The sequence below is a fragment of the Bacillus salitolerans genome, from assembly GCF_042680805.1.
Taxonomy (GTDB): Bacteria; Bacillota; Bacilli; order Bacillales; family SA4; genus Bacillus_CJ; species Bacillus_CJ salitolerans.
This window is the reverse complement of the sequence record NZ_JBHUEM010000052.1, coordinates 159,111-274,453: the sequence shown is the minus strand read 5'-3', so window position 1 is coordinate 274,453 and position 115,343 is coordinate 159,111. Positions and strand designations below refer to the sequence as shown.

The following is a 115,343-nucleotide window of genomic DNA, read 5'->3' as shown; positions in this document are numbered from 1 at the left end:
GCTGTATGTCCTCCAAAGGAAATGGTCAAATCTTTTGTTTCTACTATTTTTTCCATGGTTTTCACCTACTTAAGAGATTTACTATAAGGGTATAGAATAAGTGGATTCATTAAACTATCGGAGGTTCTTTTTGTGAATGAATGAAGGAACTTTAGCGAGACCAAAGTTCCTTCATTAGCTTTTGCTTAGTTATTACGGATTGGTGGAGCTGTCTCTTCTGGTGATAATTCACGCATTAACACAGGAACAGGATAGTCAACTCCATCAACCTTTTCTAAACGAATGGCATATAAAGTTTGTAGTGCTTGATGATCCTCAGCTCTGAATGTCATCGTACCCTTTGGTGTTTCAAAGCTCATACCTTCCATCGCACTAATTAATGCCTCTGCATCAGTGCTTCCTTCCGTTTTCTTGATGGCTTCAACGATCGCAATGGCAGCGCTCATTCCGCCTGGTGTAAATAAATCAGGGACTTCTCCATTATGGCGCTTTTTATGCTCTTCCACTAACCAATCATTAATTTCATTTGACGGAAGTGTATGATAGTAAACTGAAAAGCCTTCCATACCCACTAAAGCATTCATGGTTGTTAAAGCAGCGATATCAGGCGCACCCGTTGAGATCTTAATCCCTCTGTCTTGAACCTTCATGTCAGAGATTTGATTCCATGGTGAGTTAGCGCCTGCCCATACTACGAATAAGTAGTCTGGCTTTGCGTCGATGATTTTTTGAATGTTTGATGTAAAGTCCGTTGCAGCTGGGTCTGCAAATTCTTCGTGGATAATTTCTGACCCTAATTTCTCAGCTGCTTCTTTAAATGCAGCAATCCCGTCATGACCAAATGCAGAATCTGGAGCTAGTGTTGCAATTTTCACACCATCTCCCGCAATCGCTGCCGCTCCTGCAACCGCGTCCTGTGATGAGTTACGAGCCGTACGGAAAATATACTTATTCCATTCTGATCCTGTAATACTATCAGCTACCGCTGGTTCTACAACCATAATTTTTTCATACTCTTCAGCAAGTGGTAGAACAGCTAGTGTGTCACCTGAGCTTGAAGATCCTACTAAGAAATCTACTTCATCTTCCTCTAGTAGTTTCGTTGCTTTTTGAATTGCTACTTCTGGTTTTGTTTCAGTGTCTTCTACAATAAATTCAATCGGATGGCCGTTAACTTCCATTGTTCCACCAGTTGCATAATGAAGTCCTAATTCAAATCCGCGAATTGTTTGTTTCCCGTAAGTCTCTAAAGGACCGGTAGTCGATGCAAGTACCCCGATTTTAATTGGCTCTTTCTTTTCGTCGGTATTTGAATCTGAAGAAGAATCAGAAGTTGAATTACTATCAGTTGTAGTATCACCTGAATCATTCCCATTGTCAGTAACTGTTTCCGAACTTCCACATGCAGATAAAATAAGAAGAAATGCGAACATCAAAGCAAATAAACCATACCATTTCTTGTTACCCATGTATTATCCCCCTTTTTCATTACATCTCCATTTAAACGTGGAAACGTTAACCGTATCGTAAATGAGATTAGTTACAAATGAGTTACAAAACCGAAAAGCGGAGGCGCCTTGGTAAGCCTCGACAAGCAAATGTTCTGGCATGGAAAAAAGGTGGTCTTCCCTTTTATCCATGACAGGTTATTTGACCTCGAGAGGCTAGGCGCCGCAGCTGGACAACTAGAAAAGCGGAGGCAGGACGAATAATGAAGCCAGGCTAAGTGCGCAACGTCCTGTTGCAACGCCTGCCTGACCTACATCCTGTAGGCCTCAGACATAGCAAATGCTCTGGCATGGAAAAAAGGTGGTCTTCCCTTTTATCCATGACAGGTTATTTGACCTCGAGAGGCTAGGCGCCGCAGCTGGACAACTACAAAAGCGGAGGCGGGACGAATAATGAAGCCAGGCTAAGTGCGCAACGTCCTGTTGCAACGCCTGCCTGACCTACATCCTGTAGGCCTCAGACATAGCAAATGTTCTGGCATGGAAAAAAGGGTGGTCTTCCCTTTTATCCATGACAGGTTATTTGACCTCGAGAGGCTAGGCGCCGCAGCTGGACAACTACAAAAGCGGAGGCGGGACGAATAATGAAGCCAGGCTAAGTGCGCAACGTCCTGTTGCAACGCCTACCTGACCTACGTGCTTGTTTGTTCGCCTAACTTAATTTTGTAATCATTTCATACATTTGTCTTGTTGGTTCCATAGGGGTAACGCCAAGTTCTGATTCTAGAACATCACAGCACTTTCGGTACCATTTTATAGCATGTGGGCGATTATTCTTTTGGTAGAAGCAATACATAAGTAGCCGATACGCTTCTTCCCACGTTTGGTCTTTTTCTACTATATTTTCACACCAATGGATTGCTTCATCATACATACTTTTTTGAACGGATAATTGTGCCATTTTTTCAGCACCTCGTAAGTAATAAACAAGTAACCGTTCTCGTTCTGCAATACACCAATCGTCAAAGCGCTTTTCCGGCAAATAGTCTCCATCATATAGCTCTAAACCTTTTGTAAGAAAGCGTAGAGCTTTCTCGTTTTCTTTTTCCTTTAATCCCGCTCGTATCCACCTTTCAAATTCTTCTGCATCTAAATAAATACTTGCTTTTGGACTAATTCCATATGATTGTCCATCACGCTGAAAGAAAAATGGGGTACTTCGTGCTTTTCGGTGTGGCTCTATTGCATTATTTAATGCATTAAATGCAACCTTAAAGTCTCTTGCAGCTGAATTCTCATCAACGTCTGACCATAATAAATTTAATATGGTATCCTTTTGAATAAACCTATTTCGCTTCGTAATTAATAGTTCAAACAGTTCCCGTGCCTTTGCACGCTGCCAATCACGTTCCCGAACTTCTTTCTCACCAATCCAAACCCGCAAGCGCCCTAATGTTTGGATTCTAAGTGTGTAGCCAGGGTGACTTTCAACATCTTGAAAGCCAAGTTCATTCAATAAAGAGGTTACATATTGCCGTTGAATTCCTTGTGCTTGTGCCTCTATTAAAAGAGGGGTTATGGATTGAAGATCTCTTGGGCCAAAAATCGTACGACTCGAAAGAATAAACTCGTACCCACCAATTTGTATACCATTCAATAAGCTTGTAAAGTGCTCTTGAAATAGAGTCCACTTCTCCAGATGATAATCAAGATAGGATTTCCAAAGTAAAATTAAACTCACGCCATATTGATCACCACAAAACAGGAATTGCTCGTGTGACTTTGACAACCATACACCCGCTTCTTCTAATTTCTCTGCATAAATACATGTAACACCAATACATAATTGAATACATGCCGAAAGCCACAAGTCATTTACCCGTTCGGTTTCGAGTAGGGCTTGTTTTCCATACTCCATCGCCTTTTCGTAAGCACCCTCTGCACCATATAACATGCAAAGTCCCATTAATGGTTCTGCTTTACCTCTAGGTACATCAAGCTCTTCCATCATACTTAATGCCGTATCATAGCATTTTTTTGCTAACGTTTGATCATATCGCCCAATGAGTTGCACCGCATGACCCATTCGAATCCAGCCGCATGCTTCAACAAATGGGGCTTTGTAACGAATCCCTTCCTGAATCCCTGATTCTGCTAATTCCTTCGCTTCTTCAGCCTCACCCATGAAACAATTAATGAGAGATAATAATAAATTTGTTTCTCGGTGAGATTGCTGTAAGTGGGCATTCGTGTCATGTAATTCAAAATTCTTTTTTTGGAGTAAAATTCGTTTTGAGTCTTTTAATTGACCTGTTCGCAGCCTTAATCTAGATTCTAAGTTCCCAACATCCTCAAAATCATCAGTTTCAGTTGCTTTCTCAAACCACTTTTCAGCTTTTTTACCTTGTCCTGCATTCACTAAATTTTCTGCCATTAAATAGTAAAGCTTTGCCTTTTCAATAGTTGAAGCGTTTTCATTTTTTTCCATAATATTGATGGCCTGTTGTAAAAGACGGTCTGCCTTACCAGGTTGAATCGTATCTAAGTAGATAAATGCCTGTCCTGCTAATGCTTTATACTCCCCATATAAATCTCCAGCTTTATTCGAATACAGGGCAGCCTTTTGGTATTGTTCATCTGCTTCCTTGTATAGACACTGATAACGTAGCACTTCACCTTGATAATAATAAAGCATATAAAATTGTTGCTTTTGTAGATGAGATACCTTCATTAACCGTTCAAATAAACTTTCTAATTTTCCATTTTGAATAAGCGTTCCGCCATGCTCATTTAATAAAAAGGCAATGTCATCATAGTGTTCTAGCTTTTCTAAATGATAGATAGCTAATTCTACTAAATTTCTCTTACGATAATAAATGGATGCACGATTATGTAGTACTTTGAATTGATCTTGATTTTTTGCTAGCTGAGTTTCTAGAAACTCTTTAAATAAAGCATGATAACGATACTGATTTTCTCCAATGGACTGAAGAAATAGGTTTTTCTGAATTAACAACTCAAGCATTTCCTTCGAACCTGAAATACCTAATACTTCATTACATAAAGAAGGCGTTACTTCATCAAAAATACAGGTTTGCTCTAAAAACTGCTGAACCATAGGTGGTTGCTTTACTAACACTTCCATGGCTAAAAATTGAAATAAGTCCTCCATTGACGAATGTTTATTCGTCAACAGTCTTGATAGATCGCGGTGATGCCCTAGCTGTTGAATGATCATTTGTAGAGCTATAATCCATCCTTCTGTCAAATGGTAAATTTGTTTTATTTCTGTTGGTTCTAGTTCTAGGCTATATACATCAGTAAACCAAGCCTCAATATCTTCCATGGAGAATGTTAAATCGGATTCTTTAATTTCAAGGAGATCTCCTTTCACTTTTAAAGAACTTATGATTCCCCACTGTGGACGAGCTCTACTTAAAAACACCATTCTTAAGTTTGACGGTATATTTTCAATAAACCAGAGGACCCACTCTTCAATTTGTTGGGAATGTTGTACTAAATGAAAATCATCGATAATCATTAAAAATTCTTTATCTAGATTTACAATTTCATTTATTAGTAGAGCACTAAAACTCCTAATTTCCTCATCCCTGACATAACGGTTCATCTTGTTTAAATAGTCTACTAAATCTTCTCCAAATGTTGGGAACTGACTTTTTATAGAATGAATGAAATATGTAAGAAATGGAATGATTTCATCATCATAACCAGATAAGCTATACCAGCAATATTGTTTCTTCATGTCTGCTAAGAATGTGGAAACGGCTGTACTCTTACCATACCCTGGGCCAGAATGAACAATAGTCAAAGACGTATGAAAAATAGCCTTTAACTTTTTCGTTAAAGCAGGCCTTCGTAATATATCATCCTTAATTCCTGGTGGAGTTAGCTTAGTTTGTAAAATAAATGAAGAAGTCACACTACCACACCCTCTATTATTACTTAGAATATTTATATAATTCTATCATATTTATGTCACTTTTTGGATGATGAACAAAAGGCTCAGTGCGCCCCGTTTAGCCTCAGGCATAGCAAATGTTCCTAAATGAAAAAAAGGGCGTTTTTTCCCTTTTACTCATTTAGGGTTATTTGACCAAGGAAAAAGTGATTTTTCATTTTTCCTCGAGTAGGATGAAATGGCAAAGATCGTTTCCATTTCTTGGCTGGGTGCTGGAGCTGGATTACTAATCAGATCGAAATAAAGATGCAATCAAAACTTATAATTTCTTTTGATTCATAAAAAAAACCCACGTAAAGTGGGTTTAAAAAGAGATATCTAGCTGATCGAGTGGAAAATAGCGAAGATTCACCTTGCCAACTACTTGATTAATTTGAATAAAGCCGAAATGCCTGCTGTCAAAGCTTCCAATTCGATTGTCTCCAATAACAAATAAATGTCCTTCTGGAACGGTTTCCTCACCAGTGATTTCCTGTAATGTAAAATCAAAGGTTAGTTGGTTTTCAGTGAATAGTGATTTGTAGGGTTGTAGGAAAGGCTCCTCAAACGGCTTTCCATTAATATATAGGATATCATTCTCATAGGAAATTCGATCGCCTGGTAAACCAATGATTCGTTTGACATAATCTTCTTTTTCGTTTGCATGAAAGACAATTACATCAAATCGTTTCAATTCACCAAATTGATAACCAATTTTATTTATGACAAGTAAATTTCCTTCTTGTAGGGTTGGGGACATAGACTGACCTTCTACGATATAGCTTGAAAAGAAAAAGGAACGGACAGTAAATGCGAGTATGAGACCTAGACCAATTGCTTTCATCCAACTAAAACCATTCCTGTCCTGTTTCTTTTTCATCGTTTTTCCTCTCCCTTGTTCATTTTTGTTCTCGCATTTAAATATAGCTCTACTCGCTTTCCGACATACCACAATACCAAAATAATAAAAGCTACAATGGCACTACGTATAGGCTGTTGTATTAATGATTTGAGATCATACCCAATAAAACTTATGATAAAAATCATGACCATTTTCCCAGTTAGCACAGCTAAAATAAACTGGTACATGCTTACCCTAGAGAGCCCCGCAACGACATTGATAATGGCAGAGGGAGAAAACGGAAAGCATAATAATAGAAACAGTGGGCCAAACCCATGTCGCTCTACCCAGATTGTCAGTTTACGAACCTGTTTGTTCTTGCTTAAAAACTGAAAAAAACGTTTTTGACCTAATCTCCGAACAATGGAGAAAACAAGGATTGCTCCTAAACATGCCCCAATCCATGAATATAAAAACCCTAACCATAATCCGAATGCAGCAGCATTTGCTACCACAAAGATGAACAAAGGGAGAAAGGGAAAAATGGCTTCTAACATCGGGAGAAAAATACCCGGTAAAGGTCCTAAGTCTCGGTACTCATCCATCAGTTCTTGAACGTGTTCTAATGTAAAATAATGTTGTATTGATTGCCAGAATTGTTGTAATGACTCTACATCCATGAACGAGCTCCCCTAGCCTGAATCTTATAATACAATTATTGTACAACAATAATTAGACAATACAAAAATTCTTTTATAGATAGTTGTCAAACCAGTTCACAATATGGTTTAAACGATGAAGCCGTAAGGATAGATCACCGCTACGGGAAAGCTCATGATTTGCTTCTGGGAAACGAACGAGCTTCGTCTGCTTCTTTTGATGCTTTAAAGATACATATAATTGTTCTGCTTGCTCAATTGGACAACGATAATCCTTTTCACTATGCAGAATTAACAGTGGAGTCCTCATGTTATCTATGTATTTTAATGGTGAGACATTCCACAACTTTTCCACATCAAATGCTTCTCCTCTAAGTACTTCCCACTGCGTAAAGAAGTAACCGATATCACTCACCCCATAAAAGCTAATCCAATTACAAATACTTCGCTGGGTAACAGCCGCTTTAAAGCGATCTGTGTGTCCAACAATCCAGTTTGTCATAAATCCACCATAGCTTCCACCGGTTACACCAAGGCGCGCTTCGTCAATAAAGTCATAATTCTCTAGTACATAGTCTACAGCAGACATGATATCTAGATAATCCTTTCCGCCATAGTCACCTCGAACGGCGTCGACAAACGTCTGTCCGTAGCCGTGGCTCCCCCTTGGATTCGTAAATAACACAGCAAAGCCCTTTGCTGCTAGCACTTGAAACTCATGGAAATAGCTATTCGCGTACATCATATGTGGTCCACCGTGTATCTCGACAACAAGTGGTACTTTCTTGCCTTCCTTTAAGCCAACTGGTTTCATGATCCAGCCGTGAATGTCCCACCCATCTTGTGCTTTAAAGCGGAATGCTTCTGCTGCTACTATGTCTATGCCTTCTAAGAATACTTTATTTACATTTGTCAGCTGCTTTTTCTCTCCTGTATGTAAATCAAACATAAAGAGTTCACCAGGTTGCACGTGTGTACTAATACCTGCAATCACCTTATGTTTATGAACATCGACAGTGAAGCTATAGACATGCTGATCGTCGAGGATAACCGGATACATCAACCCCTCAATATCACCATAATAGACAGCTGTACTACCCTGATCACTGGCAATAAAATAAAAGCCTGTACTATCTAACGTCCATACTAATCCTCTGTCACTACCACTTTGCTGAAAGTCACCAATTGCCACATCACCAATATGAACATCTAAATTTTCAGTTAAACATGTAAGCTCCGATTTCTGAAGGTCATACAACCAAATTCTAGATAGTGTTGCAGACAAATACTCCTTTTCATGTCCAATAAAAGCAAGATAGGTTCCATCAGGTGACCAACTTGCCTGACTATACTGTCCATTGGAGCTTGTAATTCGTTCCATGTTTTTATTTTCTAAATTTACTATATACACATCCGTAATCAGCTCATACTCGGCTTCATCAGAAGGATTTGCGAATAAGACGACATTTTTACCATCAGGAGAAAAGCAGCCTATCGAATAATTTACGTCATCTGTTGTTAACGGTTCGTATTTATTTGTATGAATATCTACAAGTGCAGCCTTTGAATACTTATGATCAAAGAAGCCACTAGCATCCGACTTGTAGGCGAGCTTTTCAACAACCATAGGCTCTAATTGTTCACTTTTAGCTTCAGACTTTACTTCTTCATTCTCAGAACTAAGCAAATGCGAAATAAGTAGCTGCTTACTATTTGGTGACCATCCAAACTGACTTACTCCATTTGGTGTATCTGTTACTTGTCTTGGTTCACCACCAGAAGCACTCATAACAAATACTTGCTGCTTCTCGGAGCGATTAGATAAGAACGCAATCCATTTTCCATCAGGTGACCATGCAGGATTCACATCACGTACCTTCCCAAAAGTCCATTGCCTAATTTGATCACCGTCATTATTACCTACAAAGAGATGAGAGTAATATTTTTTCTCTTCCTCGTCCATGACAGTTTCCACGAATAAAAAATTCTCTCCGCTTGGAGAATACAACGGGCAATTAACGGACTTTAGTTTAAATAGATCCTCTGGTTTTATTCCTCTTTTTTTGATCATACTTAGATACACATCCTTCACACCTGTGTTTTTATAATATTTCGACAATAGAAATACTATCTCCTTCTTTGCATCGTTAGTACTTTGGACTTCTATGAGGTTTACGTTTGAGACTCATGTTTATTAGTTGGAATAATTGAAACTTTCCGCCTTCTAAGAAAAAGATATTTCCACTTGCAATTATCCTGTTCGTTCAATATGATAGAAGTACGAACAAACGTTCTAATGAGGGAGTGACCTACTTTGACACGCATACCTGACGAAGATCGTAATTTGTTAGAACAATCACTTTTTCTACCTATGACTTTGACTGTCTTTCAGCGAGATTTACAAATTATTGAAAAAGCACCCTTTAAGTTAAAGCAGCCTTATTTACGGTGTATTGAGGAATCTATGAATCATATTCAAAGGGATTTAGCAATAATTAAGCATGAAATGAAAAAGAAAAAGCTGAAAGCACAGCAGCTACAAAGAGATGATACATTTACGACTTTCCTTTTTGTCTATAAAGGCTACGAGGAACAGCATAATTACTTTAATCCAAGAATTCGTAATTGTGTTCAATCAATAATGGAAAAGTACTTATTACAAACAAGAGCATAGATGTAACTACTGCTTCTGTAAACGATGGTGCGATGAGGTTAAGAAAGACACTCTTCTTGTTTCTGGTTCTATTCGACTTGATAATGTAGCTCGTAATTGTGCTGTTCGGTACAACTGATTTTCTAGTGAACCTTTTGAAATGGATAAATCAATCAATTCGTGATTGGAAAATTGAAGTGTAGTTTGATGTTCTGTAGCTTTAATGGATTTTACATAAGCATGTGAGATCCATGCGCATTGCTCCCTGCTTGGGGATAATGTGGGGAAGAAATAAATGTAGTTGGATGGATCAATAACGATGGGCGCCTTATGGGTAATACCCATGATTTCACGTGTACCCTCTCTACGGCCTTGAAGACTACTTCCAAAAAAACGGCAGCTTCTATCCATAATTTCAATTGGCTTCATTGCGACAATATAGCTCGTCTCAATCTCCATTATCCTTGAGTATAGACCTCTTTCTGTCACCTCTGGCAAAACAGCCATTGTGTACGGACTAATTTCATATTCTTTCAAAACGGTCTCTTTCAAACAATCACACTCCTTTACTATTTTTCCATTTCATAATAAGACAAAGTGAGGCGAAATAAAAGAGAAAAGTGGAAAAATTCACAAAACATTTAAGAAACACTTGGCGAGTGCCGAGTGTTTCTTATGCTGTATCCTAGTTAATAAGTAGCATCGACTTCCCAATTTGCTAAAAAAGTGACTCCCCAATTATTGGAGAATCACTTTTTTAGCAAGTACATAATATACTTAAGAATTATTGTATACTTGCTGTATTTCCTTTTCAGCTATATACTCATTACCCTCTTCTACTGAAATATGCTCATCTACTGAGTCACCAAGGTTCGAACCACTGAAATGATTAAACCCCGCAGTTACAGTCATTTGAGGATTTAGTGGTGTACCAAAAGGGATTTCGTTTTTTTTCGTATATCCATGATGATTTTCTGTCATGGGTTACCCACCTCCATCTTATTATAGTGTGTACCTTCATAGAATGTATTATCCGTCATATTTATTTTTATTCACCTTTTTTACTATTTAGTTAATTTCTTAAATATTCAGAAAACAATTGAAAAGAATGTACTTCTTCGTTATAATTGAATAAATATATGAAACAAATGCCCGATGATAACGATGTTTTACATTCTTACCTCAGGAGTGAGCATCATGAAAAAAGGAAAATCCTATACTGAATTGATGAAATCTGCTGCAAGAAAGAGACTAGAGGTTCAGGAAAGTCGAAATTTTTATGTAGACATGATTCTTGATGAAATCATCTTTAATTCAAAAGCCAAAAAACTAAATAAAGAAATAGATGTAGCACTAGATAATCGAGACCTGAAAACATTTTATAAGCTATCAAACGAATATAAACAGCTCATGAAACATGCCTAGAACAATAAGGTCTCTCCATAAGATAACCCATCCTATCAACATTTTATGAAGGGTTCCAAACATAAAAATAAGCTAGCCTATTAAGGCTAGCTTATTTTTATTCATGTTGCTCAGAAATGTTGGCAGGTGCCTGGATTGTCTTATTTACTTGCTCACTTTGAGCAGGTGCTTTTTTCGTTATGTTATTTATAATTTGCTCTAAATCAATTCCCGACACATCTTTAATCATGTTTGGTGCAGTTGCCATAAGCTGTGTAACGTAGTTACTTACACGGTTGGCACCGTCACCATTCCCTGTATCGACAACCGTAATTTTATCAATATTACCAAGTGGTGCAGCGATTTTCTCTGCCATTTCAGGAAGCATTTTCGCAAGGATATCAAGAATCGCAGCCTCTCCGTAGTTCTTATAGGCTTCAGCAAGCTTTTCCTTTGCTTCAGCTTCTGCAAGACCTTGCAAGCGAATAACCTCTGCTTTTGCACTACCTTGGGCACGTTCAGCTTCTGCACTTGCTTTAGCTTCAGCTTCAATTCTATACTGAACAGCATCTGCTTCACGCATTCTCTTCGCTTTCTCTGCTTCAGCTGATTGCTCAACCGAATAACGATCTGCATCTGCTTTCTTTCTAACTTCCGCATCATACTGCTTTTCACGACGCAAAATTTCTTTTTCTTCTAAATCAATTTGGCGTTCCTTACGAACAATTTCTACCTTCATACTTTCTTGAACTGCTTGTTGCTGTGCTTTGGCTTCAGCAATTTGATACGCTTGATCTGCTTCTGCTTTTGCTGTGTCTTGCTCTCTCTTGTACGCTGCTACCTTTAATTCTTTATCTTTTGTTGCTTCAGCGATAGACGTATCTCTGATTAATTCAGCACGTTGGCCTTCTTCTTCTGCTGCCGCTTTTTTAATACGTGAATCTCTTACTGCCTCTGCTTCTGCAATTTCTGCATCTCTCTTAACAGCTGCAATTCTTGGTCGCCCTAGTGAATCTAGGTAACCGTGTTTATCTCGAACATCTTTGATGGTAAAGGAAACAATTTGCAGACCCATTTTCTTTAAGTCTCTAGCTGCAACGCCTTGAACTTCTTGTGCGAAGCGATCCCGGTTACGATATACTTCTTCTACCGTCATGGAGCCAAGAATCGAGCGTAAATGCCCTTCCAACACTTCTTGTGCTTCACTTCTTAAATCTTCAATCGGTTTCCCTAAAAATTGTTCAGCTGCTGTTGCAATTTCTTCAACAGATCCCCCAATTTTTATAATGGCAACTCCATCAGCCATAACGGGTACACCTTGTTCTGTGTATACTTCTGGGGTTGTAATATCTAACTTATGAGATAATAATGAGATGAACTCTGCCCTTTGAAAGATTGGCAGAATAAAAGCTCCTCCGCCACGGACAATCTTAATTTTTCGTCCTGATTCATCGGAAAGCACATTTTTTGTACCAAGGAAAGAACCTGTTACAATCATTGCTTCATCTGAACTTACCGTTTTGTATCTTGCCCAAAAAGCAAGACCAAGCACTAAAAATACACCTATAACGATTGCTGGAATTAACATGTATGATTCCATTTCTCCACTCCTCTACTCCTTTTTTATCTATAATTGGTCATAAGGGGATACTAATAACGTATCATCACTTATCTCAATTATTAATACCTTTGTACCGGTAGCAATCTCTACTTGATCAAAGCTTGCCGCAATTTGATTAGATGAGCTCCCACCAATTGAAAGCATTACTTCACCATACCCATTTATTGGAATAGGCACAGAAACCTCCCCGACCTTACCAACTAGATCTTGCATGGAGAATCCAGTTGAATTTTCGGTATTTTCCATCGGTTTGACATAAAAAAAATAGAATGCTGCACTTAATACGATTGCTACTCCAAATGACAGAAAAAGAACAAGTAGCTTTGGAATATTTGTATAAGAAGTAAGTATTATTCCAGCTCCACCAAATGCCGTTAGACCACTCATTATGACCGTTGTTTGAAAAATACCCGGTAGATCAAACGTCAATGCATCAAGCACATTTTCCAAAGCATTTCCAAGAAAGTCATCGAAAATAACAGTCAATAATGTAAAGAGAATACCAGTAATAAGACATCCCCAATAAAACTCAAGCATCGCATGCACCTCCTCGTGGCCACAATAGTAATACGGTTTATAAATGGGAAAAGTTTCACACTATTCTTATTTTACATGAGAAACGAGGTTAGAAAAGGGTTTTTTGTAAATTGGTAGAAAATATCCAATTCAAAAAGGAGCATGCGCTCATGCTCCTTCATGTAATAATATTATAGAGAATCTGACAATCTAAACAGATAATCACAAATGACCGCTAAGCCTTTATCAAAATTCTCAAGATGGAAGTGTTCGTTTGGTGAATGGATGTTTTCACTCTCTAAACCAAATCCCATTAATACTACTGGTGTTTTTAAGATTTGATCAAATACGGCAACAATTGGAATCGAGCCACCTTCACGAATGAACTTTGTTGGAACTCCGTACTCTTCTTCATAAGATTTTGCAGCCGCTTGAATGGCTGGATGATCAAATGGTGTTATAAACGGATGGCCTTTATCAAATGGTGTAACCGTTACTTCTACTCCTGCTGGTTTGTTTTTTTGAATATGCTTTTCAATTAATTGAATGATTTCATCAGGATCTTGATTTGGTACTAATCGACACGTAATCTTTGCATGTGCTTCAGCAGGAATAACGGTTTTAATTCCTTCACCCTGGAAGCCACCATAGATTCCATTAATCTCAAGAGTCGGTCGTCCTGACACTCGTTCTAAAAACGTATACCCTTCTTCTCCAACTAGTTCAGAGAGTTCAAGATCTTTTTTCACTTTTTCTTCATCAAATTGCAAGGCTCTATATGCTTCTCTCTCTTCTTCCGTCAGAGCTCTCACCTTATCATAGAAGCCCTCTACTCGAATCTGGAAATTGTCGTCATGGAAGGAGGCGATAAGATCCACTAATTGCTTAGCAGGATTTGGTACTCCCCCGCCAAAGGCACCAGAGTGTAAGTCACGCTTGGGACCCTTCACATCGATTTGAACACCGGCTAAACCACGCAATGCATAGCAAATGGCTGGTTCTCCTTTTGCATACAGAGCTGTATCTGATATAAGCAAGACGTCTGCTGCAAGCATTTCCTTATGTTCTTCAATAAAGTCTGGAAGATTCGGACTTCCAATCTCCTCTTCCCCTTCGATTAAAAATTTGACATTTACAGGGAGAGAATCTGTTGTTTTCATAATCGCCTCAATGGCTTTAATATGCATAAAAACCTGACCCTTGTCATCACTCGCTCCACGTGCGTAAATCTTTTCATCACGAATCATAGGCTCAAATGGTGGTGTCTCCCAAAGGTGCAACGGATCAACAGGTTGTACATCATAATGACCATAGATAAGAACGGTCGGCTTTCCTTCAGCACCTAACCACTCTCCATATACGACTGGATGACGCTTTGTTGGCATAACCTTTACATTTTGCATACCCGCTTCTGATAATGAATTCGAAATCCAATTGGCACAGCTCTCTACATCTTTTGTATGTTCAGATAAGGAACTCACACTAGGAATTTTCAAAAACTCGGTTAGCTCCTCTAATTGACGATCACGCTGTTCGCTTAAATAAACTTTCACATTGTTGTTCATATGTATGCTCCTTTCATCTAGAAAACAGATGTATAGTGTATTCGACAGATTCTAGCGTTTCCCTTTATCTTTTTCAAGTTCTCTCACATTCCCAGCTTGAAAAGAATTTTACCTAATTTATATTATCCATACATGTTTTTCTTCATCCTACAAATACTACCAATTAGACGCAAAACGATTAGGATGGAGGAAATTATGTTGAAAATGATTCGTTATGTACTTTTAACAGCGCTTGGTTTCTTGTATTTCCTACCGTGTAACGTAATCGCCGCTCCTCCGGAAGATGAGTTAACACAATACGTAAACGAATTAAATTGGACACAAGACGAGCTAATTGAATACCTTGATTTTTATGAATATACGTTAAATGATTTTCATACAATGGCAGCATTGAAGGAGGTTCTTGGAACACCTATTTCTGATGACAATCTCAAAAACCTACTGATTACGTATGATATGTCATTGGAAGAGGCAGATGATTTACTTGCTCAATTCGGGGAGTCCATTCATGACTATAAATTTATTGAGGATCTTGAATTAGCTCTGGATTTTTATTTGAATCACAACGAAGCGATGGCGGGCTTAACAGATTTTCTTGCCTATGTTGGTTTAACAGACGAAGAATTAACCATTCTGTTTGAACATATAAGTTCACTTGATGAAGACGCCCTTCAATCGAAAATAAAACAAATTAACGCTAAGATTGAACAATATAGTTATGTAAATGATACGACTGAATTATCGAAAAACCAGAGGCAAGATTTACTAAATGTTTTCATAGATGTATTAGCTTCCTATCAGCTATCAGGCAAATTTTTCTTAGCTGATGATATGGATGGAACCGGAAAATCTGAAATTACGTTTGAACAACTTCTCCAATTAAATACACTTAATGGGAAAAGTATCCTTGTAGAGCTTTATAATACGAATGGGGTATTAATTGCTGATTTATCACTGTCTGACGAGATGGTCGCTTCTGATTTCATTTTACAAACGGGTGAACAGTTTGCGCATATTGGAGAGATTGCAGGAGAATTGAATCAATTAATGCACGGAGAGCGCTTGCCCGTAACTGCTTCTTCCTATATAACTCACGCTCTTATTGGTTTCTTGCTTCTTGGAACTGGATTCATAATGTACGTAGTTCAGTTAAAGAAAGAAGCAAGGTAACTTCCGATATGAGGAAATAAAGAACAGTCCAAATGAAAATAGGACTGTTTTTTTGTTGTATGATGGCCGCTTTTAATTGGATATTTATGTTAAAATAGGCGTAGGGAATTTTACAGGAAACGGAATGTAAAAGGAGCCTGACTAGCTTTCTATTCATGAGAGGGGAGATTTTTTTTTGCGTGAACAGTATAAAATGATTTCAAAAATTGTCGGTTTAGAATTATTGTTAGTGTTTTTCTTTACATTAAATGGTGCATTCGTGACCATAGTTCAGCCATCTAGTCCTAGCTTGCATTATATCGCTCTCTTACCAATGGCAATTGGGATCTACGTTTATTTATTTAAAACGGGACAGTGGAATACTTACTTTTCACCAAGAAAACTAACACCTTTAAAAGAAACTAGTCTTCTCAGTTCTCCTTTATTAATTATTTTGGTCCTTATATTATTCGCTCATAAAGGTATTGACACTACTTCAATTCTTGATTTGATCCTATTATTATTCACACAATTATTTATCGTTGCGTTTATCGAAGAAATCTTCTTTCGAGGGTTTATGTTAAGGGTAGTAGCATCAAAAGGTTTCAAGACAGCCGTAATTGTTTCAAGCTTACTTTTTGCGATCACGCACTCGCTACAACTTCTAGGAGGTCACTCACTAGAGGACACCCTCTTACAAATTTTATATGCTTTTTTTGTTGGGATTGTGTTGTCTTTACTCATTGTGAATCGTCAATCCATTATGATTGCGATTGCCTTTCACGGTTTAAATAATTTTTTTATCCTGGAAAAAAATACAGAAGGTCCAGCATTTATAAATTACGTGCTCATTATCATTCTACTACTTTATGCCATCTATTTATGGATACGAGCCTCTAAATTAACAAATGTTGATGTGTCTAATCAGGGGCACTCCATTCATATTGTAAACTAAGAAACATGCTCAAAGTTTATTACGTTGAGCATGTTTTCAGGCTATGATCACCATTCTATTACTTTATAAACTGTGCTTCTTCTGTCGAACCCTTTAAAGCGGTTGTGGAAGACTGTCCACCAGTGATTACTTGAGCGACTTCATCAAAATAGCCAGTTCCTACTTCACGTTGGTGTCTAGTTGCCGTATATCCATACTTTTCATTCGCAAACTCCGCCTGTTGTAAGTCTGAGTAGGCGGACATTCCTCTTTCCTTATAGCCCTTTGCAAGTTCAAACATTGAATGATTCAGTGCATGAAATCCTGCTAATGTAACGAACTGAAATTTATAGCCCATCTTGCCAAGCTCTCTTTGAAACTTATCAATTGTCTCATCATCAAGTTTCTTTTTCCAGTTAAAGGAAGGAGAACAATTGTAAGCTAACAGCTTTCCTGGAAATTGTTCATGGATAGCATCTGCAAAGGCTTTTGCCTCGTCTAAACTAGGCTCTGATGTTTCGCACCAAACTAAGTCTGCATAAGGAGCATAAGCCAACCCTCTTGCAATAGCTTGATCTAAACCAGCTTTTGTTCTGAAGAAGCCTTCAGCCGTACGCTCACCTGTAATAAATGGAGCATCTACTGGGTCAATATCACTCGTAATTAAATCAGCTGCATTGGCATCTGTTCTCGCAATAAGAATGGTTGGTACTCCAAGTACATCAGCAGCTAATCTTGCTGATATTAAATTTCTCACTGCTGTTTGAGTAGGGAGTAAAACCTTCCCACCTAAATGTCCACATTTCTTTTCTGATGATAATTGATCCTCAAAGTGTACACCAGATGCTCCAGCTTCAATCATGGATTTCATTAGTTCAAATACATTTAGCTGTCCACCAAACCCTGCTTCTGCATCCGCCACAATCGGTGCAAACCAATCAACATCCCCTGCACCTTCTAAGTGCTGAATTTGATCTGCACGTTGCAACGCTTGATTAATTCGATTCACAACAGATGGAACACTATTGGCTGGATAGAGACTTTGATCTGGATACATTTGCCCTGATAGATTCGCATCTGCTGCCACTTGCCAGCCGCTTAAATAAATGGCTTTCAAACCAGCCTTCACCTGTTGTACAGCTTGGTTTCCTGTTAGCGCCCCCAGAGCATTCACATAATCTTCAGAATGAAGTAATCCCCATAGCTTTTTTGCGCCATTTTTTGCAAGAGTGTATTCTATGTCAATCGAGCCCCTTAATCTTAAAACGTCTTCTGCGGTATAGGGACGATGTACTCCTTTCCATCTTGAATCGAGCTCCCAGCTTTCCTTGATTCTTTGTAAACGTTCGCTTCTCTCCATTGTACTCCCTCTTTTCTTATAATTTTTCATAGCCTGGTAACGTTAAGAAATCTACGAATGTATCCTCTAAAACAAGGTGGTTTAATAGTTCTGTAGCTTCATCATATTTGCCTAGGTTAAAAGCTTCTGGACCTGCCCCTTGTTTAATATTTTCAAACTCTTCATCTACTAGCGTTTTATACCACTCTATCGTTAATTCTTTTCCATTGATTATAAGCCCCGGAGTGTGAAACCATTGCCACAGCTGTGCTCTTGAAATTTCAGCTGTTGCGGCATCTTCCATTAAATGATGAATAGGAACCGCCCCCATCCCCCTAAGCCAAGCTTCGATATATTGAATCGCCACACTAATGTTTGTTCGGATTCCCTCTTCAGTAATAGTCCCAGTCGGTACCTCAATTAATTGTTCGGATGTGATGCTCTCATCTAGGGTTTTATGAAGCTGATTGGCACTTGGCATCAGTTGATCGAACACCTCTAATGCCACTGGAACTAATGCTGGATGTGCGACCCACGTACCATCATGACCATCTAGTGCTTCTCGCTCCTTGTCAAGACGAACCTTTTCAATTGCTTGATTGTGCAACTCTAGATTGTGTTTCACTGGGATTTGTGCAGCCATCCCCCCCATCGCATGGGCTCCGCGTTTATGACAAGTTTGGATAACTAATAAAGAATAAGCTCTCATAAAGGGAACGGTCATCGTTACTTGTGAACGGTCCGGAAGTAGTCGGCCACTTTCTCTAAATTTTTTAATGTAACTAAAGATGTAGTCCCACCTACCACAATTTAAACCAGCTGAATGCTCACGGAGTTCAAAAAGGATTTCATCCATTTCGAATGCCGCCAATATCGTTTCAAGTAAAACCGTTGCCTTGATCGTTCCTCTGGAAATCGATAAATAATCCTGGGCGAATAGAAACACATCATTCCACAATCGTGCCTCCAGATGATTTTCTAGCTTAGGTAAATAGAAATAAGGTCCACTGTTTCTGTTTAGTAGATTTTTGGCATTGTGGAAAAAATACAGCCCGAAATCAAAAAGACTTCCTGATATTCTTTCATCGTTTAATAAAACATGTTTCTCTTCTAAGTGCCAACCTCTTGGTCGTACAAATAAGGTCGCTACATGATCTTGTAAGATATACTTCTTTCCATGTTCATTTTCAAAAGAAATCGTACGATTGACAGCATCTCTAAGATTCATTTGACCTTCAATCATATTGTCCCATGTTGGAGAGGTTGCATCTTCAAAATCAGCCATGAATACTTTTGCACCAGAATTGAGAGCATTAATAATCATTTTTCGATCAACCGGTCCGGTGATTTCTACTCTTCGATCTACGATATCCTCTGGAACAGGCGATACCTTCCAATCTCCATTTCGTATGTGCTTTGTGTGAGGTAGAAAATCAGGAAGATTCCCCTTATTTAATTCTTTCTGCCTTTCTTCTCTCACCTCTAATAGTTGTTTTCTTCGTTGACCAAATTGCTTTTCCAGTGATGCAATAAACACTAACGCTTCTTCTGTAAGAATCTCGTTGTACCCTTGTTTGAGTGGACCTATAACCTTTAACCCGAGAGTTTGAATCGTCAAATCGTCTCCTCCTTTTAGAGAAATGGAATCGTGGTTAATACTTGTTGTTATAATACAGTTGTATTTAATTTTATCTTATTATATAACAGATTATTCAAAAGTGTAACACTTTTTTTGTAAATTTATCCAAAAAAAATAAAACTCCGAATCCAGGAGTTTTATTTTTTCCAACGGTGCGAATGTGTTTATAGACTAATTTAACTCAAACTAGGTAGCTTTCTCTAGTTGTCTTCTATTACAGGTTGACCATAGCTCTCTAAAAAGTGTAATCGATCAAGCATTGGTGGATGGGTATACCTAAATATTTTGACTAATATAGGTGGATTTACCTCACTTAAGTTAGTTTTTGAAAGCTTTTGAAAAGTCATAACCGCTGCTGTATTATCTCCGGTTAATTCAATCGCGTACTTGTCTGACTCTAGCTCATGCATTCTGGAAACTGTATTGTTTATCGGTAAAAAGATAAACGATAGCAAGGATAGGAGCAAGAAAAATAAAGGAATAGACGATATTTCTTGCATATTCTTAATATGGAGAGCGTGTCCCCATCTTGTAACAATCGTATTCATCATCTTATGGATAAGAAATAAACCGACTAACGTAACGAAAATATATCCAACGGTACCAAATAGAATGTGTTTTTTGACATAATGCCCCATCTCATGTGCCATGATAAATAAAACTTCATCATCTGATAGCTTTTCTATTGTTGTATCCCATAGAACAATTCTTGAATTCCCAGCGATACCTGTCACATAGGCATTCATTGCATTTGTTTTTTCCGACATATTCACTTCAAACACATGCTCTGCCGGTATTCCAGCTTCATCTGCAAGCGCAAGTATTTTGGCTTCTAATTCCTTATCCTTAAGTGGATAAAAATCATTATAAAGAGGGGCAATCACAACCGGTTGAATAAACGTCAAAAACAACGTGAATGGAATAGATAAAAGCCATGCATAAAACCACCAACGTTTTTGACTACGTTGAATTAATGTGTAAAGAACAATCACAATAAGTCCTGTTAATAAGAAATTTATCCAGTAATCAATCATATAGTCTTTCATCCAATTAGAGAATGGCTGTACATTGATACCGTATTTTTTCGAAGCTGAATATCCATACCATTTCAACGGGAATGAAAGAATTGAAGTTAGTAGTGAAAACCAGAAAAAATAAACTAGAATTTGTAAGGAACGGAATCTCGTAGTGGCTTCTGACCATACTTTTATTTTTCTTGATAATCCCACTATTAATAGTAGAAATAGCAGCACCCATTCGTATGGTGTTGATAGAAAAAATAATAAATTCCGAACCGTTGCGTAATCTTGACTAAGTGTAAGCTCTCGTTCATCCATAAAGGTAGCAGGATCCGCTGCTGTGCCTCTATACTGCTCCGGTATGGTGGTATCGGTTAAAAAAAATAAATAGCTACCGATTGCCGCTCCAAAAAGGATGTAACCTACTATTAATGCGACGATCGTCTTTCTCATCTGTCTCCCTCCTAACATGTCCTCTTTTTATTTTTAGTCAAATTCTGTTTGTTTAGAACATCATATCGAAAAACTATTTGTTTTTAAAATTAAAATCATCACTTTCTATTTTTTTAAGTAGGATGAGTAGCATCAGAATGAAGGGGAAGCTGAATTTCAGTAGAACAGCCTGTAGTTATTAACCCATCGTGCGCATAGGGTCATGTCTATCTTATTGCACGTGCAACATTTTGGGTGATTTTCTACTATTTTTTAATAAAAAGATATGATTTTGATAATTTATTTGATTGTTTTGAATCGCGAAGACTTTGTGTAATGAAATTTTGATTTGTTTTTTCGTAAAAAACGGTTCTGATTGTCATATTGAAGAAGTTATCATCAACTACTGTAAATTTATCAGCGACTTATTTCTCTATATCAGCAACTTTTTCATTTTATCGGCAACTTTGAAAAGTTATCATCAACTATTTAGTTTATCAGTGTCTTTAGTAGTTTCATCATCAAGTATCCCAATATTATCGTCAACTCTTTCATTTTTATCAGCAACTGTAAGATGTTCATCTATTCTGTAAAACAAAAAATCGGCACAAAGCCGATTTTTCCTACTTGTTTATTTACTTAGCACTTGATCCTTTAATGCTCTTCTTAAAATCTTTCCTGTTGTATTTTTCGGTAGTTCTTCTAAAAACTCTATTGAGCTTGGTAGTTTGTATTTCGCTAAATGTTCTTGGCAGTATGCAAGTAGCTCTTGTTCTGTTACGTTTTCTTTTGTTACTACATATGATTTAACAGCTTCACCGAAGTTCATATCTGGAACACCGATAACTGCTACTTCCACAACAGCTGGATGTGAATACAGCACCTCTTCTACTTCACGTGGATACACATTATAGCCACCAACAATAATCATGTCTTTTTTCCGGTCCACAATATAGAAGTAACCTTCATCATCCATCTTAGCTAAATCTCCAGTGTATAACCAGCCGTCACGAAGTGTATGGGCTGTTTCCTCTGGGAGCTTATAATAGCCTTTCATAACATTTGGCCCGCGTACGATTAGCTCTCCTACTTGACCAATAGGTACTTCCTCTCCAAGCTCGTCAACTACTTTATTCTCAACATTCACGATGCTCATCCCAATAGACCCAGCTTTTCTTGGTCTATCTAAAGGATTAAAGCATGTTACTGGAGCAGCTTCAGACAGGCCATATCCCTCCGATACTAATACATTAAATTTCTGTTCAAACGACTTTAACAAGGCAACTGGCATGGAGGCTCCGCCTGAGATACAGAGACGCAGACTCTGTAAATCTACTACATTTGCTTCAGGGTATTGCAATAGAAAATTGTACATGGTTGGAACACCTGCAAATACAGTCGCTTCATATTTTTTTGTAATGGCAAAAATATCACCAGGACTGAAGCGGGGAACGATGATTATGGTACCACCATTCATTAATGGTGCATTTAAAGCAACCGTTAAGCAAAACACATGGAACATTGGCAAAGTTGCAATGACACGATCTTCTTCAGCTATTTTTAAATAGTTTGCCGTATCCTGAGCATTGCTAAATATGTTCTTGTGTGTAAGCATTGCTCCCTTTGGCTTTCCCGTCGTTCCGGACGTATATAGAATGACTGCAACTTCTTCATCATTGATTGTAGGTCCTTGATATAATGGATTTCCTGAAGCTAACACAGTTGTAAACGATTTCATTTTAGGGAAAATAGAAAGCTTTGTTACATCAAGTTCCTGTTCTTTCTCTTTTGGTGTTTCACAGAAAATCAACTGCTCCACTTTTGGTAAATGATCTTCCATTTTTTCAAATAATGGAATGAGTAAATCTAAAGCGACTACTACTTTGACATCACCGTTGTTTATTATGTACCCAATTTCATCTGGGGTATAGATTGGGTTGATCGGAATAACCGTTGCTCCAGCACGGATAGCACCGTACAAGCCAATAACAAAATGAGGACTGTTTCCTAAAAGTAGAGCAATGTGATCGCCTTTCTTCACACCCATATCTAGTAAAGCGCTTGCAAATTTTGAAACAGCACCATCTAGCTCACGGTATGTACAGGCAGCATCTTGAAAATAATAAGCTGGTTTATCAGGTAGACGTTTCGCATTTTCATGTAATTTCGAACTAATATTCAAAGAAAATCCCCTCACCTTCATATTATTTATAACAATAAAAAAATTCTAAATATTTATGTTTATTATATTCTAATAAAATATTTCCATCAAGTGGAACTTGTGTTTTCACTGATATAATTCTAGAAACATTATTTTAAAAAAATAGTGAGGGAGCACTCCCTCACTATTTTACGATGCCGTCCAGCTCCAGCCACTTTTTGCTAAAGATACTCGGCCTTTGTATAATTCATTCGCTTGCTCCATCAATTCAGCATGGTTACCAAAGTGGGGAAGGTGGGTTAATAACAATTCCTTTACCCCTGCTTGCTGTGCTAGTAATCCTGCATCTGTACTCGTCATATGACCTGCTTTCTTCCCATCCATACCAGCATATAAATTACACTCACAAATTAGTAAATCTGTGCCTTTTGAAAAAGAAACAAACTCCTCTTTATAAGACGTATCGGCTGTATAGACGAAAGACGTTCCGTCTGCCTCTATTCTCATAGCATAGCAAGGAACAGGATGGTCTGTTTGAAGAAAAGAAATCGAAAAAGGACCAATGGTTACACTACTTTCTGGATCATATGGAAGTGCTTTTGTAACATTTGGATAAGTTAACGATTCATACCCTTGCTGATCCTGTTGGTGACCGTAAATTTCCAGTAGGGACATTTGTTTCCCTAAGAAACCTGATATGAGCCTTCCGTACTGCAACGCACCGATATCACAAACATGATCATTGTGATAATGAGAAATAATGACTGCATCGAGCTCCTCGACTTGAATATAGTTTTGCATCTGTGATATAACACCACTTCCACAATCGACAAGTAGTTTAAAATCTTTATGTTCAACAAGATAGCCTGACGTTGCCTCATTCTTTCCAGGAAATCCACCCCAAAACCCGATTACTGTTACTTTCAAGCAAACTCCTCCTTCAATATGTTCAATCTCATCTTACCAAAAATAGGTACAAACGTACATTTCCACTCTGTTACAATACAGTTGTTGACATTGGACAAATTGTTATAATACAATATTACTAACAATATGAAGGGGGAATCTTCAATGTTAATGAGTAGCACCGAGTTCTTTAAAAATCTACCTCCAAAACAATGCAGAGAATGTGGAAAAGTAATGGAAGAACAACACGAATGCTATACTAGTCAATGTGAAGATTGCAGAAAAATTGGTGAATAGACATCTTGTGTAAAAGCATAGACTCCACTTAACAGCAGTACATCCATTTAGACCTGTTTTTCATCATCCATCTTTCTCCAATACAAAAAACCACCTGTCCATATTTACAGGTGGTTACTTAATTTAAATAGATACGATAATGTCTTCAACTACCCGCTTGCCTTGATCAATACAGTCTGGTAAGCCGAGTCCCTCAAAGGAGCTACCAACTACGAATACATTAGGAAGCTCTTTTTGAACAGTTTCTTTCATTTTATTGAGTCTTTCCTTATGTCCGACCACATATTGCGGCATTGCTTTCTTCCATCTTGAAATTACGACAAAATCAGGTTCTGTTGTTACACCACTAATGGTTTGAAGATCCGTTTTTACAGCTTGAAGAATTTCATCGTCTGATCCGTACACGATATCTTCATCGCCCGCCTTACCAACATAACATCTAATTAGCGCCTTTCCCTTCGGAACTGTATGTGGCCATTTTTTATGTGTCCACGTACAAGCCGTGATGGTATACGGACTATTTCTAGAGACAACAAATCCGGTTCCTTCGATCAATTGGCTAAACGCTTCCAATGGATAGGCCATCGCTACTGTGGCAACAGATGTCGAAGGAATATCCTCGAAATCTTCCATTATCCCATATGGTTTAAGGATCTCACTCGAAGCTAAATGAGGCGTAGCTAGGACAACATAATTCGCTTCAAGCTTTTCACCATTGTCTAATGAAACAAAATAACCGTTCTCACTCTTTTCAAGACCTAGTACTTTTCTTTCTAGAAGCACGTTCTCTTTTGGCAGTTGCTGACCAATCGTATCCACAATCGAGGATAGACCTGAACTGACCGTTTGGAAAATACCTTTTTTACTTTTGCCTGTCTCTTTTTTCTGTGGTGATGTCGTTTTCATCCCCAAAATCAAACTCCGGTATTTACTTTCTACTTGTTTAAATTGAGGAAACGTTGACTCCAAGCTTAATTGGTCAATATCACCAGCATAGATACCAGACAAGAGCGGCTCAATTAAATTCTCCACTACTTCACTTCCAAGGCGCCTTCTAAAAAAATGCCCAAGTGATTGGTCTCCTTCAATTCCACTCTTTGGTAAGATCAAGTCGGCAGCAGCTCTTAATTTTCCTACGGGAGAAAATAAGCCCGATGTAATAAATGGGGTTATTTTTGTTGGAATTCCCATAACAGCACCTTCTGGTATAGGAAAAAGCTCGTTGTTTACTAACACATGTGCTGTACCAGTTGAATTGTTAACAAGTTGATCACCCAGACCAAGATCTCTTACAAGCTGCCCTGCACTTACTTTCCGTTCGAGAAATGAATCAGGACCTCTCTCAATTGTAAACCCATCTTTCTGAACGGTTGAAATTTTCCCACCAAGGTGCTTGCTAGCTTCTACTAGCTTGAAGGAAATCGGTAAGCCTTTTTCATTCGCCTGCTTTTGTAAGTAAAAAGCTGTTGTTAAACCCGTTATCCCCCCGCCAATAATGACAACTTTCTTCTCCTTTGAATTCATCTAATCGCCCTTTATTCTTCAATACTTGAAAGCTTGTTTAATACGACTGTACCAACTGCATCTATAAACTGTGGCTTTGCATTTGGCATTTCCGGCCTATAATATCTAGCACCAACTTCATCCGTTACATGCTTACATTCAATATCATTATCATAAAGTACTTCTAAATGATCTGATACAAATCCAACTGGAATATATACAAATGCTTTATAACGTTTTACCTCAAATAAATCTCTTGTTAAATCCTGGACATCCGGTCCGATCCACGGTTCCGGTGTATTACCAGCACTTTGCCAGCCTACTTCGTAGTTCGCCACTCCAGCACCATTCGCTATTAAATCAGCTGTTTCTTGCAGTTGATTTGGATATGGATCACCAGATGCAATAATTTTTTCTGGTAAACTGTGCGCTGAAACAATTAAGACAGAATGTTCACGTTCTTCTTCAGTCATCATGGAATACGTTTGTTTCACTTGGTCAACCCAATACTGAATGAACTTAGGTTCATCATACCAGCTCTCAATACTATGTATAGTCGGTCCACCAATTTTTTCAGCTTCTTCTTTTGCTCTGCCGTTATAAGATTTTACGCTAAAGGTAGAGAAATGTGGTGCTAGTACAATACTAATTGCTTCTTCGATTCCGTCTTGTTTCATTTGCTGTACAGCATCCTCAACAAACGGTTCAATATGCTTTAAACCAAGATACATTTTAAACTCGTATTGTTCTTGATTTTGATTTAAGTAAGCTTCTAGACTTTCAGCCTGTTCTAAAGTGATTTTAGCAAGCGGTGAAATTCCACCAATTGCTTCATATCGTTCTCTCAATTCTTCTACTAGTTCCGGAGAAGGTTTGCGACCTCTACGAATATGTGTGTAATAGCGTTCTAAATCTTCTTCCTTATATGGAGTCCCGTATGCCATTACTAATAAACCTATTTTTTTCTTCAATTTACAATACTCCCTTTCCTTCACTTTTTAGAGGAATATTCATGTACAAATGCTGTTAGTTTTCTTAAAGTATCTGGGTTAACCTCTGGGAACACACCATGCCCAAGGTTAAAGATATATCCAGGCTTTTCTATTCCTTGATCTAAAACTTCCTTCGCTTTTTCTTCAATTACTTCCCAAGGAGCTAAAAGAACAGAAGGATCCAAATTTCCTTGAACCGGCTTCGTAATGCCTCTCTCCCTTGCTTCTCTAATTGGCAAACGCCAATCTAAGCCCACTACATCAAGTGGAAGGTCATGCCACTCCATCGCTAAATGACTAGCCCCAACACCGAACATAATGAGCGGAACATTTTCTTCTCTTAGAGCGGAGAAAATCTTTTCCATAGTTGGTTTTATAAAGATTCGGTAATCTCGTGCACTTAGCTGTCCAACCCAAGAATCAAAAATCTGAATCGCTTTTGCACCAGCATGAATTTGTGATTTAAGATATGCAATCGTCATTTCCGCTAGTTTATCCATTAATACAAACCATGCTTTACTTTCCCCGTACATAAATGCCTTTGTTTTATGATATCCTTTTGATGGACCGCCTTCGATCATATAGCTTGATAGCGTAAACGGCGCACCAGCAAAACCGATTAAAGGTACGTTTAGTTGTTCTGTTGTTAGAAGCTTAATCGTTTCTAAAATATAAGGTACATCTTGTTCAGGATTAATTTCTCCAAGCTTCTCTACATCAGCTAAAGATCGAATTGGATTATCAATAACAGGTCCAACACCAGCTTTAATATCTACTTTCACTCCGATAGCAGGTAGGGGAGACATAATGTCTTTATAAAGAATCGCAGCATCATTATCATACTGCTCAACCGGAAGTCTTGTTACATATGCACATAACTCTGGTTGCTTAGTGATTTCAAATAAAGAGTATTGTTCCTTAATCTTTCTATATTCAGGCTGTGAGCGCCCTGCTTGTCTCATATACCAAACCGGCACATGGTCTGCACGTTCACCCTTACATGCTTTTAAAAACGAATCATTAAATGTTTTCGTTGTCATTTTCTCTCACCTTTCTATATTCGACAAACTATACCTATTATTTTTAAGTTATTGTAATTTAACTATACAATATTTCTATTTTTTGTATAGGTATAGCCGTGACAGTTCATAAAATCGACATCATTTAAACATTATCAAATTAAATGGTTTGTTATCAAATTTTTTGGTTTTCAAAAAAAAACCTCCGAGGTGGAGGCTTTCATCTAAAGTTTGGAGTTGCTATGTTGGACGGTTTACCAAGCTCCTCGGTTTGTGGATTAAACGGCACTACATAATAGCTTGAAGGATTAAATAGATTCACACTTTCAATTTCGAATGAACCGGTCCCCTTTACTTCGTCTATTTTCGTCCATGTATTGTCATTTCTTTCGAATATATGGTAGACAATTCTTTCATCCATGCTTGTAGTCCACTGCAAGGTAACTTTAAAGAAACCAAATGGTCGAAACGTTAATTTAGCCTGCAAATCTGTAATAGCGTGTAATAAAATAGGTTTTTCAAGCTCTTCCACCCCGTTTGGAGCGACAAACTCTGCTGTATGATCATGGTTTGAGGACGCTAGAATTTTTTTAAATAGTCTAGTTGGATATGTGCTTCCATGTTTCAAATAATGATCTTTATCTGTTCGATCATAACCCATCCATAAAGCACCAACAACATTTGGAGTATAACCGACAAACCATGCATCCTTTGTACCGCCTTCTACACCTGTAAAGGATGTTGTACCAGTTTTCCCAGCAAGACTTCCTGTATACTCACCTACTTTGGCTGTCCCTTCATCGACAACCGCTTCAAGCATTCTCGTAATGTACCATGCTGTTTGAGGTGAAAACACTTCGCTTTCTATTATTTCAGTTGAGGTTAACAAATTGCCAGCTTGATCGACTATTTTTTGAATAAAGAATGGCTCCACTATCTTCCCTTCATTAGCAAAGGCACGATACGCTTTCGTCATTTGCAAAGGTGATATACCATTTTCCAGACCACCAAGTGCGATTGCCAGACCTTGGTCAGGTAGTGAAATTCCTGCCCTATTTATATATTTCTTCCCATGATCGATTCCAATTTTATTTAATAGCCATACAGCTGGTGCATTGGCAGAAGTAGTTAATGCATCATACATCGATATCTTCCCTTTATATACCCCATTATAATTTTGGGGTGAATATTCTCCATAAGAAAGGGGCTCATCAACAAGCATTGAATAAGGATGATAGTCAGACTCTTCTAAAGCTGGACCATAAACAGCTAGTGGTTTAATTGTAGACCCAGGCTGTCTCTTAACGATCGCGCGATTGATTCCTTTATTCACGTACTTTCTTCCACCAACTACCGCAAGAACACCACCAGTGTGTACGTCCATCATGACAAAAGCGCCTTCAACTTGTTCATTCGTACCTGGGAAATACTGGTCCTTCTGAAACAGTTCGTGGGCGACTTGTTGAAGGTCACGATCAATAGGAACTGTGATTGTATATCCTCCCGTCATCATTTCTTCATTAGAAAAACCAAAACGTTGTTTTGCCTCTTCCATGACCATATCTATATATGTAGCAAAAGCTGGATTTTTTGTATATTCATTTCTGTTTAACGTAATCGTTCTGCCTTTACTTCTTACAGCTTGATCTGCATCTATATAACCTTTTTGTTGCATCACGTTAATAACCAAGTCTCGTCTCTGTTTACTTTTTTCAGGATTGTTTATAGGAGAGTAATTCGTGGGACTTTTAGGAATTCCCGCGAGTAACGCAGCTTCATCGATAGTCAATTCTGACACCTTTTTATTGAAATAAAGATTTGCTGCCGTCTGTATTCCGTAGGCTCCATGTCCAAAGTAAATCTGGTTCATGTACATCTCTAACAATTTCTTTTTACTATATTTCCGCTCCAGATTTATCGCAATTACTGCTTCCTTTGTTTTTCGTAGGATTGTTTTTTCATTTGATAAAAACACATTCTTGGCTAATTGCTGAGTGATTGTACTACCTCCTTCTACTTTACTCCCAGCAAGAATGTCCTTATACAAAGCTCTAAAAATTGCCTTTACATCAATGCCATGATGTTCATAAAACCTGGCGTCCTCTATGGCAATAAAGGCATGTTGAACATGTTCTGGTACTTGATCAATTTTTACTAGCTCTCTATCTTCAATGTACAATTTTGAAATCACATGACCGTTTCGGTCTATCAAAGTAGTTGTCGAATCCATAACAAGATTTTGTTCGTCTACTACAAAATCCCCAGCAAACAAGATTAGAAAATAACCTGTTAAACCAATTATTATAGTTGAAACTACTGCAACTGCTCCTATCAGAAGCTTTCGTTTCATTAAGACACCTCTTTTATCAACTTTTTACCACTGTACACTATGTTCGACAAAAAATGCATATCCTAGTGCCTCTTACTATTTTCTACCAACAACGAGCATATATGTATAATCTTTTTTGAACATCATCATTTTATTTTCAAAAGGGGTTGCGTTTATACTACCTATAAAGGAGGTTAAAATATGAATCTTTATATTACATATGGAACATATGAATTTCTCTCCCGCATTAAAGACCAGTATGAGAACGAAACGATGCTGCTTCTTACAGGAGAAGAAGATCGAGCAATGCTATTGCATGAAGGAAAAGGAGAAACTGTGTTTAAGGAAGGTAACACATATGAAATATTGGATCAAGCTGGGGACTTTAATAGTGCAGGGTTTGCAGTTCTAAATAATATCCCTGTGTCAGATGAAGGGCGGTCAATCTTTGAATATCGTTTCTCACAAAGGGCTAAACAAATTGAGAATGAGCCAGGCTTTAACGCCATTCGGGTGCTTAGGCCTAAAAACAATGATACTTACATCATTGTAACCTTATGGGATGATGAGCAGAGTTTTCTTAACTGGCAAACTTCAAAAGCGTACGAAAATACCCATAGAACCAGAGGAACATCAGAGGGAATTGATCAACCGTCCATATTCCCTAGGCCATCCTATGTGACAAAATATACGGTAATAAAAGAGTAATTTTGCCAATTATTTCAAGTACTTTTGATAAACCACCTGTCCATTTCCTAGGAAATACGAAAATCTGACAATTTATGTAGAAAAAACAGCGAGTCATTCTATAATGATAATTCGCTGTTTTTTTTATGTCTATTTTTTTGTACCTTTATAAAAATCGTTTCATAAAGAAGCAAACAAATTATTACATAAATAAATCCAATCAAATATCCTGCTAACACATCTGTTGCAAAGTGGGCTTGTAGTAGAACTCTACTAATTCCTACTAAAAGAATATAGAATGCAAAAAAGGTGATGATCACATTCCTACGTAATGACGTTTTCGTAAGCCTCCAAATAAAATATATGAGAATCCCATAAAAGGCCATTGTTACTGTAGAATGTCCGCTAGGAAAGCCATAACCAATTGCATCAATAAAAGGATCATGGATCGGTCGTTCTCTCTTATATATATCTTTCAATACTTTATACAATTGATCACTACCAATCAATACAAGTGCTATCGTTGCCATTCCAAGATAATCTCTTGCTTTCAACCATAAAAGGGCTAATGCCATGACTGCAATTGAAATCACAACTGGTTTGGAACCTAATTTTGTAATGAAGGATAAATATTGATAAGTCCTTTCATTAACCGTAGATTCTGCGATGTTCAGCACGAAACTGTCAATCCATAATTGCTTATTTTCCATCAGTAATGCTGAGATTAGACTATATAAACTAGCACTTATTATAACTAAGATGAACATATGCTTTTTGTTTACGTAGCTTTGCTCTTCATTCGATACACTATTCAGTTTCATTTGTACCCTCCTTTCTATTGTATAGTATAGCCTCTTATGGGGTCGAGTTGTTAAAAATTTCATCAATTTTCAATCATTAAATGATATAATATTCATGTGTAATTGTTAGAAAATTCAGACCCTAGGAGGACAATCGATGAAACAAGAGCTTTATGAAAAATTAGACAAACGTTTTTCGAAGATGGTCGAAATCAGAAGATATTTACATATGCACCCAGAACTATCGTTTCAAGAGGTGAATACAGCGCAATACATTACAGATTTTTACAAACAATTAAATATTCCTGTTCGATCAGGTGTTGGTGGAAACGGTGTAGTAGCAAGAATTAAAGGTGGAAAGCCAGGTCCAACCGTTGCTCTTCGTGCTGATTTTGATGCCTTACCAATCCAAGATGAAAAGGGTGTCCCCTATAAATCTACAGTACCAGGAGTCATGCATGCATGTGGGCATGATGGACATACAGCAACCCTCCTTGTTTTAGCTGAAATCTTGAATGAACAAAGAGGAGAATTAGCAGGTGAAATTGTTCTTATTCACCAGCACGCTGAAGAATACGCTCCAGGTGGAGCATTTTCTATGATTCAAGACGGCTGTCTGGATGGTGTAGATGCAATTTTCGGTACTCATTTATGGGCAACTGAGCCAACAGGCGTGATAAATTATCGAGTTGGACCGGTGATGGCTGCTGCCGATCGCTTTGAAATAACGATTCAAGGCTCAGGCGGACATGGAGCCCAACCTCACAAAACGAAAGATTCCATTGTAATTGCTTCGCAATTTGTCGTTAATCTACAGCAGATTGTAAGTCGAAGAGTTAATCCAATCGATTCTGCAGTGGTTACAGTTGGAAACTTCGAAGCGAAAAATGCTTTTAATGTAATTGCAGATTCGGCAAAGCTGATTGGAACAGTACGAACATTTAATGAAGATATTCGTGACCAAATTGAACAAGAAATTGAAAAGGTACTGAAGGGTACTTGTTATACTTCCGATGCAACATATGACTATTTATTTGAACGCGGGTATCCAGCTGTCGTAAATCATAAAGAAGAAACGGACCTTTTAGTGAAGGTAGCAAAACAAGTTCCTGGTGTTACATCTGTAATCGAGACGGAACCACATATGGGTGGTGAGGATTTTGCCTATTACTTGAAGCATGTGAAGGGTACCTTCTTCTTTACAGGTGCAAAGGCTGATCATATTGAAAACCCATATCCACATCACCATCCTCGGTTTGATTTTGATGAAAAGGCAATGCTTATAGCGGCGAAAACATTAGCCGATGTTACCATTACGTATCAAAACGAACATGCAAAGAACTCACAAACAGTATGAACAAAAGGCTCAGGGCGCCCCGTTTAGCCTAAGGCAGGGCCAATGTTCTTTCATGAAAGAGAGGGTGTTTTTCCCTTTTATACATGACAGGTTATTTGAACAAGGAAAAAGTGATTTTTCTTTTTCCCTCGAGTAGGATGAAATGGCAATGATCGTCGTTTCATCTTGACTTTGCGCTGGAGCTTGATTTAGCCGTAACATTGTATAAACTAAACACCCAGAAACGTAAACTTTCTTACCTTAAAATAACAGCCAACCGAATGAATCACTCCGGTTGGCTTTTAAGTAGTCTTATTCTGTAACAATGCTTTGCTGTTTCTCCTAGATGAGTAAGTAACTGATAATTGGCAACTGCTCCAACAGCAGCCCCTATTCCGGGAACTAACTGAAAAAGCTTAACAAGATCAATGTAATCCCGATAATCCTGTTGCCAGATCCTCCAATCAATTTGCTCTCGATGTTGTTCCTTCTCATCCCATCCTTTTATTCGCTCCACTAAGCTTTCTTTTTGAGCCTCGCTCGAAAAGGCAAGTTGAAATATGTTTAAAATAAATAATCTCTCATCATAATTTTTTGTTTGAAAGCCATATATCGAGCCTATTTCAAAAAGAAATCTCATCTTAATGGCAAGCAGTAATGGGAAGTCCGCCATACCTAAAAATATACCTCCTGCACCTGTTCCTGCCCCTTCTACCGCTGCAAGACGTTGAAAGTATTTCTGCCTTTCAAAGACTATCGTTTCCATTTCTTTTAAAGGTAAGGTTGGATTGAACTGTTTGGACGGTATATATTCATTTGTTGTTAATGTAACTTCCACCATTTGTTTTATACTATCAGTCATCATGACATGTACTTTTTCCGGTATTAGCTTTTGGATTGACGTTTGAGCCGTTTTAGACACTCGCTTAAGTATGTTCTCCTTTTTTTGCAGCTTTTTAAACCATATCATCGTTTCTTGTAGCGCTTCCTTTTCATAGACCATGAATTACGTCACCTTTAGCTTCCTTTTTAGATAATATTGAATAAACACATAACTAAATAACACAGATACAATGAATGTAACCCCAGCTGAATAGAAGCCCGCTGACGAAATAACAACAGCAGATAAAACCATTGCCTTACCTACCATTAATAGCATGAGTAAATTTGCAAATGAAGCTTGTCTTGTTGATTCTGATAGTGGATAAATGGTCAGCCATATTTTATTTTCATGGACTTTATACATAGATAGAAGCTGTAAGCTTGATAAGTAGATAAAAAATGGCACAATCAAAGCACCAGCGTAGCGATAGTCCATCACATACACCAACAATCCAGCAATAACAAACAATCTAGTAAAAATGCCTAGAAACTCCCCAGACCGTATAAATGTTTTTGCATATAGCATGCTATAGACGTTTTTTTGCTTATATGCAATCGATCCAGTAGCCCAGTTTAACCACTTTCTAGACTTTATTTCATTTTTCAAATGAGGTACATCAACAAACATATTAGCGATTCTATAAAACCGCCCCATCAATTTAGCCTCTTCCTCTAATAACAATTCCCACTTTAAGGATTTGTCCTTTGTAAGTCTAACAAACGAAATATGCCATAAAAGGGCAATGACCACCATCATGAAGAGATAGATCATCGAGGCTCCCGAAAATAAGAAGAACAAAAAAGCAATATTAAAAACCAGTCTTAACAAATAGTCACTTCTTCTTGTTTCTTTTTCTATGTAATAATACATTCGCCAGGATTGTCTACTATTCCAAAACTTTAATAAAAGAATAAGAATATACATCATCAACAACTGGATCGGTGACCTGTCTTGTATATGAAGAAGTAATGGAATAAAAATGATATAGATGATACTGGCGCTGCTTGACTGAAGGATGTAACTATAGATGAACCCTTTTTGAAAAAAACGGTCCATTTTATGTTCAACAGGTAGTAAAAAAACAAGATCTGCTTCTTTTAAAAATGATCTTATGGGGGAAGCTGAAATGAATATACCTAGCACAACCGCTACTAACCATATATATGGGCTTGGGTTTGATAATTGTGTAAGCCACCCTTTATAGTAAATAGCCCCAGCGCTAAACGCGATTAATAGGACAATCATTAAATGATCATTAAACATATAGCGTAAATAGCGACTTACCTCTTTTACATGATCACCAAATCGGTTACTCCAAATCTGATCAATATTCATCATGGTCTTTCTTCCTTTGTAAGCTGGATATATATATCATCTAATGTCGCATTAGGCATATTAAACTCGTCCTGAAGCTCAACCAATGTTCCTTTAGCTCGAATTTCTCCCTCATGTAAAATAATGAACGAATCACAATATCTTTCGGCAGTAGCCAGTATATGGGTGGACATTAAAATACCTGCCCCTTCTTCCTTTTTTTTCTGAAGTAGCTGCAATAGCGATTGTATGGCAAGCGGATCAAGTCCAACAAATGGCTCGTCTATTATATATAAAGATGGTTCTACTAAAAAGGCACACATAATCATCACCTTTTGCTTCATTCCTTTGGAAAAATGAGCTGGGAACCACTTTAGACGTTTTTCCATATGAAATTCTTTTAACAAAAAGGCAGTTCTATCTTCAAACGTTTTTTCGTCAACATTATAAGCCATTGCTGTCAGTCTAAGATGTTCTTCTAATGTTAATTCCTCATAAAGAATTGGCGTTTCTGGGATAAACGTGAAATCTGATCGATAACGGTCCTTGTTTTGTTTAATTGTTTCACCGTTAATTTCAATTGCACCTTTAATAGGATCCATTAGCCCGATAATATGTTTAATGGTCGTACTTTTCCCTGCTCCATTTAATCCAATTAGGCCGACTAATTCATTGGAATTGATCGAAAATGACACATTATGTAAAACAGGGTTTTTTGTATATCCACCTGTTAAGTTTGTAATATTTAACAAAGGCTTCATCCAATGACACCTCACTTTTTTCTTTTTATCTTAACAAAAAAATCCAACAAAGGAAAAAATGTTTTCTTCATTCATCTCACACATATAATAGTGAAAAACGGACATTATAATATATGAAGAGGAGATGAAGTAAAAGCAAATCAATCGCGGTAACCTTCCTATTGATACTTTCATTTAAATGAGGTGTTTACGGCAGGTATTAACCGATATGACTCATTGTGAGTTTGGTAAGTAGCCTTGCCATTAAATTGCAAATGAGGTGTTTGTTAAAGACAACTTCGCTTTGAAACAAAACACAATTCATATTAAATGAGGTGTTTGCGGTAGACCACTTTGTTGAGAAATAAATTGGGTTTATCATAATTAAGCAAATGAGGTGTCTGCTAAAAATAAACAACACTAACTTTTCTCACTCCTCTTCATACGGGGTGCAACATAACGTTGCACCCTTTTTATATGGTTTAACCTTCTAAACAGAAGGTAACATTTGTAAAAGCGTATTTATATCGACTACAATAAAGTATAACTTCAATCAGTAGAGGGTTTCCTCATCTTCCACTGATTGTTAGCGGCTCACACGATGTGGTCACAGGATGTGGGGTTTAGCGCTAGTTAAATAGTAAATTTGAATAAGGAGGAAGGTAGATGGAACATAAGGACGATTGTATTTTTTGTAAAATTATCAAAGGAGAAATACCAAGTGCAAAAGTATTTGAAAATGACTATGTTTTGGCATTTCTCGATATTAGTCAAGTTTCGAAAGGACATACTCTTGTTATCCCAAAGGATCATAAGGAAAATGTATTTGACTTAACTCCAGAAATCGCTCAAGAGATTTTTAAAGTAGTACCTCAAATTTCAAATGCGATTAACAAGCAATTTTCACCAGTAGGGCTAAACTTATTGAACAATAATGGTGAACAAGCTGGTCAGTCTGTTTTTCATTTTCACCTACATATCATTCCCCGCTATGGTAAAGGTGATGGATTTGGGGCTGTATGGAAGTCCCATGCTAACGACTATACACCTGAACAATTAACTGAAATTGCAGAAAAAATATCAGCCGGCTTATAATGAGAACTCGTCCTCATTTATCAAAAGGAACTGCCAAAGTCTAGAGACTTGGCGGTTTTTCATTCTGTTTTCGTAATTCTTTCATCGTATAGACATCATTCGCGATTTCCCAATCTGGATGCTCAAGTATGGATTCAAACTTAGACAGTCTTTGCTTTACCTTTAGCCTAAAAGAATGATCCCATCTTACTAAATGGATAAATCCCTCTCTAGTTCCCTCAAACTCACAAAGCATTTTACATTCATTAATCATATCGGCTTGCCACATTGAGGGAAGGCTAGACACACCAGGAATATCAGGGAACCGGTAATATGAATCATGAAAGAAGAGCGCTCTAGGATAATAATAAGCGTATACATTTGTTATAGACTCATTTGCAAATAACTCAATCTTATTTCCTTTATGTACTCTAAATTCATATCCACCTTCTGTTTGATGCATCTGCTCTAATTGATCTTTATCAAGAAACGTTACCCAAACCTCTGTTCTAGCGTCTTTTACAGGTGCTATAATAGCAGGCAATGCACCATATGGAGCTAATAGCGCGCCATAAACGACATCTGTATCTATTATGGTTGCTCTCATACATAAAAATAGATCAGATACGTTTTTATTAATACTTGATTTGTATAATAGCTGTGCTAAGCATACGTTGGAGCCGTATGCTAAAACAGGTATTCTGTCTATCATTGGAGTTAATTGATTAGCCTCTAGATAGTCTCTTACCGTTATTTTGGTATGACTTGGATATATAAAGGATCCATACATATGATCGCTTGATGATAAATGGATGATAGAGTCCTCTACTGAAGGAGCCCCCTCTTCTATACGATGGGCAACTCCATTTGAAAACAAAAATGAACTAACAGGTCTTGGTCCAGGATAAATATCTGGATGATCATAAGGACTTAAATGAATTGGTTTATTATCACGAAACAATGTTAGTACCCCACCTTCATTACGTTATACTGACTATATTCTTGATGACTTGGTGCTATCCCTACTTCGTTCACTAAAAAGTTTCTTTATTTCTTGATTTATTCATCAAGAACAAAAGGCTCAGGGCTCACCGTTTAGACACGAAAAGCAAATAACCTGTTATGAAATAAAAGGGTGGTTTTCCTTTTTATTCATGACAGGTTACTTGAACTCGCGCTGAAGCCGGATTACTAAGCACATCGTACTTAGATACAATCAAAACTTATAATTTCTTATTTCTCAAAAAAATTCCCCCTCTCATTGAGTGGGGTTTCCAAAATTGTGCACTATAATAATAAATAAAAAATAAAGGAGAGCAAAAGAAATACTGTTCCGCCCCCTCCCATTAGCACTGCTTTTTGACGCAAGACTCTACTTGGAGGGTAAGATCCAGCAGTTTGAGACGAGAGAAAATATTGAATCATTTTCACATAAAAAAAGATACTAACTATACAAAAAATGGTCATTATAACCTTCACATCACACACTCCCTCCTCTATTTTATCTTTATGCGAGTGTATTTACAGTTATGAAAGTGTTTTGTCCAATTGAGTGTGGGTATAGTAAGGTTAAAACATGTTCTTCCATGTGGATCGGATCTAAAAAATTGGATGATACTTATGTAAACGATAAGAAGTAATTTTAGTTCAATTACGACAAAAAGAGGAATTCACTTCTTTTTGTCGAATTTAGAGGCATTTCCACATTTTTAAATTTATAAGAAGGTGATAGTCATGAATAAAGGGAACTCATTTATGTTAGGATTTCTTATTGGTGGAGTCGTAAGTGGACTTTCAATCCTACTCTCGACACCTAAAACAGGTGTTGAACTTCGGTCGACCATTAAGCACAGTAGCCAGGATTTATTAGAAAGGCTCACCCATTTAAAATATGAAGCGAAGCATTTTCTTCATACAGTTGAACAATCTTCAAAAGAAGGAAAAGTGCTAGTCAAAGATTTTGTTGATGATGTTCAAAAGACGGTAAACCATTGGAAGCATGCTATTGAGCCAAACCAAAAGAACATTCAGCGAGAAATTGCTGAAATAGAAAAAACATTATTATCTTTAGAACAAACTGTAGGTCGCCATCAAGTAGATTAAGCTTTGATGGTGGCTTTTGTTTAAATATTTCGGCAATTAAGTGAAACTGTCTTTATTAATTAGTAGATTATTGGCATAATAGGAATATAGAAAAACTAGGGTCTGAAACCTTAGTAAATGAATGGTAGGATTTGAAATTGTTACTAGAGTAGGTGACTAGGATGAATACAAAAGAAGATTTCTCAATGAAAGAAGCCATTGCATATAGCCAACGAATGGCACAAATAAGTAAAGCACTTTGGAAGTCTATTGAAAAAGATTGGCAGCAATGGATAAAACCTTATGATTTAAATATTAACGAACATCACATTTTATGGATTGCCTATCATCTTAAGGGAGCATCGATTTCTGAAATCGCGAAGTTTGGGGTTATGCACGTTTCCACGGCCTTTAACTTTTCAAAGAAACTAGAAGAGCGAGGATATTTAACGTTTTCAAAAAAGGAAGATGACAAGCGTAATACGTATATTGAGTTAACTGAAAAAGGTACCGTGTTACTACTTGAAATTATGGAAACATATGATCCAACATCGTATTCTGTGTTTGGAGGATCACTTCCACTCAAGAGTATATACGGTAAGTTCCCTGAGTTCTTAGATTTGATGAGTATCATCCGCAATATTTATGGGGATGACTTCTTGGAAATATTCGGAAGATCTACAGAAAATATTGAAAACGATTTTATTGAAGTTGATGGAAAGTTATATAAAAGAGTAGACTAACTACCTTCTACTCACACCACTACTCATAATGAGCTTAAATTCACTCATGAGTGGAGTATAAAGCTGTTGCCTATGCATCGCATCAACAGTTTCTAACACCGTGAGCCCGTCAGGAAGAGACCGTTCAAACACTTCTAATAGTTGTGAAAAAACGAGGAGTCCTTCCTCTTTTTGTTGAAAATAAAGTTCTAATAATTCTTCACTCAGAGTAAATATTTGTTGAACGTCTTTCTCAGCTATTTGACGTTTCATCACAAGGGCATAAAATGGCCATTTGTTAAGATCTACCATCTGAAGAATTAATGTTTGATAGTATTCCAAACGCTCTAGGCGTTGTTCTACTGTTTCCAATGTAAACACCTGCCTTGAAATTAATACCCTAAATTCACTCTTGACCTTTCCCCATAAAATTAGTAAAGTAACATGGTGAAATGTGAAAATCATCGCAACAATATTTTATATCAACATGAGGTGAATTTATGATGAACTGTTGGAAGACCATTAATCTATCAAAGGATTACGGGTTCCATCGTTTATTTTTTCTTTCTTTTCTTACTGCTATCATAGCATTTATTGTGAATTTTTTATTATTGCAATTTATTTTTTCTACTAATCAATTAGAGGATAATGGGTTAATTTATGTTTTAGTAAGTGCTTTCCTTCTGTATCCACTCCACCAAATTATACACATATCGGTATTAAGGATGCTAGGTAAGAAAGTGCATGTAAGACTAAAGCGAAGAGGTTTCTTACCGATTATAACGATAAAGCACTGTCAATTGCTATCAAAACAAACAGCTATTTTTTCGGTATTGTCACCTTTACTAACGATTACTACGGTACTGATTATTTTAATTATGTTTTTTCCAAGCTACATTCATTACTTCTCTATCTTATTAGCCCTTAATTTAGGAGTTTGTGTCACAGACCTACTCTATAGCTATCAATTTATGAAAGCACCAAAGCGTTGTTACATGGAAGAAAGCAATGGTGGATATGATATATTAATACAAAAGTATTAATACGAATCCATGAACTTATACTTTCGATAATGATGGTGATAAAGGTTTACTGATAGCTAACTAGAAGCATCCTGATGGGGATGCTTCTATCTTTTTACCGCAAGTTCTAGCTGATCATTTTTTAAATCAAATCGGTTAACAGATAGTTGAAGGTTTTTCTCTAGCCCAATTTCTTTAACATTAACATGGATGATATGTTCATTGGGTATGACAGTTACCCAATCTGGGAACTCCATTTGTTCTTGGATGAGACCTAATACAATTTCTCCTGGCAGCTGAAGCTTTCCTAATCGAATTTCTTTTTCATAGAGGGTTAGTCCTCCGTCCTCATTGACAGAAGGTTCAAACACCATTTGAAAAGGGACTTCCCTGCTAAATACAAGTAGCCAACCTTTTAAGTAAATATAATCGTCTAACACTACTTCATAATGAATATTGTTAAATTCTTGTTGTTTTTTTCCTAATTCGTCTGTAATCCAAGAATTTATGGATGCCTTTGTTGTAGTTAACGTAAAAAATGATTGTCCTGGTGCTAGATTTTGCTTCTCATACGTAATGATTTCCGGCTCAGTTGTAATTGATGCAACAACAATCGTAATCGCTATTGCCATGACAATCATTACAAACGCTAATAATGAAAAAAATGCTCGTTTCCAAAAGTTCCGTTTCTCCCTCACTTGTCATGACACCTCTTTTGCAACATTGATTTAATGAATAGCTAATTCAATGAAAATTTCATGTTTCCATTCTAATTATATTTATTTTATACTATAAAAAGGAGGGGCTGATTATGATCGTTATATATATACCACTTGCGGTGTTCATTTTGTTTTCGATAAACAAACTGACAAACGCGTTATGTATACAAAAAGAAATTCCTGAAGAACGCCAAGTCAAAGTATTTCGGACAATCAATATATTAATAACGATTTTACTTATCTCTTCCTATGTAGAGGTATTGTTCACATAAAGTGAAACTTCAATCGGTGGAGTTATCCTCATCCCCCACTGATTGATTAATGAGTCCCACACGATGTGGGTCACACAGACGTTGCCAAAAGATGTGGCGATTTTAGTCTGTGTTCTATAAAATTGGGCTCTTACTAGCGTTTAACTTCTTCAAACCTTCTTTAGTTTTGAAGGGGCTTAGCGCCAGTTAGAGCGCGATAATAGAGATAACCGAGAATAGTTAAAGTAGTGTCCACGCACTACTTTTTATTATCGCCAAAAAAGGCAGAGCTTACACTCTGCCTTCTTACCTAACTTTTTTTGCTTCAAGCTATTTGCTTATAACCAAGCAGCACCTACAATGATTAACAAGATAAACAATACTACAATCAACGCAAAACCTGCACCGTATCCTGAACCCATTATTAACACCTCCTTATAATGGTTAAAATATTCTATGCAAATAAACCTTTTCATGAATAGGCATTAATCTAAAGTTCCTTTAAGTTTTTAGTAACCCACGTAAGCAGAACCCACAATGATTAGTAAAATGAACAGCACGACAATTAACGCGAAACCACCAGTGTATCCGTGACTCATTCATAATACCTCCTTTAATTTTTTCTACTATCTAATAACCTAAAGAGTTGCTGTTTTTCATTAGGTTTACTATATACTATAGAAATTACCGAATCTTTGACTAAACGAATGTCCCGTGTTTTGAAAAAAAATTAAAAAAATATGAAAAGGAAATGTTGATATCTTAAATAAGTTGAAAACAATCAATTATTTACACCCCTCCAAAAAATAGGGCATTTGGTCCAATTGCTTGTTTCCTTATGACCGATCACGAAAATTATGGTATAGTTATGGATGTGGTTTTTTGGGACATACTGTTAATGGAAATGTACCCCAAGACCATCAAATACAATTATTTACATAATAGGAGTGTTAAATCATGAAGAAGTTGGCCCTTGCTCTTACCATCTCAGCAAGCGTAATTGCTCTAGCAGCTTGTAATAACAATGACGATGGCTCGTCAGCTGAAGTAATTGTCGAAACAGATGCTGGGAATATCACAAAAGATGAACTGTATGAAGCCATGAAAGAAAGATATGGAGATCAAATACTTCGTGAGTTAGTTTACAGTAAAGTACTTAGTGAGAATTACGAAGTGAAAGACGAAGAGGTACAAGTAGAAATTGATAAGTTAAAAGAACAATATGGTCCACAATTTGATATGGTTATTCAACAAAGCGGCTTTAAATCTGAGGAGCAGCTTCTTAAAACGATGAAGGTTGGCTTACTTCAGGAAAAAGTCGCGATGAAGGATATAGAAGTGACTGAGGCTGAAGTCGAAGAACATTACAAATCATTAAAACCAGAAATCAGAGCAAGCCATATATTAGTGGAAGATGAAGCAACTGCGAATGAGTTAAAGCAGAAGCTAACTGAAGGCGCTTCTTTTGAAGATTTAGCAAAGGAATACTCGACAGATGGTTCCGCTGCTAGTGGTGGAGATCTAGGATTTTTTGGTCCTGGGAAAATGGTTCCAGAATTTGAGCAAGCAGCCTATGCGTTAGAAATAAATGAGATTAGTGAGCCTGTACAATCTCAATTCGGGTATCATATCATCAAATTAACTGAGAAGAAAGAATTAGCTCCTCTTGAAGAAATGAGAGAAGATATTGAAACCGAGCTTCGCCGAAGCAAAGTAGACTTCACAGCTGTTGAAGATCTTGTCCTGAAAGAACTAGAAGCAGCTCATGTTAAAGTCACAGATCCTGATTTGAAAGATATGTTTAAGAAATCAGAAGTAACTGAATAAGAATCTTCGAATGCCAAAAAGAAACGCCTGTCTTAGAGAGGCGTTTCTTTTTTTGATTCATTAGCATAAATCGTCCGTTGAATAGTAGGTTTCTTCACTTACTGGGCTATCGTAACTTCTTCTGCTTGGTCTTGCTGCTGTCGCTTTTCTTTTTCATATTTCATTCGTTCCATGAATACTTGGCCTTCGCGCTCAATATAAAATTGTTGCATTTCGCGGTCCCTTTTGGACGTTTTCACCATCATTACACCACTAAACACAATTCCTGTAACCACTAAATAAATCCACCAAGGTATCGTTATCATCATTTTAACCCCTTTCAAGACAAGCATTTCGTTATCAAATAAATATGAGAGGAATGTTAAAATTATGACCAATACTTTTAATTATGGAATGTCGGCTTATAAAAGGCACGATTATCAAGTGCGAAAACTCGATCTGAAAATTCACCCGGTTTTACTCTTTCAAGGGCTCGGTCTAACATATTCATTTTAGCATCTAAATTATCTATATAGTGAAGGATCTCAGCCTCTTTTATTAATGGTGGTTTCGGGCTTCCCCATTCAGCTTTTCCGTGATGGCTGAGTACAATATGCTGAAGAATCATGACTTCCTCACCATGTATGCCAAGTTCTTCTGCAGCCTTTCCAATTTCGTTCACCATGATCGTAATATGACCGAGTAAATTTCCTTCTGTAGTATAGACTGTTGAGATTGGTCCAGATAACTCCATAACTTTTCCGAGATCATGTAAAATGACACCAGAATATAACAAATCTTTATCTAATGAAGGATATAATGAAGATATCGCCTTTGCTAAATCCAACATAGACACAACGTGATAGGCTAGTCCAGAGATAAATTCATGATGATTTTTCGTAGCTGCTGGGTATTGTATGAATGCAGCCTGATGCTTCTTTAATAAATGTCTTGTTATCCGCTGTATGTTGGGATTTCTCATTTCAAAGATATACTGCGTTATTTTAGACATCATTTCGTCTTTCTCAAGTGGTGCCACCTCTAAAAAATCAGAAATGCTTACATTATCTAAATCACTAACTGATCGAATATTACGGATTTTCAGTTGGTTTTTTCCACGATAATTTTGAATATCTCCAAAGACCTTTACAATTTTTTCTGGCATATAATCGGCCTCATCTTCTGGTGAACAATCCCATAGCTTTGCCTCAATATCACCTGTTTGATCTTGGAGTACTAGGGATAAAAATGGCTTCCCGTTACTTGCTACGCCTTTCACACTTGATTTAACTAGTAAATATACATCAACTTGTTCTCCTACTTCATAATGGGTAATTCCTTTTACCATTATTATCCCTCCATTCAATCTAAGTGAGCCTTTGTTACCTACATTATACTATTAATAAGGTTCTATGACTTTAGGAAACTAATGTCGCTATCTTTCATTGTGAAAATATGCTGTGTATGAATCTTTTTATATACTTGTCTGTCACATGTAAAAAAGATGATTTGTCTCTTTTTTGATAGCTCCTCTAGCACTTGTAAGGTGATTGTGAATCTCTCTTCATCAAAGTTAACGAAACTATCGTCGATTAGTAAAGGAAAATTAACTGGTGATTTGTACGTATTTGCTAAGGCTAGTCTTAATGATAGATATAGCTGTTCAGAAGTGGCTTGGCTTAGTTCATTTGGTGTAAACCTTAATCCGTCTCTTCGCTCCACCAAAAAGCTTTTTTCCTCTTCTGGTGCAAAAAGCTTGGTATACTGATGTTTTGTTAGTTTCTTAAAAAACTGTTCTGCTTGACTGATTACTTCAGGTAGCCTTACAAGCCTGTAATAATTTTTGGTTTGATTTAAAAGGTCCATTGCAATCGCTAGCTTTGACCATTTTTTAGCCTGATCTTCCAATACTGCCCGCTTTGACTCGTACTTCTGTAAGAGAGAGGAGTATATTCCTTTTTCTTCAAGCTGTTGTTTCCGTACATGTAACTCAGCTTGTCTTTTTTGTAAGTCTCTCTCATTTTCCAAAAGATGTTGAATCCTTTCTTTATATTTGTACATTTGTTGTTCGATATCCTGCACGTCTTGTAAAAGTGAGAGCTCATGTTCGATAGTTGTATTTCCCTTAAGGATGTAGTTTATTCTCTCTTTTAAGTCCATCTCTTCTGTTTGTAAATGACTAAATAAAACGTGCTTCCTTCCCTTTTCCCTGAAAGCTTCTTCATGTTCGACGCCTGCTAATCGGAATAGTTCCTCTCGTTCCTTTAGATAATATTCTCTCTCCTGGATAAGCTGGTCAATTTGACTCGTAACATCGTTTTTTTTACTTTCTAATAAATATCTCTGTCTAGCTTTTTCTTTTTCTGCTTCTAACACTTCTTGTAATTGAGACGATGTCATTTCATGGATTTGTAATTTTGATAGTAAACGATTTAAAGCTAGTTGATATTGCTCTGCTTCATCTTTACATAGACAGAGCTCCTTTTCGATGTTTTCTACCTCTATACATAAAGATTGAAGAAGCTTTAACTGATCAAACATCTCCAACATTGTCTCATAGGCATAGCCAGCTGGGATTTTCATCAATGATTGGTGAGTATCTAATGCTTCACAGACTTCTCGCCAAGATGGTTCCCACTTTTCAAATTGGACAATCGTTCGTTCATACTCTTGTTCAAGCTGATAAAGCTTTATCTTTTCCTTTTGTACGAATTGGCTAATTTGATCATCCTTCGCTAGCAAGCTTTGAGCTTCAAAGAGGGTATTGTGATTCGTATCATGAGAAAGGCTTTGCTCCTTAGCTAAAATAGCCGCAAGTTCCTTCTCTTCTTCAATCAGTATCGGTAAATACGACTGCGTAATGAAACCGTAAAAAATTTTCGTTCCAATCCCTATCAATAAACTGACTATACAAGCACTAACAGCGATTACGAGCCGCTCGTTATACCATTCCCAAGCAGCAAAAATAATTGAAAGAATGGCTAAAGGTAATAAAAACCACCATACAACCTGTTTCCCCTTTTTTTCTTTTACCCTCAGTTCATGAACTTGAGTTTTTACAGCTGTATGTCGCTCTTTTAGTTTTTCTTTATCCTCTGAATTTCCAATGTATGTCTGAACGTCTTTTTGTAAGGAAGCTCGTTTTTCTGCACTCAAAGTTTGGGCTTCATATTGCTTGATTGTTGCTTGTAACAATTGCAATTCTTCTGTTAGAGTTTCTTGCTTTGCATCCAGCGCTCTCTTTTGGAGTTTCAAACTTTCATATTCTTGTAGATCTATTCTCATATTTTCTTTTAGAAAATGGGTTAGTTCTAATGTTACGAGTTCATTTCGGTCTAGCTTGAGACCATAAGAATTCTTGATTGATTCAATTTGTTCTTGCTTATTTTTTCGTGCATTGTGAAGCGTTGCTTGTTGTTCATGATGATATTGTTGAATCGATTGTTTTTGAACGAGAGATTTTATTTCATTTTCAGCTTCTAAAACTAACTGATGAATATGAAAATCAGCTAGCTTTTCGTTCATATCCTTTACTTTCTCACTGAGGGCGTTTATTTTGGCTTCAATAGGCATAATATGAGAATTCAATTGTTCAAGACGATGAACACCATCAATGGGGAAAGATGACTGATCACCTAGTGTTTCCAGCTTATTGATAACCCGATTGAGCTCAGCTTTCGCAGGAACATATTGTTCTGCTATTTGTAATAGTTCTAGCTTCTTTATCAGTTCTTGATATTCAGCGGCTACTTCTTCTTGGGTTTCTTTTGTCTTGATTTCTTCCAGAAGGATCGTTTGATAGTCATGCAATTGTCCCTTCGCTTGTTGTAACTGTTGACTAAGCTCATCTAGCTCATCGATGTTTTGATTGATTTCTGGTTTTTTTCCAGAAGGCTTGAACAGCTGTTCCATGTCTTTTGCAATCTTCTTTTCGATTTCATGGATTCGATTGTTACCTAGAATACTAGATGAAAATAAGTATTCATTTAAGTCCTCAGATTTGATGGCATTCATTTCTTGCAGTCCATGTAAGGAAAATGCAAAAATGGAAGAATACATTTTCAGATCCATACCATGAAGAATTTCACTTAGCTTTTCCTCCTTATGAATCGAGCCATCACTTAAATATACCTTTACATCTCCAATTGATTTTCCAGCCACTCTTTCAACCACCACTTCGCCATGAGGTTCCGTTTGAATGGTCATACTGCCTCCGTATTTAAAACCAATTTTTGGTTCGTACCGATTCACATTCTGAAGTTTTGAAGGAAATCCAAATAGAATACTATGAATAAATGACATTAGTGTGGATTTACCTGCCTCATTTTCACCATAGAAAATCTGTAATTGCCGGTCATTGATTGAAATCTCTTTGTCTATGATTTTTCCATATCCATAAATTTTCAACTTCGTGATTATCAATCTTTCACCTCCTATTTAGTATTTAGAAGTTCTTGTAATAAAAACGCTTCAGCATCAGCTATCAGTGATTGCCGCTCCTCTTTAGTTAAAACAGTTAAGTGTTTTCTCACATTCCTATGCCTGTACAAGGGAGCAATGGTTTGATCTACCTGATCATAACTCTCGATGATTTGAAGCAAATCACCTAAGAAATTCATTTCCTTGATTAATTGCTCGCGATTTGTAGGAAGGACCGTCTTATTCTCAACTGAACTGATCCATACAAAATCATCGCGGTCTTCTTCGGGTGTATGAAGGATATCAATTAGCTCTTTTATCACCGTCTCATCTTGGAGACTGGAAGAAAGTTCTCCGCTTCCAATCAACTGTAGATGAAAAAGTGTTCCTTTTTTTGAGCGGTGATCTTCTAGCAGTGCTATGCATGCATGAACCAACTCATCAAAGGATGTTATCGAATCAATAGAAACAACAATATTGTTCCAAATCACTTCACCAGTCTCCATAAACGAATATGTTGTTCCTAGTTCACTTAGTTCTACGAAATAACACCCTTTTCTTCCGATTTCTTTTCGATGACGCCCTTGAATATTGCCAGGATAAATAATAGGTGGCTGTTCTGAGAGAACTTGCCGCTTATGAATATGTCCTAGTGCCCAATAATCAAATTCCTTTTCCAGCAATTCATGAACCGTAAACGGAGCATAGGTTGAATGCTCTTCGTTACCGAATATGGAACCATGAAGGATTCCGATGTGAAACTTACTCCCACTTATCTTTTTGTAGTACGGAGTCATGTTTTCGGTGACTGACCGATCCTTATAGCTAAAACCATATAAATGGACAAGCCCTTGATTTTCTCGACGATATTGTTTCATCTCAACAGACTCTCCAAAAAAGTGGACATTCGAAGGCCAATCTAAGCTAATCCAGCCTCCGTTTAAATGATCATGATTTCCATGGGTGATAAAAGCCTGAATTCCAACCTTATGAAGGCGAACCATTTCATCTCTAAACCGAAGTTGAGCCTTTAAGCTTCTTTGTTCAGAATCAAATAAGTCGCCCGCTACAATAATAAAATCAACCTTTTGCTCTATCGCAATATTAATTATGTTTTTAAAAGAAGTAAATGTACTTTCTTGAATCCTCTCCACCATCTTCGGTGGTAAGTACTTTAAGCCAAGAAATGGGCTATCTAAATGTAAGTCTGCCACATGTAGGAATGTTACTCGTGTTAACATGTTCCTTCACCTTCCTCTATTCTATCAATCCTATTTTACCATCGTTCTAATGCGAATGCACGTTCCCATTAGAAAAACTTGGCTTCTTCAAGCGTTCAATACGACCTTTTTTTAAAAACATTCGAATTAGTATTATTTCGATGATCCTCGTTAAAAAATATTATTATTCTAATTTAGTAGCAAGAAAATCCTATTCTATAAATAGAATAGGATTTTTACTATAATTCTATACTCTCAATCTAAATTATAGAGGAGTACATCCAAATACTCGCTTAAAAGATCGTTCAAACGTGGTGGTAAATAACAAAACCGCTCCTTAATAGGAGCGGACTTCATGATAAAATCAATTGTTACCCACTGAACGCGGCAACCTATTATCCCTTCTTCGTTAATTGAAGGGCACTCTTTATATCTTTAAAGGAAGAAGATTTACCGTATAGTAAGACTCCTCCTTTATAAATACGTGCTCCAAGCACAGCGAGTAAAATGATTGTTCCTACTAACAAGCCAATACCTAGTAGAATTTCCCATGTTGGAATGTTTAGCATACCTACTCTCAGGAACATGATCATTGGCGTAAAGAATGGAATGTATGAAGTAATTGTAATAAATGTATTCTCTGGATTACTTAGACCAAACATGGCAATCATAAACGCCGCAACGACTAATAATGTCATCGGAGTAATCATTTGCTGAACATCTTCAATTCGGCTAACCAATGAACCTAAAACAGCTGCTAAGGTTGCAAATAAGAAGTACCCTAGCAAGAAGAAAATAATCGCATAAATAATGGTGGAGGTTGGAATGTTGCCAAAGCCTAGGTATTCAGTAAATCCACCTTCCATATTTTCCATATTACGTTTTAACGATTGGTAGCCAACCAGTAAAATTAACGCAAACTGGGTGATACTTAATAATGCGACACCCAATATCTTTCCAAACATTTGCTTAACAGGTGATACACTTGAAATTAAGATTTCCATCACGCGTGAAGACTTTTCTGTTGCTACTTCCATCGCAATCATGCTTGCATACATTAAAACCGCAATATAAATCATGAATAGTAAGATATACACTAATCCACGTGCTGAATCTAGCTCTTCTTCTGTTTTCGCATTTTCTTCTAAAGCGACTTTTTCAAATTCTACTTGCTCGTACAACTGCTGAATTTGTTCAGAGCTTAAGCCCATCTTTGCTGTTGCCATTGTTACCTTTAATTGTTGCATTGCCATCTCTAGCGTTGACGTTGCGTTTGAGTTCGTAATCGACATCGCTTTGAATGAGCCGCTTGGCAGTTCTTCTTCATTATAAGAAATGGTTAGAACACCATCATATTCACCATCTATAATACTCGCTTCTGCCTCGTCCAACGTTCCATCAAAAGGTATGACCGTAATCTGATCATCCATCGCATTAACCTGCTGCTCGAATGGTAAGTATAACTCATCTGTTTCATCCATCACGAGAATCTTTGTTTCTTCATCTTTATCAAATACAGCAATAATATTTTCAATGTTTGTTAAAGCAACAACAATTAGTAACGTAATAGCTGTCGTAATGATAAACGATTTAGACTTTAATTTGTTTAAATACGTATGAAATAGAATAATCCAAAATTTACTCATGGTAAGAAGCACCTACCTTTTCAATAAAGATATCATTTAGAGATGGTTCCTCTAGCTCGAACTTTCGAACAAACCCTTTGCCATGTAGCTGTTCAAAGATACGCTCTGAAATCGATTCGTCCCCAATTTGGAGTGTGATACCATTGCTTCTTTCTGTCACCTTACGAACACCCTGCAATTCATGCAGGAAGCTTAGATCAAAATCAGCTTCAATCGAAACATTTTTTCTACCAAATGAACGTTTAATCTCTTTAAGTGATCCGTGTACAACGGGCTTTCCGCGGTGCATAATACATAAATGCTCACAAAGCTCCTCCACATGCTCCATACGGTGACTTGAAAATACAATTGAAGTTCCGTTATTTTTCAAATCTATAACCGCACTTTTTAATTGCTCGACATTGACAGGATCTAGTCCACTAAAGGGTTCATCTAAGATTAAAAGTTTTGGTCTATGTATAACCGATGCGATGAATTGAATTTTTTGTTGATTTCCCTTTGATAATTCTTCAACTTTTTTATTCTCATATTCTGGAACATTAAAACGCTCTAACCAGTACGCTACTTCTTTAATAATCGTTTGTTTATCCATTCCCCTTAAACGACCTAAATATACAAGCTGATCCTTCACCTTCATCTTAGGATATAAACCGCGCTCCTCGGGAAGATACCCAACGATATTACTTGTCTCATAGTTAATTGGTTTGTCTTTCCAACTAATCTTCCCTTGGGATGGGTCTATGAGTCCTAGGATCATTCGAAAGGTAGTGGTCTTCCCAGCACCGTTTGCACCTAAAAACCCAAACATCTCTTTTTCGGGTATTTCAATTGATAAATCATCAACGGCAACAAACGATCCAAACCTTTTTGTCACATTTTCTAATTTTAATGCCATTTTAATCAGTCCTCCATTCCTTTCTTACATACGATTGTTTCGTAAAAAAGATTCAAAAAAAGCAGGGAAATTAGTTTTTTTATTGAAATAATTTATCTAAATATAATATTTACTTTCAGAAAACAGGATCCAAGGAACGATCAAAGAGAACTCAGGAGGGAAATTATGCCTATTTTTACTTTAACAGTTTTTGATAAAAGTGGAAATAAATTAGTGGATGAAAATTTTGAAGCTTCATCTGAAGCCGAAGCAAAAACAAAAGGTGAACAAATCTTAACTGAAAAAGGATTTGAAGAACACACCCACAGATGTGTAAATGCTAGTGGAAAATTAATTTTATTTCATCGATAAAAAACGAAGCAATCGCTATAAATCTATCGACGCGATTGCTTCGTTTTCTCTTTTCCTATTAATTCCCGGTAAAAACAGGTCGTCTCTTTTCTATAAACGCTTTGATACCTTCTTGATGATCAAGTGTTTTTCTCATTTCTGCTTGATGGAAGGTTTCCAATTTTAGCGTATCCTTTAAAGCCTCTATCGATTGCTGCACAAAGATATTCTTTGTTGCAAGCATCGATAGAACTGGTTTTTCTAACCATTCTGCTGTTTTTTGTGACACAGCTTCTTCTAGATTTTCTGATATGTCATCGATAAGTCCTATTTGAAATGCTTCAGCTGCTGTGAAGGTCTTTCCTTCCCAAATGATGGACTTTGCTTTCATATCTCCAAGTCGATTTTTTAAGAAGAAATGCCCACCTCCGTCAGGAACTAATCCGATTCCAATAAAATTCATGGCGATCTTTGCATGTTTGTCTGCAATCACATGATCGCATCCTAGTCCAATGCTTAAGCCTAAACCAGCGGCAGCTCCATGTATCGCACAAATTGTTAATTTATTCATCGCATATAATGTGGTTACAACATCGCCAATTACCTGCATGATGCTTTCAAATGGTGTATCAAAAGTCCCTAGCATCGATTTAATATCCCCACCTGCTGAGAAGCCTTTACCACTCCCTTTTAAAACAACAATATGCTCGTTCATTTCTGTTACTTGCTTAAGGTTTTCTAACAATTCCTCTAACATGGGTACATGCAGCGAGTTATAGGCATCTGGACGATTTAAGGTAAGATAAATAATCCCGTCTTTCTGTTCAAGTAATATGGTATTTGACATTAGGTTGATCCTCCTTATCTTCTATACATACCAATTCGATTCTTAAATGGGAAAACCTCTATAAACAAAGAAAAATCCCATGTAATCGAAAGGCCCCAATTGATTGGATATCAATTGGGGCTTTTACTTTAATTATGTGATTTTAACGATCCAAACAAATCTTCAAGTAACGATATTTTATCTTTCGTATACTTTTCATAGCCATCATTGTAGGATTTCGGATCTTTCGGGTTAGCAAAACGTGTAATTTTTCCAGTTTCAGGATGGACAAATTTACTTGACGCACCGCAACCTAAACCTAGAATAGTTTGCTGTTCTTCCATAATCATAATGTTATAAAGACTTTCCTGACCAGGTATCGAGTAGCCGACATTTTCAAGATTACCTAGAATATTCTTTTGTCGGTATAAATAATATGGGACATAGCCATGGGTCGCCGTCCAATTTGTTGCGAGGTCCATCATTTCCATAATTTCATCTCGCCCTGCCACTTTATATTTTTCTTTATTCTTCGTCATTTCAGAAGCACGTTTGAATGAAAGAGTATGAACGGTTAACGACTCAGGCATTAATTTTTTGGTCTCGTCTAACGTATACTGGAACTCCTTCGTTCCTTCACCTGGCAATCCAATTATAAGATCCATATTAATATTCGTCATCCCCATTGAACGAGCGAGCTTATATTTTTCAATCGTTTCTTCTACTGTGTGATGACGACCAATTGCCTTTAGTGTTTCTTGTATATAAGACTGCGGATTAATACTGATTCGATCAATATTCCATTTATTGAGTACTTCTAATTTTTCTTTCGTAATCGTATCAGGGCGTCCTGCTTCCACGGTGATTTCTCGAATGTTACTTACATCCGGAAAAGATTCATACATTTCCTCATACAATAAGTCCATTTCTTCCGCTGTGATGCTTGTCGGCGTTCCTCCACCATAATAGATTGTCGTTATCTTTATGTTGTTATCCTTCAGCCATCTACCCATTTCCCTCATTTCATAGTGCAAACCACCTAGAAAAGAGTCAACTTGCCCATATTTATTATTAATTGCATACGCGGGAAATGTACAGTACGCACATTTAGTTGGGCAAAATGGAATACCGATATATATACTGATTTCTTTATTCAACTGATACAAATCAGGAATGACTTGAAGCTGTCTTTCGACAATGGTTTGCATCAGGTCAATTTTTTCATCATGAATTTTATAATCTTCCCTTAGTTCTGCATGAGCCTGTTCCTTCGTTTTACCTTCTTGTAGTTTTTTGTGAAGAAGCTTTGTTGGTCTTATCCCCGTTAGGATTCCCCATTTTTGAACGACACCTGTTACATCCTCCAGTATTGTCAAAAGAACATACGATACGGAGCGTTTTATGAGTTTGAATGTTTCCTTATCTGTCATATGTGGAGTGAAGTGTTCATGAAAGCTAGACTCATGATACCCACCTGTTTCAGTTACACCACTTGCCTTCGTACGAACTTGATGTTCATCGGTTTGAATATCGATGGTAATTGTTAGTTCTGGAGATTCTACTGATTCAAAATACATATCGCTTTCCTCAAAGAACAATTCAACAATATGCGTAAGTGGTCTATAAAAACGTTCATCATCAATTCCATTAAGTTGAATACGCAAGGGATATCACCTTTCTACTTAAAAACTCCTTTAAGTGTACTGAAGGATTCGGTTAGGGTCAAATAAATATCATTTTTTTCATACTCCTTATTTCCATTTTCCAATGTTATTTATTTTCACCTCCGCCTTAACTTGAATATCCATGTTGGCAAATTCTTTATGCCAATCTAATGCCTTCCAATCTTTATAGGTCATCTTATTCCGAACAAAACGTCCAATCCCAATTGAATCGGTTTGGTGTTCTTGGAGAAGGTTAATTAAATCATCACTTCTCTTCGTTAAATCCTCACTAATACGCTTCTCCATCACCTTCTGAATTTCGGGGTCAGACAAGTCTTCTTTCCCCGTGTACTCTAGCACGCTTCCATTGATGGTAATTGAAATTGTCGCTGCTTTCCTTTCTGGAGCAGTCGATGTGATATCCACTTTATGTGAAGTCTCTATATACGTGAGCATGATTACATCTAGCTGACCATCTGTTTCACCAAGCTTTAGGTTGAGTGTACCTCGATTAATTCTCTCTTTAAGGAATTGGAGGATCGTCGATTGTTCTGAATTCAGGACTTGAATAAAGCGATCTTTATGAAACACCCCAATACCTTCATATACAATTGAATGCTTCTTTGTATTAAATACAGGTAATATCGGGTCGATTCCATCATCAAAATAATCTCGGTTAAAATGGAAAATATCAAAGTGAATTTCGTTGCTTATTTTATGTAGCCTTTCCACAAATCGTTCGAGATAAGTGGCATTTTGACCTTCAGTTTCAATCTCAACCTTGAGTAAATCTCCAGCTTTCCCCTTACCAACACCAAGCATGACTCTAGATCCGATGCTTGGGTCTCGGTTTAATGTATCAAGTATGTTAATGATCCCTTCCTTTGCTAATTCCTCTCCAAAAAGTGCTATACGAACTTGACCACTCTCAAGCTGTAGGTCAGTCAAATAATCTAACTCACCCCTAGAGGATTTACTAGAGATAGAGTTGACCGTTAATGTTTTTCGATCGTACTTTCCATCCCTAGTAATAAGCGGAAACGTTACGGTGGCCTGTAAAGGCTTTTCATCATCATCCGACTTATCATAGGCAACACCGTTAATGAGAGCAAGATCATCAATAATTTTGGTCTCCGCACATCCAGTAAGGAATAAAAGCACCATCAAAGTCAATCCATGCTTTTTAACCATTTGCTGATTGATCCTTCTTTAGTAATTTTCTTGATACTATAATCGTTACTAACAAAATCGGTAGTCCAAAAGCAATTCCGATTGCCATGTACGATAAATATTCAATCAGTGTATCAACCTCTCTCATGATCTTAGGGTACAAGGACATAGCAAAGCTGATCGTAATGATACCTACTACGATAAAAACTGATTTAACTTTTGGGATAATTTGCTCTATCACTTCCTTCGCCCCCCATAAGTACATGACAACCGTAATGAGTACTTTTAATCCAAATAAGGTAAAAATTAAATTTTCAACTCTCTCTAACACAGGAATTTTAATATATTCAAGTAAAGAGACAAGCGGATACATTTCTTGTCTTAGCTGTTCTATGCTAAAGAACCCAAAACTAATAAACGTCACTCCAAAATAAATAAACAAAGTGATGCTATTACCTACGATTAGAGCCGTTAACTTCCTTTTTTCTAAAATATGAAGAAATAAAAGTGATAGTTCATAGCCCAAAAACGCGGAATATACCTCAATTCCGCCTTTAATCAATTCCTTGTCGCCTTGAAAAAAGAACGGGGTTAGTCGAGTGAAGCTAAATTCCTGTAGATGAAAACCTAATAGAAAGGTTGTCCATATTGTAAAAAAGAATAAAACAACCACCGTTTTACAAATATGATATATCCCACCATTTAATAAGATGAAACAAATGATAAGTGCCATCACGGATAAAATTCCTATCGGTAAATCTGGGAAAAATAACATTTTTGTAATAAACATAAATTTCACCATTACCATGGATCCTAAACTTGTCCAGACAAAAAATAAAAATAGGAAAATAGGCACCTTGATAAGTTTGTGTATAGGTGTAAGAATCTCAAAGATCGATTGGTCTTTTCCATATTTAAACACGAACCAAATTAAGACAATATTAATAGTTGACAATAGCCATATGATAATGATTCCAACCCAACCATTTGTTCCAAACGCTTCAATTGCTAGACGAGGTAATGAAAAGAGGATTACCCCCGACTGAATCATGTAAATAAGGATTGCAATCTGAAAAGGATGTAGACGTTCTTTCAAAAAACCACCCTCACTTTACATCAGACATTTGACGTTGTTTCTTCATCTTCTTTTTTCTAAGTGGACCTCTAAAAATCGAATACTTCCAAAACCTTTTATACATAGGTGACACAGGAAGTAGATACGGAAAACGGAGATTTGTTATGCTAGTAAGATGGACGACTAGTAGACCAAAACCAAATATGATTCCAATATTGCCCCAAAAACCAGCTAAGAAAATAAAGGCAAAACGGACAATACGAATGGAAGCACTCATTAAATAGTTCGGTACAACAAATGATGCTATAGCAGAAGCTGCTACAACAATGATCAATATATTACTAGTAATCCCCGCTTCAACGGCGGCCTGTCCAACGACAATTCCCCCTACTATCCCGATCGTTTGACCAATTTTGGTTGGCAATCTAGCCCCCGCTTCCCTTAGCATCTCTAATAAAAATTCTAAAAATAATGCCTCGATAATTGGTGGAAAAGGCACTTTACTTCTTGATTCAAGCAATGTAGGTAACAAAGGTTGCGGAATCATTTCATAATGAAATGTTGTAACAGACACATATATAGGTGTAAAGAAAAGTGTAATCAGGATCGCAATATAGCGCAAAATTTTGATAGAGGTACCTATTAGCCATCTTTGTCCAAAATCATCGATTGATTCAAGAAAATCAAAAAAACTTGCTGGCGTACAAAATGCATGTGGACTACTCTGCAACAGCCCCACAATCTTACCATCAAAAAGCTTATACACGGACACATCAGGCCGTTCAGTTATGTAGTATTGTGGAAATGGTGAGTGGGGATGCTCATCAATGAGTTGAACAAGCATGTTCATATCGACAATCCCATCATTTTGGACACTCTTTATTTGTTTTGTAATATAGTCTATATCCTCTTTTGAAACGAGGTCCTCTACGTAAAGTAGGAAGACCGTTCTTTTCGCTGTAGTACCCACTTCTAATTTGATCGACTTTAAATTTGTCGTATTCATTCGTTTTCGGATAAGCGATAGATTTGTCTCCACCGACTCCACAAACGCATCATGCGGGCCAACGATTGCCGTCTCCGTTTCTGATGGGGCAACCGCCCTTGACTCTCCATCCTTCACTGGTAGCTCATAGACTTGTTCCTGATAAAATAAAATGGCATTTCCTTGAAAAATGGAGTACTCAATTTCATTAAAGGTTGGCAATTCTTTAAAAGATGATTCTCTTAAATATTGGTCAATTTCCTCCTTTGTTACATGACGAAATTCTTTTAACCGATCCTGGAGAATTTCTTTCGTTACTAGATATTCAAAATAGTACATATCCAATTGAATATGCTGAAAAGTCGTATTGGAGAGATCCTCAACGTTTTGAAATCTTTTCTTAAATTGAGTGATGAGCGATTGAGGAACGACTTGTGTTTTAACCTCTGCTGGTGCTATTTCTTCACTTAACTCAGTCGCATTCGTTTGTTCGCTCTTGCCGCTTAGCTTTTCCCACTCTTTGTAATAGCGATTGCGATAATGACGCATCCGCTTCCGCCCCATTCATTTTTACTTACATTTTTTTACTAGTATTGGTATTTTATGCATGTATTATGATTTTCCTAAGGTTTCATTTTATGCCCCTCCTTCATTGTGATTTTTTTTACCCTGCTCTTATGGCGCTATGACCACCACTACAAAACTTTAGAAGAGTTTAAGTGGGGGATAAACAACAGTAAGGACCCTATTTTAAGGGATTATGCGATCGTTGTAAGGGATTATTTATCGCCTAGCGAAACGAGACTCGTTGAAGAGGTCACCAATTTATCGAAAGGTTGGTCTTCCAAATCAATTGGCACAATCGCTAAAAATGAGCCTTGTTCATTCTCTAGAACTGATGAATTTTACAAAAAGCTCTGTACAACTTGCCTATGATTATGACCGATTTGAAGGGAAATCTTGAACTTAAAGCTATATAACGAGGTCAATATTATTTAATTGCTCGATTATAGCTTACTTTGAGAATCGAAAATAACCGACAGGTACCAGGTACCTGTCGGTTATTATTTATCTGAATTGGTTATAGATAGTTGTTTTCGGAAATGAGACATGACCATGTAGGTAACTCCGTTTTGATCATTAGACCTCGTGACCCAGTTCGCTGCTCTTTTCACCTCTGTCGGTGCATTACCCATTGCGACACCAAGACCAGCTCGTTCAATCATTTTTAAATCGCTGTAGGAGTCACCGATAACTACCATCTCATGGTACTCGACTCCTAAGTATTTCCCAAGTAACTCAAGACCAGTTTCTTTTGATACTCCTTTAGGAACAATATCTAACTGCAGGTCATCGTCTGAATATACGTCAATTTCTTCAAACGAATGTGCAATCGTGTTTCTTGCTCTTTCCATCTCTTCTTTATCAGAAAAATATACATTAATCTTTGGGGTAGAAATTGGATAATCTCGCAATGTGTCACCTAGAGATTCAACAAATTGCATGGGGTAAAATAGTGGATCGCCTGAAACAATAACAGCTCTGGCAACAAGATTATTTTGAAGATGTACGCGGTTGCCTAGAGAATATCGTTCATGTAAAACCCTGATATTGCAATTAAAATTTTCCAACACTTGAACAAGATTAAACGTTCTTTCTTCAGAAATTCGTTTATTAATAATAGGGTGATCGAGAGATGAAGCTATAAAGCCACCGCCATGGGTCACAAGAATTCCTTCCATTCTCAAGGCTTTTGCTACTTTTTTCGCGGCGGGAAAATTTCGGTTTGTCACAAGCGTCGTATAGACACCTCTTTGCTTTACATAATCAATTGCTTCTTTTACTCCTTTTTGAATTCGTCCGTTTGAACGAAGTAATGTTCCATCCACGTTGAGTGCGAGTAATCTATAAAACATTGTAGACCCTCCCTTTCATGCTGTCCTTTATCCTAAAATTATGATAAACAGGACGGGAATAGAACAGTGTAAAACGTCAAATAAAAACTTACCTATAGAGTGTTAGTAGGTAATCTCGGAAAGAACAAAAGGCGCAAAAGCCCCGTTTAGCCTAAGGGAGAGCCAAAGTTCTGTCATGACAAAAGGGTAGTTTTCCCTTTTATTCATGACAGGTTATTTGACCAAGGAAAAAGTGATGTTTCTTTTCCCTCGAGTAAGATAAAATGGCAAAGATCATCGCTATTTCATCTTGGCTGGGCGCTGGAGCTGGATTTCCGTATCATTGTATAAGACTAAACATCAGAAACTTATATTTTCTTAACTTACAAAAAAACCTCACAATCATCAATTGCGAGGTTTTCTTCATATATTTTATGCTTGTGGTTCCATAGGACCGTAAAGCTCTTCTAAAGGTTTCATAATGATTTTGTTTAATTCATTAATAAGCATACTCATTCTTTGTTCAACTTCCATTAATTTAGCAATTTTGGGATTTTGTTGAACAAGCGCTACTTGCTTTTGAGCCTGTTCTACTTCGTCTTGAGTAATTTCTTGCCCCATCATTTGCTTTTGTTGAAGGTTTAATTGTACGTTACGGAAGCTTTCAAAAAGACGCTTTGCTGCTTCATCAGCATTAACCTCGGCATATAATTGTTTTAATTCTTGAAATTCTGCGCTTTCTCTTACCGCTTTCTCTAAATCATAGGCTACATCATAAACATTTGTAGACAAATCATCACTCCTCATCTTTTCCTATTTGTACTCCTTATCCACTATAACAAACATACTCAGTGATTTCACCCGATAAGCCATACAAGAATACCTTGGAGCAATCCAATAATCCCGCCAAGTAGGGCTCCTAGGTAAGTAATCATCTTAAATTCTTTTTTCGAAATAGAAAGTACCATTTCCTCAAGCCTTCCAACCGAGAAGGTCTCGACTTGCTCCCTCACCATGTCTTCTACACGAAGCTTCCGTAATAGGGTATCGGCACGCTCCGCTAAGTAGGACCCTGCCTTTCTGACCACAAATGGGACTCCTTTATCTACAATGTATGACCTAAGTGGGGTCAATATTTCTCGAAGCGGTTTAGATGTCAAATCTTTTATTGGCAATTGCTTGATTAACTTTTCTTTTGCAAAAGAGAGTATCTTTTCTTTTTCAAATAGTCCCTGAAAATCATTCAACCTTTTTCCCTTCAGCTTAGACATTTCTGTATGTAGCAAGGAATTAAGAATGGTGATGGTTCCATTATGCTGAAGAAACTTGATAATCTCTGGCTGGACCTTTTCAACAAGGCTTGCTTGTCCAAGAAACATTTGAATCATATTGCCTAGCATTCCTCTTGTCGCAAGAAAGTCATCAATCATTTTCTTAAGTGTTCTCTTTCCTTCTTCACTTTGAAAATAATCGACCCCTTTTTGACTAATGTACTCACTAATAGAAGGAATTTTTTCTTCAAGCTTTGATAGGAGATCTTCTGGTAATAAGTCGCCTAGCTTTTGATCAATAGAGGATGTCCAAAGCACGTCTAACTTTTGAGAGATGAATCTCTCGGTTTTTGATTGTAAGTGTTCATCTAAATCCTCTACACCAACTTTTTCGGCTATTTCCTTTATCGTCATATCGTGCTGAAGGAACTTATCAATCTCTGTCACCACAATCTCGCTAATCTCGTTTAAAAGCTCTTCATTTTCAAGCTTTTTTCTAATCCCTTCTGCTGTAACAAGATGTTCTACCACCATTTTTCCCATTTGGCTCGCTAGTTCTTGTCGCCTTTTCGGTATTAAGCCTGGTGTAAACGGAACTCTTTTACCTTTAATGTAAATAGGATTGTGTGGTCTGAATAGCATTTGAATCGCAAGGTGATTGGTAAATCCCCCAATCACTGCTCCGATTGTGATCATCATAATAATCATTAATACCCCGGTCATCTGTATATCAACCTTTCTTTTCACCGATTCATTCACTTTTACATACGATACGATATCAACATTTGCCTAGTATATTATAAGACTTGTTACATTCCCAATCAAATGAGGGTTGTCTATGATTGTATCAGAAATTGCTACTCTGCAGCTTGCTAAAGATCTTGATCAAAGGGAAACGACAATCGAGATTAGTGAAGCGCTATTTATAAAATGGAATCTGTCTAGTAGGAAAAATTATCAACTGCAATGCGGAGACCGCTTCCAACAGGTAAGAGTTCAGCCTGGTCCATTTAAAGATCACATCATTAGTATATCTGAAAAGTTGTTTGAAGAGTTATCGTTAACTCCTCGTGACTATCGTTTGCATGTATATTTTCATCAAGAACATGATATTTTCTCTCTTGGTTTATTTATTGGGCTATTAACCGAAGTGAATGAATCCGATCAACAAGTCTCATTTGGATCTGTCCACGATTTCTGTAAAGAGCTTGCTCTGTATTGTGAAAAACATGATGTTTTATTTTATGTTTTTTCGTATCGTCACACAAAAACTAAACAATTCAAAGGGTATGTATGGGACGGAGAGGAATGGACATTACAGGATGTTCCACTTCCTCATGTCGTTCACAATCGTATTCATTCTAGAAAAAGAGAAAGGTCTAAGCATTATGAAGAGCTTTTTCAGCTGTTTCGAACGCAGGCTGTTCCATTCTTCAATGACCATTTTTTAAATAAGTGGGAATCTCATCAGCACCTCGTTACGAATGAACATTTATTACCGTATTTACCTGAGACAGAATTACTCATTAATAAGCAAACGATTGAACAGCTACTTGAAAAGCATTCTTGTATTTTCATCAAGCCTGTTCATGGTAGTCAAGGGAGAAAAATCATTCGCATAGAGGAGAAAGCAGGTGTGTATATCCTTGATTATACATCGTTTTCTAGTGAAATCGAGAGAACATATCCTTCACTCGATGAGCTTTTTAAATCCATTAGACCAAGGCTAACAAAACAGTCCAATATCGTTCAGCAAGGGATCCCTTTGCTTCAATATGACAATCGAATATTGGATTTTCGGTTTTTATGTCATTTAAACGATATGAATCAATGGAAGGTTACATCAAGTGTGGCTAGAGTATCCTCTCCAAAGGAATTTGTGTCAAACCTCTCAAGAGGTGGAGAAATTTTTCGAATTAATAAACTACTAATTCAATTGTTTGATTCTAATACAGCTACCCATATCAGTAAAATGTTACAAGAGCTAGCAGTAGAGGTTGCTTCGTCCATTGGTCAATCAGAAGAAGGCCTTTTCGGTGAACTTGGCATTGATTTGGCTCTTGATGTAAATGCAAATCCATGGATTATTGAAATCAATACAAAGCCTTCCAAAAATTTGGATGCCCCCTCTCCCAATTTATCGATCCGTCCCTCAGCAAAAGCTGTCATTTCTTATTGTTTATATTTAGCTAACCCGTTTAAAAGGAGTGATTCTTTATGACATCCCTAGGATTTCTAACGATTAAAAAACAGCAGGAAGGAGTATATTTTACGAGTATTGCGAAGGAAGCACCAAGCTCTTTGACGCTTTACCGGTTTACACCGCTCGATATCGAACCATTAACCGAAATGGTGAATGGGTATGTTTATAACCGTGAGCTTGAAAAATGGGAAAAAAGCAAATTTCCGATTCCAGAATTTATATATGATCGATGCTTTTACGGTTCGACTGAAGCATCTAAAAAATGTGAGCCGATAGTCAGATGGTTAAAGAAACGACCCGGTACAACCTTTTTAGGATACGGACTGCCGAACAAATGGGATGTTTATGAGGCACTATCAGCTGACCGAGAGGCAGCCCCTTACTTACCGACCACTTGTAAAATTGAAACTTATAAAGATCTAAAAAAAGCATTTAAACAGTCGAATTCAATCATCATAAAGCCAATTAGTGGATCACAAGGAAATGGAGTTATAAAGCTTCACATGCACACGACTGGGATTGAATTGCAATACCAAGTGAAAGATCAAATTGCTAGTAAGACCTTCACTTCTGCATTAGATTTTAAGGAATATATGAAAGAGCTTTTACGTGAAAACACGTATATCTCTCAACCTTTTTTCACTTTGCTATTAGATAGTTGTCCATATGATGTTCGGATACTCATGCAAAAGAATGAACATGGAGAATGGATAGAACAAGGACGAGGAATTCGAAAAGGGAGAGAAAATGGAATTGTATCGAATCTTTATCATGGAGGAGACATTCTTCCCTTTCCAGCGGCAGTAAACGCGTGGCAACCTTCAAAGAGAAAGCTCATTCTTGAAGAGATAGAATCCATCCTTGAGTATATTCCTTCTAGGTTAGAGGAAAAATTTGGCCGGATTTTCGAGCTTGGCCTAGATATTGGAGTCACGGATGATGGCGCTGTATGGTTACTAGATATCAATTCAAAGCCAGGGCGTAAAGTAATCAATCAAACCTTTCCCGATAAAAAAGAGGAGATTTCACAGGCTCCAATTAAGTATTGTGAGTTTTTAAAACAAGTAGAGGTTAAATAGTGTTTATAAGGAGTTGAAATAAATTGAAAGAAAAACTATGGATTAGATCGTTGCAAGGTTATGAAGAAACGGTTAAACTCCCTACACGATTTAAACACCTTCAGCTAAAGAAACTATCATTTGGAGCAAGAGCATGCACGTTACAGTTTGAATATGACAGTACCTTAAAGGATGATATTCTCATTAGTGAAGATATGATGAAGCTTTTATCCATCCCACACGACCGGCAGCTTCACGTTTTTGTGCACTCAGATGTACTCGATATCGGGCCTCTTATTGGAATCTTTACAGCAGGCTTTACCGAATCGCTATTACGACCTATTGGAGAGCGTTCGTTATTTTTTGCGAAATTTTTAACAATGGAAAAATCAATTGGCGTGAATGCGTTTGTGTTTGGTGCTCATCTTATTAACTGGTCTGAAGGAACGGTGGAAGGATACTTTTATGATGAAAAACAAGGTTGGTCAAAGCGAATGGTTCCACTTCCACACGTTATTTATGATCGTTTGCCGAACCGGAAAACTGAAAATCATGCGGCGATTCAAAAAATTAAACAGCGTCTAAAGGATGAGTATTTGATTCCGTGGTATAACCCAGGTTTTTTTAACAAGTGGGAGATTTTCAAGTCGTTACAAACAGAAGGCTCCATGAAGCACTACTTACCCGAAACCATTTATCAACCTACCTTCTTAGACATACAAAGAATGATTGACCAGCATAAACACATTTATATTAAGCCGGCTAACGGGAGTTTAGGGCTAGGGATATATCAAGTAATTGCTTCTTCAACAGATCATGCATATTATTGTCGTTATCGAGACGGGGAAGAAAATAGACTACAAAAATTCACTTCCTTAAAAAAGCTCATTCAACACCTATTTAAGGGTAAAAGCCTACAGAATTATCTCGTCCAACAAGGAATTCACCTCATTCGATATGAGTCAAGACCTGTTGATTTTCGAATTCACACCAATAAGGATCAAGATGGAAAATGGAGGGTAACAGCGATAGCTGGAAAAGTGGCAGGAAAAGGAAGTGTGACAACCCATCTTAATAATGGAGGAATGATAAAAACGTTAGAGGAGCTTTTTCCTGAACAGAAAAAAAGAGAGTCCTTATCCACTCGAATGCACCACTCCGTTCTACTACTTAGTAAGGCCATCTCTGCATCGACAGAAGGAATTGTCGGAGAAATTGGATTTGATATAGGGCTAGATAAAAACGGAGATATTTGGTTATTTGAAGCAAATTCCAAGCCTGGGAGGGCCATTTTCTCCCATCCCAAACTGAAAATGGCAGACCGACTATCAAGACAGCTTTCAATGGCCTATGCCATTTATTTGACCGAACAGGGAGTCGATCAACTTGAGGCTCAGTACCAATGAAGCTTTACTATGTTAACGAGAGCTGGACCCATCAGGAAGAGGGACTGGTGGTGTGGGGAAAAAATCACAGCCCCCTTTCCCCTTCACCCTCTACCTCTCTTCTGTTTGTAAATTTTAAGAAGCAAAAAGGCTCCTTTATCCCTGTTGTTGGTATTTTAACAAGTGACAGCACCTCCAAAAAGTTTGGAGGAAATGAAGCTGCCTTTAAAAGAATCCAGCTTTCTCTTCAGAAAAAAGGGGCTATATCTTATGTATTTTCACCGAATGGACTTCATCCTGACCATGTTACAGGATACTTTTATCACTTTCAAACAGAAAAATGGTGTGAAGCATTGTTTCCACTTCCAAACGTTGTATATAACCGAATACCTTTCAGAAAACACGAAGCTTCTATCAAGATGGAGCAAGTTAAGACGTATTTACGTGAGAAAGATATTCCGTATTTTAACGAATGTTTTTTTGATAAAGACTCCGTTTACAATGTTCTTAAACAGGATGAACGGCTCATACCGTTTTTACCAGCTACAAGGCCATTACTAAAGCTTGATAGCTTTACTCATATGCTTACTGCGTTTAACAAAGTGTACGTGAAACCTAATAAAGGAAAAAAGGGAAATGGAATTTACGTCATAGAAGGCGGGAAGAAATATTGGCAAGTTCATTCTACGAAAGGATCAATACGTGAAGTAGACTTTTCTCATCTATTGCAAAGATGGGTAGAACCTCTTTTAACGAAGGACTACATCATTCAAGAAGCGATTCAGCCGATGAAGTGGAACGGTTCACGGTTTGATTACCGTGTTCTTGTCCACCGCATGCGTGACAACCTTTTTTCATTAAGTGGAATTGGGGTAAGACAGTCAGGTGAGCAAGAGGTTACGACACATGTTCCAAAGGGCGGTAAAATTATTGATGTTGAAACTCTCCCCTTTAAGGAGGATGGGCCAATTATAGAAGAAATCTCACATCTGACCGGAAGGGTGTTACTTAAGCATTATGAACATATAGGTGAATTCTCCATGGATATTGGGAAAGGGAAAAATGGACAACTTTACATTTTTGAAGTCAACTCAAAGCCTATGGTGTTTGATGAACTTTCCATTCGAAGCCTAGGACTTGAAAACTTAACCGATTTATTTTTATATGAAGCAAAGAAATCTGCTCGCTCTTTATAATCCTTCGTCCCGTATAGTATGATAGAGGATATCATGCAAGGGAGCGAATGTTATGTTATCTCATTTTATGTATAAGCCCCTTTTTAGTGATAAGTCTTTGCCAGGTTGGTCAATTCGCTTTTACTATAAAGGAATCGGATATGAAGCAATTTACAATAAGGATGGGAGGATTACGTGGAAAAACCAATCACCACCTTCTGATGAGATTGACAAAATCACAACTCATATCCATGAGCTGATGTTGTTCCATGTTTACGAATAACGTTTAAATCCCGTATTAGTACGCATCCTATGAATGTAGGAGGGATTATTATGGATAAACGAACTGAGGCTTTTAAAGAAGATTTGTTAAACGAAGGGAAAGAAGCAGCTTATTTAGATGTTGATCGCATGATTAATGAAGGTCTCTCTGGTGGTTCTGTTCATAAGAGGGACGATTCAGCTAATATTGAACAATCGATTCAACTTCCCAAAGAGGCACCACCTCGTAAAAACTTGGACGGGTAATGGTTCATGATTTACTGGTAAATAGCTGAGAGTATGACCGGTTTTTCTCATATGGTGATAAAGTTGTACCTTTCGTCTATATTGATTGGCAGATAAATTGGGAATTCGGCTCGTAAACGGACCTATATTATTATAAATCCCGCTGGAAAGGGCAGGTTTCATCTCGTATTTAGTGGGTTGACTTCCTTCTTTGGCTGTTGTGATGCCTAAAAATGAATCATTTCCGGCTTAGAATGTGCTTAATCGGCCGATAGAGGGCATAATGGATAGTATTTGTTGGTCTAAGAGAACCTCAATCATTAGATTGGGGTTTTTTAATTTGGTATAATAAGAGAAACTGGCTACGGAATGAAGGGATCTTATCATGATTGAAAAATTAAAAGAGAAATTTCCTGCCCTCATTATTCAACAAACCATTCCAAGTAATGAGGAACACGAGTGGTTTTTATATAGAGAAGATGTTTATATAGGTATCCCTAAACACGAGTTAACCCATCGTGATAAAAGCATGCTATCCATTTTTTTAACTCCCTTTCAGACGGGAGAACATTTATCGGTAGAGCAAGCTTTATGGCATCAGCTAATTTCGAATAAACCTGAGGCTGTTCATAAATTTAACCACGTATATAAAGAGAAAAAGATGTTTCGTTTCATTCATTTTTACTTACATGATGAGGTTGAAATGAGCTCGTTTGAAGAAGCAGTTACCTCGTTATTAGTTTCAGACCTCATTTTCCTCTGGTTACACCCAAAGGGAGGACTGTTGATCGAAAGGGATAATTTGGAATATGATTTTCACGAGGATTTTATGAACCTTCGTAATGTCATTATCGCTGATTTTTATACGGACCTCGATTTATATGTAGGTACATTTTTTACACATGATGACGTGATACACGAGGTATTTTCATGGGAGAAGCATTGTTTTGAACTAGCAAGAAGGCATAGTAATCGTAAGGGTATTTTTTATTTTTATGAAGTGGTACCTTTTTTAGTACTAAGCGAGACATCAGATACACTAAGACAACAATTATCCACCATAATCAAAGCTGATTTTTCACAAGAGGAAATAAAATCGATAAAAGTATTTATAGAATGTGGATTAAATATCTCCCTTGCTGCTAAGCAATTATTCATGCATCGAAACAGCATGCAATACCGCGTTGACAAATTTATTGAGAAAACTGGCATTGATATTAAAGCATTCCAAGGTGCCTTTGTAATGTATCTTGCGATTTTAAACCATGACTATTGATTCGTATACATGCCTAAAAGCATGTATTTTTTTTGTGCACCTTTCACATACCCCCTATGTAAGGAATTGGGTACAATAGAGCTAGCTTATTATTACTAGAGGGGGCTTTTTAAATGGCTGAATTACGCTTAGAAAATATTTATAAAATTTATGATAATAAAGTTACGGCTGTTTCAGATTTTAACTTACACATTCAAGATAAAGAATTTATCGTATTCGTTGGACCTTCTGGTTGCGGAAAATCAACGACACTTCGTATGATTGCGGGCTTGGAAGAAATTTCAAAGGGTGACTTCTTTATCGATGATCGCCGCGTGAACGATGTTGCACCAAAAGACCGTGATATCGCGATGGTCTTCCAAAACTACGCCCTATACCCTCATATGAATGTATATGACAATATGGCATTCGGATTAAAGCTTCGTAAAATACCAAAAGATGAAATTGATCGTCGTGTAAAGGAAGCGGCACGTATCCTAGGTCTTGAGCAATATTTAGATCGTAAGCCAAAGGCCTTATCGGGTGGTCAGCGTCAACGTGTTGCTTTAGGTCGTGCTATCGTGCGTGATGCAAAGGTATTCTTAATGGATGAACCATTATCAAACCTTGATGCAAAGCTTCGTGTACAAATGCGTGCTGAAATTACGAAGCTTCACCAACGCCTTCAAACAACGACAATCTATGTTACACATGACCAAACAGAGGCGATGACAATGGCGACTCGTCTTGTTGTAATGAAGGATGGAGTGATTCAACAAGTGGGTGCTCCAAAAGAGGTTTATGAAAAGCCTGAAAACATCTTTGTAGGGGGATTCATTGGTTCACCTGCTATGAACTTCTTTGAAGGTGTATTAAAGGATGGAACATTTGTGACCGGTGATGTCAGTATCAAAGTTCCTGAAGGAAAAATGAAAACTTTACGTGATCAAGGTTATGTAAATAAAGAAGTCGTACTTGGTATTCGTCCTGAGGATATTCATGATGAGCCTGTTTTCATCGAATCTTCAAAGGATACAACTATCTCAGCAAAAATTGATGTTGCAGAGCTTATGGGTGCAGAAATTATGTTATATTCCCAAATTGCAGGTCAAGATTTTATCTCAAGAGTTGATTCTCGTACTGATATTAAAGCGGGTCAAACCGTTGACCTTTCATTAGATATGAACAAAGCTCACTTCTTTGATAAAGAAACTGAATTAAGAATTAAATAATAGACAATAGAGGAAAAGACTGTGGAGAAAGTTCTCCACAGTCTTTTCCTCATCGGTTTCTAAGGACTTTTGAACAGAATGTCTCCATTAACAGGAATTATTTGGACATTTTAAAGTGGATTAACGTCTGAAATGTTCATTAACAGGAGTTATTCGACATTTTAACGTCGTTTGACGTGGGAAATGTTCATTAACAGGAGTTATTCGACATTTTAACGTCGTTTGACGTGGGAAATGTTCATTAACAGAAGTTATTCGACATTTTAACGTCGTTTGACGTGGGAAATGTTCATTAACAGAGCTGGACATACTAAAAAATCTTTTAAGAAGGTTTTTCAACAAGCAAGGCTCGAAGTAACGACTTCGAGCCTTTTTTAATCATTCTTTGATAAAGACAACTTGATCAATAGAACAATTCTCACAGTATAAGAGATGAGCACATTCATGCTGACTTAATGAGTTTTCATACCCATCTATTTTTTTCATATCATCGATCTCCATATAAGCACTATAGTCATCAAAGTAATCAATAATCCTTCCCTTATCCTCCATTACTTGATTGCAAATTGGACAAGTTGAAGCTACTGCTTCAAACCCATTACATAATGGACAAATCCACATAATCCACCTCGTTATTCTCATAATCGTATTGTTAGTTTCACGTGATTTCATCTTCATTATGTATCAACTAACTGAAATTAACTTGGAAAGAATTACTACTATTTTTTTGTATATTAACTTTCAAAACTCACATAATAGAAGTGTAAACAAAACAAAGAAACACAATCAGTCATTGGGTTAGAGCCTGGCGGCACGGATTTAACTCCGTTTCTGGTTCAATTCCAGCTAACCCAGCCAACAAAAAAAAATTTTATGAGGAGATGATTACATCATGGCACAACAAAATCGTGGAAACTCTTCAAACCAATTACTAGTACCAGGAGTATCTCAAGCTTTAGACCAAATGAAGTATGAAATCGCTAACGAGTTTGGAGTAAACTTAGGAGCAGATACTACTTCTCGTGCAAACGGATCTGTAGGTGGAGAAATCACTAAGCGTTTAGTACAAATGGCTGAACAACAACTTGGTGGATCTTTCCAACAACAATAATTTAAGTTTTTACAATTAAATATAATGGCTATGAAATCCCAAGCTCTAGCGCTTGGGATTTCTCTTTGACTCGTGCTTATACCTCACGACAATTAAAGTACGCACTTATTCCTTGGGATGAATCATTTCTTCTGGGATCACATACTGATCAAATTCTGCCTCTGTCAGTAATCCTAAGTTTACTGCAGCATCCTTCAACGTACTATTTTCTTGAAATGCAAGCTTCGCTATTTTGGCTGCATTTTCATAACCGATATGAGGATTCAGAGCTGTTACAAGCATAAGAGACTCCTCCACGTATTTTTGGATAACCTCAACATTCGCTTCGATTCCAACTGCACATTTATCATTAAATGAATTCATTGCATCAGATAACAATCGAACAGACTGAATGAAATTATAAATAATAACTGGTTTAAACACATTTAACTCAAAATTCCCTTGACTTGCAGCAAAGCCAATTGTACTGTCGTTACCAAACACTTGACAGGCAACCATTGTCATGGCTTCAGACTGTGTTGGATTTACTTTTCCTGGCATGATGGAGCTTCCAGGCTCATTAGCTGGAATGGTGATCTCACCAATTCCTGACCTTGGCCCACTTGCAAGCCATCTCACATCATTGGCTATTTTCATTAAATCTGCTGCTAATCCTTTTATCGCACCATGAACGTGCACCATTTCGTCATGACTTGTAAGGGCATGAAATTTATTCGTTGATGAAGTAAATGGAATATTCGTGTACGCTGCAATTTCGCTTGCAACCATGCTGCCATACTTTGGATGGGCATTAATCCCAGTTCCTACAGCGGTTCCACCAATAGCTAAAGGATACAAATGCTTTGACGCTTCCGTTATCATTTCCTCTGAGCGCGCAAGCATCCCTACCCACCCACTGATTTCCTGACCAAGGGTTAACGGTGTCGCATCCTGTAAATGTGTTCTTCCTATTTTTACAACATCCTTAAATTCTTCTTGCTTTGCGTGAAGTGTGCCCTTTAGGTTTCTTAACGACGGTAGTAATTGTTGCTGTACTTGTATTAAGGCAGCAATATGCATAGCGGTTGGAAAGGTATCGTTACTGCTTTGAGACATATTCACATCATCATTCGGATGAACACGAGTCGTTGATTGCTTTGATGCAAGTATTTGATTCGCTCGATATGCAATGACTTCATTTACATTCATGTTCGATTGAGTTCCACTCCCCGTTTGCCATACAACTAGTGGAAAATGCTCATCCAGCTTTCCTTCCAAAATTTCTTGTGCCGCTTCTTTAATACTTTCCATTTTAAGCTTATCTAGCTTCGATAGCTTATAATTGGTTTCAGCTGCACACATTTTTAAAATCGCAAAAGCTCGGATCATTTCGATTGGCATTCGCTCTGTCCCTATATTAAAATTCTCCTTACTTCTTTGTGTTTGTGCTCCCCAAAACCGATCACTTGGCACCTTTATTTCACCTAACGTGTCTCTTTCGATTCTCTCATTCATTTTTCATAACCTCCGTTGTTCGTTCTCACTACCTAACCTATTCTTTCCATTCCCAATTCTCTCTATAATTAAGCATTTTCATTAGAAAAAAACACCATTTTTAATAGATCTCCATATATTGGTACAAAAAGGGAGATGATCAAAAATGGTGGATATATTGGATTGGAAGTTATTTAGCTTTCTTTTTCTTACGATTATAACGGAATACTATTTATCCTTCCAAAAGCCGGCTATTTATTATTGGGCTATGAAGAATAGAACTAAACAAAGAAAAAAAACGGTATAACATACCGTCTAAGAATTATTGTAATAAATTTAAGAATTGCTTTGTTCTTTCTTCTCTTGGTGAGGTAAAGAGTTCACTTGGAGCTCCTCGCTCAATAATGTGACCTTGGTCCATAAAAATAACCTCGTCCGCTACCTCTCTTGCAAATGACATTTCATGGGTAACGACAATCATCGTCATTCCTTCTTGAGCAAGGTCTTTCATTACTTTTAATACTTCTCCTACTAGTTCTGGATCTAGTGCAGAGGTTGGTTCGTCAAATAGCATCACTTCAGGCTCCATCGCGAGTGCCCTCGCAATTCCTACACGTTGTTGTTGTCCACCCGATAATTGGTACGGATATTCTTTCATTTTTTCACGTAAGCCAACCTTTGATAAGAGTTCCTCTGCCTTTTGACGTGCTCTATATTTCTCCATTTTCTTGACCGTAATAGGACCTTCCATTACATTTTCAAGTGCTGTAAGGTGAGGAAATAGGTTATAGCTTTGAAAAACCATACCTGTAAGCTTTCTAAATGACAGAATATCAGCCTTAGAAACTTTTCCAGAAAAAGTAAGAGTAGAGTTTCCAATTTTCACTTGACCACTATTTGGTGTTTCAAGTACATTTAAACATCGAAGCAATGTGGTTTTGCCAGATCCAGATGGACCAATCACAACCACAACCTTTCCTCTCTCTACGTTAACATTTATTCCCTTCAGTACTTGTAAATCACCAAAGTGTTTATGCAAATCACGAATTTCAATCATCTTGAAACTCCTTTATATTTCTTATTTTGCAACATAACGATCTAAGCGGCGTTCAATTTTACCTTGGATAAGTGAAAGACCAAAACAAATCATCCAATATAAAAAGGCAGCTTCTGTATATAGATATAAGAATTCATAAGTCTGTGCCGCAATTTCCTGAGCTTTTCGGAACATCTCTGTTACAAGAATGAGCGAAGCGAGTGACGTATCCTTCACTAAGCTTATAAATGAATTCGATAAAGGTGGAATGGATACTCTAGAAGCTTGTGGTAAAATTACACGCCTTAATGTCTGTCTGTAATTCATTCCTATTGAATATGCCGCTTCCCATTGTCCTTTTGGAGTCGATAAAATAGCTGCGCGAATCACTTCAGATGCGTAGGCACCTACATTTAGTGAAAAGCCGATAACGGCTGATGGAAACGGATCAATAATGACCCCAATTGTCGGTAGTCCGTAAAAAATGATAAATAGTTGTACAAGTAAAGGTGTGCCTCGAACAATCGATACATACATACTAGCTATTGTTTGAAACAACCTGTTTCCAGATATTCGAGCAAGAGCAGTTAATATGGCAATGACGATTCCAACTGTAAAGGACAAAATCGTTAAAGGAATCGTATAATAGAGAGCTCCCTTCACCATAGGGAGAAGGGAACTCAGTAAAATGTCTAGAATTCTTTCCATTTTTTCTGGATCGGAAAAAATATTATTTAGATACATCTTCACCAAACCATTTCTCAGATATCTCTAAGTATGTTCCATCTTCTTTCATTTCAGCTAGCGCCTTGTTTACCGCTTCAACTAGCTCCTCACTATTCTTTCGGAACATTAATCCACTCTGTGATGCATCTTCTGAAGTTGCCACAATTTTAATCGCTGCATCTGGCTTTTGTTTTAAAAAGTCTAATACGGAAAGCTTATCATTAATCGTCACATCGACACGCTTTGAATGTAATAGTTCAATAGCCTGGTTAAAACCTTCAACACCTTCAATAACAGCGCCATGTTCTTTAGCAATATCAGCATAATTACTTGTTAATGATTGTGCTGATTTTAATCCATTAATATCCTCAAACCCTTGTACTTCGTTGTTCTCTTTATGTGCTACAAGTACAGCTGCAGACGAAATATACGGATCGGAAAAATCATATTTTTCCTGACGGTCTGGACGAATCCCAACTTGGTTTGCAATCATATCAAAACGTTTAGCATCTAATCCAGCAAACATTGCGTCCCATTGCGTTTCTTTGAAAATTGGTTCTACACCAAGTCTTTTAGCTACTTCACGAGCAATCTCCACATCAAAACCAGTTAGTTCACCAGTTTCATCATGGAACGTAAAAGGAGGGTATGTTCCTTCTGTACCAATGAGAAACTCTCCGCTATCTTGAATTTGTTCTAAAAGGTTAGCCGTTGTTGTTTCTTTTTCATCAGCAACTTGCTCATCCGTCTTACCTGTATCTTCTCCACCACATGCTGCAAGAAAAAGTGTTAACCCTAAAGCAAAAAATAAAACTAATTTTTTCATTCGATAAACCCCCTGTATTCTTATCGGAATTATTAAATATCCTTTGTCATAGTAAGATAAACACATTTCGTCTGTCAATGATTTTGATTTATAGTTATAATGTGCCCGAAAAATAGAAAAAAAAGCGAGAGCTGTAAAACAGCTCTCACTTAGTCTTCCTCTAATTTAACAGGTTCTTGCACGGTAACGAGTACTTTTCTAATTCTTCTATTTTCAACCTTGTTCACAGTAAAGGATAAATTGTCATAATCGAACATTTCACCTACCGTTGGAATTCGCTCTAATCGTTCAAATATCCAACCACCTAATGTATGGAAAGAGCTTTCAGGTTCATCGATTTGCATGATGCCAACAAACTCGTCAAGCGGCATCTCAGCATTGAATTCATATTTATGTTCATCAAGCTTCACGAATGTTCTTACTGCCTCATCATGCTCATCCCAAATTTCCCCTACAATTTGTTCAAGCACATCCTCAAGCGTAACCAAGCCAGATGTTCCACCAAACTCATCGACTACAATCGCCATATGTACTTTATTTTTTTGAAGCTCGGGTAACAATGTTGAGATTTTTAATGATTCGACCACAAAAAATGGTTTACGTAGTAAAGCACGTATATCAATTGGTTGATTTTTAACGAGCTGACTTAATATGTCTCTCTCCGATAAAATCCCAATAACATTATCAACATTATCTTCATATACTGGAATTCTCGAATAACGTTCCTCTAAGAACACATCTCGGATATCTTCGATTGGACTATTTACATCCACCGCAATCATATCAATCCGGGGCGTTAATATTTCAGCGACTAATATATCGTTGAAATCTAACGAACGATGGACGAGTTCCTTTTCTTTATTGTCTATAACACCCTCTTCTTCACTTAAATCAATCATCACTTTTATTTCTTCTTCAGTCACTGATGGACTATCATTTTGCTTTGAAACTAAACGTGAAAATCCTTTTTTTAATAGGATGAATAAATAAGTGATCGGTGTAAAGATAGTCATTAATAATAATAGGATGCTTGAAATCGATAACGTAACAGACTCAGCATTTTCCTTAGCAAATGATTTTGGAAGAACCTCTCCAAAAATTAATATCAGAATCGTCATCACAACTGTACTGATAAGTAATCCACTAGCACCAAATAAATCAACCGCAATCTTAGCAGAGATTGAAGCAGCCGCAATATTGACGATATTATTTCCAACTAAAATAGTTGATAATGCTTTATCGAAATTCTCGGCTATGGCAAGAGCATTCTTACTCCCTCTACGCCCCTCATCGACGTAATTTTTCAACCGGATCTTATTCACACTAGAAAATGCAGTTTCTGATGCTGAAAAAAAAGCAGATAATAAAATTAAAATACCTAATAAAAACATTGTACTCAGAGGCAAGTCAGCCAAGAGTTCTCACTCCTATTTCATCATAAAATATTCAATACTTCTTCTTACTTTACCACAAATATACGAAGGGAATCCTCTATTTTATACTTATAGTAGGAAAAAAAATGTGTTGAGAATTCCCATCACTGACATTTCGAGCCTGAATCTCTTCAAAATGTCCTTGAGACCGCCTTTCTCAGACATTTCACTCCGCTTTTCTCTTCGAAATGTCTCAAAGACTGCCTTTCTCAGACATTTCTCGTCCAAAACCACATCAAATGTCTTTGAGTAAACAAAAAAGACGCTACGGCTGATTAAAAAGCCGTAGCGTCTCTTTCCTCTTATTAACTCGCTAATGTAGAACCTTGTTGTAATTGATACATTTGGTAATAACGTCCGCCTTGCTTCATTAATTCTTCATGGTTTCCTCGTTCTACAATTTCACCTTTGTCTAAAACAAGTATTTGATCCGCATTTTTTATCGTTGATAAACGGTGTGCAATAATAAAGGTCGTACGTCCACGCTTTAACACCTCTAGCGCATCCTGAATAATTGCTTCAGTCTCAGTATCAATGGAAGCAGTTGCTTCATCTAAAATTAAGATTGCAGGATCAAAAGCTAGGGCACGTGCAAACGAAATGAGCTGTCTTTGGCCGGCTGAAAGAGTGCTTCCTTTTTCAATGACCGGCTCATCATATTGATTCGTAAGCTTCTCAATAAAGCTGTCAGCCCCAACATCCTTTAAAGCTTTGATTACTTTTTCCTTTGTAATCGAAGGGTCATCTAAGCTCACATTCGAAGCAATGGTGCCTGTAAATAGGAATGGATCCTGTAAGACAATTCCCATGTGCTTTCGGATTTGTTGCTTTGACAGCTGCTGAATATCCTGACCGTCTATTAAAATTTTTCCTTCCTTAATATCATAGAAACGGAAGAGAAGGTTCATAATTGAGCTTTTCCCAGACCCCGTATGTCCGACTAAAGCTACCGTTTCTCCTTGCTTCGCTTCAAAATCGATGTTCTTCAATACATACTCTCCTTCTTTATAACCAAAGGATACATGATCAAAGGTAACATCTCCTTTATACCGCGGGATGGCCTTATCGTTTACATCTACTCCGTCTTCTTCTAAAAGTTCAAATACACGTTCTGATGCAACGAGTGCTTGCTCGAGTAAAGCTAATTGATTGACCATCCCTGTAATCGGTTGGAATAAACGATTCAAGTAATCAACAAATGCATAAAGCACCCCTAAGGAAATAACCGTTCCGATTTGAAGAGAAGCTCCACCAAAATGCCAAATGAGCGTGACAAATGCTAAATTCCTTAACACAAATACTAAATTATGGGATGTCATGGAATTCAAATTTAACAGCTTATTTTGATAAGTAAAGTACTCTTTGTTCAATACTTCAAACTCTTCGGTCGTTTCCTTTTGACGTTTAAAGGCTTGAATAATCGTCATCCCTTGAATCGACTCATTGATCATGCCGTTAATATCACTCAGTCTCGAGCGGACAACATGATTGTACTTGGAGGCGTATTTGCGGTAAAAATAAATCCAAACTACTAATATAGGAATTAAGATTAAGCAAATCGCTGCTAATTTTTTATCTAATAGAAAAAGGGCGATAAATATTCCTGTGATATAAATAATACTTGAAAAGAAATTAGCTAATACGGTAACAAACAAATCACGTATCGCTTCTGTATCATTTGTTACACGAGACACCACCTTACCTGCTGGAAGATTATCAAAATAACGTATTGGTAGCCGTTGTATATGTTCAAACACATCTCTTCTCATTTTTTGAATAATGCGGTTTGAAGAGATTTGCAAGTAAAGTCGTTGCCCGTATTGAAAGAACGAAGCGACAACTAAAAGGACAAAATAAGCACCGATTAACCATAATAAATCATCAATCTCAGGCTGATAAAAAGCGAGAAGCTCTTCCACCTGTAATTTTTCAGCGTCCATGAGTGTGGTCTGATCATCGCGGCTAATGACTAGCTTCCCATCTACAATGGATCGTTCTCCATCAAATGGAATCGCTTCATTCACAAAATAAAAGTCTCTACCTACTTGAAGGATACGAACCTCATTTCCCCGTGACTCTCCGTCTTGAAAATGGTCTTCTCGTTTATAGTACGTGTCCTTATAAAGGACAGCCTCCTCACCTTCTGCCGATTCATACCAAGAAAATTCTAGCCCAAGGATATGCTTATCAATCATCGTTTTCGCGATGAAAGGTCCTGTTAATTCTGCTGCAACTGCTACTGAGAGCATAAGAAGTGCTGCAATTATTGTTTTCTTATATAAAAGTGCATACTGGAACAGGCGATGTCCTACCTTTCGTTTCATACCTTTACCCCCTGTTCTGTTAACGCTTCTTCAACTTGTTGGCGTTCATATTGTTCTTTATACCATCCATTTAACTGTAGTAATTGCTCGTGAGTACCTTCCTCCACAATTTTCCCATCATCAAACACAATGATCCAGTCAGCATGCTGAATACCAGATAAACGATGTGTCGTAATCAATGTCGTTTTACCAGCACGTTCTCTTTGAATATTTTCAATAATCGCCGCTTCTGTCTTTGCATCGACGGCTGACAACGAATCATCTAAAATTAAGATTTCAGGATTGATTAACAATGCTCTTGCAATTGAAATACGCTGCTTTTGTCCACCAGAAAGTGCAACACCCTTTTCACCAACGAGTGTGTCTAATCCTTCAGGGAGCATTTCTAAATCCTTCGAAAAGGCAGCTTGATCAATCGCACGCATGACATCCACTTCTGAACTTGAGCTGTTACCAAACATGATATTTTCTTTAACAGTTCGTGAAAAAAGTACATGCTGCTGCGGTACATACCCAATCCAGCTTTGAATATCTTGAATGGAAATATTCTCTATCGGCACATCTGAAATTAACAGCTCACCTTGGCCAAGTGGATATTCTCTAAGTAGCTGGCGAATAAATGTTGTTTTACCACTTCCTGTTTTTCCAACAATCCCAAATGTTTCCCCGCGTTTAATGGTCACATTGACATGGTTTAGGTTTGGAACGGTTGAAGAAGGGTATTGGAACGTAACATCCTTATATTCAATCGTTTCTGGATGAGGTACATGAACCGTTTGCTTTGCATCCATTACATCAGGTTTATATGATAGGGTTTCTGAGACTCGGTCCAAAGAGGCGTTTCCTCTTTGCATAATGTTAATTAGCTCCCCAATCGCAAACATTGGCCAAATTAACATACCAAGGTACACATTAAAGGAAACCAACTCACCAAGCGTAATTGTTTGATGAAACACTAAATAAGCTCCGTAGCCTAAACCAATTAAATAACTAATTCCAACTAGTATTTTAATGGTCGGCTCGAATAAAGCATCAATTTTTGCAACGTCTATATTTTTCTTAAAGACATCTTCTGTTAAGTTTTGAAATCTCGTTTCATCTGCTTTTTCTTGTACATAAGCTCTGATTACTCTGACTCCAGCAATCGATTCAAGAACTTGATCGTTCATATGTCCGAAGGCATCTTGGGCAGTTGTAAATCGTTTATGCACCTTTTTGCCATATATATTCATAGCAAGCGCCATAATGGGTAATGGTAAAAGAGCTGCTAATGTTAGCTTCCAACTAATCAAAAATCCCATTGTAAAAAGAATAATGATCATGAAAAAGAAAGAATCCACTAATGTCAAAATCCCAAACCCCGCTGTAATCGAGACGGCTTTTAAATCATTGGTTGCTCGTGCCATAAGATCACCGGTTCGGTTTTTCTCATAAAATGTAGGTGTCATTTTTAATAGATGCCCCATTGACCTTGAACGATACAGTCGTTCTACTAAAAAGGAGCCTCCAAATAGTTTGTTCATCCACACATAGGTTAGCCCATACATGGTAAACGTTAAAAATAATAGGATGACGATATACTTCATCAATTCATCACTTGTAAGTGAACCAACATGTATGGCGTCAATAGCGACACCAATCAATTTAGGCGGTATGACCTCGAGACCGCTTACGATAATTAATAATGTAATTGCTAGCGTATATCGTTTCCAATATAGCTTAAAAAACCAACTAAGCTTTTTTAGTACAGAAAACATAAAATGTCCACTCCCCTTTTCCTAAATAACTCCATCGTTATCCGCCCTCTTTCTCTCCAGCAAAACAAATTAATCGTACACTCGCATTTCTCATGATTTGTTCCTCCTTATGATTTGTAATCTATAAAAATCGGAATGACCGACTTTTACCAAAAAAAAAAAGGCACATTTTAAAAAGAATGTGCCTTCTAACAAAATAAAAAAAGGCGCAGACCACAAAAGTGACCTACACCATTATTCCTATATCAACTAAGAATACAAGTATGGGGTCACGATATGAATGATAAATATATGATTTGCCTTTAGTTGTCTATTGTTCATCACACGTAACCTCCCTTTCCAAAATATTCTATGTATGTAAGAGTACCATTTTTTACAATTCTGTGTCAATTACCATCTTTCTAAAAAATATACCTCGAAATAAATAATTATTATTTCGAAATAAATTATAGAAATCGCCTTTTTTGTCCAACTTAATAATTAACAGGAAATGATTTTCCACTTTCCTACTACCATTTTATTACTCAATGGCTATGAGGTGCCTTATGACAAGAACTGAAATGAGAGATACGTACCCTATTGAGATGCTATTATGGAGCATTGCTCTTCCTGGCTTTGCCCAGATATTAAATAAGCATTATATCAAAGGGATTCTTTTTATTATTTTAGAATTTTTAATTAATGTTCAAGGCCATTTAAACGAGGCCATTGTATATAGTTTTCAAGGTGACACCCAGCAGGCTATCTCGATTGTCGATTATCAGTGGATTATGTTCTATCCATGTCTGTATGTTTTTGCGATGTGGGATGCCTATAAGTCCGCCAAAGAGAAGCTTCACATAAAGCGAAATCCATTTGAATCCATTCCTTTTTCCATCGCTGCTTATATTACAACTGTAGGTGTTATTTTTTCGAGTAAGCCTATTTTTTCTATTACATTTGGCCCCATCTTCACTCCTATTATTTCTGTCATTATCGGTTTTCTTATTGGAAATTTTGTACGAAAATTATTGTTAGCGATCCTTCATACCCGTTCAGATAAGGAGTATACATAAAAAAAGAACTGCATTAAACAGTTCTTGGAACATTTCTCAATTCTTTTACAGCAATTTCTGGAAAATCGTCACTTGCAATTGCTGATATAACAGCAATTCCGTCTGCACCAGCATAGAACACTTCTTTTGCATTGTCTTTCGTGATTCCTCCGATTCCGACAATCGGAATGGTAAGGTTGGCTTCACGCATTTGCTTTATGATTTGCGGTCCTTGCACTTCCCTTGCATCAAGCTTTGTTTTTGTCGTATACATGGGACCAACACCTATATAATCGGCCCCCTTTTGAATGGCAAGCTTTGCCTCTTCAAGATTATGTGCAGAAACTCCCACTATTTTCTGTCCTAGCTTGTTTCTAACACTTTCAATATCTTCATCATCTTGCCCAATATGCACACCATCAGCATTCACTTCTATGGCAAGCTCAATATCATCATTCACGATAAATGGAACTCCGTATTGATGACAAACTGACAGTAGCGTTTTCGCTAATTCTAGTTTGGCTATACCAGTAAATGCATGTTCACCTTTTTCACGAAATTGAAAAAGTGTGATCCCGCCAAGCAGTGCTTTTTCTAGAACTTCAACTGGGTTTTGGTGCGGACAGTTTGGACTTCCCATTACAAAATAAAGTTGCAGCTTTTCTCTTATATTCATTTTGTACTTACCCCGTACTTTTTAAAAGCAAAGTGGTTGGTTGGGCCATGACCAGATCCAATTTTCAAATCATATTGAATGGCATGATGAATAAAGTCTTTTGCTAGTTTAATGGCTTCGATTGGCTCGATTCCTTTTGCAAGGTGAGCTGTAATGGCAGCAGAGAATGTGCAACCTGTTCCATGTGTATTTTTCGTTTGAATACGCGGGCTACTTATGATTTGGTATCGTGTACCATCAAAAACTAAATCACTGGCTGTTTCCTCTTCACCATGCCCGCCCTTGATCACGATAAAATGAGCACCCATATTTCGAAGGAGAGTCGCCGCTTTCTTACGGTCCTCCATCGAGTTTATTCGTAAACCCGTAAGCACCTCTGCTTCTGGAATATTCGGTGTAATCACAGTTGCCAAAGGGATCAGTTCTTTTTTCATCGCATCAATCGCTTCTTCTTGTAGCAATGATGCTCCTCCCTTCGCAACCATTACAGGGTCTACGACAATATTTTTCCAACTGTATTTTTTTATTGTGTTTGCAACAGCGGTAATCAATTCACCACTGAAAAGCATACCTGTTTTCAACGCTTGTGGCGTTAAATCGTCAGCAATAGATTGTAGTTGGTGAACAATCGCATCAACAGCCATCGGATATACTCCTTGTACACCTAGCGTGTTTTGTGCCGTAATGGCTGTAACTGCAGACATTCCGTACACCTCTAACTCCTGGAAGGTTTTGAGGTCTGCTTGAATTCCAGCTCCCCCGCCACTATCAGAACCAGCTATGCTTAAAGCTTTTACAGCTGACATGATCTTCACCTCTATCCTAAATATCGATGGTATAGTCCTTTTGCCTCGGTTATATTGTTAGTCCCATGAACAAGCACACGGCCATCCTTAAAAATAACAAGACGCACCTCGCCTGTTTCAAATGAGAGTAAAAACGGGTTTCGCTCTACTTTTCCGCCTGACTTCATTAATTGATCGGCTACTTGATCTAGATTACGTGTTGCTCCCTCTTGAGGTCTAATTTGCACGGTGTTTCTTCCACATAAAACCGCTGTCTTCACTTGGTTTTCATAGGCAAGAAATGGGTACGTACGATCGTGTCCACAGGATAAACAAGTGTCTCTTTTTAGTTTGTCTACCGACATGGATACTGATTGATTTGTCCACAAATCAAAGGTGACAAGCTTTTTGCGAATATGATCAAAATCTTCAACTAACACCTTTAATGCCTCTGAGACTTGATAAGCAACGACCATGCCAACAGCTGGACTAATAATCCCCACTGTATCACATGTAATACCACCAAGCGGCACGCGTTCCAGTAAGCAATGGAGACAAGGCGTATGTCCAGGAAGGATTGTATAGCTTATTCCATAACTCCCCACACACGCACCATACACCCATGGAATGTTATATTTTTGTGAGATATCATTCATGATCAGTCTCGTATCAAAATTGTCAGTTGCATCGATCATTACATGAACGTTTTTCACTAAACCTTCCAGTTCAGCGACATTCGCGTCTGTCACAACAGCTTCGACTTCAACCTCCGAGTTTACTTGCATCAGCCTATTTTTCGCTGCAATAGCTTTTGGTAATCTTTCTTGAGCATCGCTTTCTGTGTATAATTGTTGCCTTTGGAGATTACTCCATTCTACATAATCTCGATCGACAATCGTCACTTTCCCAACACCTGCACGAACAAGTGCTTCCGCATTACCACTTCCTAATGCTCCTGCCCCAATTATGAGAACATGCTTTTCACGTAGCTTCTTTTGCCCTTCTACTCCTATGGGTGCAAACAATTCCTGCCTTGAATATCTTTCACTCAAACAGTGCTCAATCCTTCCATTGGACTACTTGCTGTTGCATATTTCTTTTTCGGGATTCGCCCTGCTTCAAAGCCCAATCTTCCTGCTTCAATGCCAAGCTTCATCGCTTTAGCCATTTTGACAGGATCTTTCGCGTCAGATACGGCTGTATTTAAAAGCACTCCATCTGCACCAAGCTCCATTGCATAAGCAGCATCCGCTGGTGATCCAATACCTGCATCAACAATAACCGGAACGTCCGCTTGTTCGATAATGAGACTTAAGTTTAATGGATTTATGATCCCTTGCCCTGAGCCAATTGGAGAGGCTCCTGGCATAACAGCATGTACTCCTAGTTGTTGTAGTCTTTTGGCTAGTATAACATCGTCAGAAATATAAGGTAAAACGATGAATCCTTCCTCTAAAAGAATTTCTGATGCTTTCACCGTTTCTATCGGATCAGGAAGTAATGTTGTGAAGTCACCAATCACTTCTACTTTAATCATGTCACAAAGACCTGATGCCTTTGCAAGCTTCGCAATACGTACAGCTTCTTCTGCTGTTTTCGCGCCTGCAGTATTCGGAAGTAGTGTGAATTTTTTTAGGTCTAATTTTTCTAAGAAGTTTGGTTGGCTTGATTCAAATATGTTCATTCTCCTAACTGCAAACGTAAGGATTTCAGCCTCAGACACATCGACTGCTTCCTTTTGAATATCAAAGTTTGGATATTTTCCAGTACCTAAAAGTAATCTTGATTGAAATGAGTATGGTCCAATTTTTAACATATCATCCGCCTCCTACAAAATGTACTATTTCAATTTGGTCTCCATCTGACAATGTGGCAATATGGTGGTTTTCCTTTGCGATAATGTCTTGATTATGCTCAATAATGACAACTCTTTCTTGAAGATTAAAATGAGCGAGTAAATCTGAAACCGTTTTTAAATCATTTGGAACCTCGACTAGATCCCCATTAATTTTTAAGTTCAAGGCTGCTCTACCTCCTTAATAGCTCTATGCAATGAAAAGGCTGTTATATCTTGATTGTTTGGGACGCCGTGGATCATATCTGCCATGATCTCGCCAGTTATAGGGCTTAACAAAATTCCATTTCGATAATGACCAGTAGAAACATAGAGTCCTTGAATCATAGGATGTTCCCCCATGAACGGGAGCCCATCTATTGTTTGGGGACGAATACCAGCCCAGACTTTCTCCCATGTTGTATCTTTAAGGAAGGGTACTAGATTCATAGCTTTGTTTAATAGGCCCGTAACACTACCAACACGAACTTGTTCATCAAACGTATTTGGTACCATTGTTGCACCAATAATGAATCTTCCCTCACACTTAGGCACAACGTAGCATTCATCTGTAAAGATTGTCTTTTCGATAATGGACCGATGAGAATGAACAGAAATGCACTCACCTTTAACCGGATAAATAGGAAGAGTGAGACCTGCTGATTGAAGAACTTGCTTTGTCCAAGCCCCAGTGGTTACGACAACATGTTCTGCCAAGAATGTGTCACAAGCAGTTTCAACCCCTACACACTTCCCTTGTTTCGATAATATTTTGACTACTTCAGTATGCTCTTGTATGTCAGCCCCAAGAGAACTAGCTGCTTTTGCGAAAGCATGGGCAAGTTTTGGTGCTGAAACTTGGCCATCCTTTGGTGCATACATCGCACCGATAATATTGGTTGACAAGCCTGGCTCAAGCTCATTCGCTTCCTTAGCACTTAGCCATATTGCATCTTCTCCTGCTGACTGTTGAAAAAGAATCATTTCTTTCAATTCATCTGCTTTTTCATCAGTCATAGCGACATTTAGCATTCCTTTTTCTATGAGCTCGATATCAATCCCTGACTGTTCTTTTAACTCATCCTTTAGAGCAGGAAAGGTGTTGCGGCTTTTTCGAGCAAGCTGAAATAATGGACCATCCTCTTTTACTTCACCTTGGGCAGCAAGCATTCCAGCTGCCCTTTGTGAAGCTTTCTCATTGATTTCCCCTTTTTCAAGGACTAACACAGAGCTTCCTCGCTTACTGAGTGTGTACGCGATAGAATGACCAATAATTCCCCCGCCTACAATCAGAACATCATACTGTTTTTTCATGATGACCTCCTTTCCACGTTTTGATCGCAAGATGGTACTGTTTAGCTGATGCTTGTGGATTATGGTGATTTAAAATTCCCGACATGACAGCCACCCCAGCTGCACCATGCTCCAAAACCTCTCCTACATTTTCTGGAGTAATTCCCCCGATTGCAATGACAGGCTTTGTTACGTGCTGACAAACATTCTGTAACTTCTTGCATCCTCTTGGATTCAACCCAGGCTTTGAAGAGGTCTGATAAATATGACCAAAAAACAGGAAGCGAGCACCAGCGTTTGCTTTTTCTCTTGCTTCTTCAAGTGAATGTGTAGAAGAACTTATTTGAATACTTGGGAACGTTCGACTGACCTCATGAATTGGTAGGCTATGATAAGCAAGATGGACACCGACCCCTAACGCCATTGCCACATCAATTCGATCGTTGATAATTATTTTTTCAGGCTGAATGCCTGTTTTTATGAGCAGCAGGGCGCCGTTATATAGTTCTCTTGCTGTAAGTTGCTTTTCCCTCAAATGAAAATAATCCACATACGAGTCAACCTGTTTGGCTATATGTGAATAATGTTCAAGAGATCGTGTACCGTTAGATACTAAGTGGATACTCATAACGAAAGTCCTTTCTAGTTATCATATCGAACGTCTTCAATCGGAAAATACGGATAGTAATTCGAAACTGAAAAAGCCAGCAACACAAGCACTAGAACGACTAATACAAAGAAAATATCCATCTTAGAGAACCCAACCTGGTAATAGTAGGTTCTAGATTGTGTTGAACGAAACTTCTTAGCTTCCATGGCAACAGCAATCCGGAATGCTCTACGTATACTTTGAGATAATAAAGGGATACTATATGCCTTAAACTTCCCCGGGATAGACATAATTCCTTTTTTTCGTTCTAGTCCCCTCACCTTTAAGGCGCTATGAATGACTTGAAATTCATCGATCATAATTGGAATTAATCGATAGCCTGCTAGAAAGCTATACGCATATTTGGGACTAAGCTTCACTTGCTGCATTAGTGAATAAAACAGCATCACTGGTTTCGTTGTTAACGAAAACGTAAGCCCTAAAAAGGCAAACATAAGCGCACGTAAACCAATGTGAATCCCCCTGTAAAAGCTTTCCTCTGTTATATGAATGAGTCCCCACTTAAACCAGGTCGTGTCACCCTTACCAAACATAATCATCGATGATGAAGTAGAGATAAAGATTAAGGCGAACGGTATCATAAACAAAAAGACTCTCTTTAGTGGGAATCCGTTATACAAAAAGAACAATACACTCATTAAAACGGTTAGGTTTAACATCGTGTTAACGTCATGAATCATTAAAACACCTATAAAAAGCAAAATCATAGTGAAAAGTTTTAATGTAGGATTAATTTGATACATCCAGGTTTCTTTCATATCCATCACCCCTCTACTCTCATTAGTAAAGTGGATTCACTCGGATGGATAGGACATTCATCTATTAGCTTCCCGCTTGAAACAGTCCATTTTCTCGTTGCATAATGTTCAGCGATGTTGTTATCATGAGTAACCATTACAATGGCGGTACCTTTTTTTCTTTCTTGTTCTAAATACTCTAGTAGGGCAAACGTATTTTTACTATCCTGACCAAACGTTGGCTCATCTAGAAGTAATATGGGCTGCTTTTGCATGATAGAAGATGCTACACTTAATCTTCTCTTTTGACCAATCGATAACTGATACGGATGTTTATGCTGATGTGCTTCAAGCGAGTAACGTTTTAACATCACATTTACCTTTTCAGTTATCACAGACTCCTCTTCCTTTTCTAATCGCATCGAGTGAGCCATTTCATCATAAACTGAGTTTGTTACAAATTGAAATTCAGGATTTTGGAAAACATAAGCAAGCTTTGAAAACATCTCTGTCTTTTTATTTACAGGTTTTTCAAGTAACTCGTAATAGCCAGTTGTTTTAAGTAGCTGCATCAAGCCTTGTAATAACGTGCTTTTCCCGGCTCCGTTTTCTCCCATCACAACAATCCATTCACCAGGATAGACCATTGCTTCTTTTACACTTGTTACAGGTGACTTTTTTCGATATACGTTAAAATCTTTTAATGTAATAATTGGGGTTCGATCTTTTTCTTCTTCTCTTGTTATGAATCTCTCAGACATATACTCTTCCCATACACCGGGATACCAGATTCCATGTTTCCTAAAAAGGGGTAAATGAGTTTGTAATATTTCATTTTTTGCACCATCTGCTATGATTTCGCCATTATCATTAAAAACAAGAATACGATCGACGATGTCAATAACATGTTCGATTTTATGTTCAACAATGATAAGGGTTTTATCTGCTTCTAGCTGTTTAATTGTATCCCATACTTCTTTTGTTCCTTCAGGATCTAGCATCGCTGTTGGCTCATCCAAAAACAGAACTTCCGGCTCTAATGCTAATATGGACGCGATCGCTAGTCGTTGCTTTTGACCACCTGATAACGTCTGGATATTCGTGTGCAAGTCAGGAAGTTTTAATCCTACTTTCTCTAGAAATCGAACAATCATCTCTTTCATTTGCTCTCTTGGAACCTGTAAGTTTTCTAGAACAAATGCGATTTCCTCATCTGCATAGGGCATGCAAAATTGACTATCAGGGTCTTGAAATACATACCCAGAAGAATCCGGAATACTTAGTGTTTCTGCTTTCATAGGAACTTCAATGGAATGAGGGATAATACCTGCTAGCACTTGCAGTAGCGTGGATTTACCACACCCCGAAGGGCCAAGGAGAAGAACCTTCTCCCCCTTTTGAATGCTTACATCTAAATCTTTAAATAACAACGCTTCTTCTTTTGGAAACTTAAGTCGTAATTTCTCGACATGAATAAACGTATTCATGTGTTCACTTCCATTATTGGTTTAATGCATCATAGTCTGATTGACTTGATGGTCTTACTAAATTTGTTACACCGGTTTTTTCAAGTGCTTTTACGATGAAATAAGCTAATACACCAGCTAGTAAAATAGAACCTACGATTCTAGCACCTAAAAACAAGCTTAAATTCCAGAATGCTAAGTCGGTAATATATCCCTTAAATACGTCCATGACAATGGAGCCAACTGCTGATCCAATAGCCGCTAAAATGACAACAAATAAGTCAAAACGCTTGTAAAGGAAAAGTAAGAAGATTAATTCTGCCCCTAGTCCTTGCATTACCCCATATAGCAACACTTCAAGCCCAAATTCAGATCCCATTAAAAACTCACCCGATGCTGCCGCTGTTTCTGCTAACAAGGCAACTCCTGGTTTACGAATGATTAAAAATGCTACAGTTGCAGCAATAAACCACATTCCGTACATAAGCTGATCTAAATGAAGTCCAAGCGGTTGTACCGCATAATAGAGCGGCCCCCACAGTTTATAAACAATACCAAAAACAATTGCAATAATGACAGTTACTAAAACATCCGTAAGCTTTAATCCTCTAGACATCTTTATTCCTCCTACATGTTCACTTTCTCAAATGTTGGCCATTTTTCTAACGTGTACGCCATCTCCCAAAATGAAAGCTCGTATTGGCTACTTAACCAGAAGTGCTCCTTCATGCGCTTGCGATCCGCCTCTGTTACTTGCTCTGCAATTTCATCTAAACGGTTGATTTGCTCTTCTACTAGATCTCTAAACCAGTCCCCACCATAAGCCGCAATCCATTCTTGGTAAATTGGCTCGTCTGGAGTAGCTCCTTGCAGGCGTTCACCGATTTCATAGTACAGCCAGTAGCATGGAAGAATCGCCGCTAACACATCTCCTAAATGCCCACTTGATGCACGATACATGTGAGACGTATATGCATAGGCTGTTGGCGCTGGTCTAAACGCTTCTCTCTCTGCCTCTGTTATTCCTAAACGGTTTGAAAAATTCTCATGAAGCTGGAGCTCTGCTTCATATGTACCTTGTGCATGTGCTGCAAATCTTGCTGTCGTATGAAGATCAGTTGCTTTTGATGCTCCAATGGCTTGAATTCTTGAAAAATGCGAAAGGTAGTAAGCATCCTGCATTACATAATAGCGGAAGCACTCAAGTGATAGCGACCCATCAGCAATCCCTGTTACAAAAGGATGATTAAAGCTCGCCTCCCAAATTGAATCTACACTTGAACGTAATTCTTCTGTAAATTTCATATTCTTTCTCCTCTCTAATGTAATTTTCGAATATGGCACACTAGTTAAAGAGGTGGGGTTCTCTTGATTGAAAGAACAAAAGGCTCAGGGCGCCCCGTTTAGCCTAAGGCAGAGCAAATGTTCCTAAACGAGATAAAGGGTGCTTTTCCCCTTTTTATCATTTAGGGTTATTTGACCTCGAGTGGCTCGGTGCTGGAGTTGGATTCCAAGTCACTAGCCCATCTTCTTGCTGAAAACTTTTATACTTTCTCATAATCAAAAAAAACCACTTTCCTTACGAACGTAAGAAAAGTGGTTGAAATGGAATAGTCGTTGCAAATCCATCCTCCACTTCCCTACGCTGGTATAATCCAGATCAGGTTCAAAGGGTCTTAAAGTTTACTTTAATCTCAGCCTTTTCCAAGGCCCCCCTAGCGGCAAAAACATATTCGAATTTGTATTCGTTTAAATCATACCATGCTGATTGAAAATGTCAAATATCATTTTCTTTTATACTATTAAACTATGTTATTCGATCTAGTTTATGCAGGGGAATGGAGTTTAATTTTGGAGGAGGAACGAGTATTACGAAACGTTTTTGTTTTCAATCAGATCGGCGGTTTTTATTCATCAAAAGATAAGATATATATTCTATTTTTTTTGGAGCCTTGAATAGATACACAAGCCTCTTGCAAAAACCTCTTCGTTAGGTTGGGACAGGATACTTTTAAGAAATCTCTAGCTTGTGAATTTGTAATGATATTACCTATAAGATAATAATAATCTTTCAATGCTAATAGATGTGCATCCTTACTTACATGATGACACTTCGGACAGAACCATCTTCCATATTGTCTAATGATTGGTAAGTATTCACAATTGGGACAATGTACACCTTTTAGTAAATCACTTGGTGTGAGCTGAAATTGCTTTAACACCGAGGAAGAAGATGTCGTATGCTGTTTTTTGAGAGTGCGAATTAATTTTTTTAGTTCTTTTTCCGTTAAGTATGATTGTTGATACTTTTTTTCTAGTTGGGTGATTTTAAAGGGAAGCACTTCTTTTCTAATAACAGTTTGAGAAAGGTGTTTGTGGTGTGGTGGAATTTTAATTAAAGTATTTGGGTTACTAATAATGACAAGGGATAGCACGGGGATCCTCGGGAAGTGATGGTGGGATAGAAAGCGATTCAAATGGTATTCTTGCCGGTTGATTTGGGTAACAGGATAAGGGAGTACTGTATCTTTATCATTTTTTGTTTGAATTAGCTGATTGAGGTCGTGGTCAAAATATAAGGTACCCGATGTGTTCTTTACTTCAAGGTTTAAAATAAATTGCTGAGAGAGGATTAGCTTATCGAGCTGGAAAGCATGTTCACCGTCTATCAGTCTTAAACCATGCATGATGATGTATTTTTTGTCTGAAAGGTAGCTAAGGGGATAGTCCATGACGTTTTCACCACTGAAGCCCGACAATCTTTTAGCCAAACTCCTCTTCACGTAAGAGTATTTTGGATGGCTCGGTAACATCCGCCTTAGGATGGCCTGTAACTGGTAAATCGATAGCGGTCTCTCTAATTCTTTTGCGATCATATCATCACTCCATTTCAATCGTTTTCACCTTTTTATTTCGATAGGATTGGAAGAAGTCCTGCTTGGAGGTTATCTAATTCTCTTTTACTAGATTTTTGTTCATTTTTTTTGAAAAAATAGTGCTTTTTTTGAAGAATCTTTGATTCCTTTGATGAAAATAACATTGGGAAGCATGAAAAAATCGCCATCTTTTTAACAAGATCATGTTCTAACGTCAACTTATTTATTTTTATCAGCAACTTTTAGAAATTTATCAGCGACTTCTTCATTTTATCAGCAACTTTTGAAATTTATCATCAACTTTTTTCCTTATCAGCAGCTTCTTAGGGTTTACCAGCAACTTCCAAGAATTTATCGGCAACTTACTTAATTTTATCAGCAACTTTCTTTATCTGTATTTGAAGGCTCATTTTTTTATCGAAGGATTTCACATTCTCAACAAAAAAATACACCTAGCAAAAGAGCTAGGTGCATCAACAACTATATTAATGGCCCGATAACTTAGCGCCTGCTTTAGTATGAACAGCAAGACGGTTCACTAATACAGAGCTTGGTTCATTCAAACCAATGATTGTTGCTTTAACGTTGTTCTCACGGTATTTAATCACGATTTTATCAATCGCTGCTACCGCTGAATCATCCCAAACGTGAGCTTTAGAGAAATCTATCTCCACTTTTTCAACGTCTTCTTTATAATCAAAGTGAGCTAACAAATCAGTAACAGAAGCAAAGAATACTTGACCCGATACACGATATACCTTTTTATTTAAGGCTGTATCCATTGATGCCGATACATGTACTTTTGAGATTTTTGCTACAAAGAAGATCGCACTCAAGATAATACCTGCGAACACTCCTTTTGATAGGTCATGCGTAAATACTACGGTAACGACGGTTACCACCATAACAATTGTGTCAGTTAATGGAACATTTTTCATGCTCTTTAAACAAGACCAATCAAAAGTGCCGATTGATACCATGATCATAACACCGACTAAAGCTGCCATTGGAATTTGGACTACGACCTTTCCAAGAACAAGGATTAAGAACATTAAGAACACTCCAGCTACAAGCGCGGATAAACGACCTCTTGCCCCAGATTTTACATTGATCACAGATTGACCAATCATCGCACAGCCGGCCATTCCACCGAAAAAGCCCGCTACGATGTTGGCAATACCTTGTCCACGGCTTTCCTTGTTTTTGTCACTCTCTGTATCCGTCATATCATCAACAATTGTCGCCGTTAGTAATGACTCTAAAAGACCTACCATTGCTAGAGCTAACGAATACGGAAAAATAATCGCTAATGTTTCAAACGTAAACGGAATAGATGGGATTGCAAAAAACGGAAGTGCTTGAGTTAGAGCACCCATATCACCAACTGTACGTACCTCACTACCTGTAAAAATAGCAATAATTGTAATCACAATGATCGCGATTAATGGTGAAGGAACAGCCTTCGTAAAGCGGGGCAGGATATAAATAATCGCTAAAGCCCCTCCTACCATTACATACATTTGCCAGGATTCCCCAACAAAGTGAGGTAATTGAGCCGTAAAAATTAAAATCGCTAACGCATTTACAAAGCCCACCATAACGGAACGCGGGATGAATTTCATAAAACGTGCCAACTTAAGGACTCCAAAAAGAATTTGAAAGACCCCAGTTAAGATGGTCGCAGCAAATAAATACTGAAGACCATAATCTTTTACTAATGTAATCATGAGTAATGCCATAGCTCCAGTGGCCGCTGAAATCATCGCAGGTCTACCACCCACAAAAGCAATGACAACTGCAATACAAAAAGAAGCATAAAGCCCGACCATCGGGTCTACACCTGCAATAATGGAAAAGGCAATCGCTTCTGGGATAAGGGCTAATGCCACCACAATACCAGCAAGAATATCGCCTCTCACATTTCCAAACCATTCTGTTTTTAATTGTTGTAAATTCAAGATTGCACCTCTTTCTATTTTTTGTGACTTTCAACTCTCATGAAAGTCGGGCCGTTTTGAACATAAGCATTTTACCACAGCCTTATTTCTATTAAAATCTTGAAGAAAGCGCAACCAACACGTCCTTTTCTATGAATTTCTCAATATATCTTTCTTATTCTTCTTTTTTCACAAAGCGTTCAAAAAATGAATAAAAGAGTATTCTAAAAATTATGCAAATTAAAAACTAAGCTAGTCACACCCCCTGACTGCTTAGTTTCTCTCTTAAGTAGTGTCTCATGTCCATCAATCTCTTGAGTAAAAGTAATCTCATAACCTCTATTTCGCTAACAAGGCTACAGTAGGTAAATCAGCTTCTGCCCAATCTACAGATGACAATTGGTCCAGCGTTAGCCACTCTAGCTTTTCATGTTCGCTCTTCAAAGGGATCCCTTTCATGATTTTTGCTGCATATGTAACTAGCTGTACGATAATGGCCTCATATTCATGGTTGACTTCCGTAATCAATCTTTCGACCTCTATCTCACATTGCAGCTCTTCCTTAATTTCCCGCGTTAGAGCATCCACATCACTTTCTCCATTTTCAACCTTTCCTCCTGGAAATTCCCACTTCCCCGGCATCGACATCTCGGCCGATCGTTTCGCACATAGAATTTGATTATGTTCATTATATATTACAGCTGCTACAACTCTAATCCTTCGTTTCATAGGTGCCTCCCTCTCAACGTTTCATGATGTGAACAATCGTTAGCATCAAAAATGATAACAAAATGATCATAATAACCCATGCCCATGCTAATGTCATGTTTCCACTATCCATTGCAAAATAAATAGCAGTTGGTATCGTCTGGGTCCGTCCAGGAAGATTACCTGCAACCATTAAAGTTGCTCCAAACTCTCCTAAACCCCTTGCAAAGGAAAGAATACCACCCATCACTAATGATTTTCCTGCTAGCTTTATAGTAATCAACCAAAACACCTTGGCTTCACTCGCTCCATCGACACGAGCTGCATTTTCGATATCAGAGTCGATCATCTCAAAACCCGTTTTAGCTGATTGGTACATTAATGGAAAAGCAACGACAGTTGAAGCAATAACTGCTGCAAACCATGTGAAAATTACAGGTCCGTTAAATAGCCACTGTATGACTTGTCCAACAGGGCTATCATTTCCTAACAGCATTAATAAAATAAATCCTATGACGGACGGAGGCAGCACTAACGGCAAAATTAACATCGTTTCTAATAGAAGTTTACCCTTAAACGATTTTCGAGCCATTATTTTTGCTATGAAAATTCCCGTAACTAGCACAATGAAGCACGAAAGGCTAGCTACTTGAATGGACAACCGAACTGGTTCCCAAAACTCTACAAACATTGTGATATCACCTTGCCAAAAGATATTAGAATATTTAAATCTTACCACAATGCTTCAAAAAAATATGTAATGGTATCTCTATTTTGGAAAACACTATTTACAAGACGTTCATACAAGATAAGAGATCCCCTTTAAAACAGTCAAGGGAAACGAATCCTATTTGGGGTAATAACGATGAAGATTTATACAACTAAATACGAAATTGAGGTGTTTATCATGATTCTTACGAAAAACGTAACTGATGCGATTCGTAAATTTTCACTTCCTTATCGCAACCAAAGTGACTTATCTCCCCTGCTACAGGAGATTTCTGATGTAAAGCTTGTTTTGTTAGGTGAAGCCTCTCATGGAACTTCTGAGTTTTATACGACTCGCACTGAGATTACAAAAAGACTTATCCAGGAAAAGAGATTTTCCTTTATTGCCGTTGAGGGAGATTGGCCATCCTGCTACGAAGTAAACAGGTATATTAAGGGATATGACACTCCCTATCAAAATAGCAGAGAAGCACTTATGGCATTTAATCGTTGGCCTACTTGGATGTGGGCAAACGAAGAGGTCCTTGAATTGATTGAATGGCTTAAAGACTACAACGAAACACAAGATCAAAAAGTCGGTTTTTACGGCTTAGATGTTTATAGTCTTTGGGAATCGATGGAGGCCATCATTGGTTACTTACAACAAATTCAATCACCCGACCTAGAAAAAGCAATAAAAGCGTTTGAATGCTTTGAGCCTTTCCATAAGCAGCCTGAGCAATATGCGGTTTCTTCAGCCTTATATGGGGAGGATTGTATGCAGGAGGTTGCTGATCTACTTAAAGATATTCAGAATAATCGAAAGCTATATGAAGAGGATGCGGAAGCCTCTCTCAACGTTCTCGTAAATGCCCTTGTTGCTAGAAATGCTGAGCATTATTACCATACGATGGTAACAAATGACAATGAATCTTGGAATATTCGCGATCATCATATGGTTGAGGCTCTCCAGTATATTTTCCATTTTTATGGGGACCATTCGAAAGGAATTGTTTGGGAGCATAATACACATATTGGAGATGCACGGGCAACAGATATGAAACGAGAAGGTCTAGTGAATGTTGGTCAATTAACACGAGAAAAATATGGATCTCAACATGTTTATGCTGTAGGGTTTGGCACACATCGAGGTACTGTTATTGCAGCTAATAAGTGGGGAAATCCTTACAAACTTATGTCAGTTCCCGAAGCAGTTGAAGGTAGCTTTGAATATTATCTAAAGCAAACAGGAGATGGAGATAAAGTTCTACTATTTAATGAATCTAATCGAAGGGATTTTAACGAAACAATTGGACACCGGGCAATCGGTGTCGTCTATCATCCTGAATCTGAGCATTTAGGAAATTATGTTCCTACCCAAATGGCTGATCGCTATGATGCTTTTATTTTTCACGAAGTCACAAAAGGGGTAAGCCCGATTCAACAGAGCTGATTCATACTTTGTGATACAGAACCGCTCGATTCTCGTCCCACATAAAACCTTTCAAAAAAATGAAAGCTACCATGATGAACGTCCCACAATTGATAGAAACAAAAACTAACAATTTGAGTGAAGTTCAATAGGGTAGCTTTTCGCTTTATTTAAGAAGTTTTTTCAAAAGAGTAAGCCCATGCTTAAACGTAGGATAACGAAATGGTAAATCAACCTTTGTTGTTTGCTTCAAGACACTTTTATAATGAGAGAAGGTTGAAAAGGAATACTCTCCGTGGTAACTTCCAATCCCACTTTCCCCGACTCCGCCGAATGGTAAATATGGAGTTGCAATATGCATGAGTGTATCATTAATACATCCTCCCCCAAAGGAAAGCTTGGTTGTAACCTCCTTTTGAACCGCTTCATTTTCGGAAAACAAATACAAGGCAAGTGGCTTTTCTTTCTGTTGAATAATACATATACTTTCATTTATATCTTGAAATTCGATAATAGGAAAAATAGGACCAAAGATTTCCTCTGTCATAACTGGTGAATTCATATCAACTTGATCTAAAATGGTTGGTTCGATAATTCGTTTTTCCTTATCGGATTGCCCCCCAAAAATGATCAGTCCATCATCTAAATATGAAACTAATCGATCAAAGTGACGTTCATTTACAATCTTTACATAGTTTGGATTATGAAAAACGTCCTCGTATAGTTCTTTTATAGAAGCTGTTAATTTCTCGATAAAAGCTTCCTTCACACTAGATTGTACGAGTAGATAGTCAGGAGCAATACACGTTTGCCCAGCGTTTGTAAACTTTCCAAATGCAATTCTTTTAGCCGCTAAATCTAAATTTGCATCTTGATGAACAATACACGGGCTTTTACCACCTAACTCTAACGTTACTGGAATCAGTTTTTTGGCCGCCTCGCTCATGACCACTTTTCCTACAGCTACACTTCCAGTAAAAAAGATATAATCCACCCGTTGTTGTAATAGTACCTGACTTTCCTTGATTCCACCCTGGACGACTGCTACTTGCTCTTCCTCAAATGCTTGTTCTACTAAACTTTGTATCACACTTGATACATTTGGGGTTAACTCTGATGGCTTGACAATCGCTGTATTTCCTGCCGCAATGGCACCAATGAGAGGTGAAAATGCAAGGAGAAACGGATAATTCCAAGGTGCAATAATTAATACAACACCATATGGCTCCGGAATCACATAACTAGATGATCCAACGTGAGTAACAGGGGTCTTTGACCTTTGAGGCTTTGCCCAATTCTTGAGCCTTTTCGTTATAAAGGAAATCTCTTTTAACAGAATGCCTACTTCCGTTGCATAGGCTTCAAACTCTGATTTATTTAAGTCTTTCTGTAAAGCATTCATAATCTGTTGTTCATTTTCGATTAAAACGGCTCTTAATCGGTATAATAGCTGTATTCGATAGTCTACACTCTTTGGCTGTTTAGTAAAAAAGAATTCGTTTTGCTTTTGAATAAGACGTTGAATGTTACGTTCTATACTTTCAATACTCACTGCTAGGCTCACCTCATTTTAACCTTTGCTCTATTATAATTTTTTTTCATTAGTAAAAGCTATTAGAAACTGTTTTGTAAGATGATTTTAATACAGTATTGGAAGGAGATTTTTCAAATGGAGCACGAAGTTAGTAAGAAAAATGTTAAAAAGAAACCGGTGAAAGCATTTCAAGACATTTCGGATGAAGTCAATAGTGAAATGAATTTTAAGAATATGCAGCCTACACCAGAACCAAGTGACTTTGAGGAAATTGAATATTAAATGCTAAAGACCCATACGTATGGGTCTTTAGTGATTACCTGAAGTCACTTTTAATCCAACGATGCCAGTTAAGATAAATAGTAAAAACAAAATACGAAGTAAATCTTTTGGTTCGTTAAAGACAATCATGCCTACAACTATTGCACCAATGGCTCCGATTCCTGTCCATACTGCATAAGCTGTTCCAATTGGTAAAGTTTTCACCGCAATTGAGAGAAAATAAAAACTTATGATCATGCCTACAATCGTAACAATTGTTGGATAAAGCTTCGTAAAGCCCTCTGTATATTTTAAACCTATCGCCCATATGACTTCGAAAATTCCTGCGATAACTAAGTAAATCCATGCCATGTAAGGAGCTCCCCTTTCACCTTCAAGTACCTGAGTATTATACCTCCATAAATAAGTTCTAGCACATGAATGAACTTGAAAACCAACATTAATCCTTCCAAAAAATAACTTATTAACTGAATCGTTTCATTGACTGAACGTTTATTCTATTGTAAATTTGAATTACTTATATAATAAAGGGGTGAATCCGTTGGGAAGTATACAGTTGCCATTTTAACTAGAACATCCAATCAAGATAGGTGTAATTTTAGAGCGAACTGATTATAACGTTAGAAGTTTTTCATATATCCTTTATTATTTTCCTCTAACCAAATCTTCATCATCCTCTAAACTTATATCATTTTTTCTCTCATGATTCAGAATAAATGTTCCAATTATTAAGTAAATATTAATATTATATAAAAACTCAGGAGGTGTAATCTTTATCAGTCACATGGCTGGTAAGGAGACTGCTTGGACATATTTAATTTAACAATGGTGGGCATTTTAATTGCGTTAACCGGTTTTTTCGTTGCTTCGGAATTTGCGATCGTCAAAGTCCGTAGTACCAGAATTGATCAGCTTGTTTCTGAAGGAAGCAGGAATGCATTCGCCGCCAAAAAGGTAATATCTAATTTAGATGAGTACTTATCCACTTGTCAGCTTGGTATTACAATAACTGCTTTAGCCCTCGGATGGTTAGGTGAATCCACAGTAAAAAATATGCTTCACCCGTTATTTAATCGTTTAGAACTTTCAAATTCGATTTCAGGATTACTTTCCGTTGGGATTGCCTTTACAATTATTACGTTCCTGCATGTGGTAATTGGGGAACTAGCTCCGAAAACAGTGGCTATTCAAAAAGCAGAGATGATTACGTTATTATTTGCAAGACCGTTAATCTTCTTTTACCGATTAATGTATCCATTTATTAAAGCCTTGAATGGTTCTGCTAGACTCATCACAGGTCTGTTTGGATTAAAGCCACCTCAGGAGCATGAAATGGCTCATACGGAAGAAGAGCTCAGACTCATCCTGTCTGAGAGCTATAAAAGCGGTGAAATAAATCAATCTGAATATAGATATATGAATAATATCTTTCAATTCGATGATCGGATTGCAAAAGAAATCATGATTCCCCGCACCGAAATCATTGCTTTTGATAAAGACTTATCAGTTGAAGCATGTATCAAAATTTCAGCTGAAGAAAATTACACTAGGTATCCTATTTATGATGGTGACAAGGATCACATCATTGGGATGGTGAATATGAAGGAAATTTTAACTGACTTTATTAAAGGAAAACGGGAGAAGACAGTTATTGAACAATATATGAGACCTGTTATTCAAGTTATTGAGAGCGTCTCCTTACAAAATCTATTGGTCAAGATGCAAAAAGAACGTGTTCATATGGCTATCTTAATTGATGAATACGGTGGAACCGATGGGCTTGTTACAGTTGAGGATATTCTTGAAGAAATAGTTGGGGATATCCGGGATGAATTCGACCAAGATGAAACCCCACATATCAAAACAATTGACAGTAATAAAACGATTATTGATGGAAAAGTACTGGTCCATGAAGTTAACAATCTCTTCGGCCTTGATATTGATGATACCGATGTTGATACCATCGGCGGGTGGATCTTAACAGAGAAAATGGATGTCCAAAAAGGGGATGTCTTACGTTTGCATAATTTTGAGTTTCATATTATGGAGATCGAAGGCTTTCATATAAAGAAAATCAAAGTCGTCCGGAATATGATTCAAAGTTCAACAGCATAATAGTTTGTTCGATTAGGAGAGTTGATGCTCTCCTTTTTTATATGGATTTAAGATCGGATTAGTTGATGTAGTTTTAAAATAATAATTGTTAAAAAGCAGACTTATTTTTTTCTACAACAAAAAATAGAAAACCGTTATTTTGAAAATGATTGATCAAAATGACGGTTTTCTATTTGTATAAATAGCAATTAGAATATTTTAAGTTGGAGGATGGATTGGATCTAAAAGTAACTCTGGTTCAGTTTGTTTAACATCATTACTTGATATTTCAGAAACATTCAAAAAAATTGACATAGATGCAACTAGTACAAGTGTTAGAAACAACTTTTTCACGAGAACACCTCCTTTATTTTTTCAATATCATTATGATGTAGTGCTAAGAGTAAGTATTTGTTTTGTTTTTTAATGTCTTCTATATAAAAATCAACTAAAATAAGGGAGAATTCTTTAAGCGGTTTGGTATAGGAAATATCAATAAGTGTAGGTATGGCAAACTCTTCTAGATAATGAACCAAATTTTCTAATTTCCCCTCTGAAAGAACTTTAAAATACTTAAGCATCACAATATAATGCGTAAACTGAATATCTTTATGAAGAGACAACCCTTGTTCAATATACTCTTTTGCATGATCAATTTGATTAATGGAACTTAATGTATAGATTAACTCTACTAAACTATTATAATAATATTCTTGGCTATAGCTATACTTCAATGCTAATTTAAAATAATTAATAGATTCAACATATTTTTTTTGTTCTCTTTTAACAATCCCCAAATTATGGTAACAAGCAAGTAATAAACTTTGTTCTCCTAATCGAGTTGCATCTTCTCTAATCTTCATAAATATTTCTTCTGCATCTGTCAAATTGTTTAATTTTAGTAGACTAATGCCCATTAATAACATGGAATGCATAATACGGTGAAAGTTATTGGTGGAACTGTACTTCTCCAAAGCCTTTTGAGCAAATAATATACAAACTCCTCTATCATCTAAGTGGCTACATACTAGAGAATAATGATAATAAACTTCCCCGGTACTTCCAAATGGATGATTACCATTAATTAGTTTATATAAATTCTCTTTAGCTAAATTATAGTTCTTAGTCTGAATTAGGTATATAGAATAGCTGTGTATAAAAAGGTATTCTTCTTGTAGGGATAGTTTGGTCAGGGATTTTTTTAACTTGTTATACAGTATTTCTGCTTTATATATATTGTTGATGTATGTATAATATCTGAATTTTGTAATAAGAAATAAGTAGTGTAGATCAGTTTGTAAATAGTATTCCTCATTTTGCAATATTGTTTCCATTATCTCCTTTACTTTAAAGAAATCAAGAAAATCAACAGAATAATAAAAAGACCTTATAAAATCGGACTTTTCTTTATAGATTTTACTCTCTATTTCTGTAATGATAGAAAGTCTTTTGAACAGTAGCTTGATAGTATCTCTATTCGCTTCATATTTCCCTGATTCAATCTTACTTAGATGAGAAACCGAACATATACCTTTAGCCAGCTCCTCTTGAGTTAACCCTTGTTTAACACGGTTGTACCTAATTATAATTCCACTCTTCATTTCAGCACCACCAACACAACAAATTTCACTTAAAATAATATCCTTTTCTATATTATCAAAGAAATGGATAATTTAGGAAAGTAATGTATGTTTGAGGCATTGAAATATTAAATTATCATCCAATGTAATAATTGGATGATAATCGGTTAATCTGTGGTTATTTGTCTAATACTTTATTACGAAGGATAGCTGGCTCATCTAAAAGACGTTCTCTAGAATTCTTAGTAATTTCATAGTACATACTTGCTTCCATCTCTAATGTGATACTAAATTCATCGACTGTTTGTCCTAAGTCAAAAGGTAATTCCAGTGACCATTCATTCTCACCTAAACTGTTACTCTTCTTATCTGAAGGACCAATTTCCCCTTTTATAGTGGCAGAACGATTCTGATCTTTTAATTGACCAAAAATTTTAGTTCTGGATAAATCCATATTGGGTTTTACCTTAAAAAATAATTTATTTCCTTCAAAGCCTGCTTCTAAGGAAGGAAGAATATTGATTGCGAGAGCTGTTGAAATAGAAAAAATTGAGAATGAAATAGATCTAGTAATAGGCCCTTGAACCTCTAACTGGCTTAATGGAAGATTCTTAGATGTTGAAATATCTCCATCCTTCCATGATTCTAGCTCATCTTCGTTAATAGGAAACCATTTATTAGGTTCAATTGAGATGGTTTCAGTAAAGTTAGTGAAAACATCAGGTTGTAATGATTTATTATAAGTAATCGTATTTACGATTTCCTCTTCACCTTTATTGTGTAAATAGTACTCCCTCTCTATACGTGGCGGATTTTGTTCTACATTTTCATACAGAACCATTTCTAAATCTCCCACAGATGCACTCGTACGCATGATACCATTAATATTTGCCTTTTCTGAAGAAGATAAAGTAGAAATAAGTTTTGAGATAACTTCAGCACAACCTATTGCGGCATTCAGATATTGTAACATTTTATTCACTCCTTGTTTTTTTATTATTTAACAAGCCATTTAAAATCACCTAAATAGACTGGGGTTGTTGGCTCAATGCCCACAGCGCCCTTGAGACGATTAAGATGTTCCTGATCAATGTTTAACTCATCTTCATGCTCGTAAGAAGCTTCAATTCTAATATGGTTATCAGAAGAAGGTGTAATGCCATTTTGAAAATAGTTTAATGTAATACTTCCTGAGAATCCTGGATCTAGTTTTGTGGTTATACCATAGATCATCGCTTCATTAGAAGTAACTAATGTTTTTGATATTTCTATTGGTGTTGATGATTTGTCCTGGGTGCTACATTGAAAGGAAATCTCGGCTCCCTTATGCCCCTTTATATCAACATATACATGAACATACTTTGCTGTTTTTACAGAAAGGGGAACATCTAAAGTAGTATTACTATTCCATGTAGGGATATCTTTACTAATAGTAGTGACGTTCCTCCAACCAAAACCTAGATTGTTATGCATTAAGGACGCCATATCTTCGTAAGAGAAATCATCTTGGTGTGGGATAGGATTGCTATTTTTATCATCTGTAACCTGAGCAATTAAGCAATAATGATCGCTACCAGCTGGTGGGGGTTGTACATTTCTCCAAATGAATGCATTGTTGCCGACTAAGACTTGATTTGGAGAGCCATCCACAGTTACATACATAACTTCTTTACCTGTAGTAGGGTCAATCGCTGCGGTGGGAATTCCATTGTCTTTCCATTTTGATGGCCAATTGATAATACTTGCAGGAACATAATAAAGGTATATTTTTTTCTTCACAGGAGATATACCTCCATTTTTCCCACGAACGTATATGTAGTTATCGTAACCAATTGACACTGTTGTTCCTGGATCTGATGAATAGCTTTCGTCAGATGCTAACACTTCTTGAAAAGATTTAATCGGATGGGTTTCTACAGGAATAATATCAGGTGAGCTACTTAAAGTACCTGTAGCAGGAATTGTATTGTCTGCCCCAAGATGCCCTCTTATAAAAAAGTCTTGATACGTACTCAAAGGTTCATCTCCCTATAATTGAATTTATTTAGACCCTCCTACCCTCCTCTTAAAAAGATAGCTAATTAATCACTTCGTAACATGATTAATTTCTATAATAGCGTACCAAATATAACCAACATTGAATATTGGGATAAATTTGTAAACCCAATATTCGAATATGAATATTGGGTTTACAAATTTAGTTTTATATATCTAATCCACTCATTATTACATATAGAATCAATAGATTTTTATCATGATTTAATGATTGTGTAAACCATTATTCCAAAATGAATAAAATAATAGGCTGGTTTATCATTGGTTCACTACTTGCACCGATCACTAAAGCACCAGAATTTTCTACTGCCGCTTTAAGTTTCAATCCGTTAAACATTGGGAAAGTTTTGTAAATTCGTTTACAAAACTTTTTTCCTTTTTCCACTTTGATTGTGCTGATATATTTTGAGTTGCTGAAAAACTATCAAAAGCTGCTGTTAAATAAACTCGACTTGATGATAAGCAGTGAAAAGTTGATGATAAAACAAAAAGTTGATGATAAATTCTGAAAGTTGACGATAAAAGTAGGTAGTTGCTGATAAGTATTCCAAAGTTGATGATAAATATATTTAGGTTGCTGATACTCTTGATTCGTTTGCCCAAAAAGGCTGTATATGGACTCAAAAATCAGTGAATCTGTACATACCATTCACTACATAACTAAAAAATTGATCAGTCATCCTTATTTTCCACAAAAAACTCATATTTTTTCAAAAACGAGATACAAAAAGCCCTATTCCGATATATCGATAAAGGGCTCGCTACTCACAATTTATATTCGTCCTATTTAATTGGACGATAGGATTGTATATGTCCTCTAAAGAAGCAAAACCTAACATTACTATTATGTATCTATAAAGGATGTGTACCCTCCATGCTTTCATTCTTAAGACGCAAAGGTGTGACTCTCTCAGCGTTCGACTATTTTATAAAGGCACTTCAATTTATGGCACTAGGTTTATTTTCCACGCTAATCATTGGGCTGATTATCGAAACAATCGGAACGAAACTTCATGTTCCTTTTCTAATTGAAATGGGTACGTTGGCCAAGTCATTAATGGGGCCTGGAATTGGAGCTGCCGTTGCGTACGGACTTAAGGCGCCTCCACTTGTAATTTTTGCCGCCATCATTAGTGGTGCAGCAGGTGCTTCCCTTGGAGGCCCAGTTGGGAGTTATGTGGCTGCCGTACTTTCAACTGAAATAGGAAAAATGGTTCACAATGAAACGAAACTAGATATTATCCTCACGCCCTTAACAACCATACTGGTTGGTTACAGCGTTGCCACATTTTTGGGTCCACCACTACATCAATTATTGACTTCCTTCGGTGCCCTTGTTAATTGGTCAACTTCCCAGCAACCATTTGTTTTAGGGATCCTAGTTGCTGCCTTAATGGGACTAGCTTTAACAGCCCCTATTTCAAGCGCTGCCATTTCATTGATGCTTGGATTAGAAGGAAGTGCAGCAGGTGCAGCAACAATCGGATGTGCTGCACAAATGATTGGCTTTGGCGTCAGTAGTTATCGTGAAAATGGGGTTGGAGGGCTATTAGCCATTGGTCTCGGTACTTCCATGCTTCAGGTAGGAAATATCATTAAAAATCCCCTTATTCTCATTCCCCCGACCATAGCAGGAATTGTACTTGCACCAATTGGTACGATTCTACTGCCCATGTCAAATAATGCAGCAGGTGCTGGAATGGGCACTAGTGGATTAGTAGGACCGATGATGACTTTTGCTGTCATGGGATTTGGAATGGATGTGTGGATCAAAATCGCACTATTGCATTTTATAGGTCCTGCTATGATTAGTTTACTTTTATCAGAGTGGATGAGAAAAAAAGGATTTATTAAATATGGAGACTTAAAGATACGGACAGAAAGTCATTCCGATTAATGAAGTAAACAGGTTTGAACAATTAGTGAAAGCTGCAGAGACTTTTTTCTGCAGCTTTACTTTCCCTATTATTTTCCAAAAATTGAAATGAATAAGCAGGATAAAAACGTAATCGCAGCAATAGGGCCCATCACAACTTTTTCTTTTTTACTTCTAGATGCTAAATTCCCTAATGTGTTTAGACCTAGAAAAACAGTAATAACCCAGACAAGAATATTAGTGGGTAGGATCGATTCAATCGTTAACAAATTTGTATGCATTAAAAATACGAGTCCAAAGAATAACCCTAAAACAGCTGCTGGTAAACTCATCATTCTTATTTTTTTCGGTAAGACCCCTTTGTATTTACCACCCCAACTGTATTCTCCGAGTGGAAATCCTAAAAAGAGTAAAATTTGAAAAACAGCAATTCCCCCAGAAAGAATAGCCACTAAAATGGCTGCTAATTGAACATATAGATCTTCCATTCATTCCTCCCCTATCTGTAAGTTAATTACCGTTTAAGGTTTTATTTCCCACACAATTTTCTCCCCCTATGAATGCAAACTATCTATGGAACTTTGATTCCAATTCTATTTAGGAGGCATTATCATGCATACAACACAACATGGCGTACAACAAGTAAATCACACAAGACAAATTGCACAACAATTACTTCACCAAACACAACAAGGGAGTCAACAGTATCGAATGATGCTTCAGCAGGAACAACAAAACATCCAAATGCTAGAACAAATTTTACAGCGGGAAAAACAAGCGGCACAGCTTATTCAACAAAGTCTGAATGATCATGATCTAGCCATACAGCGTTGCCAAGAAGTTGTTAACATTTGTAATCAGATGCAACAAGACCTAGTGGGAACTGGGTTCCAATCGACAATTGGAACTTTCCAACCAGGTCAAACCATGAACCAGCAAAGTCAAAACCAATATCAAAATCACGCAAACGTTAACACTCACTTTCAAACACCATTTCATCAGTAGTTAAAAAAAGCCAATATACCCAAGAGGTGTGTTGGCTTTTTTTTATGACTGTATAGAAAAGACTATGATACTTTCTCATTAGCTGGAATAATCAACTTTTCACATAAGGTAACATCGTGAACAGCCTTCATACCTACTTTTTCGTAAAGACGGTATGCCCCTGTAGGACTTTCGGCATCCACTCCTAGTGAAACTACTGGTTGACCAGAGTGATACGAGGCGTAAAAGGAATGTTGTAGTAAGGCTAATCCTAAGCCTACACCACGATAAGCACTTTTTACTCCTAATTGATTCACAAAAAGGGAATCCTCTCGCATTCGGCATAAAGCTATTCCTGCTACCTTCCCTTGTTCATCACGTGCAACAAACCACCACTCTGGCGTAAACGATGGGCGTTTCGTCTTTTCAACCCATGCATCGAATGTCGGTGCCGCATAATCCCAATGATCAGCAAAGGATTCAGTGTACGTCTGATATACAGATTCCTCATCCTGCCCTTTGACAAACGGATGAATGGAAAATCCTTCTGGAAGCAAAGGTTTTTTTGGAGGCTGATCCATTGAAATACTCATCCGTTTAAAATAGCGGACTGGGTTAAACCCATTGTTTTTCAATAATTGATTCGCATCCTCTCTCAATGTAGGGATTAAGTTTTGTAGTCTCTTTTGAAGTCCCGAGTCATTGCAGAGTACTTTTGCTCGGTCTTCGATAGCATGTAGAAGTGCAGCTCCAACACCAGTACCTCTTGCTGATGGTAAGACAAATCCGTAGCTAAAAAGTTTCTCTTCACTATCCTCTTCAAGGAAGGCATAACCAACAATTGTTTTCTGTGAATTTTCTACGATCCAAACATTATTCTCAAGGTCAAAGTCAGCCCACATATCAAGTAGTTCATTTAAGTCAAAATCTGGGGCTCCGAAATCTTCAACATCACAGGCAATGACCAGGTTACACACTGATTCAGCATCTTCCTTTTGTGGATGCCTAATCGTTAATAATTCTTTCATAAAAATCGCTCTCTTTCTTTATTTAATACTACTACCATTCGACGAAATGGTTACTTTTTCCTCCTTTGGAAAAAGTAAAACCATAACTTTTGTACCAGTATTTTGCATGACTAACTTTTTCAACAAAAAAAGGATTTGCTGAACGCAAATCCTTTTTTCATTAATTACTATGTCTAATCCCAAGAACACCTTCAGCAATGTTAACCGCATGATCACCAATACGCTCTAAATTGCTTACAAAGTCGACAAAGATGATTCCAGCGTCACCGTCACAGCGACCTTCATTTAAGCGGATGATATGCCCTTTACGCAGGACACGCTCCATTTTATCAATTTTTTCCTCATTCGATAAAACAGATTTTGCTAAATTTTCATCACCTGTTTCAATGGACGTAATAGCATCCATTAGTGTTGAAATCGTTAAGTCTGTCATTTCATTTAGCTCGTTAATCGCTTCTTCTGACAATGTAACTCGGTTCGAAATACGGTAATCAATGAGTTCAATCATATTCTCCATATGATCACCAATACGTTCAAAATCACGAACATAATCTAAAAGCCTAGCATGATCGTTTGTTTCATCTGGTGTTAATGGTTTAGCGGAAATATCAACTAAATAGTTAGTTATCTTTCGATCTAAGCTGTTTATGGCTTCTTCAACTTGTAAGGCCATATCTGCATGTTTCTTACTATTTGTATTTAAAAAGCTCTTCGCTTCTTCCAATCCTTTTAAAGATAGGCTTGCCATACGGACAATTTCTTCTTTTGCTTGTCCAAGCGCGATAGATGGTGACTTTTCGATAAACATTGGATTTAAGTTCTTTGGTTTAAAATCAATCGTTGTATCGTCACCCCTAACAATCTTGGTAACAATCCATGCTAAAGCAGCAATAAATGGAAATTGCAAGATTGTATTTGACACGTTAAAAATACCATGTGCAAATGCAATTGTCATTGCTGGGTTTAGTCCGATTCGCTGCTGGAGATATCCAATAAAGGTCGTGAATAGTCCAATTCCTAGTAAAAAAATAATCGTACCTATCACATTAAATAATACATGGACAGCCGCTGCTCTTTTTGCTGCAACTGACGTTCCAAGGGCAGCTAAAACTGCTGTAATCGTTGTTCCAATATTGTCTCCAAACAAGACCGGAAGTGCTGCTCGTAAGTCCATTGCTTGTTGTGCAAACAATTCTTGTAATATACCTATCGTGGCACTAGAGCTTTGAACAATGACCGTGAAGGCTGTTCCTACAATCACACCAAGAATCGGATTATCACTCATCGTAACCGTTAATTCTTTAAATACCTCCAATGATCGCAAGGGCTTCATGCCATCACTCATAAAATCAAGTCCTAAAAAGAGTGCTCCAAACCCAAACATAACTTGTCCAAGTGATTGGATACGTTTTTCTCTAAAGAAGAATAATAACACAGCTCCCACACCGATGATTGGAAGGGCATAATCCCCTACTTTAATACCGATGATAAAGGCAGTAACTGTTGTACCAATATTCGCACCCATGATAACACCGATGGCTTGTCTGAATGTCATAAACCCTGCATTAACAAGTCCAACCGTGAGGGCAGTTGTTCCCGAACTTGATTGAATAAGTACCGTTACAAGTATCCCTGATAGAACTCCCATAAACGGATTTGATGTGGACTTTTCTAAAATGTCTCTTAACCTGTCTCCGGCTGCATTTTGCAAACCGTCACCCATATATTTAATACCGAAAAGAAAAACACCTAATCCACCGATAAATTGAAAGATCATTGCTTGCACATTTAAATCCAAGACTTCCACTCCTAAATCGACAAAATTTGCAACACAACTTTGATTGTAAAGAATTTATGTTGTTTTTGTAAATAAAAACGGTTAAAAATTTACACTAAATTTACAATAGCTTTATTTTTTTCATAGATTCTTCTAGTATATCCTGATTATGGCGAAATATCTTATCTTGTAAATCCTCAATAAAATAGTTTGTAGTTGTTATACGACAAACGAATGATAAGGTAGGTAATTCGCTAAAAAAATAGTTGAAGTAAGAGTATTGAAGTACCGAATTCGCATTTTGATGAAATATTAAAAACGATAATGAAACAAAGGATATCAAAATAATTTAATGAGTACTGAGCTAGCTTGTTTTGTAAATAAGGTTATTGAGTTAGGGATGGCATTTGACGAAGTTGCCTCTCCCTCTGATATATGTCAACGATAGCGCAATCATAATGTAGGTTTAATTAAATTGATAGTTAGTCTATATCAAAGCTATTCCTTACATAGCATTTAATTATTTAACATAGAAAAAACGATCAAAATGATCTGATCGTTTTTTGTTTGTATTTGTATTATATATCGGAAATCAATGTCCCAAAATGATAAGAACCACTTAACAACAAGAACTCTCGCTCTCTTTTGCAGTACCGCAGCATGAATCTGTTTTCGTTATAGCTGATTCATCGACTCCGCAACAAGAATCTCCTTTACTAACTTCAACCTCTTGAATATCTACTCCACAACAGCCTGATGATTTTGCTTCTTCTTTACCCGTTAGTTTTTTTATAAAATTCAAGTAGATCATCTCCTCTTTTATTTTTTGATAAATCAACTTTTTTTGATTTATCTTTAATCTTATTATAGTTACAATAATTTCAAAATGCAATCATTTAATCAAAAAAAATTGATTTTTATTATTCACTTCAGTATTGATGTTTTTTAAAGGGAAAATTCACCACTTTTTCGGGATGTTGGATCAATATTTCTATTATTTCATTGAAGATTTTGAAACCTTGTTGAATCGGTTTCAAATATAAATGTTCTAGATCGTCATCTGGTGTATGAATACTTCTTTCTTTTCGCTCTGTCGGTTTTTGACCTAAACCAATGGCAGGAATGTTCACTGCTTGAAAGGCAAAAGAATCTTCACCACCTGCAATCCAGGCAATCTCAACATCGTGCTTCTTTATTACTTCAGCTGAAAGATCAGCAAGCCAATTTCCTGGTTCTTTATGGCCATTTCTCATCTTGTTTAACACTGGTTCAAATCCAAGACTATCTATGTTTATGACCGTTGAAATGGGTAGTTGTGTGTGTTTGATAAAGTGCTTCGCGCCAAGCAGGCCAGATTCTTCTCCTGTAAAAAATGCAAACAAAATAGTAAACGGTAAAGTTTGTCCGGAAAGCTTTCTTGCTGTTTCTAGAAGAACGGAAACCCCCGATGCATTATCTACTGCACCAGGAAATCTATGTCCGTTTGGGTCATCTCCTAGGTGATCATAGTGAGCTGAGAGAACAAGAATCTTCGTAGTATCTTTTCCAGGCAGTAGCCCCAAAACATTTTGACACGTTCGATTTTCAGAGATAAGTGGAAGTTCAATCTGTACAATTTCCCCATCTAGTTGTGCTATCTCATTTACAATACTCTTTCTTACATGAAATACTGGGATTGAGTTCTCTCTAGAACCATGTAAGCTTTTTACAAACCATTTTGGTTCTCCTCCTTCAATTAACATTGCAGCGACTCCTAGTTCCTCAGCACCTTTTACCGTTGCGGCTAGATCTAATTTGTCTGGTTTTTCGGGTACTAATACCACCTTTCCTTTTAAACGAGATGGATTGATTTCCTCTCCATCATTTACAATCATTAACTCTCCATGTACCGAGTTTCCAGTTGGATTAGAGTATTTTGAGATTTCTCCAAAATCTGTTCGATGTTGTAACTTCTTTTCACCTACCTTTAAGGTTACGTTACCATTTAAACGGGCCGCATATATATTTAAGGATGAAAAATATCCGTCGTCCCCTGCTGGCAATATCCCTAAATTGGATAATACATTTGCTATGTAAGTGGCCGTCATTTTTGCTCCCTTTGACCCTGAAACCCTCCCTTCTGTTTCTTTACTTGTTAAAAATTTCAAATCATGTATTAGCTGTGTTGAAATTGGTGATGTTTTCATTGAACTTCTCCTCATTCATCAAATTTTATTGATTTATACATCATATACTTATTTTATATTCATATCAACCACTTAATCAAAAATAATTGTTTAATTTTAATCAATTTTTTTTGATTAAATAATTGACAAAATCTATGGTTGGTTTTACTATATAATTAATCAAAACTTTTTGATTAATTGAAACTAATAAAGGAGTTGGGTTTATGATGTTCTATTATGAAGCAGAAATGATAGCAAAAGCCAAAAGAGACGAAGTGGATCAACTTGCAATGGATGCTTGGAAATTCACCGGTACAACTGCCAACAATCAACTTCGAAACTATGTAAGCAAATGGATCGTTAAGATGACTGCTAGAACCAAACAAACAGAACAGCTTTGCTGCACGGCTTAAAAGAAGATATAAATGAGCTTGGTATTCCAAGCTCATTAGCTTCAATATTAATGAATATTTGTAAAAGGAGTAAATGCCATGACTGTTAATCATGCAAGTACGCTACAGGAAGAATACTTTCTTTCCTATATCAATTTAATTAGACTCTCTCGAAATTGTTCCTTACAACAAGCAAAAGAGTTAACTATTGAACTTTTCTTTCGAAATAATGTAGACCAATATGGTAAACAAACATATGAACGCTTTATCAATGCTTATACTCAACTAGAAACAGAACAAGAACATACTAATCGTTAAAATAGCTTACTATTTTTCATACCCATTAGTTCCTGAAATAATAATGGGTAGTCCAATTCAAGAAAGGGAGAAGGACATTCGCTTTACTCCTGTTTAAATTAATATTCCTTTTGTGGTGTTGATACTCTTGATAATGTAAGAAAATGGGACGTAAAAGGTATGCTCTTTTAAACAGTTCTGTAGCTATTGGTAGGATGGCGTCGAAGAACAATTAGCGTTTCTCTTTCTTTTCATAAAATTAAACGTCTTCATTCAGTTGCAGTTTCATATATTCGTCTATATTTGGAACACCCGCCGGGTTTGCTAGAACTGTCTTTACCCAACTATCCCTTTCAAAGCTTAGAACCTTTAAATCCCAACAGCATGCAATTAATCCTTTTGGGGTAGCATATTCATAATGGTCAGGTGTATCATGGGAAGCAACATAAACATGATGATTAAGCTCATTTTCATCAGACCACCAATCTATGAATATGAAATTAGCCCCTGCGCCTTCATGTATTCCAATAAAACCGACACCGTATCGGGCATCTGTTTTCGCCGGTAAAGGAAGAATCTTTACCGCAAGCTCTTTAGCATCTTGAATTAGATTATTTTTAGGATACTCGTTTTCATATGAAATTCCATATAACTTCATAGACCAGCCTTGAGTTTCCCATACATCTATAAAACGAATAGAGCGCTTCTTATATTCTTCACGTAATTCAATCATGCTCTTACCTTCTTTCTCATGTATTTATCGTTTGGCTACGTAAAACATATGATTCTATCTTTTCTGAAAGTATTTTTTCCATTGCCATGACATCAACAAAGTGACCATCCAAAATCCCTTGTTTTTGAAATACACCAACCTCACGATAACCTTTCTTTCGGTACAGACTTTGGCCGAGCTGATTGAATGGAAAGGTAAACAAGACTATTTTGTAAAAATCATGATTAATGGCCAATCGCTCAATCTCATCTAGCAATATGCCACCGATTCCCTTTCCTCTACCCTCCCTTGAGACGTAAATGGATAAATCCGCCACGCCATTATAAGCAGCTCGAATACTATACGGATTTAGTGATGCAAAACCTACAATCTTATCTTCCTCTTCTGCCACAATCACCTTGTAACGACCAGAGTGTTTTTCTAGCCACTCTTCCATATAAAATGTATCTCTCAGCTCTGTATCTAATGTAGCGATTCGGTCCTCAATACCTTGATTAAATATCGTTTGAATCGATTTTAAGTCACTTCGTTTTGCTTCTCGAATAAAAGTTTTCATACAAATGTGTCCCCCTGCTCTTACAATTTCACTTCTATCTTTTCAAGATTTTTGACAATAGAAGGGATAATAGAAAAAGCGATCTTTCTTAAACCAAATATGAATCGAAAAGTCGAGCCGTGACTATGTGATGATAACGGGCTAGCAAAGGATAATCCTTGTAAACTAGCTTCAAACGATTATCAAGCTTCGGGAATTGTGTAAACCCTTCTTCACGCTCGATCTCTAGTAAACATCCGAACCCCAAAATGGTATTTTATCCATATTAATATGGAATCCAGTAGCTGAGATGATGTGATCAACTTTTCTTTCAATACCATCTGTTAAGACAAGACGAATTTTTTCATCATTTACTTGTTCTACATGTTTAACAGCTACACCTCCATATTGAGAAACTATTCCTTCTACGAAAGGCTTTAAGAAATGCGCAATACTTCCAGGAGATTGTCCCCAGCCGCTTTTCTTATCCTCAAGAGGGAGCTGATAGAAAACATCTCCAAAATCTCGAAGAGCAATCTCATTCTCTCTGCTACCAGCATACTTTGGTTCTTCCTTTCTGAAGATTTATTCGACGCTAGCCCCTTTTACTTACCTCGGTCGGCGCTTTACTTACCTCTGCTCTCGTTTTACTTACCTCGGTCGGTACTTTACTTACCTCCGCTCTCGTTTTACTTAACTCGTTTGGCTTTTTATTTACCCCAATTCTCTTTTACTTACCTCGGTCGGTACTTTACTTACCTCTGCTCTCGTTTTACTTAACTCGTTTGGCTTTTTACTTACCCCGTTTCACTTTTACTTACCTCGGTCGGTACTTTACTTACCTCTGCTCTCGTTTTACTTAACTCGTTTGGCTTTTTACTTACCCCGTTTCACTTTTACTTACCTCGGTCGGTACTTTACTTACCTCTGCTCTCTTTTTACTTAACTCGTTTGGCTTTTTACTTACCCGGTTCACTTTTACTTACCTCGTTCAGCGCTTTACTTACCTCTGCTCTCTTTTTACTTAACTCGTTTGGCTTTTTACTTACCCCAATTCTTTTACTTACCTCGTTCAGCGCTTTACTTACCTCTGCTCTCTTTTTACTTAACTCGTTTGGCTTTTTACTTACCCCAATTC

General features: G+C 37.2%; 111 protein-coding genes and 1 riboswitch (1 of these 112 only partly in view). Of the genes, 31 read left to right on the top strand and 80 right to left on the bottom strand.

Going from position 1 to position 115,343, the window contains the following annotated elements; translation table 11 throughout:
• From ACFSCX_RS21815 to ACFSCX_RS21790, 6 genes are all read right to left on the bottom strand, one after another.
• Nucleotides 1–56: the 5' end (the start) of an ABC transporter ATP-binding protein gene (locus ACFSCX_RS21815; RefSeq protein WP_377930375.1), read on the bottom strand. It extends 706 nt beyond the left edge of the window; the window shows 56 of its 762 coding nt (coding positions 1–56); the start codon lies at nt 54–56; the stop codon falls past the left edge of the window.
• A gap of 129 nt (nt 57–185) precedes the next feature.
• Entirely contained in the window at nt 186–1,469 is a 1,284-nt protein-coding gene (locus ACFSCX_RS21810) for a substrate-binding domain-containing protein (protein WP_377930374.1), read from the bottom strand.
• A 691-nt stretch (nt 1,470–2,160) separates the two neighbouring features.
• On the bottom strand, nt 2,161–5,388 hold the full coding sequence (locus ACFSCX_RS21805; protein WP_377930373.1) for a winged helix-turn-helix domain-containing protein: 3,228 nt from the start codon (nt 5,386–5,388) through the stop codon (nt 2,161–2,163).
• Nucleotides 5,389–5,731: 343 nt separating this feature from the next.
• Entirely contained in the window at nt 5,732–6,286 is a 555-nt protein-coding gene (gene lepB, locus ACFSCX_RS21800; RefSeq protein ID WP_377930372.1) for a signal peptidase I, read from the bottom strand.
• On the bottom strand, nt 6,283–6,927 hold the full coding sequence (locus ACFSCX_RS21795) for a TVP38/TMEM64 family protein (RefSeq protein WP_377930371.1): 645 nt from the start codon (nt 6,925–6,927) through the stop codon (nt 6,283–6,285). The genes lepB and ACFSCX_RS21795 overlap by 4 nt, the downstream gene beginning before the upstream one ends.
• Before the next feature lie 73 nt (nt 6,928–7,000).
• Nucleotides 7,001–8,977: a S9 family peptidase gene (locus ACFSCX_RS21790; RefSeq protein ID WP_377930395.1), complete on the bottom strand. Its 1,977-nt coding sequence runs from the start codon at nt 8,975–8,977 to the stop codon at nt 7,001–7,003.
• Nucleotides 8,978–9,220: 243 nt separating this feature from the next.
• Here ACFSCX_RS21790 and ACFSCX_RS21785 point away from each other — a divergent pair, with 243 nt between their 5' ends.
• A complete protein-coding gene (locus ACFSCX_RS21785; RefSeq protein WP_377930370.1) occupies nt 9,221–9,580 on the top strand; it encodes a YhjD family protein in 360 nt (119 codons plus the stop codon).
• Nucleotides 9,581–9,586: 6 nt separating this feature from the next.
• On the opposite strand, the gene ACFSCX_RS21780 is transcribed toward ACFSCX_RS21785, so the two are convergent.
• Entirely contained in the window at nt 9,587–10,111 is a 525-nt protein-coding gene (locus ACFSCX_RS21780; RefSeq protein ID WP_377930369.1) for a competence protein ComK, read from the bottom strand.
• Nucleotides 10,112–10,336: 225 nt separating this feature from the next.
• Nucleotides 10,337–10,540, bottom strand: coding sequence for a hypothetical protein (locus ACFSCX_RS21775; protein WP_377930368.1), 204 nt, complete (start codon nt 10,538–10,540; stop codon nt 10,337–10,339).
• 216 nt (nt 10,541–10,756) lie between these two features.
• Here ACFSCX_RS21775 and ACFSCX_RS21770 point away from each other — a divergent pair, with 216 nt between their 5' ends.
• Nucleotides 10,757–10,984 (top strand): IDEAL domain-containing protein, encoded by a 228-nt coding sequence (locus ACFSCX_RS21770; protein WP_377930367.1) that lies wholly within the window; start codon nt 10,757–10,759, stop codon nt 10,982–10,984.
• Between the two features lie 97 nt (nt 10,985–11,081).
• Here ACFSCX_RS21770 and ACFSCX_RS21765 read toward each other — a convergent pair whose 3' ends face one another.
• From ACFSCX_RS21765 to ACFSCX_RS21755, 3 genes are all read right to left on the bottom strand, one after another.
• Complete coding sequence (locus ACFSCX_RS21765; RefSeq protein WP_377930366.1) at nt 11,082–12,563, bottom strand: flotillin family protein; 1,482 nt, start codon at nt 12,561–12,563, stop codon at nt 11,082–11,084.
• Between the two features lie 27 nt (nt 12,564–12,590).
• Nucleotides 12,591–13,121: an NfeD family protein gene (locus ACFSCX_RS21760; protein WP_377930364.1), complete on the bottom strand. Its 531-nt coding sequence runs from the start codon at nt 13,119–13,121 to the stop codon at nt 12,591–12,593.
• Between the two features lie 170 nt (nt 13,122–13,291).
• Complete coding sequence (locus ACFSCX_RS21755; RefSeq protein ID WP_377930363.1) at nt 13,292–14,665, bottom strand: dipeptidase; 1,374 nt, start codon at nt 14,663–14,665, stop codon at nt 13,292–13,294.
• 204 nt (nt 14,666–14,869) lie between these two features.
• On the opposite strand from ACFSCX_RS21755, the gene ACFSCX_RS21750 reads away from it, so the two are divergent.
• Nucleotides 14,870–15,835, top strand: coding sequence for a processed acidic surface protein (locus tag ACFSCX_RS21750; protein WP_377930394.1), 966 nt, complete (start codon nt 14,870–14,872; stop codon nt 15,833–15,835).
• A 175-nt stretch (nt 15,836–16,010) separates the two neighbouring features.
• On the top strand, nt 16,011–16,769 hold the full coding sequence (locus tag ACFSCX_RS21745) for a CPBP family intramembrane glutamic endopeptidase (protein ID WP_377930361.1): 759 nt from the start codon (nt 16,011–16,013) through the stop codon (nt 16,767–16,769).
• Between the two features lie 58 nt (nt 16,770–16,827).
• Here the strand turns inward: ACFSCX_RS21745 and aceA are convergent, their stop codons facing one another.
• The 5 genes from aceA to ACFSCX_RS21720 all read right to left on the bottom strand — a co-directional run bounded on the left by aceA (nt 16,828) and on the right by ACFSCX_RS21720 (nt 24,265).
• Nucleotides 16,828–18,108: an isocitrate lyase gene (gene aceA / locus ACFSCX_RS21740; protein WP_377930360.1), complete on the bottom strand. Its 1,281-nt coding sequence runs from the start codon at nt 18,106–18,108 to the stop codon at nt 16,828–16,830.
• A gap of 16 nt (nt 18,109–18,124) precedes the next feature.
• A complete protein-coding gene (aceB, locus tag ACFSCX_RS21735) occupies nt 18,125–19,705 on the bottom strand; it encodes a malate synthase A (RefSeq protein ID WP_377930359.1) in 1,581 nt (526 codons plus the stop codon).
• A gap of 221 nt (nt 19,706–19,926) precedes the next feature.
• Entirely contained in the window at nt 19,927–21,198 is a 1,272-nt protein-coding gene (locus tag ACFSCX_RS21730) for a M48 family metallopeptidase (RefSeq protein ID WP_377930357.1), read from the bottom strand.
• A 610-nt stretch (nt 21,199–21,808) separates the two neighbouring features.
• Nucleotides 21,809–23,359 carry a fatty acid--CoA ligase family protein gene (locus ACFSCX_RS21725; RefSeq protein WP_377930356.1) on the bottom strand — a complete coding sequence of 517 codons (1,551 nt, stop codon included), beginning with the start codon at nt 23,357–23,359 and terminating at the stop codon, nt 21,809–21,811.
• A gap of 168 nt (nt 23,360–23,527) precedes the next feature.
• Entirely contained in the window at nt 23,528–24,265 is a 738-nt protein-coding gene (locus ACFSCX_RS21720; RefSeq protein WP_377930355.1) for an MBL fold metallo-hydrolase, read from the bottom strand.
• Between the two features lie 144 nt (nt 24,266–24,409).
• Here ACFSCX_RS21720 and yhfH point away from each other — a divergent pair, with 144 nt between their 5' ends.
• Nucleotides 24,410–24,541 carry a protein YhfH gene (gene yhfH, locus ACFSCX_RS21715; protein WP_377930354.1) on the top strand — a complete coding sequence of 44 codons (132 nt, stop codon included), beginning with the start codon at nt 24,410–24,412 and terminating at the stop codon, nt 24,539–24,541.
• A 123-nt stretch (nt 24,542–24,664) separates the two neighbouring features.
• Here yhfH and hemY read toward each other — a convergent pair whose 3' ends face one another.
• The 4 genes from hemY to ACFSCX_RS21695 form a co-directional block, all read right to left on the bottom strand.
• Nucleotides 24,665–26,065 carry a protoporphyrinogen oxidase gene (gene hemY, locus ACFSCX_RS21710; protein WP_377930353.1) on the bottom strand — a complete coding sequence of 467 codons (1,401 nt, stop codon included), beginning with the start codon at nt 26,063–26,065 and terminating at the stop codon, nt 24,665–24,667.
• A gap of 11 nt (nt 26,066–26,076) precedes the next feature.
• Complete coding sequence (gene hemH, locus ACFSCX_RS21705) at nt 26,077–27,015, bottom strand: ferrochelatase (protein WP_377930352.1); 939 nt, start codon at nt 27,013–27,015, stop codon at nt 26,077–26,079.
• Between the two features lie 20 nt (nt 27,016–27,035).
• Nucleotides 27,036–28,076: a uroporphyrinogen decarboxylase gene (hemE, locus tag ACFSCX_RS21700; RefSeq protein ID WP_377930351.1), complete on the bottom strand. Its 1,041-nt coding sequence runs from the start codon at nt 28,074–28,076 to the stop codon at nt 27,036–27,038.
• Nucleotides 28,077–28,275: 199 nt separating this feature from the next.
• Nucleotides 28,276–30,405 (bottom strand): transglycosylase domain-containing protein, encoded by a 2,130-nt coding sequence (locus ACFSCX_RS21695; RefSeq protein ID WP_377930350.1) that lies wholly within the window; start codon nt 30,403–30,405, stop codon nt 28,276–28,278.
• A gap of 180 nt (nt 30,406–30,585) precedes the next feature.
• Between ACFSCX_RS21695 and ACFSCX_RS21690 the strand changes: the two genes are divergently transcribed.
• Entirely contained in the window at nt 30,586–31,092 is a 507-nt protein-coding gene (locus ACFSCX_RS21690; RefSeq protein ID WP_377930349.1) for an antibiotic biosynthesis monooxygenase family protein, read from the top strand.
• Between the two features lie 98 nt (nt 31,093–31,190).
• On the opposite strand, the gene ACFSCX_RS21685 is transcribed toward ACFSCX_RS21690, so the two are convergent.
• Entirely contained in the window at nt 31,191–31,892 is a 702-nt protein-coding gene (locus tag ACFSCX_RS21685; RefSeq protein WP_377930348.1) for a phosphatase PAP2 family protein, read from the bottom strand.
• Between the two features lie 136 nt (nt 31,893–32,028).
• Between ACFSCX_RS21685 and ACFSCX_RS21680 the strand changes: the two genes are divergently transcribed.
• Nucleotides 32,029–33,228, top strand: coding sequence for a M20 metallopeptidase family protein (locus ACFSCX_RS21680; RefSeq protein ID WP_377930347.1), 1,200 nt, complete (start codon nt 32,029–32,031; stop codon nt 33,226–33,228).
• Between the two features lie 265 nt (nt 33,229–33,493).
• On the opposite strand, the gene ACFSCX_RS21675 is transcribed toward ACFSCX_RS21680, so the two are convergent.
• From ACFSCX_RS21675 to ACFSCX_RS21665, 3 genes are read right to left on the bottom strand one after another with little or no spacing between them, the layout of a single operon-like run.
• Nucleotides 33,494–34,210: an EcsC family protein gene (locus tag ACFSCX_RS21675; RefSeq protein ID WP_377930346.1), complete on the bottom strand. Its 717-nt coding sequence runs from the start codon at nt 34,208–34,210 to the stop codon at nt 33,494–33,496.
• A 3-nt stretch (nt 34,211–34,213) separates the two neighbouring features.
• A complete protein-coding gene (locus tag ACFSCX_RS21670; protein WP_377930345.1) occupies nt 34,214–35,428 on the bottom strand; it encodes an ABC transporter permease in 1,215 nt (404 codons plus the stop codon).
• The gene (locus tag ACFSCX_RS21665; RefSeq protein ID WP_377930344.1) at nt 35,425–36,165 is read right to left on the bottom strand and encodes an ABC transporter ATP-binding protein; all 741 of its coding nucleotides are present in this window, start codon (nt 36,163–36,165) and stop codon (nt 35,425–35,427) included. The genes ACFSCX_RS21670 and ACFSCX_RS21665 overlap by 4 nt, the downstream gene beginning before the upstream one ends.
• A 645-nt stretch (nt 36,166–36,810) precedes the next feature.
• Here ACFSCX_RS21665 and ACFSCX_RS21660 point away from each other — a divergent pair.
• A complete protein-coding gene (locus tag ACFSCX_RS21660) occupies nt 36,811–37,239 on the top strand; it encodes an HIT family protein (protein WP_377930343.1) in 429 nt (142 codons plus the stop codon).
• A gap of 40 nt (nt 37,240–37,279) precedes the next feature.
• Here ACFSCX_RS21660 and ACFSCX_RS21655 read toward each other — a convergent pair whose 3' ends face one another.
• Both ACFSCX_RS21655 and ACFSCX_RS25745 read right to left on the bottom strand, forming a co-directional pair.
• On the bottom strand, nt 37,280–38,179 hold the full coding sequence (locus ACFSCX_RS21655; RefSeq protein WP_377930342.1) for a hypothetical protein: 900 nt from the start codon (nt 38,177–38,179) through the stop codon (nt 37,280–37,282).
• A 326-nt stretch (nt 38,180–38,505) separates the two neighbouring features.
• Complete coding sequence (locus ACFSCX_RS25745; RefSeq protein WP_465252677.1) at nt 38,506–38,685, bottom strand: hypothetical protein; 180 nt, start codon at nt 38,683–38,685, stop codon at nt 38,506–38,508.
• A 267-nt stretch (nt 38,686–38,952) separates the two neighbouring features.
• Here ACFSCX_RS25745 and ACFSCX_RS21650 point away from each other — a divergent pair, with 267 nt between their 5' ends.
• Both ACFSCX_RS21650 and ACFSCX_RS21645 read left to right on the top strand, forming a co-directional pair.
• Nucleotides 38,953–39,321 carry a YtxH domain-containing protein gene (locus ACFSCX_RS21650; RefSeq protein ID WP_377930341.1) on the top strand — a complete coding sequence of 123 codons (369 nt, stop codon included), beginning with the start codon at nt 38,953–38,955 and terminating at the stop codon, nt 39,319–39,321.
• Between the two features lie 161 nt (nt 39,322–39,482).
• Complete coding sequence (locus tag ACFSCX_RS21645; RefSeq protein ID WP_377930340.1) at nt 39,483–40,043, top strand: HTH-type transcriptional regulator Hpr; 561 nt, start codon at nt 39,483–39,485, stop codon at nt 40,041–40,043.
• Here ACFSCX_RS21645 and ACFSCX_RS21640 read toward each other — a convergent pair whose 3' ends face one another.
• Nucleotides 40,044–40,394: a DUF1878 family protein gene (locus tag ACFSCX_RS21640; RefSeq protein ID WP_377930339.1), complete on the bottom strand. Its 351-nt coding sequence runs from the start codon at nt 40,392–40,394 to the stop codon at nt 40,044–40,046.
• 131 nt (nt 40,395–40,525) lie between these two features.
• Between ACFSCX_RS21640 and ACFSCX_RS21635 the strand changes: the two genes are divergently transcribed.
• The gene (locus ACFSCX_RS21635; protein ID WP_377930338.1) at nt 40,526–41,065 is read left to right on the top strand and encodes a DUF3267 domain-containing protein; all 540 of its coding nucleotides are present in this window, start codon (nt 40,526–40,528) and stop codon (nt 41,063–41,065) included.
• 86 nt (nt 41,066–41,151) lie between these two features.
• On the opposite strand, the gene ACFSCX_RS21630 is transcribed toward ACFSCX_RS21635, so the two are convergent.
• Entirely contained in the window at nt 41,152–41,742 is a 591-nt protein-coding gene (locus ACFSCX_RS21630) for a YpmS family protein (protein WP_377930337.1), read from the bottom strand.
• 113 nt (nt 41,743–41,855) lie between these two features.
• Here ACFSCX_RS21630 and ACFSCX_RS21625 point away from each other — a divergent pair, with 113 nt between their 5' ends.
• Entirely contained in the window at nt 41,856–42,035 is a 180-nt protein-coding gene (locus ACFSCX_RS21625) for a hypothetical protein (RefSeq protein WP_377930336.1), read from the top strand.
• A gap of 317 nt (nt 42,036–42,352) precedes the next feature.
• Here ACFSCX_RS21625 and ACFSCX_RS21620 read toward each other — a convergent pair whose 3' ends face one another.
• Together ACFSCX_RS21620 and ACFSCX_RS21615 are read right to left on the bottom strand one after the other, a co-directional pair.
• Nucleotides 42,353–42,436, bottom strand: a complete 84-nt coding sequence (locus ACFSCX_RS21620; protein WP_377930393.1) for a YjcZ family sporulation protein — start codon at nt 42,434–42,436, stop codon at nt 42,353–42,355.
• Between the two features lie 87 nt (nt 42,437–42,523).
• Nucleotides 42,524–42,613, bottom strand: coding sequence for a YjcZ family sporulation protein (locus ACFSCX_RS21615; protein ID WP_377930335.1), 90 nt, complete (start codon nt 42,611–42,613; stop codon nt 42,524–42,526).
• A gap of 358 nt (nt 42,614–42,971) precedes the next feature.
• Between ACFSCX_RS21615 and ACFSCX_RS21610 the strand changes: the two genes are divergently transcribed.
• Nucleotides 42,972–43,841 (top strand): peptidylprolyl isomerase, encoded by an 870-nt coding sequence (locus tag ACFSCX_RS21610; RefSeq protein WP_377930334.1) that lies wholly within the window; start codon nt 42,972–42,974, stop codon nt 43,839–43,841.
• A gap of 98 nt (nt 43,842–43,939) precedes the next feature.
• Here the strand turns inward: ACFSCX_RS21610 and ACFSCX_RS21605 are convergent, their stop codons facing one another.
• From ACFSCX_RS21605 to ACFSCX_RS21580, 6 genes are all read right to left on the bottom strand, one after another.
• Nucleotides 43,940–44,146, bottom strand: a complete 207-nt coding sequence (locus tag ACFSCX_RS21605) for a sporulation YhaL family protein (protein ID WP_377930333.1) — start codon at nt 44,144–44,146, stop codon at nt 43,940–43,942.
• Between the two features lie 77 nt (nt 44,147–44,223).
• The gene (yhaM, locus tag ACFSCX_RS21600; RefSeq protein ID WP_377930332.1) at nt 44,224–45,168 is read right to left on the bottom strand and encodes a 3'-5' exoribonuclease YhaM; all 945 of its coding nucleotides are present in this window, start codon (nt 45,166–45,168) and stop codon (nt 44,224–44,226) included.
• Between the two features lie 62 nt (nt 45,169–45,230).
• Complete coding sequence (locus ACFSCX_RS21595; RefSeq protein WP_377930331.1) at nt 45,231–48,242, bottom strand: ATP-binding protein; 3,012 nt, start codon at nt 48,240–48,242, stop codon at nt 45,231–45,233.
• 11 nt (nt 48,243–48,253) lie between these two features.
• On the bottom strand, nt 48,254–49,480 hold the full coding sequence (locus tag ACFSCX_RS21590; protein WP_377930330.1) for a metallophosphoesterase family protein: 1,227 nt from the start codon (nt 49,478–49,480) through the stop codon (nt 48,254–48,256).
• A 374-nt stretch (nt 49,481–49,854) separates the two neighbouring features.
• Complete coding sequence (locus ACFSCX_RS21585) at nt 49,855–51,105, bottom strand: ABC transporter permease (protein WP_377930329.1); 1,251 nt, start codon at nt 51,103–51,105, stop codon at nt 49,855–49,857.
• Entirely contained in the window at nt 51,098–52,000 is a 903-nt protein-coding gene (locus ACFSCX_RS21580) for an ABC transporter ATP-binding protein (protein WP_377930328.1), read from the bottom strand. The genes ACFSCX_RS21585 and ACFSCX_RS21580 overlap by 8 nt, the downstream gene beginning before the upstream one ends.
• A gap of 165 nt (nt 52,001–52,165) precedes the next feature.
• Here ACFSCX_RS21580 and ACFSCX_RS21575 point away from each other — a divergent pair, with 165 nt between their 5' ends.
• On the top strand, nt 52,166–52,351 hold the full coding sequence (locus tag ACFSCX_RS21575; RefSeq protein WP_377930327.1) for a YhzD family protein: 186 nt from the start codon (nt 52,166–52,168) through the stop codon (nt 52,349–52,351).
• A gap of 58 nt (nt 52,352–52,409) precedes the next feature.
• Here the strand turns inward: ACFSCX_RS21575 and ACFSCX_RS21570 are convergent, their stop codons facing one another.
• From ACFSCX_RS21570 to ACFSCX_RS21535, 8 genes are all read right to left on the bottom strand, one after another.
• A complete protein-coding gene (locus ACFSCX_RS21570; RefSeq protein ID WP_377930326.1) occupies nt 52,410–53,177 on the bottom strand; it encodes an enoyl-CoA hydratase in 768 nt (255 codons plus the stop codon).
• A gap of 128 nt (nt 53,178–53,305) precedes the next feature.
• A complete protein-coding gene (locus tag ACFSCX_RS21565) occupies nt 53,306–54,820 on the bottom strand; it encodes a coproporphyrinogen III oxidase (RefSeq protein ID WP_377930325.1) in 1,515 nt (504 codons plus the stop codon).
• 87 nt (nt 54,821–54,907) lie between these two features.
• On the bottom strand, nt 54,908–56,011 hold the full coding sequence (locus tag ACFSCX_RS21560; RefSeq protein ID WP_377930324.1) for a Ger(x)C family spore germination protein: 1,104 nt from the start codon (nt 56,009–56,011) through the stop codon (nt 54,908–54,910).
• Nucleotides 56,004–57,086 carry a GerAB/ArcD/ProY family transporter gene (locus ACFSCX_RS21555; RefSeq protein ID WP_377930323.1) on the bottom strand — a complete coding sequence of 361 codons (1,083 nt, stop codon included), beginning with the start codon at nt 57,084–57,086 and terminating at the stop codon, nt 56,004–56,006. The genes ACFSCX_RS21560 and ACFSCX_RS21555 overlap by 8 nt, the downstream gene beginning before the upstream one ends.
• A 10-nt stretch (nt 57,087–57,096) precedes the next feature.
• Nucleotides 57,097–58,599, bottom strand: a complete 1,503-nt coding sequence (locus ACFSCX_RS21550; RefSeq protein WP_377930322.1) for a spore germination protein — start codon at nt 58,597–58,599, stop codon at nt 57,097–57,099.
• Between the two features lie 515 nt (nt 58,600–59,114).
• Nucleotides 59,115–59,966 carry a Cof-type HAD-IIB family hydrolase gene (locus ACFSCX_RS21545; protein WP_377930321.1) on the bottom strand — a complete coding sequence of 284 codons (852 nt, stop codon included), beginning with the start codon at nt 59,964–59,966 and terminating at the stop codon, nt 59,115–59,117.
• Nucleotides 59,967–60,377: 411 nt separating this feature from the next.
• On the bottom strand, nt 60,378–60,737 hold the full coding sequence (locus ACFSCX_RS21540; RefSeq protein ID WP_377930320.1) for a YlbF/YmcA family competence regulator: 360 nt from the start codon (nt 60,735–60,737) through the stop codon (nt 60,378–60,380).
• A 65-nt stretch (nt 60,738–60,802) separates the two neighbouring features.
• Complete coding sequence (locus ACFSCX_RS21535) at nt 60,803–61,963, bottom strand: DUF445 domain-containing protein (RefSeq protein WP_377930319.1); 1,161 nt, start codon at nt 61,961–61,963, stop codon at nt 60,803–60,805.
• A gap of 91 nt (nt 61,964–62,054) precedes the next feature.
• Here ACFSCX_RS21535 and ACFSCX_RS21530 point away from each other — a divergent pair, with 91 nt between their 5' ends.
• From ACFSCX_RS21530 to ACFSCX_RS21495, 8 genes are all read left to right on the top strand, one after another.
• Nucleotides 62,055–63,437, top strand: coding sequence for a YheC/YheD family endospore coat-associated protein (locus ACFSCX_RS21530; RefSeq protein WP_377930318.1), 1,383 nt, complete (start codon nt 62,055–62,057; stop codon nt 63,435–63,437).
• Complete coding sequence (locus ACFSCX_RS21525; RefSeq protein WP_377930317.1) at nt 63,434–64,498, top strand: YheC/YheD family endospore coat-associated protein; 1,065 nt, start codon at nt 63,434–63,436, stop codon at nt 64,496–64,498. The genes ACFSCX_RS21530 and ACFSCX_RS21525 overlap by 4 nt, the downstream gene beginning before the upstream one ends.
• Before the next feature lie 23 nt (nt 64,499–64,521).
• Complete coding sequence (locus ACFSCX_RS21520; RefSeq protein ID WP_377930316.1) at nt 64,522–65,883, top strand: YheC/YheD family endospore coat-associated protein; 1,362 nt, start codon at nt 64,522–64,524, stop codon at nt 65,881–65,883.
• A complete protein-coding gene (locus ACFSCX_RS21515) occupies nt 65,880–67,058 on the top strand; it encodes a YheC/YheD family endospore coat-associated protein (RefSeq protein WP_377930314.1) in 1,179 nt (392 codons plus the stop codon). Before ACFSCX_RS21520 ends, ACFSCX_RS21515 begins: the two co-directional genes overlap by 4 nt.
• 52 nt (nt 67,059–67,110) lie before the next feature.
• A complete protein-coding gene (locus tag ACFSCX_RS21510) occupies nt 67,111–67,320 on the top strand; it encodes a YheE family protein (RefSeq protein ID WP_377930313.1) in 210 nt (69 codons plus the stop codon).
• A 50-nt stretch (nt 67,321–67,370) separates the two neighbouring features.
• Nucleotides 67,371–67,565 (top strand): hypothetical protein, encoded by a 195-nt coding sequence (locus ACFSCX_RS21505; protein ID WP_377930312.1) that lies wholly within the window; start codon nt 67,371–67,373, stop codon nt 67,563–67,565.
• A 364-nt stretch (nt 67,566–67,929) separates the two neighbouring features.
• Entirely contained in the window at nt 67,930–68,820 is an 891-nt protein-coding gene (locus ACFSCX_RS21500) for a PucR family transcriptional regulator (RefSeq protein ID WP_377930311.1), read from the top strand.
• A 113-nt stretch (nt 68,821–68,933) separates the two neighbouring features.
• The gene (locus tag ACFSCX_RS21495) at nt 68,934–70,031 is read left to right on the top strand and encodes an ABC transporter ATP-binding protein (RefSeq protein ID WP_377930310.1); all 1,098 of its coding nucleotides are present in this window, start codon (nt 68,934–68,936) and stop codon (nt 70,029–70,031) included.
• A gap of 378 nt (nt 70,032–70,409) precedes the next feature.
• On the opposite strand, the gene ACFSCX_RS21490 is transcribed toward ACFSCX_RS21495, so the two are convergent.
• The gene (locus tag ACFSCX_RS21490) at nt 70,410–70,709 is read right to left on the bottom strand and encodes a hypothetical protein (RefSeq protein ID WP_377930309.1); all 300 of its coding nucleotides are present in this window, start codon (nt 70,707–70,709) and stop codon (nt 70,410–70,412) included.
• A 214-nt stretch (nt 70,710–70,923) separates the two neighbouring features.
• Between ACFSCX_RS21490 and ACFSCX_RS21485 the strand changes: the two genes are divergently transcribed.
• A complete protein-coding gene (locus ACFSCX_RS21485; RefSeq protein WP_377930308.1) occupies nt 70,924–71,142 on the top strand; it encodes a small, acid-soluble spore protein, alpha/beta type in 219 nt (72 codons plus the stop codon).
• 105 nt (nt 71,143–71,247) lie between these two features.
• Here the strand turns inward: ACFSCX_RS21485 and fumC are convergent, their stop codons facing one another.
• The 7 genes from fumC to ACFSCX_RS21450 form a co-directional block, all read right to left on the bottom strand.
• Nucleotides 71,248–72,636 (bottom strand): class II fumarate hydratase, encoded by a 1,389-nt coding sequence (gene fumC / locus ACFSCX_RS21480; protein ID WP_377930307.1) that lies wholly within the window; start codon nt 72,634–72,636, stop codon nt 71,248–71,250.
• A gap of 301 nt (nt 72,637–72,937) precedes the next feature.
• A complete protein-coding gene (locus tag ACFSCX_RS21475; protein ID WP_377930306.1) occupies nt 72,938–73,672 on the bottom strand; it encodes an amino acid ABC transporter ATP-binding protein in 735 nt (244 codons plus the stop codon).
• Between the two features lie 21 nt (nt 73,673–73,693).
• Nucleotides 73,694–74,395, bottom strand: coding sequence for an amino acid ABC transporter permease (locus ACFSCX_RS21470; protein ID WP_377930305.1), 702 nt, complete (start codon nt 74,393–74,395; stop codon nt 73,694–73,696).
• On the bottom strand, nt 74,382–75,203 hold the full coding sequence (locus ACFSCX_RS21465; protein ID WP_377930304.1) for an amino acid ABC transporter substrate-binding protein: 822 nt from the start codon (nt 75,201–75,203) through the stop codon (nt 74,382–74,384). Before ACFSCX_RS21465 ends, ACFSCX_RS21470 begins: the two co-directional genes overlap by 14 nt.
• Nucleotides 75,204–75,352: 149 nt before the next feature.
• Nucleotides 75,353–76,618 carry a hemolysin family protein gene (locus ACFSCX_RS21460; RefSeq protein ID WP_377930303.1) on the bottom strand — a complete coding sequence of 422 codons (1,266 nt, stop codon included), beginning with the start codon at nt 76,616–76,618 and terminating at the stop codon, nt 75,353–75,355.
• A gap of 323 nt (nt 76,619–76,941) precedes the next feature.
• Nucleotides 76,942–78,960, bottom strand: coding sequence for an ABC transporter ATP-binding protein (locus ACFSCX_RS21455; protein ID WP_377930302.1), 2,019 nt, complete (start codon nt 78,958–78,960; stop codon nt 76,942–76,944).
• Nucleotides 78,957–80,717, bottom strand: coding sequence for an ABC transporter ATP-binding protein (locus ACFSCX_RS21450; RefSeq protein ID WP_377930301.1), 1,761 nt, complete (start codon nt 80,715–80,717; stop codon nt 78,957–78,959). Before ACFSCX_RS21450 ends, ACFSCX_RS21455 begins: the two co-directional genes overlap by 4 nt.
• Before the next feature lie 545 nt (nt 80,718–81,262).
• On the opposite strand from ACFSCX_RS21450, the gene ACFSCX_RS21445 reads away from it, so the two are divergent.
• The gene (locus ACFSCX_RS21445) at nt 81,263–81,772 is read left to right on the top strand and encodes a hypothetical protein (protein ID WP_377930300.1); all 510 of its coding nucleotides are present in this window, start codon (nt 81,263–81,265) and stop codon (nt 81,770–81,772) included.
• Between the two features lie 13 nt (nt 81,773–81,785).
• Here the strand turns inward: ACFSCX_RS21445 and thiE are convergent, their stop codons facing one another.
• The 15 genes from thiE to modB all read right to left on the bottom strand — a co-directional run bounded on the left by thiE (nt 81,786) and on the right by modB (nt 95,424).
• Complete coding sequence (gene thiE / locus ACFSCX_RS21440; RefSeq protein WP_377930299.1) at nt 81,786–82,427, bottom strand: thiamine phosphate synthase; 642 nt, start codon at nt 82,425–82,427, stop codon at nt 81,786–81,788.
• Complete coding sequence (gene thiD, locus ACFSCX_RS21435; RefSeq protein ID WP_377930298.1) at nt 82,424–83,233, bottom strand: bifunctional hydroxymethylpyrimidine kinase/phosphomethylpyrimidine kinase; 810 nt, start codon at nt 83,231–83,233, stop codon at nt 82,424–82,426. Before thiD ends, thiE begins: the two co-directional genes overlap by 4 nt.
• An 11-nt stretch (nt 83,234–83,244) precedes the next feature.
• Complete coding sequence (locus ACFSCX_RS21430; protein WP_377930297.1) at nt 83,245–84,264, bottom strand: thiazole biosynthesis adenylyltransferase ThiF; 1,020 nt, start codon at nt 84,262–84,264, stop codon at nt 83,245–83,247.
• Nucleotides 84,261–85,028, bottom strand: a complete 768-nt coding sequence (locus ACFSCX_RS21425; protein WP_377930296.1) for a thiazole synthase — start codon at nt 85,026–85,028, stop codon at nt 84,261–84,263. Before ACFSCX_RS21425 ends, ACFSCX_RS21430 begins: the two co-directional genes overlap by 4 nt.
• A 1-nt stretch (nt 85,029) precedes the next feature.
• Nucleotides 85,030–85,233 carry a sulfur carrier protein ThiS gene (thiS, locus tag ACFSCX_RS21420; protein ID WP_377930295.1) on the bottom strand — a complete coding sequence of 68 codons (204 nt, stop codon included), beginning with the start codon at nt 85,231–85,233 and terminating at the stop codon, nt 85,030–85,032.
• Nucleotides 85,230–86,360: a glycine oxidase ThiO gene (gene thiO / locus ACFSCX_RS21415; protein ID WP_377930294.1), complete on the bottom strand. Its 1,131-nt coding sequence runs from the start codon at nt 86,358–86,360 to the stop codon at nt 85,230–85,232. The genes thiS and thiO overlap by 4 nt, the downstream gene beginning before the upstream one ends.
• Entirely contained in the window at nt 86,344–86,967 is a 624-nt protein-coding gene (locus ACFSCX_RS21410; RefSeq protein WP_377930293.1) for a thiamine phosphate synthase, read from the bottom strand. Before ACFSCX_RS21410 ends, thiO begins: the two co-directional genes overlap by 17 nt.
• A gap of 14 nt (nt 86,968–86,981) precedes the next feature.
• Complete coding sequence (locus ACFSCX_RS21405; RefSeq protein ID WP_377930292.1) at nt 86,982–87,767, bottom strand: energy-coupling factor transporter transmembrane component T family protein; 786 nt, start codon at nt 87,765–87,767, stop codon at nt 86,982–86,984.
• A gap of 5 nt (nt 87,768–87,772) precedes the next feature.
• Nucleotides 87,773–89,233 (bottom strand): ABC transporter ATP-binding protein, encoded by a 1,461-nt coding sequence (locus ACFSCX_RS21400; RefSeq protein ID WP_377930291.1) that lies wholly within the window; start codon nt 89,231–89,233, stop codon nt 87,773–87,775.
• 13 nt (nt 89,234–89,246) lie between these two features.
• Nucleotides 89,247–89,828, bottom strand: coding sequence for an ECF transporter S component (locus tag ACFSCX_RS21395; protein ID WP_377930290.1), 582 nt, complete (start codon nt 89,826–89,828; stop codon nt 89,247–89,249).
• 11 nt (nt 89,829–89,839) lie between these two features.
• Nucleotides 89,840–90,517: a thiaminase II gene (gene tenA, locus ACFSCX_RS21390; RefSeq protein ID WP_377930289.1), complete on the bottom strand. Its 678-nt coding sequence runs from the start codon at nt 90,515–90,517 to the stop codon at nt 89,840–89,842.
• 315 nt (nt 90,518–90,832) lie between these two features.
• Nucleotides 90,833–90,939, bottom strand: a riboswitch (TPP riboswitch).
• A gap of 180 nt (nt 90,940–91,119) precedes the next feature.
• Nucleotides 91,120–92,106: a nuclease-related domain-containing protein gene (locus ACFSCX_RS21385; RefSeq protein WP_377930288.1), complete on the bottom strand. Its 987-nt coding sequence runs from the start codon at nt 92,104–92,106 to the stop codon at nt 91,120–91,122.
• Between the two features lie 467 nt (nt 92,107–92,573).
• Nucleotides 92,574–94,046, bottom strand: a complete 1,473-nt coding sequence (locus tag ACFSCX_RS21380; protein WP_377930287.1) for a SulP family inorganic anion transporter — start codon at nt 94,044–94,046, stop codon at nt 92,574–92,576.
• Nucleotides 94,047–94,364: 318 nt separating this feature from the next.
• On the bottom strand, nt 94,365–94,754 hold the full coding sequence (locus tag ACFSCX_RS21375) for a (deoxy)nucleoside triphosphate pyrophosphohydrolase (RefSeq protein ID WP_377930286.1): 390 nt from the start codon (nt 94,752–94,754) through the stop codon (nt 94,365–94,367).
• Nucleotides 94,755–94,767: 13 nt separating this feature from the next.
• On the bottom strand, nt 94,768–95,424 hold the full coding sequence (modB, locus tag ACFSCX_RS21370) for a molybdate ABC transporter permease subunit (protein ID WP_377930285.1): 657 nt from the start codon (nt 95,422–95,424) through the stop codon (nt 94,768–94,770).
• A 216-nt stretch (nt 95,425–95,640) separates the two neighbouring features.
• Here modB and ACFSCX_RS21365 point away from each other — a divergent pair, with 216 nt between their 5' ends.
• On the top strand, nt 95,641–96,894 hold the full coding sequence (locus tag ACFSCX_RS21365) for an erythromycin esterase family protein (RefSeq protein WP_377930392.1): 1,254 nt from the start codon (nt 95,641–95,643) through the stop codon (nt 96,892–96,894).
• A 145-nt stretch (nt 96,895–97,039) separates the two neighbouring features.
• Here the strand turns inward: ACFSCX_RS21365 and ACFSCX_RS21360 are convergent, their stop codons facing one another.
• A complete protein-coding gene (locus tag ACFSCX_RS21360) occupies nt 97,040–98,425 on the bottom strand; it encodes an aldehyde dehydrogenase (RefSeq protein WP_377930284.1) in 1,386 nt (461 codons plus the stop codon).
• 117 nt (nt 98,426–98,542) lie between these two features.
• Here ACFSCX_RS21360 and ACFSCX_RS21355 point away from each other — a divergent pair, with 117 nt between their 5' ends.
• Complete coding sequence (locus ACFSCX_RS21355) at nt 98,543–98,689, top strand: hypothetical protein (RefSeq protein ID WP_377930283.1); 147 nt, start codon at nt 98,543–98,545, stop codon at nt 98,687–98,689.
• A gap of 27 nt (nt 98,690–98,716) precedes the next feature.
• Here ACFSCX_RS21355 and sugE read toward each other — a convergent pair whose 3' ends face one another.
• Nucleotides 98,717–99,040 (bottom strand): quaternary ammonium compound efflux SMR transporter SugE, encoded by a 324-nt coding sequence (gene sugE, locus ACFSCX_RS21350; RefSeq protein WP_377930282.1) that lies wholly within the window; start codon nt 99,038–99,040, stop codon nt 98,717–98,719.
• 453 nt (nt 99,041–99,493) lie between these two features.
• On the opposite strand from sugE, the gene ACFSCX_RS21345 reads away from it, so the two are divergent.
• Nucleotides 99,494–100,804, top strand: coding sequence for a hemolysin family protein (locus ACFSCX_RS21345; RefSeq protein ID WP_377930281.1), 1,311 nt, complete (start codon nt 99,494–99,496; stop codon nt 100,802–100,804).
• 198 nt (nt 100,805–101,002) lie between these two features.
• Here ACFSCX_RS21345 and ACFSCX_RS21340 read toward each other — a convergent pair whose 3' ends face one another.
• The 4 genes from ACFSCX_RS21340 to ACFSCX_RS21325 all read right to left on the bottom strand — a co-directional run bounded on the left by ACFSCX_RS21340 (nt 101,003) and on the right by ACFSCX_RS21325 (nt 104,379).
• A complete protein-coding gene (locus tag ACFSCX_RS21340; RefSeq protein ID WP_377930280.1) occupies nt 101,003–101,137 on the bottom strand; it encodes a hypothetical protein in 135 nt (44 codons plus the stop codon).
• A complete protein-coding gene (locus ACFSCX_RS21335; protein WP_377930279.1) occupies nt 101,134–102,384 on the bottom strand; it encodes a helix-turn-helix domain-containing protein in 1,251 nt (416 codons plus the stop codon). The genes ACFSCX_RS21340 and ACFSCX_RS21335 overlap by 4 nt, the downstream gene beginning before the upstream one ends.
• Nucleotides 102,385–102,541: 157 nt before the next feature.
• Nucleotides 102,542–103,336 carry a hypothetical protein gene (locus ACFSCX_RS21330; protein ID WP_377930278.1) on the bottom strand — a complete coding sequence of 265 codons (795 nt, stop codon included), beginning with the start codon at nt 103,334–103,336 and terminating at the stop codon, nt 102,542–102,544.
• 23 nt (nt 103,337–103,359) lie between these two features.
• Nucleotides 103,360–104,379: a hypothetical protein gene (locus ACFSCX_RS21325; protein WP_377930277.1), complete on the bottom strand. Its 1,020-nt coding sequence runs from the start codon at nt 104,377–104,379 to the stop codon at nt 103,360–103,362.
• Between the two features lie 913 nt (nt 104,380–105,292).
• Here ACFSCX_RS21325 and ACFSCX_RS21320 point away from each other — a divergent pair.
• Nucleotides 105,293–106,315, top strand: a complete 1,023-nt coding sequence (locus ACFSCX_RS21320) for a PTS sugar transporter subunit IIC (RefSeq protein WP_377930276.1) — start codon at nt 105,293–105,295, stop codon at nt 106,313–106,315.
• 68 nt (nt 106,316–106,383) lie between these two features.
• Here ACFSCX_RS21320 and ACFSCX_RS21315 read toward each other — a convergent pair whose 3' ends face one another.
• Entirely contained in the window at nt 106,384–106,782 is a 399-nt protein-coding gene (locus ACFSCX_RS21315) for a hypothetical protein (RefSeq protein ID WP_377930275.1), read from the bottom strand.
• Nucleotides 106,783–106,906: 124 nt separating this feature from the next.
• Here ACFSCX_RS21315 and ACFSCX_RS21310 point away from each other — a divergent pair, with 124 nt between their 5' ends.
• Entirely contained in the window at nt 106,907–107,299 is a 393-nt protein-coding gene (locus ACFSCX_RS21310) for a hypothetical protein (RefSeq protein WP_377930274.1), read from the top strand.
• A gap of 62 nt (nt 107,300–107,361) precedes the next feature.
• On the opposite strand, the gene ACFSCX_RS21305 is transcribed toward ACFSCX_RS21310, so the two are convergent.
• From ACFSCX_RS21305 to ACFSCX_RS21290, 4 genes are all read right to left on the bottom strand, one after another.
• Nucleotides 107,362–108,306: a GNAT family N-acetyltransferase gene (locus ACFSCX_RS21305; RefSeq protein ID WP_377930273.1), complete on the bottom strand. Its 945-nt coding sequence runs from the start codon at nt 108,304–108,306 to the stop codon at nt 107,362–107,364.
• A gap of 160 nt (nt 108,307–108,466) precedes the next feature.
• Complete coding sequence (locus ACFSCX_RS21300; protein WP_377930272.1) at nt 108,467–110,104, bottom strand: Na/Pi cotransporter family protein; 1,638 nt, start codon at nt 110,102–110,104, stop codon at nt 108,467–108,469.
• Between the two features lie 598 nt (nt 110,105–110,702).
• Entirely contained in the window at nt 110,703–110,885 is a 183-nt protein-coding gene (locus ACFSCX_RS21295; RefSeq protein ID WP_377930271.1) for a hypothetical protein, read from the bottom strand.
• Between the two features lie 127 nt (nt 110,886–111,012).
• Nucleotides 111,013–112,269, bottom strand: a complete 1,257-nt coding sequence (locus tag ACFSCX_RS21290) for a M28 family metallopeptidase (protein WP_377930270.1) — start codon at nt 112,267–112,269, stop codon at nt 111,013–111,015.
• Nucleotides 112,270–112,472: 203 nt separating this feature from the next.
• Between ACFSCX_RS21290 and ACFSCX_RS21285 the strand changes: the two genes are divergently transcribed.
• Nucleotides 112,473–112,661, top strand: coding sequence for a hypothetical protein (locus tag ACFSCX_RS21285; RefSeq protein ID WP_377930269.1), 189 nt, complete (start codon nt 112,473–112,475; stop codon nt 112,659–112,661).
• A gap of 78 nt (nt 112,662–112,739) precedes the next feature.
• Nucleotides 112,740–112,958 (top strand): hypothetical protein, encoded by a 219-nt coding sequence (locus tag ACFSCX_RS21280; protein WP_377930268.1) that lies wholly within the window; start codon nt 112,740–112,742, stop codon nt 112,956–112,958.
• Nucleotides 112,959–113,196: 238 nt separating this feature from the next.
• On the opposite strand, the gene ACFSCX_RS21275 is transcribed toward ACFSCX_RS21280, so the two are convergent.
• Together ACFSCX_RS21275 and ACFSCX_RS21270 are read right to left on the bottom strand one after the other, a co-directional pair.
• On the bottom strand, nt 113,197–113,670 hold the full coding sequence (locus ACFSCX_RS21275) for an isochorismatase (RefSeq protein WP_377930267.1): 474 nt from the start codon (nt 113,668–113,670) through the stop codon (nt 113,197–113,199).
• Between the two features lie 16 nt (nt 113,671–113,686).
• Nucleotides 113,687–114,226 (bottom strand): arsinothricin resistance N-acetyltransferase ArsN1 family A, encoded by a 540-nt coding sequence (locus ACFSCX_RS21270; RefSeq protein WP_377930266.1) that lies wholly within the window; start codon nt 114,224–114,226, stop codon nt 113,687–113,689.
• Nucleotides 114,227–115,343: the final 1,117 nt, after the last annotated feature.

Coding starts and splice junctions, on each gene's coding strand:
- ACFSCX_RS21810 (WP_377930374.1), bottom strand. CDS start 1,469: ATGGGTAACAAGAAATGGTATGGTTTATTTGCTTTGATGTTCGCATTT.
- lepB (WP_377930372.1), bottom strand. CDS start 6,286: ATGAAAAAGAAACAGGACAGGAATGGTTTTAGTTGGATGAAAGCAATT.
- ACFSCX_RS21795 (WP_377930371.1), bottom strand. CDS start 6,927: ATGGATGTAGAGTCATTACAACAATTCTGGCAATCAATACAACATTAT.
- ACFSCX_RS21790 (WP_377930395.1), bottom strand. CDS start 8,977: ATGATCAAAAAAAGAGGAATAAAACCAGAGGATCTATTTAAACTAAAG.
- ACFSCX_RS21775 (WP_377930368.1), bottom strand. CDS start 10,540: ATGACAGAAAATCATCATGGATATACGAAAAAAAACGAAATCCCTTTT.
- ACFSCX_RS21770 (WP_377930367.1), top strand. CDS start 10,757: ATGAAAAAAGGAAAATCCTATACTGAATTGATGAAATCTGCTGCAAGA.
- ACFSCX_RS21765 (WP_377930366.1), bottom strand. CDS start 12,563: ATGGAATCATACATGTTAATTCCAGCAATCGTTATAGGTGTATTTTTA.
- ACFSCX_RS21760 (WP_377930364.1), bottom strand. CDS start 13,121: ATGCTTGAGTTTTATTGGGGATGTCTTATTACTGGTATTCTCTTTACA.
- ACFSCX_RS21755 (WP_377930363.1), bottom strand. CDS start 14,665: ATGAACAACAATGTGAAAGTTTATTTAAGCGAACAGCGTGATCGTCAA.
- ACFSCX_RS21750 (WP_377930394.1), top strand. CDS start 14,870: ATGATTCGTTATGTACTTTTAACAGCGCTTGGTTTCTTGTATTTCCTA.
- aceA (WP_377930360.1), bottom strand. CDS start 18,108: ATGGAGAGAAGCGAACGTTTACAAAGAATCAAGGAAAGCTGGGAGCTC.
- ACFSCX_RS21730 (WP_377930357.1), bottom strand. CDS start 21,198: ATGAGAAAGACGATCGTCGCATTAATAGTAGGTTACATCCTTTTTGGA.
- yhfH (WP_377930354.1), top strand. CDS start 24,410: ATGTTAATGAGTAGCACCGAGTTCTTTAAAAATCTACCTCCAAAACAA.
- hemY (WP_377930353.1), bottom strand. CDS start 26,065: ATGAATTCAAAGGAGAAGAAAGTTGTCATTATTGGCGGGGGGATAACG.
- hemE (WP_377930351.1), bottom strand. CDS start 28,076: ATGACAACGAAAACATTTAATGATTCGTTTTTAAAAGCATGTAAGGGT.
- ACFSCX_RS21695 (WP_377930350.1), bottom strand. CDS start 30,405: ATGAAACGAAAGCTTCTGATAGGAGCAGTTGCAGTAGTTTCAACTATA.
- ACFSCX_RS21690 (WP_377930349.1), top strand. CDS start 30,586: ATGAATCTTTATATTACATATGGAACATATGAATTTCTCTCCCGCATT.
- ACFSCX_RS21685 (WP_377930348.1), bottom strand. CDS start 31,892: ATGAAACTGAATAGTGTATCGAATGAAGAGCAAAGCTACGTAAACAAA.
- ACFSCX_RS21680 (WP_377930347.1), top strand. CDS start 32,029: ATGAAACAAGAGCTTTATGAAAAATTAGACAAACGTTTTTCGAAGATG.
- ACFSCX_RS21675 (WP_377930346.1), bottom strand. CDS start 34,210: ATGGTCTATGAAAAGGAAGCGCTACAAGAAACGATGATATGGTTTAAA.
- ACFSCX_RS21670 (WP_377930345.1), bottom strand. CDS start 35,428: ATGATGAATATTGATCAGATTTGGAGTAACCGATTTGGTGATCATGTA.
- ACFSCX_RS21665 (WP_377930344.1), bottom strand. CDS start 36,165: ATGAAGCCTTTGTTAAATATTACAAACTTAACAGGTGGATATACAAAA.
- ACFSCX_RS21660 (WP_377930343.1), top strand. CDS start 36,811: ATGGAACATAAGGACGATTGTATTTTTTGTAAAATTATCAAAGGAGAA.
- ACFSCX_RS25745 (WP_465252677.1), bottom strand. CDS start 38,685: ATGACCATTTTTTGTATAGTTAGTATCTTTTTTTATGTGAAAATGATT.
- ACFSCX_RS21650 (WP_377930341.1), top strand. CDS start 38,953: ATGAATAAAGGGAACTCATTTATGTTAGGATTTCTTATTGGTGGAGTC.
- ACFSCX_RS21645 (WP_377930340.1), top strand. CDS start 39,483: ATGAATACAAAAGAAGATTTCTCAATGAAAGAAGCCATTGCATATAGC.
- ACFSCX_RS21635 (WP_377930338.1), top strand. CDS start 40,526: ATGAACTGTTGGAAGACCATTAATCTATCAAAGGATTACGGGTTCCAT.
- ACFSCX_RS21625 (WP_377930336.1), top strand. CDS start 41,856: ATGATCGTTATATATATACCACTTGCGGTGTTCATTTTGTTTTCGATA.
- ACFSCX_RS21620 (WP_377930393.1), bottom strand. CDS start 42,436: ATGGGTTCAGGATACGGTGCAGGTTTTGCGTTGATTGTAGTATTGTTT.
- ACFSCX_RS21615 (WP_377930335.1), bottom strand. CDS start 42,613: ATGAGTCACGGATACACTGGTGGTTTCGCGTTAATTGTCGTGCTGTTC.
- ACFSCX_RS21610 (WP_377930334.1), top strand. CDS start 42,972: ATGAAGAAGTTGGCCCTTGCTCTTACCATCTCAGCAAGCGTAATTGCT.
- ACFSCX_RS21605 (WP_377930333.1), bottom strand. CDS start 44,146: ATGATAACGATACCTTGGTGGATTTATTTAGTGGTTACAGGAATTGTG.
- yhaM (WP_377930332.1), bottom strand. CDS start 45,168: ATGGTAAAAGGAATTACCCATTATGAAGTAGGAGAACAAGTTGATGTA.
- ACFSCX_RS21590 (WP_377930330.1), bottom strand. CDS start 49,480: ATGTTAACACGAGTAACATTCCTACATGTGGCAGACTTACATTTAGAT.
- ACFSCX_RS21585 (WP_377930329.1), bottom strand. CDS start 51,105: ATGAGTAAATTTTGGATTATTCTATTTCATACGTATTTAAACAAATTA.
- ACFSCX_RS21580 (WP_377930328.1), bottom strand. CDS start 52,000: ATGGCATTAAAATTAGAAAATGTGACAAAAAGGTTTGGATCGTTTGTT.
- ACFSCX_RS21575 (WP_377930327.1), top strand. CDS start 52,166: ATGCCTATTTTTACTTTAACAGTTTTTGATAAAAGTGGAAATAAATTA.
- ACFSCX_RS21570 (WP_377930326.1), bottom strand. CDS start 53,177: ATGTCAAATACCATATTACTTGAACAGAAAGACGGGATTATTTATCTT.
- ACFSCX_RS21560 (WP_377930324.1), bottom strand. CDS start 56,011: ATGGTTAAAAAGCATGGATTGACTTTGATGGTGCTTTTATTCCTTACT.
- ACFSCX_RS21550 (WP_377930322.1), bottom strand. CDS start 58,599: ATGCGTCATTATCGCAATCGCTATTACAAAGAGTGGGAAAAGCTAAGC.
- ACFSCX_RS21545 (WP_377930321.1), bottom strand. CDS start 59,966: ATGTTTTATAGATTACTCGCACTCAACGTGGATGGAACATTACTTCGT.
- ACFSCX_RS21530 (WP_377930318.1), top strand. CDS start 62,055: ATGATTGTATCAGAAATTGCTACTCTGCAGCTTGCTAAAGATCTTGAT.
- ACFSCX_RS21525 (WP_377930317.1), top strand. CDS start 63,434: ATGACATCCCTAGGATTTCTAACGATTAAAAAACAGCAGGAAGGAGTA.
- ACFSCX_RS21515 (WP_377930314.1), top strand. CDS start 65,880: ATGAAGCTTTACTATGTTAACGAGAGCTGGACCCATCAGGAAGAGGGA.
- ACFSCX_RS21510 (WP_377930313.1), top strand. CDS start 67,111: ATGTTATCTCATTTTATGTATAAGCCCCTTTTTAGTGATAAGTCTTTG.
- ACFSCX_RS21505 (WP_377930312.1), top strand. CDS start 67,371: ATGGATAAACGAACTGAGGCTTTTAAAGAAGATTTGTTAAACGAAGGG.
- ACFSCX_RS21500 (WP_377930311.1), top strand. CDS start 67,930: ATGATTGAAAAATTAAAAGAGAAATTTCCTGCCCTCATTATTCAACAA.
- ACFSCX_RS21495 (WP_377930310.1), top strand. CDS start 68,934: ATGGCTGAATTACGCTTAGAAAATATTTATAAAATTTATGATAATAAA.
- ACFSCX_RS21490 (WP_377930309.1), bottom strand. CDS start 70,709: ATGAAGATGAAATCACGTGAAACTAACAATACGATTATGAGAATAACG.
- ACFSCX_RS21485 (WP_377930308.1), top strand. CDS start 70,924: ATGGCACAACAAAATCGTGGAAACTCTTCAAACCAATTACTAGTACCA.
- fumC (WP_377930307.1), bottom strand. CDS start 72,636: ATGAATGAGAGAATCGAAAGAGACACGTTAGGTGAAATAAAGGTGCCA.
- ACFSCX_RS21475 (WP_377930306.1), bottom strand. CDS start 73,672: ATGATTGAAATTCGTGATTTGCATAAACACTTTGGTGATTTACAAGTA.
- ACFSCX_RS21470 (WP_377930305.1), bottom strand. CDS start 74,395: ATGTATCTAAATAATATTTTTTCCGATCCAGAAAAAATGGAAAGAATT.
- ACFSCX_RS21465 (WP_377930304.1), bottom strand. CDS start 75,203: ATGAAAAAATTAGTTTTATTTTTTGCTTTAGGGTTAACACTTTTTCTT.
- ACFSCX_RS21455 (WP_377930302.1), bottom strand. CDS start 78,960: ATGAAACGAAAGGTAGGACATCGCCTGTTCCAGTATGCACTTTTATAT.
- ACFSCX_RS21450 (WP_377930301.1), bottom strand. CDS start 80,717: ATGTTTTCTGTACTAAAAAAGCTTAGTTGGTTTTTTAAGCTATATTGG.
- ACFSCX_RS21445 (WP_377930300.1), top strand. CDS start 81,263: ATGACAAGAACTGAAATGAGAGATACGTACCCTATTGAGATGCTATTA.
- thiE (WP_377930299.1), bottom strand. CDS start 82,427: ATGAATATAAGAGAAAAGCTGCAACTTTATTTTGTAATGGGAAGTCCA.
- thiD (WP_377930298.1), bottom strand. CDS start 83,233: ATGTCAGCTGTAAAAGCTTTAAGCATAGCTGGTTCTGATAGTGGCGGG.
- ACFSCX_RS21425 (WP_377930296.1), bottom strand. CDS start 85,028: ATGTTAAAAATTGGACCATACTCATTTCAATCAAGATTACTTTTAGGT.
- thiO (WP_377930294.1), bottom strand. CDS start 86,360: ATGAAAAAACAGTATGATGTTCTGATTGTAGGCGGGGGAATTATTGGT.
- ACFSCX_RS21410 (WP_377930293.1), bottom strand. CDS start 86,967: ATGAGTATCCACTTAGTATCTAACGGTACACGATCTCTTGAACATTAT.
- ACFSCX_RS21405 (WP_377930292.1), bottom strand. CDS start 87,767: ATGAAAGAAACCTGGATGTATCAAATTAATCCTACATTAAAACTTTTC.
- ACFSCX_RS21400 (WP_377930291.1), bottom strand. CDS start 89,233: ATGAATACGTTTATTCATGTCGAGAAATTACGACTTAAGTTTCCAAAA.
- ACFSCX_RS21395 (WP_377930290.1), bottom strand. CDS start 89,828: ATGTCTAGAGGATTAAAGCTTACGGATGTTTTAGTAACTGTCATTATT.
- tenA (WP_377930289.1), bottom strand. CDS start 90,517: ATGAAATTTACAGAAGAATTACGTTCAAGTGTAGATTCAATTTGGGAG.
- ACFSCX_RS21375 (WP_377930286.1), bottom strand. CDS start 94,754: ATGAAACGAAGGATTAGAGTTGTAGCAGCTGTAATATATAATGAACAT.
- modB (WP_377930285.1), bottom strand. CDS start 95,424: ATGTTTGTAGAGTTTTGGGAACCAGTTCGGTTGTCCATTCAAGTAGCT.
- ACFSCX_RS21365 (WP_377930392.1), top strand. CDS start 95,641: ATGATTCTTACGAAAAACGTAACTGATGCGATTCGTAAATTTTCACTT.
- ACFSCX_RS21355 (WP_377930283.1), top strand. CDS start 98,543: ATGGAGCACGAAGTTAGTAAGAAAAATGTTAAAAAGAAACCGGTGAAA.
- sugE (WP_377930282.1), bottom strand. CDS start 99,040: ATGGCATGGATTTACTTAGTTATCGCAGGAATTTTCGAAGTCATATGG.
- ACFSCX_RS21335 (WP_377930279.1), bottom strand. CDS start 102,384: ATGAAGAGTGGAATTATAATTAGGTACAACCGTGTTAAACAAGGGTTA.
- ACFSCX_RS21330 (WP_377930278.1), bottom strand. CDS start 103,336: ATGTTACAATATCTGAATGCCGCAATAGGTTGTGCTGAAGTTATCTCA.
- ACFSCX_RS21320 (WP_377930276.1), top strand. CDS start 105,293: ATGCTTTCATTCTTAAGACGCAAAGGTGTGACTCTCTCAGCGTTCGAC.
- ACFSCX_RS21315 (WP_377930275.1), bottom strand. CDS start 106,782: ATGGAAGATCTATATGTTCAATTAGCAGCCATTTTAGTGGCTATTCTT.
- ACFSCX_RS21310 (WP_377930274.1), top strand. CDS start 106,907: ATGCATACAACACAACATGGCGTACAACAAGTAAATCACACAAGACAA.
- ACFSCX_RS21305 (WP_377930273.1), bottom strand. CDS start 108,306: ATGAAAGAATTATTAACGATTAGGCATCCACAAAAGGAAGATGCTGAA.
- ACFSCX_RS21290 (WP_377930270.1), bottom strand. CDS start 112,269: ATGAAAACATCACCAATTTCAACACAGCTAATACATGATTTGAAATTT.
- ACFSCX_RS21285 (WP_377930269.1), top strand. CDS start 112,473: ATGATGTTCTATTATGAAGCAGAAATGATAGCAAAAGCCAAAAGAGAC.
- ACFSCX_RS21280 (WP_377930268.1), top strand. CDS start 112,740: ATGACTGTTAATCATGCAAGTACGCTACAGGAAGAATACTTTCTTTCC.
- ACFSCX_RS21275 (WP_377930267.1), bottom strand. CDS start 113,670: ATGATTGAATTACGTGAAGAATATAAGAAGCGCTCTATTCGTTTTATA.
- ACFSCX_RS21270 (WP_377930266.1), bottom strand. CDS start 114,226: ATGAAAACTTTTATTCGAGAAGCAAAACGAAGTGACTTAAAATCGATT.